This window comes from Vibrio sp. Isolate25 (assembly GCF_022398025.1).
Lineage (GTDB): Bacteria > Pseudomonadota > Gammaproteobacteria > Enterobacterales > Vibrionaceae > Vibrio > Vibrio coralliilyticus_A.
On sequence record NZ_JAKEUT010000001.1, the window covers coordinates 979,151 to 1,094,493 of the forward strand.

The following is a 115,343-nucleotide window of genomic DNA, read 5'->3' on the forward strand; positions in this document are numbered from 1 at the left end:
GTTGGAACCGGTGCAGACACCGCATTACATGTCGTCGCAACTATTGTCTTGATTGCGACTGTCGGCGCTGCTCTGTTTGGATTCTGGAAGTTTCACGAACTACCAATCAACAAAGCCCATAGTAAAGACCATCATCAAATAGGACTAATAACGGCGTTGACATGGATTGGTTTCATCTGGCACTGGGTTTGGGTTGTCGCAGTCATTGTCGCTTTTGTCGATATGGACAAAGCCATTGTCAACCTACGCGACACTTGGCGTCACGCACCCAACACAAAAGATAAACAGGAGGAGGCTTAATGTTAGAAGGTTTAGCTGTCTGGGCGCTTTTTATTTATCTGCTAAGACTGGTGGGTATGCCCTGGAATACCGCGACCAAGTCATTCGCCTATTTAGGTGGCGTTTCTTGGCTGATGTTTGTTTGGGTCGGTTTGATCAACTATACGCCAATGGATCTATCTGGCGGTTCGGTGGTGCAATCCCCTCATATCCAGTTACGCCCCGATTCTCCTAACGTAACAGGTAAAGTCGACAAGATTTACATTGAACCCAACCAAAAGGTAAAGAAAGGCCAACTAATTTACGAGATCGACCCGACTCAATACCAAATCGCCTATAACCAAGCGAAAGTAGAAGAAGAGTCCGCGATGGTGGAGCTTGAAGTGGCATTTGAGGATGTTTCAATTTCACAAGCAACGTACGAGTCAATGGTTCAGGATTTGGAGACTACAGAAAGCCAACTTGCTGCAGCCAAAGCCGATTACAGTTTGCAGAACAAAATGTTAAAGCGTTACAGAGAGCAAAACCGTGTCGTGAATAACACCATCACCGCGAGTGATATTGATAAGCAAGAAACAGCTGTCACTAAAGCACGGCACAACGTCTCAACCATAGAATCAAAGCTAAAAACAAAACAGGTAGACACTGAAAAAGCCAAACTCGCGATCGCGAAATCGGAACTAGCGGTTAAATCTAAACATGCTGATTGGAAAAAGTCACAAGAGAAACTAGCAAAAGCAAAATGGGAGCTGGACAGCACCAAAGTTTATGCACCTGCAGATGGCTTTGTGACCAACTTCATCTTGCGCGAGGGGCAGCGTGTCTCAATGTTACCTAGGCTGCAAATGTACACAGATGAGAAATACGTGCTAATGCGTGTCAATCATCAGGCGATTCGCAATGTTAAACTAGGACACAGTGCTGAATTTTCTTCTTCAGTCTACCCAGGTAAGATCTTTTCTGCTCAAGTTGAGGGGATAGTTGAAGCCACGGGAGAATCACAAAGCAACTTATTGGGCTTGGACGAATCGGTAAGAGTAACGACAGGAAAAAATGTACAAAATAAGCATCACTTCGTGCGCTTGAAAATAGAAGAAGCCGAGGGCTATGACATCCCCGTCGGTTCTGTTGGGCTAGCTTGGGTTAGCGGAGACAAACCAATCAGCTTTATGGCCTTCCTCGATGTTATCCGTGGCATCATCATTCGTATGAAGTCCCAGCTCTACTACTTCTATTCTATTTAACCCATAATACCTACAGCCCGGTGAATCCGGGTTTTTGCTTTTCACTAACATAACCATAAAACGATCGCATTAGCTGTCAATTTCTATAGCTTTGCCATACATGTCACTCAGCACACCTATTTCAGCCAATATATTGAAATAGTAAACATAAAAAAGCCAACATTCTCATCGTGCTAGCACTTTTCGTTTCTTTGTTATCTCCAGTACGAATGAAACAGAAACTCAATCTCAAACACAGTGGTACTCTGAGCTTAGCAAGGTTTTCTAAACAAGAATGATAGGAAAGTGATGTAATGAAAGTCTTAAAGTGTGTGAAATATCATTAGCAATAACGTTTTAATTCGCAAAATGCAAATGCATATTGCAATTTAAAGTCGAAAAAATGCTATATTGCGCCCAAATGCTAGGCAATTACGCTCTATAAAAGTTGGCACATATACTGCATTTATTAAGGTGACCCTTCTTAAGCCGAGGGTCACCTAGCCAACTGACGTTGTTAGTGAACCAAATTTGTTCACACTTATTTAAGCCAATCTTACTTATTGAGGTTGGCTTTTTTTCTGTCTACTGCCAACACATCTATCATGGTTCGTCATTGCTACAATGGTGTGGCATTTCCATGATCCTAGTGTTTCACATCCGTCTATATTTGAGCAAAGACTGAACTTTTAGCACACTAATACATCCAAAATAACCGCGATTTTCTTATTAAAAATAGCGTTTGATACACCATATCATCCTAAAACCACAAAATTTTCAGCCAGCCATTCATCCTCACTCTGCCCCCACCAGACACGACATGCGCCACCACTCAATAATCATATTATTAAGAAGGTATTGCATGATACAAACATCAGCATAAGCTGAGAAAAATGCCTATCATTAACCAAATACCGACAAGTGAAGTTAACTACTTCAGTCGCGTTTTTATAAAATTAATTTAAGATAACAATTTGTTTTAATTTAACTTTTTTAATAAAGAATACCAAAAGACGTTAACATCAAAAAACGATTGACCAAGCCACTTTCACCACAGTACAAGCTGTCAATTATTCACATTCAACTCAGCATAGTGATTTAAAGCCTATTTGTGGAGGTAGAACCTAGGATGACAAAGTTATTGATCAAAAATGCAAAGCTACAACATCAAAATGAATATAAACAAATTTTGATTGAAAATGGTCAGTTTCAAAAGATTGTCGATAACAACGTTTCACTCTCTTACTCCGGCGATACTTTGGATGCCGAAGGGGGGATAGTGGTCGCGCCATTTTGCGAGCCTCACATCCACTTGGACACAACTCAGACAGCGGGAGAGCCGAGCTGGAATATTTCCGGGACACTGTTCGAAGGAATAGAACGTTGGGCTGAACGTAAAGAAATACTTTCTATAGAAGATGTTAAAGCTCGTGCAAAACAGACTCTTAAATGGCAAATTGCCAACGGTGTTCAACACGTTCGTACTCACATTGACGTATCGGACCCGACGCTTGTCGCTTTGAAGGCGATGGTTGAAGTGCGTGAAGAGATGAAGGAATGGGTCGAGATTCAGATCGTCGCGTTCCCACAGGAAGGTATTCTCTCCTACCCTAATGGTAAAGAATTACTCGAAGAAGCGGTAAGGCTTGGCGCTGATGTTATTGGTGCGATTCCACATTTCGAATTTACACGAGAATATGGTGTTGAATCTCTACACTATGTTTTCGAACTGGCAAGAAAATATAACCGCTTGATTGATGTGCACTGTGACGAAATTGACGACGAACAATCTCGCTTTGTCGAGACCCTCGCCGCCCTCGCGCACAAATATGAAATGGGAGATAAAGTAACAGCTAGTCACACAACAGCGATGGGGTCCTACAACGGCGCTTATGCGTCGAGGCTTTTCCGCTTGCTAAGAATGTCAGGCATTAACTTCGTCGCTAACCCACTCGTCAATATCCACTTACAAGGACGCTTCGATGAGTATCCAAAACGGCGCGGAGTCACTCGAGTTAAAGAAATGCTCAACGCTAATATCAACGTGTGTTTCGGCCATGATGATGTGTTTGATCCTTGGTATCCATTAGGCACCGCAAATATGCTTCAAGTGCTTCATATGGGACTGCACGTATGCCAAGTAATGGGCTATGATCAAATCAACAACTCCCTTGATTTGATCAGTACCAACTCAGCTCGTACTTTGAATATCCAAGATAGATACGGTGTCGAAGAAGGTAAGCCAGGAAACTTATTAATTCTACCCGCTGAAAACGGCTTTGATGCCGTTCGCCGTCAAGTTCCAGTCCGTTACTCAGTACGTCACGGAAAAGTCATCGCACAAACTCAACCTGCGGTTACGTCGATCCATTTGGAGAGTGAAGAAAGCATAACTTTCCGTCGTTAGCATCAACTGAATGAATAAAGGGAAGCACTGCTTCCCTTTCTATTTATGACCTAACGGTTTCTGCTTTGAGCTTAAATGGCCGGATCCGTTTTATTCGAACCGATTGCTTTTTCTTGAGTCGGATATGACACAGTTCTAATACTAAGCCAAACGCCATTGCAAAATAGACGTAACCCTTATTCACGTGGATAGCAAAACCTTCTGCCATCAACAATCCGCCAAGCAGCACTAAAAATAATAATGCCAATGTTTTAAACCCAGGGTATCGGCTCACAAGGTGATTTATCTTCTCTGCTGTTAACACCATAATCACCGCCGAAGATAAAATAGCCGCTACCATAATTGGGACTTCACTCGTCAAACCAACCGCCGTGATGACAGAGTCCATAGAGAACACCGCGTCAACAGCAACAATCTGCAATAGTACGACTGCTAACCCCGTTCGAACGTGGGTAGAATGCGTTGCCTCGCTATGTACAAGCCAAGACCACAGCTCTTTTGCACTTTTCAATAATAGGAAGGCGCCGCCAGCAATCATAATGATGTCACGTCCAGTAAAGCTCGTAGACATTATTTCCAAGACTGGATGTGTCAACGACATAACCCACGATATAGAGAAGACCAGCACGATTCTCGCGGCCACTGCGAGGGTTATACCTAGGTTGCGAGCAAGCTTTCTCTGATGTGCAGGAAGTCGTTCACAAAGCACGGAAATAAACACAACATTATCGACGCCAAGTACCACCTCTAGTGCGAATAACGTTGCGAAAATAACCCAGGTTTCGGGTTGCATGAAAAGTTCTAACATAAAAAAGCCTCCTCGGATGAAGAAGCCGGAGAATGAATCAGTCGACTAAAGGGGTCGTCCATTTTAAGTTATTTACCTCTGTTACTTAGAAGCGGCCAGTTAATCATTCAATGAAATCATGCGCAAAGCTCTATTTGTAACAATTAGTAAAAAGAAAACCCCACCAAGCTCTCACTTAGTGGGGTTTATTCTTACTCGCAGCAATCCGGCTACTATAGGTGCTCCCTGCATCTATTCCATGATAGTTCGCTGATTCCTTCAGCTCTGTCCTTATCATCGCCTTCCTAGCGGTGTCCTCGGCAATCCAGCCCGTTAGCTATCCTCGCTAACTCTCATCACTTTATCCTTAAGCGGTGTCCCTGAATCTATCATCCTGATAGAAATTGCCTTAGTCCTTTAAGCGTCCATTAACCTTCCTTGATGTAACCATCCTAGTTACTAGCGTCCAGCTAATGTCCTTCGCTTTCCTTGCCGACTGTTCATCCTGAGCAATCGAATCTTCGTCCTGAAGATGACCTGTCCATGGGTCTTTCCTGTTCCGTGTCCGCATCCTGCTGACCACTTAAGATTATGCCCCTCAGGTATTTTAACAATGGTTAATTTCTCACATTGAAAGCGAAGCTGACGGGCAAAATCCAAAAAAAGCTTAAGATACAGTCACTTAAAATAAAAACTCTACAATTATCGCACCGCTTATAGTCATTAAACTTACGCATTTGTAAGAGATCTCGCACAGAACCCCGAGCCATTAGTACCAAAGCCACCCCTAATTCGACTGATAATATGTGATGCGAATCACTATAAAAAGCCAAAGGACACGCCTACCGAGGTTAACGCTCAGAATTTTACTGGACTATCTATACCGAAATTAGGATATTATTACCTGATCTCTATCACACTACTTTTTCCCCTATACAGGGTTTGCTTCCTAGAGGAATGACTGAATGATTTCTAAATGGGCACAACGCTTTTACCAAATGGCTGTTCTTGTCGGCTCATGGAGTAAAGATCCTTCCACTCAGGTCGGTGCTGTCATCACAAAACAAAATCGTATCGTTTCCGTTGGATTTAATGGCTATCCACATGGCATTTCTGATAGTGCCATGACCGATGACAGAGAGATGAAATACCTCAAAACGCTACACGCAGAAGAAAATGCGATCCTATTCGCTAAACGCGACTTAGACGGCTGTGAAATTTGGGTGACACACTTCCCTTGCCCTAATTGCGCTGCCAAAATTATCCAGACTGGCATCTCCGCGGTGCATTGCCCAGAGCAAACAGATGATTTCCTATCTCGCTGGGGTGACAAGATCAAAATCAGCCAAGAAATGTTTCTCCAAGCCGGTGTGAAAGTAAACTGGTTACCGCTGGAAGACTTAAAGGACAACCTGTAGTCGTTCAAACGTATCGAATAGCTGCTGAGACTTATAAGGTTTAGGTAAGTAAGCATCCATCCCGGCGGCAAAGCAGCTATCTATTTCTTCAGGTAGGACACTGGCCGTTAAAGCAATGATCGGTGTTCTGCTTCTTCCCTGCTCTATCTCCCACGCACGAATATTCCGTGTTGCTGTCAGTCCATCCATAACTGGCATCATGCAATCCATCAAGATTGCGGTGTACTGTTGCCCAGACTGAAACATATTGACTGCCTCTGCACCATTACTGGCAATCTGGTAGTTCATTCCAATCTTACTAAGGAAGAAACTCGCTATTTTTTGGTTCATCAAATTATCTTCTACAATCAACACACAACGGCTTTCATTTGAGCAAAGCGCTTGATTTTGTATTGGTTCAGCATGATTGCTATTCAGTTGAATAGAGTTGAGAGCTTTCGTAACCGCAGTTTCAAATCTGCTGCCGAGGAAGGGAAGCGTCAAATTAGATGATACCAGTGCTTCAGAATCTGGCAGCATAAACAGATGGTGCTGTAAACCAATGATTTCCGAGAAATTAAACCGTGCTCTAAGTGAGGCCAGATCTCTACGCGAACTGTGATGCGCATGATAACAATAAAAAATCAAATCGAATTGCTCATCTAGCTTTATACCTTCATTGGCATTTTCTAAAGTCGTTACCACCAAACCAAAGCGTTGTGATTCGCTCTCGATCAACGAGGTGTATCGACTGTTATTGGTGATAAGCAACGCTTTGCCTTTTACTTTGTCCCTGCTTGACTCAACGACAGAGTTCGCAGGAATAGAAACGCGAAAACAACTTCCTAACCCCAGAGTAGAGCTGGCCGTGATACGTCCTCCCATCAATTCTGTAATCTGACGACAAATTGCTAGTCCTAACCCAGTCCCACCATATCTTCGAGTAATACTGCCATCTTCCTGAGTAAATGGCTGGAAAATCTCCTCCAGTTTTTCTTCATTAATGCCCACGCCGGTATCCGTGACACAGCAATCTAAATATGCTTGCTGTCCTTCATTGAGCATGGTGATCGTGACTGAGACTGTGCCATCTTGAGTAAATTTCACCGCATTGCTGAGTAAATTCATCAAAATTTGTTTAAATCGAAACTCATCAATATACAAACTATCTGGAATATTGTCAGAAAGCGTTGCTATGAGTTCTACCTGCTGTTTAAGTGCTTTAGTGCTGACCATATTCATTGCTTCAAAAGCAGATTCACGAATATCAGAATGACTTGGCGATAGGGTTAGATTTCCAGATTCAATCTTCGATAAATCGAGAATATCGTTGATAAGAATAAGCAGTGCATGTGAAGACACATCGATATCGCTAAGAATATCTTTTTGCGAAGAAGTTAGATGGCTGTCGGACAAGATCTCCGTCATACCTATGATACCGTTTAATGGCGTGCGGATTTCATGAGACATATTAGCTAAGAATAAGCTTTTTGCCTGATTCGCCGCTTCTGCATTTTCTTTCGCAATGACGAGCTCTTGCTCATACTGTTTTTGCGTCTTAATCACGTAATTCACACTGTGAGCAAACTTAGAGAATTCATCTTTACCATCTACGGGGATCAGTTCTACACTGCCACTATTTCGCATACTCCCCATCACAGAAAGTATGTGCGCCAATTTAGAATTAATTCTGTATAAGGTACTAGTCCCCCAAAAGAACATTCCCGCAAAGAGCATGACCCCCCCGATGGCTATCGCCAATAATATATGTTCACTTCTCTTAATACTTATTTGAAGTTCTGCATGAAGTTTGTCTGAAAACACACCTAGCTGTTTTTCTACTAGAACATTACGTTGCTCAATAGCAGAGGCAAAGCCTTCTAACTTATCTCGCTGACTGTCACTAAACAGCATGTGTTGCTTGTAGTAGCTCCCGCGTTGAAAATCTCGACTAGCAAAAACATTCAGTAACGTAGTGACTTGCTCAGAATCCGCTCCTAAATTGACAAATTGGTCTAGGTAGAACTGCTGCCTCTCACTGATCTTAAAGTACTCACTGGCGTATTCCGCATATGAAAGACCCATAGCTTTGATTTCCTGCGCAATCCAAGCTTCTTGTTCCATCCAAAAATACAACCAACTCAAATCACTTAATACAAGATCCAGTTTATGTACTTTTAGCTCTGCACTATGACTCTCTATCGATTGAACGTCACTATAGAGATCGTACAAAACTGTGTAGATAAGGCGACCTAATTCTAAGCTTCCATCGGAACTGACTGTAGAGAGCTCGGGGATAAGCTCATTAAGCTCCTCAATGTAGCTTAATGTATGATTAGAATCTCTAATGCCGTGATGTACATGCTCTTCGGTATGCGCTACCTCCGCGGCTAAATTCAATGATTGCTGGGCCATACCCAGTACCAAAGCCGCATTCTGTCCTTCCATGCGATGGTTAAGCGCTTGATACACATACTTAGAAAATGCAGACAAATGCCTGAGTGTTTGGTTTTTTTCGCTAATGACAGCGTAGCTGTGAAGTCTGTCCTGAATGCGAGTGACCGCATTGGCGCTAAACAGAATTATGACTAATGTAGGTATAAGGCATAAAATCAGCAACCGACTTTTTATAGATATATTAGTGAGTAGCATTGAGACTCGTTCCTTCGAATCATTTTTTAACCACTAGACCTATAATATTAGTTCATATTAACTTTGCTTCTTATTAACAAGGCTAAAATTAAGGTAATTTTTTGGGCTTCAAGGGGTATTCTTGCTTAAGCATCTGACAACCTTAACATTGCAACTTTTCTGTTTTCAGTCACTGGCATGCAACTTTGCTATCGTGACCCTAAATACAGATATTCAAGCACTGCGATCAAACCAAGTAAAAATGCTCTATCGAGGCCGAATATCGAGTATCGAAGGGTACCCAATCAGGTTAATGGACCTGCCAAAACACTCAGAATATCGCCAAGACTTTTACCATTCCCTATTGAACAAAAGCCCAACTCAAATGAACGCAATCTGGGCACGTCAAACCTTCTCAGGAAAAGCGCCTGCACCGAGTGAAATTACTCAAGTATCAATAAAAGATATTACTTGGTGGCTAGATAATCACCCAAATGGCATAGCTTATGTTCCGATCAACTTAATTCCAGAACAAGCTCATGTCCTCTTTAAACTCTGTAATAAAGGCTAGGATTATGGAGATTCAACAAAGATCCTTACTGATAATCGCACTGATAAGCCCCCCTACCATAGCCCAAGTGCAACTCACTAATGAGTTAAGCCTGAGCGGCTTTGGTACCTTTTCTGCCGCCAAGAGTGACAACAATACTCCCGTGTTTTATGGCCGAGATATTACGCATGACTGGTGTTTTGACTGCGATAGCACACTAGGTTTACAGTTAGATTGGCAACTGCTTCCAAACCTACGAACCGTACTACAAGGCCTCAAACGTCCCCAAGATGCTTTCTCTTCGCCAACACTCGAAAGGGCCTTTCTCGAGTACTCCGCGGCAGATCATCGAATCAAGGTAGGTCGACTCCGTTCCCCCATGTTTATCATGTCTGAGTATTACTATGTTTCAAGCACTTACCCTTGGTTACGTCTTCCCGTAGATGTGTATGGTGGGCAGCTTGGCATTACCCATTTTGAAGGCACGTCTGTTGAACTAAATTACGAGTTTCTTAATCAATTTTATCTCAGCCTGACACCATTCTATGCATTAGCTAACGAGGAGGAATATGAACTATATGGGCAGTCTTTCACCTTGGATGTTAAAAGTGCTTATGGCCTTGGTGCCGACTTCTACTTTGAAGACAGCCAACTTCATCTGTCCTATACCGATGTCGAAGCACAACAAACATTTACTAACCAACATGAAATTTTCTTCAACATACACCTCTTTAGTTTAGGGGTTAGCCATACAATCAATGCTTGGCATTTTCAGGCTGAAACCCTGCTGTCTAATGAGCTCTATTCAAACTGGTATGCAGGTGTCGATTACCGCCTCTCAAAGTGGACACCCTATGTCCAATACGGGCAGTCCCGAAAATCCAAAATGAGCAACAGCTATCTATTCGGTGTTAGGTATGATTTCACGCCCCAAATTAATACATCTTTGGAATGGCAAAGGATAGAGGGTCAAAAAAACGTGATCAGTGGACAATTCACTCAACCACAAAACTCGAGTGAAACGTTTGCTTCTAAGGTTGACCTGATTTCCATAGGTTTATCGTTTACTTTTTAAGTAGTAATAGTGATAAGAATTACATTACAAAGCAAAACATCAACATTAATTACACTAATTTTGTGTTGTAAGTATTTTTTGTCGAAAAAAAAGTTAGGTAAATAAAAAATGTCAATAGGTCATATTGACAGAATATTTCCCATTTTAGTGGGCCATATCAGCGAGTTACTCTACAATTATTTTTTCTAGCAGAATAAGATATTAAGCATTACAATCCTGCCGCATAAAAATTACATAATTAAAACACTTTATTATCTCTACTCGCTCCCCCTACACAGTGAAGTAGAGTCAGTCCTCAAAACGTGAAAGGTCCAAACAAACAATGAGTCCAGAGAAACACCTTCTTGACTGGCAAACTAGCCAAACGATTGCGGAAACTATCTCTCCCCTACTAGGTCAACTTTATCGCGAAAAAGGCGTAGAAGTTCTACTGTTCGGTAAAACTCTGGTTAATGCAGCGACCATTGATATCATAAAGACTCACCGTCTTGCTCGCCGCTACACTGGAACACCTCTTTCAGCGGAACAAACATTACCACTCATCAAAGCGCTGTCTGAAATGGAGCTATCGCCATGCCGTATTGATGTAGGCCAATTGGCGCACCAATTCTGGAAAGGTCGCGATGACGATCACGGTGTGAAAGACTTCCTGCATTCTTCTCTCATGGGCGCAATGAATGGTGAAACGGTCACTGAACCTCGTGATGTCGTACTTTACGGTTTTGGCCGAATTGGCCGCTTGCTCACTCGCTTATTAGTCGAGAAAAGTGGCCCAGGCTACCCACTGCGCCTTCGGGCTGTTGTAGTACGTGGTGGTAAAAAAGGTGACCTAGAAAAACGTGCTAGCTTACTTCGTCGTGACTCAGTACACGGCCAGTTCAATGGAAGCATAATCGTAGATGAAGAACGTAAGGCTATCATTGCAAACGGTAATTACATTCAGTTTATCTACGCTAATAAACCTGAAGAAGTGGATTACACTAGCTACGGTATTAACAACGCGCTTGTTGTCGATAATACCGGTGTATGGCGTGATGCTGAAGGGCTGAGCCAGCACTTAGAATGTAGCGGTGCCGAAAAAGTCCTCCTAACCGCTCCGGGCAAAGGCGATATCAAGAACGTTGTATTTGGTGTCAATGACAATGTGATTGATGCAGAAGACACCATTATTTCTGCGGCAAGTTGTACAACTAATGCCATAACGCCAATTCTGAAAGCAATGAACGACAAGTATGGCGTTGTTTCTGGTCATATTGAGACCGTGCATTCGTTTACTAATGACCAAAATCTGATCGATAACTTCCACTCTGGTGAACGCCGTGGTCGTAGCGCTTCCCTCAACATGGTTCTCACTGAAACGGGTGCAGCGAAAGCAGTTGCAAAAGCGCTTCCTGAACTTGCTGGTAAGCTTACAGGTAACGCAATCCGAGTTCCTACTCCAAATGTCTCAATGGCGATTGCTAACCTCAACCTAGAAAAAGGGACAGACAAAGATGAGCTAAACGCTTACTTACGTGAAATGGCGTTGGCGTCTGAACTATCGGCACAAATTGACTATACAGAGTCAACAGAAGTGGTTTCTACGGACCTAGTCGGTTCACGTTTTGCTGGTGTAGTCGATGGGGCCGCAACCATCGCTCAAGATAACCGCTGTGTTCTATACATTTGGTATGACAACGAATTCGGCTACAGCTGCCAAGTCGTCCATTGTATGGAACAAATGATGGGTGTTCGTTACAAAACTTACCCGTCAAAGTAACCAAATATCGCCCCTGAAAACGCTCAGGGGTAAACCTCCACAACACAACTATAAAGATACACCCCCGTACTTGCCGTTTTCATTCGAAAGCGGCTTTTTTGTTGATACAGGTTTTATTCATCTTTGATTCATTTCCTTTCGCTTAATATTCGTATTAAAAGAGAGGTATGAGTTATGAATAGAATGATTTCGAGCGCACTTGCGCTGTTTATTGGATTCTTTACCATTGTTTTTGGCCTGATCCTCGCGATTCCCCTAACAATCGTGGCTCTGATTACCGGCAAAAAAATTGAGAAAGCGATAAAGAAAAACGCTACTGCGTATCAACAACCATCAAAAGGCTCTGTGTTGGAGGGAGAGTATGAAGACGTGTCAAAATCAAAGTAAAAGAGAAAAACTTGAATACATGATGCGTAAAAAAACAGCTTTGGTCTTTTATTTTGCAGCCGCTGTGACGGCAGGTCTAGTTGGCTGCAGTACTCCTTCTAAAGACCCCGCCTATGACAAAGCTGACACACTACCAAACTATCAACAAAGTAGTTTTGAAAGCTACCTAGAAGAGACCAAAGCTTGGTTAGCGGACAACCGTTTGTTCATGACCGATGACCAACAACAGGAGTTGGACCAAGTCCTGCCGCATGAATATATTCCAAATCAGCCAAACGGGCAGGGAGTACTCTTAGTTCATGGTTTGGGTGACTCTCCCTACTCTTTCATTGATGTCGCCACCCACCTCGCAGAACAAGGCTATTTGGTAAGAACGGTCCTACTTCCTGGCCATGCTAGCAAAGTGGGCGATCTGCAGTTATCCACCCTTGCTGATTGGCAAGGCGTTGTAAAATACCATATCGAACAGCTTAAGAAAGACACGGATTCTATTTGGGTTGGGGGCTACTCGACCGGTGCTAATTTAGTCACGTCTGAAGCGTTGAGCGACAAAAGCATCAATGGTGTGCTTCTTTTCTCTCCAGCATTTGAACCGGGCTCTTCCGCTGTCAAATTTGCTGAGTTAGCAAGCTACTTCATTACCTGGGCAGATCAGGATCCTGAAGATAACCCCCTACGTTACAATTCTTTGCCGATGAACGCCGCAGCGATCTACTATCAGACTTCTTCCGATGTCAGAAAAAAACTCGCGTCAGCAAACTATGACAAGCCCGTATTCATGCTTATGAGTGAGGGGGATAGTGTTATCAATACTCAGTATTCTATCGATATGTTCTCGCACCGAATGACAAACCCTAACAATCGTTTAGTTTGGCAAGGGGAACACGATCTGAATGACCCTCGTTCGACACGTTTTAGTATGATATTGCCAGAACAGCGAATTTCAAATGGCTCTCATATGGGGTTACTCTTCTCTCCGGATAATCCCAACTACGGAGTCAATGGCGCTCATCTTATCTGCTCCAATGGTCAAGAGGATACAGATGCAGCAAAATGCGCTGAGGGTGAAGAAGTATGGTTCTCCGCATGGGGCTATACCGAACCCGGTAAGATTCACGCTCGTTTAACGTACAACCCCTATTTTGAGCAAAGCATGAAAATCATGGACTCGGTCATGACGCCACGTACCTGATCCTATCTGCTTCTTCCGCCTCTGTTCTGGCTGCTTCTGTTTCTGGGGCTAAAGCCATTTTTCGACTAAGCTGGAATTATTGATTGCAGTTTATTGAAGTGTTTGTTAATAGTTTTAACAAACACATAAAAACGAAGGATTGACAGATGAGTAATGGCCAACGCGATATAACACTACGCTTTCTAGCTGAGCCCGGAGATGTCAATTTTGGTGGCAAAGTCCATGGTGGCGCTGTCATGAAATGGATTGACTTAGCAGCGTATGCCAATGCTGCTGCATGGAGTGGCCAATACTGTATCACAGCTTACGCTGGTGGCATCCGATTTGTAGCGCCGATACACGTTGGCAACCTCGTTGAGGTAAGTGCAAAAGTGATATACACGGGAAAAACGTCCATGCACATTGCCATTGACGTTCAAGCCAGTGACCCGAAAGAGCTAAAAAACCGCCTAACAACGCATTGTATTGTCATTATGGTTGCGGTAGATGGAGAAGGTAAGCCTTCTCCAGTCCCTGAATGGATTCCAGAAACCAAAGAAGATATTGAGTTAAGAGACTCAGCGATTCGTTTGATGAACATGCGTAAACAAATAGGCGAAGAAATGGAAGCACATGTAAAGTATTTGAAATAGTCACTCTGTCCTGCAAAGAGGCTGAAAAGCCTCTTTTTTCAACTTTATTAGTCAGTTTTGAGCAAACGCAACCTCTCTGTCATTTTTCCTTCATCTTAATTTGATTAAATCCGCAATCGATTAGTTAGAAGGAAGGACACGGTTTGAACCTTAGCCACACCACACTCAGCGAAACCACACTGGCCAACCCCAAAGCCGTAGAGTACCAATGGGTTCGTACGATGTATGTGGAGGGCTATGCCGATGATGAGATTAATCATTACATTCAGACCTGTTTTGGCGGTGATGATACCTTCGCCGATCTATTTCGTAAGGTTGCTCTTTCTCAGGAAAGTATTTACGTTCTGCTCCAGTATTTAGGCTGCGCGCCTTCTAATCGCGAATTTTAACCCAAACGACACTGACTATTTAGAAATCCAGAGTTTGTAAAAATCGCTATACCCTGTTGGCCTAATTTGCACACCACGAACTTGCTGCACTTTCGTTACTTCCTCTTTCCCACAAAAAAGCGCTACACAACGTTTACTCTCATATAGCTCTTGCTCTATTTTCTGTAACTCGACAAGAGGCACGTGTGCACTCACTGCTTGACGAATTCTCTGTTGATGAGTTTCCATGTCCCGTTCATTTAATGCAAAACGTAGTCCCGTCGAGATAGATAGCCATTCAAACAGACCGTATTCAAGAGGCGCCTCGACTATCTCTTCAATCAACATCAGATCAGCATGTGCAGTGGCTGCCTCAGGGTGACTAATGTCTTCGACAATATGAACGTCAAGTTCTAGCCCCGTTGAACGGATCAGTCTATGTAACCATTTTGCATTACGAATTAAACTAGGAATGGTCCAAATAGGCTCTGCAATCACCACTCGACCTTTAAGTTTTGGAGGTTCAACCGGCAACATATTTTCCGATAATTGTTGGAGGTCTACCCCCTCAACAGCGTTATCTTCATCATAATCGTATTTACTTTGGGCAATGTAGTTAGCTAACGCATCCCAAGTAGCTGGGCTTATCTCACTGTCGGCGCGCTCATGATAGGTGAGATAAGAGAAGGCATTGATTGATTCTACTTCAACTTCGCCCACTTCCTGATTAAAGCTAAGCGCATTTTCAATGATCTCTGTGTTGTGAGACAGCGTCACCTTTTCTATCAAAGCCCGTGCAGCGTAATAATCATTGTGAGCTTTGAGAGAAAGGCTTTCTTCATTCCATCTATCAACCTTATACGGACCGGTTCCGACATGACAGGTATAACCATTACCGAAACATAGTTGATCTCGACAAATAATAGACGCGTAGGGCATTGCCAAAGCGTAAATAAATAATTTATTGGGAAAGTTCAGTGTAATCTCGACTTTATCGGAGGCAGTAATATCTATTGTTTCAATACCACTCACCAGATCTCGAACCGGGCCAGAGTAATCACGTAGGCGCTCCAAGCTCCAAACCACATCCTCTATTGCAAGCAACTCACCATCATGTCGGTAAATCAATGGTCTAAGCCACAAACTGATCACATTGTCATTCTGTTCCCAATGATGGGCTAACCCAGGCATTAGGCTGCCGTCTTGGTCTTGCCTTATCAAAACATCGTAAACACTCTTTATGACTTGCAACTCTGAGGCGCGATAAGTTTGGGCTGGGTCAATGGTATTGACCCAAGGATAGGAGGAAATAAATACTGAGTTAACTTGCTCGTTTCTCTCGTTAAACTCTTCAGCAGCGACACTGAGTGCTCGAATCGCAACTAATCCATAACTTTCAAGCAATTTCGTAATGACTTTAGACTGCGCTTGTTCGAGTTCATAAAGAAAAACAATGGAGAGAACTTGTTGGAGAGATTTTTTTACCTTAAGTTTACTGCTCTTGCCACGCCCTACTGCAGGCTGCCAATACACCCAGCCAATATTCGCTAACTTACCCATTACGGTTGAAACATTGCGTCTTGAGGTACAAAGCACAGTCTCAAGTTCACCAAGACCAACTGAGTAAACCTGATTAAGCTGGTACTTTTTAAGTAGCAACTCAAGGTATCTTATATTCACATCGTTCACGAATACTCCAGAATTCATCGCCCCTGTTTAAGAAGACATAAGGAGCTCTAAAAATAGAGCTCCTTCGTTTCATGGCTAGAAGTGATAACTTAAACCTAGTGACAGAGTGGTAATATCTGACTCTACACTCAAGGTTTCGTTACCAATTTTAACTACCTCAAGCTCAGGCCTAATGTAATCAAGCTCAGCACTCAGCTTGATATTTTTAGAGATTGCAAACTCAGCGCCTGCACCATACATTCCTGTGATAGCCTCATCAGAAACTGTAGCATAGCTCGTTTTGAACTCAGCACCAAAGTAAGCGATCCCCCCTTTCACAAATAGATTGAATCGATCACCAATTGGCAGAATACCTTTAGCTTGTGTTGCCAAAAACGTCATATCACCAATAGACACATAAGAGCCATCGATAGCATCATAGCCACCAAGTGAGCCTTCTATCGCGAAATAATCATTGAACTGATAACCAACAAATAGCTTGGCTGCCGTGCTGTCATCATCTTCCAAATCTAACTTGTATGAGCCGTTTCCAAATAGAGTGGTGTTGTAAGAAGAGTAAGTGTCTTTAAACTTAGCTTGACCTACTGCCACACCAAGATAAGGGTTTGCGTTTGCAACCGAACATATTCCCGCAAGTGCGATCACTAAAATTGATTTTTTTAACATTGTATCTACTGCCTATCTTATTGAACTTTCAGATTGACACTTCCCTATGTAGCCAATGTTTTCCCTACCATTGGGTTTCGAAACAGAACTGATAATAGAGCTTTGCTTATCAATAAAACACGCAGAATATTTTCGTAAATTTTCTACTTTTTTATTCACTACTCAAAATAAAGGTCACTTTTTATTTCATTTCTGTATGTAATTAAGCAGAGAATGGGCCCCGTTTTCCCTTTAAGAACCAGTGGCACGCCACTGACATACTATTTCTGTAAGTAACTACATTTCATTGAAATTAAACGATAAGTAAGACTGTTGCCGAATGAATACGTAGTGAAAAGATATAAAAAAACCCGAGTAAACTCGGGTCTTGGTTACAAAAACTGTTAGTAGTGAAATAGTAAGGAATCTAAGCTAACAGCCAGCTATGCGTAACGCCAGTTTTGCTCCCTTCTTAACTGATCGGCGGCCAAACCAAAAGTGTTAAGTCGAGAAACAAAATGGGCGACCTCGCAGTCGCCCTTATCGTTCTTATTAGCCTTTCACACCACCGGCGGTTAATCCTCCGACCAGCCAGCGCTGCGCAAGTAAGAATACGACAGTAATTGGTAGTGCAGATAATACTGCTGCTGCTGCGAAATCTCCCCACAAATAGTTCTGAGGGTACAGATACTGCTGCATACCAACCGCTAATGTGTATGAGTCTACATCAGAAAGTAGCAAAGATGCCACTGGAACTTCACCCACTACCATAATGAATGACAAAATAAACACTACTGCAAGAATCGGCACCGACAAGGGTAATAGTACCAATCGGAACGCTTGCCATGGGGTTGCACCATCCAATGCTGCCGCTTCTTCTAGAGAGTTATCAATGGTTTCGAAGTAACCTTTTATCGTCCATACGTGCAGTGCGATACCACCTAAGTAAGAGAAAATTAAGCCGCCGTGCGTATTGAGTCCTAAGAATGGAATATACTGACCTAGCTTGTCGAATAGAGCATAAATCGCTACTAGGGCTAGTACGGCTGGGAACATCTGAAAAATCATCATCGCTTTAAGGATGGTGTTTTTACCCTTGAACTTCATACGTGCAAACGCATAAGCAGAAGTTGTCGAAAGCGACACGATAAGAATCGAGCTGATGCCAGCCACTTTAACTGAGTTCCATAACCATGTCAGAACCGGGAATGGAGGCGGGGTCACCGAACCATCCGCATTCGTCACAGAGAAACCTAATGCTAACTTCCAGTGCTCCAGCGATGGATTCTCAGGAATAATACTGCCGGTTGCGAAGTTACCTTCACGGAAGGAAATCGCGATGATCATCAACAATGGGAAGATGATCAGTGCTAGAAACGCCCACATTGCAATATGAGTAGCCCAAACACGGTATTTTAATGACTTGCCTTGTACCATTGCCATTATATTTCTCCTTAATCCTGAGCCACTTTTGTTACACGTAGGTTCAATAGCGCTAGTGCGCCAACCAAAAAGAAGATAAGCGTTGCGATTGCACTCGCTAAACCAAAGTCCTGACCGCCTGCACCTTCAAATGCGATGCGGTAAGTGTAGTTAACCAATAGATCGGTATAGCCAGCAGGCTCCGACGTACCAATCATGTTCGGCCCGCCTTGAGTCAGAAGCTGAATCAATACAAAGTTATTGAAGTTAAACGCAAAGCTAGCAATAAGTAGTGGCGTCAATGGTTTAATCATCAGTGGTAGCGTGATGCGACGGAAGTTGTCGATAAAGTTCGCACCATCGATAGCAGACGCCTCATAAAGGTCATCAGGAATCGCTTTCAAGAGACCCATACAAAGAATCATCATGTAAGGGAAGCCTAACCAAGTGTTCACGATGATGATCATCAGTTTTGCCAAGAACGGGTCAGAGAACCACGTTGGGCTGATGCCAAACATCGCCTCCAAAACCATGTTCACTTCACCAAAGCTTTGGTTAAACAAACCTTTGAAAATAAGAATAGAGATAAAGGCAGGAACAGCATAAGGCAGAATCAGCAGTACTCGATAAATTGCTCGCCCTTTCAGCTCTTCCCATTGAACTACGCTTGCCAGAACCAAACCAATCAGAACCGTTAGAGCAACACTGACCGCTGAAAACACAATCGTCCAGATGAAGATGCTAATGAAAGGCTCTTTAATGCCATCGTCTTTCCAGACGCGCTCAAAATTATCAGTACCAATCGTTACAATAAAACCTGGTGAGACAGTTGAGCCTACAAATTGACCATTTTCATCAACGGGTTGGTAAAAGCCAACTTCATTGTTAGGACGTAGGTTCTCTTGCGTTTCATTGTTGTAGAGCGTTTCTCCATCTTCCTGCAACGTGTAGAGCGGGACAACTGCCGCAAACTTGCGCAGACCGCTCATGCGGATGTCTTCGCCTGACGGCATGTGTAGGTCTACAGCGCCAAGAACAGATTTGTTCTTGATGATGGCTTTAATTTTCTCTTTTTCACCCTCTACCTGCTCAACAGGAGATAACGACAGATCACCCGATAAAGTAGCGAGGTTAAATTCTTCCGTTGCCAGCAGTTGGTCGCCTTTCTTCACAGAGATGCGGTGGCCATTCTCGGTCTTGATCAGAGAAAATGGGTAGCTATCACCACTTTGATAAGTACGATCAAGCAAAACAGACTGAGCACGTTCAAAAGAAAGCTGATTTTTCGCACTGTAGTTCGTGAAAGCAAGACCAACCGTATACGCCAATGGGAACAGAATGAATAAGATCATGCCTGCGATACCTGGATAGATATAGCGATGCGCGTAAGTCTTTTTACTACCAAAAATATAAAGAGCGAGTGCGGTTACGATAAGGGTAAGAAGTGCGAACGCAATCTCACCGCGTGAATACATTAGAATCGTCGCGTAGCCATTAAGAATACCGACTGAGCCAAGAAGCGCCCACTTTATGAATACATTTTTACTTGAAGGCAAGCTCGTTGTTGGTGATGTCATAGCATCTGTACCTTGAACTGACTGCATAAAAGAACCTGCTAGCGATAATAAAACAAAGAAATGAAGGAGGGGTTACCCCCTCCTTAAAAAGGTCGACAATTATTTTGTCATTTGTTTTTCTGCGTCAGCCAGTGCTGCATCTACAGACTGACGACCATCAACGATGTTGATGATAGCGTTCTTAGCACTGCCCCAGAACGCGTTCATTTGTGGGATGTTTGGCATGATTTCGCCATTCATCGCGTTGTCCATTGTCGCTGCAATACGCTTGTCTGCGTCTAGCTCACGCTGGAAAGAGTTTAGAGCAACAGCACCAAGCGGCTTGTCATTGTTCACTTTACGCAGACCATCGTTTGTCAGCAGGTAGTTTTCAATGAATTCAACCGCTAGGTCTTTGTTTGGCGACGCAGTGCTGATACCTGCAGTCAAAACACCAACGAATGGTTTAGAAGATTGGCCATTAAATTTAGGCAGAGTGGTTACACCGTAGTTGATACCAGATTTCTCGATGTTGCCCCAAGCCCATGGGCCGTTGATGGTCATCGCTGTTTTGCCTTGGTTGAACGAAGATTCAGAAACAGAGTAATCCATATCAGAAGAGATCACACCCTTGTCTACCAGACCTTTTACGAAACTCATAGCATCTTTTACGCCATCGTTCGCGATACCCGCATCTTTGATGTCGTAACCTTCAGCACCGTATTTGAACGCGTAACCACCGTCAGCCGCCATTAGTGGCCATGTGAAGTACGGTTCTTTCAGGTTCCACATGATGGCAGACTTGCCTTCTTTCTTCAGCTTGGTGTCGAGTGCTTCAACTTCTTCCCAGCTCTTAGGTGGGTTTGGCACTAGGTCTTTGTTGTAGATAAGGGACAGAGATTCAACCGCGACTGGGTAACCGATGATTTTGCCATTGTATTTAACCGCATCCCATGCAAAGTCTACGATACCTTCTTTGATTTCTTTAGACGGTTTGATTTCACTTAGAAGACCTGCTTCAGCGTAACCACCAAAACGGTCGTGAGCCCAGAACACAATATCAGGACCATCACCGGTCGCTGCAGTTTGAGGGAACTTATCTTGAAGTGCATCAGGGTGAGCAACGGTGACTTTGATACCCGTATCTTCTTCAAACTGTTTACCTACTTCAGCAAGTCCGTTGTAACCTTTATCGCCGTTGATCCAGATAGTTAATTGACCTTCTTCGATAGCAGCATTTGCACCAAATGAGCCAAGAGCAACTAGAGTACCTAGTGCCACTGTGCTTAGGGCGTTTTTCATGTTCATATCCTTTTTATATTTGTGTTGTAGGGCTCCACCGTTCAGAGGTTTCACCGTATTTCGACATACATTTTTAGCTAAACTGTCAATTAGCTCATCCTCCTACTCCCTACGCCCTCGGTATTATGGACTATTTTCGTGATCATCATCCGTCGGCTAGGCGACCAGAATCACAAAATTGACCCTTAACGTGACCAAGTTCACCATCAAACCCCATATTTCTTTGAACTCGATCTAATTCCGTGCAATCAGCCCTACTCTCCCTACTCCCTGCCTACTACCCCTTTAAAAAAGTTCATCGGGAGGATGTAGCAACAGTGCAATAAAGCCAAACTACAGTCATCCAAGAGTGGATGGTAAGAACCCTTTCCAGTACGTTTTGAATTGCTTGGCAATCGAACGAAAAGCTGGTTTGCAATGCCGCAAGGTTCGCTGTAATGAAGTAAATGTTCGTAGTAATTCTGGTGTCATTACCAGTTTGGATTCAACGGGGGAGACAGTTACTTTCATACGGGGGAAGCGAACTTTCATTTGGCTTTGACGGGTGATGCGATTGAATCCATCACCCTTATTTTCTTACACTTCGATTCACCTTACCGAATTCCTACACTTACTGCTCGCGCGATAATTCATATAATGATGGGCAGTAAAACAAAAATATTGATCGAGGACGAGCTAGATGGCGAGTGTCACGTTAAAAAATGTATGTAAAGCTTATGGCGACGTTTTAATTTCAAAGAACGTTGATCTGGACATTCAAGAAGGCGAGTTTGTCGTCTTCGTTGGTCCGTCAGGCTGTGGTAAATCAACTCTGCTACGTTGTATTGCTGGTTTAGAAGACATTACTTCTGGTGATCTTTACATTGGTGAAGAACGCATGAACGAAGTGGAACCTTCTCAGCGCGGTGTAGGTATGGTCTTCCAATCTTACGCGCTATACCCACACTTAAATCTCTATGACAACATGTCATTTGGTCTCAAGTTAGCAAAAGCCGATAAAGGTGAAATCGATAAACGCGTTGAACACGCAGCTGATATTCTCCAACTTAGTCACTTGCTGGATCGCCAACCCAAAGCCCTATCTGGTGGTCAACGTCAGCGTGTGGCGATTGGTCGTACTCTGGTTTCTCAACCTAATGTTTTCCTTCTTGATGAACCTCTATCAAACCTAGACGCAGCGTTACGTGTTCAGATGCGTTCTGAGATCACTAAGCTTCAGCGTAAACTAGGTTGTACCATGATTTACGTGACTCACGATCAGGTAGAAGCCATGACCATGGCAGATAAGATCGTGGTATTGGACGCAGGCTATGTTGCTCAGGTAGGTAAACCACTTGAGCTATACCATTACCCTCAAAACCGCTTTGTGGCTGGTTTCATCGGCTCACCTAAGATGAACTTTATGAGTGTCTTCATTGAAGCTGTAGAAGACGACCGCGTCATGGTACAGCTAGCAAATGGCACAACTTTCTGGATTCCGGTTGATGGACGTACTGTAACCCGTGGCGAGCGTATGTCGCTGGGTGTGCGCCCAGAGCACTTGCTTCCTGCCGATCAAGGTGACGCTGCTATTGAAGGTGAAATCAACATCGTAGAGAAGTTGGGTAACGAAACGCAGGTATACATGCACATTGACGCGGCTGACGCGGATATGATCTACCGCCAGCCAGACACGCTAGCGGTCGAAGCCGGCGACAAACTGATGGTAGGTATTCCAGCGCACCGCTGTCACTTATTCCACAGTGACGGTAAAGCTTGTCGCCGCCTATACAAAGAAGCAGGCGTCGATTTCGAAGAGTAATCGACAATCGATTAAAACAGCGCCCGGCTCAATGCCGGGCGTTTTCATTGCCGTTAACTGATGCTATTTTGGCATTGGATAGCTTTTACTGACAAACTCAGTTTCAACGACCTGGTGAATCTGGTTAGTATAAGAAGCCAGTGTATACATGACGTTCGCTAACAAATTAGCATATCGAAACAAAATTGGATCCGGTGATTTTTTACCTGCATGCTCAACGGCCACGAGTGCACGTACAACTTTCTTTGCTTGCGTGCGGCACAGATGCAATTCAGCCGAAATAGGATGCCCTCCGGGCAGTACAAAGCCTTTAAAGCCTCCATCTAGCTTTTCACGCAGCGTATTATAATCGCTATAGAGCTCTTGCAGGTTTTCCTCAAAGATTGCCAGTTTCCCTCGTACCGAACCATTCAAATGATAAACATAAGGCTGGATTCGTTGCAGCACATCCCGACTATAATCATCCAGAGCCATCGTCAGAACAAGACCGATCCGTGTACATAACTCATCCGCTGCTATCTCAAAGTCACACACAGGACTATCTTCATAAATAAAGGGATAACAAATTTCCCCATGCTCCTTGCTTACAGGTTTCACGCTTTTCCCTTTCAGATACAACAAAGGGAGCCAGTATAGCTCCCTTATCAGACAGTTTTCGACCTTAATTGAGCAACTTAAGCGCTTTCTACCTGCTTATGCCCTTCTTCAAGGTGGACAAAATCAACCAGATCATCACCCGATACCTGATAAGCCTGACCAAAGCCTTTTACAAACAGACCTTTCTCAGCTTTCAGGTTGAATAGAACAAAGTCTTGCAGTTGGCTAAGACCATCAATGATTTCACCGAAGCGTTCTTTCATCTGACCCACAATTTGTTGCCATTGTTCAGACTCACGATCAACGACACTTGCTACTGCATCAAATGTCAGACGCTTACGCGCAAACAGCTGCTTTGACGTATCTTCGTCTTCGATCATCATGATGGAAACATTTGGGTTAACCTGAAGGTTACGAGCGTGACGCGCAATTTCCGAGATCAGGATGAAATAACCTTCCTGGTTTTGAACAAATGGCGCATAACTCACATTCGGTTGACCATCAGCATCAACGGTGGCTAGTTGAAGCGTGCGACGCTCTTGGCGAAACTCTTTGATTTCCGGACCAAGACGACCTTGAAGACGCTCTTGTTTTACTTGTGGATCCATTTTGAACTCCTGACTTTTCAATACTTTTTATTTCTAATAATCTTGGCTTCCGGCATAACCTGTCATGCCGGAGCTCCTATTTATTTACGTAGCTCTTGCTGCCACTGCTTGAATGTTTCTACCTGTTCAGCGATCAGCTCACGCTTTTCGTTGCGTCCTAGATAGACTTTAAAAATGTTATTACCTTGTTCACAAAAAAAGCCAAAGTAGTGACTCTCACGTCCCATGAACGGTTTGCTAACTAACGCAATATTTTTCACGTTGTCTAACTTAAGGTGACCATGAAGCTCGCCTTCTTTACCCATCAGGTTGTAGTAGCCTCTAGCAGCTTTGCCTTTCGGAAATGGAGCCTTCACTTCAAAGATTGAACCGAACGAATGAACAATGGTTGTCACTGGGCCAAAACCGACCAAGTTTTCCAAGACAGACTGAGCCTGCTCTCCCGGAGTCAAAGCAATCATCTCTTCTGGTAGAGCTGCTACTGCTTCGAATTCAGACACCTCTAAACGCTCTGCAATTGCAGCAGGTAGAAGTGTCGGTTCTTGCTCTATCAGTTGAGCGACTTGTTGTTTTAGTGCTTCCATAATAATTCCACTTAGAGTGCCACTTTGTGTGACGCGGTTACTTCACAATGTGCTTTTTGCAATACTTGAATGCAGGCTTGTGCCAGACTGACTGCCCAGAAGCTGCCAGCTAAAGTCAACACTAGATAATCCCCTTCAATACGGGCTAAGCCTTTGTTCTGCCATACTTCAAACAGCGGCATAAAGAACTCAAACGTATCTTCACCTGCTAATAAAGGTAGTTGATGACGGCTAACGACACCTTTGTCGAAACCAGACTTAATCGCAGCAAACAAAGGCTCCAGCGCATGTTGCTTGGTCATCATCGCGACGACTGAACCACCAGACTTCATCGCGTTCATGTAAGTGTCTAATGTGCGGTGATTCATCATTCCATAACCACCGATGTTGCCACCAGCGCCACAACCGATAGGTAATACTTCAGCGTATGTTTTTGCTAGGCTGTTGTACTGACTGCGCTCTCGATTGTCTCTTGCCCAGTGATTAACACTTAGCTGACGCATATGATGTTTGTCCATAAACGCGACGCCAAGTTCATACATTGATGCTTTATCTGGTGTCGTTGCTGGGGGTGATATCTTGCCTTTTTCAACCAAATTCAGCATCGGCGCGGTTCCACCGACCACAAGCTGATAGAGATCTAACCCGTGAGCGCCTGTCGACATGAAATCATTCAAGTCCTGCTCAAATACATCTAGCGTCTGATACGGAAGACCGTATAGAAGGTCAAGAATGATTGGCGCCTCTTCGGTGGCGGCGAGCTGCGCGACACGCTCCAGTACAACTTCACGATCGTCCAGACGTTTTGCACTACGGCGGACTTTGGTATCGAAACTCTGAATACCAAAGGAGAAACGGTTAAAACCGCCTTCCAGAGCCCTTTCAAACATTTCGTCGCTGAATCGATTGATTCGCCCTTCTAAGGTGATCTCACAATCTGTAGCAAGCGGGAAGTAATGACGTATGGCTTTACCCAAACGCTCAACCTGCTCCGCCGAGAGATCGGTCGGTGTTCCACCACCAATATAAACCGCATGAAAAACACCGGTCTGTGTCCAAGGCAAAGCGCTCTTCAGTTTGATTTCATTAATCAGTGCTTCGAAGTAGTCATCAACCAGTTTTCGGCTCGCAGCATTTTGGAAGAAATTGCAGAAAGTACATCGGACCCGGCAGAAAGGAATATGAATGTATAGGCAACGCTTTTTGTTACGTTGACCTTGTTGTTCATACAAGGTGTTGAGAAGTGGCACTTTTTGCTCAGGCATGATGGGAGATGCCATACCGCCCGCATGAGCAGAATACTTTTTGGGGAACGCAAATCGCAACGGATCAGGCGTATCCTCTCCCAAAACAGATTCATCAAATTTATCAATATCTAACATCACATAACATCTCTTAACGCTTATTCCACAAGGGCTCGCGCTAAATCTTTCAAAACTGCCAACGATCATAAAATGGCACAAATGATAATGCAATTGATAATTGATCTTATTTCGATTGTAAGTAATAATCTCATTCCATGTTGTAAAAAATGATTCATTCGTGAGGCTGGTAGTGAACCTAAAAAGATATGCGATAGCAGGAGGCGTTTCCCTTGCTCTTCATACCGCAATTCTCTTTGTCGCTGATGAGCCAAAGCTTCATGCGATGCCTGCTGGTGCGCAATCTTCCACGGTCTCTATCAATTTCAAAGCCGTACCCACTCCACAACCACCAGCTGAACCGGAACCTGTCGCTGAACAACCCGTAGAAGCACCTGAACCTCCTAAAGCAGTTGAACCGGCGAAAGTCGAACCGCCAGTAAAAAAGCCGATGGTAAAAGAGAAGCCGGTAGTAAAGAAAGAGACACCTAAACAACAGAAAAAGGTGGTTGAGAAAAAGACTGACCACCCCTTTAAGAAAACAACGCAGAAGAAACCACAAGAACAGTCTGTTGCTAAAAAACCTGCAGAGAAGCCAGAAAAGAAAAAAGAGGTTGTGGAACAAACGAAACCTCAACCTGCTGAAGTAAACCAAGGCGTTAGCCAAGAACCGGTACTGGTAAACAGACCTAGCTTCTTATCGAAACCGACTCGACCTGTCTATCCAAGACTCGCACAGAAAAGAAAAATTGAAGGCGTAGCTATGTATGAAGTCTGGCTGGATGAGAACGGTGATCAGGTCAGACAAATCTTAATTTCTTCTTCCGGAGCAACCATCTTGGATAACTCTGCTCTGAAAGCCATCAAAAAGTGGAAATTTTCCCCGCACATCGTTAACGGACAAAAAATGGCCCACCGCGTCAGATTACCCGTTCGCTTTAAATTGGATTAACAATGGAACAACTACATCAATTACAAGAACAGCTTGGCCTGATGACATGGCCACTGATCATTTGTTCAACATTAACTGTAATGATCATCACCGAACGTTTATTTCAAGTCATGATCAGTCTGGGAGTGGGTAAGCGCGCTATCCGTAACGAGCTCAACCAAATCTCCCCTTCAGACAAACAGCAACTAGAAGCACTGGCTGAGAAACTCTCTCCGCGCCGCCCGCTGCTATATAAGGGTGTGGCTATGCTACTAGCTCACCATTCGTTTTCCAAAGTTTTGCGTGAAGATGCTGCGGGTATGTGGCTTCAAGAAAAGCGTCATCAACTTAATTCTGGCCTTCGCTTGCTGACTCTCATCGGTGTGATCAGCCCTCTTATCGGTCTCTTGGGGACCGTACTTGGCCTTATTGAAATGTTCAAAGGTGTTGCCACATCAACGGGCAGTATTACACCCAACGATCTTGCAGATGGCCTTGGTTTAGCGATGCGCACAACCGCTGCCGGTCTGCTGATCGCACTCCCTGCCATTGCTGGTGCTCAATTGCTTGGCCTATGGGCCGATAAAGTCATGGCAAAACTAGAACACACACTCAACTACGTTAACTTGTGGTTGGAAGGCATCAGTCTCCAACACGTTTCGCCTCAAGTATCAGCGAAAGCCCCAATACCATTAGCCGAGGCGTCATCATGATTAAAGTATCACAAGAGAAGAGTCACTTCGGTCTAACGCCTGATCTTACTCCTCTACTGGATATTATTTTTATTGTCATGGTGTTCCTGATGCTCACCGCCGCCGTCAAGCTCGATTCGCTGGAAGTCGATCTTCCAACAACTGACTCGCAAGCAGTCGCGGAAGTGGATACTAAATCTATTACCGTCAACCTTCTTGCAAATGAGCCTTACTGGGCAATCAATGGCAAAGAATATATTGATTGGGAAAACTTCAAACTTGCTCTTCTGGAGGAGCATAAATCAAACCATCATCCGATAGTGATTGGTGCAGAAAAAACCGCCGACGTGCAGTACCTCGTCAAGCTACTCGCCTTCTTACAAGAAAACGGTATTCAGGCGACACAACTGCTTACGGAAGAATTAAAACAATAGAGTCTATTATGCTTAAGAAAACATTGATCAAAGGAATTGCCGCCCTATCCCTTTCTACGGTTGCTGCAACAGCGATAGCAAATGAACGTATCATCAGTGCGGGTAGCGCGGTGACCGAACTTATCCTCGCCTTAGAGCAGCAAAACCAGCTGGTTGCCGTCGATGTCACCAGCGAACTGCCGCAAAACTTAACCCTCCCGAAGATCGGTTACCATCGTAATTTATCCTCTGAAGGCTTGATGGCACTTAACCCAACACGATTGATTGGTTCCGATGAAATGGGGCCAGAAACGAGCCTGAGTCAACTCAAAACTGCTGGTGTTGAGGTCAATATCGTCAATACCTTACCTACTCCTGAAGGCTTGCTGGAACGTATTGATGAAATCGCAGCGCTAACCGATAGCCAGAAAAATGCTGAAGTGCTCAAAGCGGAAGTAAACCAACAGATTTCGAGCCTTGAGAAAAACAAAGCGAAAACCAAAGAAGCCCCAAAAGTCCTGTTTCTGCTGATTCATGAAGGACGCCCTGCCAACGTTGCTGGCGCTAACACAACACCTAACGCAATCATTGAGTTAGCGGGAGGCATCAATCCCGCAGCAAGTAAGCTGGATTCATACAAGCCATTATCCACCGAAGCTATGCTCGAGATGCAACCTGATGTCATTCTGGTAAGCGGCCGTAGTTATGAAAAAATGGGAGGAGCCGATGCCATTTTAGCCAAAATGCCACTGCTGGCCGCAACGCCTGCGGGTCAGTCAAAAAACATCATCACAGTGGATGGACACGCTCTTGTCGGTGGCTTGGGCCTAAAAAGTCTCTCTGAAGCTGAACGTTTGAGCTTACTGCTGACTACCATGGAATAAATTTCGCTCATGTCGTTACGTCGTATCCCTTTATCTGCTGCTCTAATACTGTTTAGCTCCGTTTTAGCGCTGACCGCGTTAGCATCAGTGACCGTAGGTCCAATGAACATCAGTTTTATGGACAGCTTTTATAGTCTCGTTATCCGCTCAAATGAGCTAGCACCTCACATCAATATGGTTATCCATGAGATCCGCTTTCCTCGCACTATCTTATCTATGCTGGTTGGTGCCATCTTAGCGATGTGTGGCACCGTTATGCAAGGCTTGTTTCGCAACCCACTGGCCGAACCCGGTATTATTGGTGTTTCTGCCGGTGCCTCTTTGGGTGCTGCTTTTGCGATGGTGATGTTTGCAACATTCAGCATCGACTACCCACAGTTGATGAATTTCGCCGCCGTGCCTTTATTCGCCTTTTTCGGTGGGGCATTGACAACCGTGATGGTCTATAAACTCGGTACTAATAAAATGGGGACGTCAGTCACCATCATGCTACTGGCAGGTGTCGCGTTCAGTGCTTTATCTGTCGCAGGCATCGGTTTTATGAATTTCATCGCCAATGACCAAATGCTTCGTGATTTATCATTATGGCAAATGGGCTCCCTAGCTGGTGCCAACTGGACCAGTATTACCCTATGTGCTGTGACCTTACTCCTTCTAATGATTATTTTTATGCGTAAGGCTATGCCTCTCAACGCATTGTTGCTCGGAGAAGCCGAAGCAAACCATCTTGGGATTCCCGTTCAAAAACTTAAGCGCCAGCTCATCCTCCTAACCGCAGTTGGTGTTGGTGTGACTGTTAGTGTGTCAGGCATGATAGGCTTCATTGGTTTGATTATTCCTCATTTGGGGAGAATGCTGTCTGGACCTGATCATCGTAGCCTGCTGCCGATGTCAGCATTGATGGGTGCTCTGCTCCTCACCATTGCTGACATGTTCTCTCGAGTCGCTTTCGCTCCAGCAGAGCTCCCTGTAGGTATCGTCACTGCTATTATTGGCGCGCCATTCTTTATCTATTTGCTGTTCAAACAAAAAGGGAAGATTCTGTAATGGGTAACGTTGTACTATCCGGAAAGAACATCTCAATGGACTTTGGCGAGCGCAAGGTTCTGGACAAGATCGACATCGAAATAAAGTCAGGGGAAGTGACCGCCCTACTTGGGCCTAACGGCGCAGGCAAGAGCACATTACTTAAATTGCTATGTGGTGAAATCCCATCCAACAATAACATTCAGTACTTTGGTAAGCATCGAAAAGAGTGGCAAGCAGGCACACTGGCCAAGCATCTTGGAATGCTGCCTCAACACAGCACTTTGAACTTCCCATTTTTGGCGCATGAAGTTGTTGAGCTTGGTGCGATTCCACTTAACTTGCCCAACAAACAGACTCAAACGTTAGCAAAACAATACATGGAGAGGACGGATGTTGCGCACCTTGCCGAGCGCCTCTACCCTTCTCTATCTGGTGGTGAAAAACAGCGTCTGCATCTTGCACGCGTGCTAGTTCAATTGTCTCACTCAGGTGATAATAAGATTTTGATGCTCGATGAGCCGACATCCGCACTCGATCTTGCGCATCAACACAATACGTTGAAGATTGCCCGCCAACTTGCAGACGAGCAAAACACCGCCGTAGTTGTGGTCTTGCATGACCTCAATTTGGCTGCTCAATATTCTGGTCGCCTTGTTGTACTGCATGATGGAAGGCTGGTGTGTGACGCCACACCTTGGGAAGCTCTGACATCTGAAATGATTGAATCCGTCTACGGCTATAAGTCTTTGGTAGACAAACATCCATCTCTGGATTTCCCCATGGTTTACCCAGCGGCATAGCCGAAAAGGAGCGCAACCAGCGCTCCTTGCTCATTACCCACCCAACGTGTTCTCCGCAACGAGCCGACGATCTTGCATTCTTTTAGTACTATACGAAAACAACACAAGCAGTAATAAAGCAGACACCACAGCCGATAAACAGACATAGAACGCACTGTAATAACTATACATTTCACCAACCAGTCCAACCGCTAAGCTAGCCACTAACATGCTCACATTGAGCAAATTGGAAAAAAGCGTCGATGCCGTTCCCAATCTATCGCGCATCATATCTTGTAAGACGACCATACCTAATGTCGCACAACTACCAATAAAGATACCATTGAATATCTGAGCTAAGATCAACGTGGTTTTATCCACCGCCATCAACATCGTCAGAAAAAACACACATCCACTAAAAAGCCCTACACACATGATACGTACCGCGCTATATCTGGCGGCCAACCTACCAGCATAGAACATGACTGGTATTTCACATAAGGCAGCAACTCCAAATAGTACGCCCAACCAGTTCGCTTCGACCTTGACCTCTTGAGATAAGTACAAAGGCATACTAACGATGTATAGGTTGTTGGCTGTAAAAGCGAACACCACGACAAAAGCGTATAACACCGTCAGAACATTCACTGACGAGCCGAGTAATCTGCTATTTCTTTCATTCCCAGAAGCCTTTGTAACACCACTAGGCAGGTAGCGTATAATGACAACAATCGCAACGCTCACTATGATCGCGGACACAGCAAATGAAGCACTAAATCCAAACTGAGCTTTAAGAACAAAAGCAATAGGAGGCCCGAATACCCATGCGATGGCAATCCCGGCTCTCATGATAGAAAGAAAGCTAGTGCTATCTTCGAGTTTACTATCACCGTATTCTCTTCCCAGGGCAAAGAGTTGACCAAATGCAGCACCACTCACACTACCAAACAAGGTGACAACAAGGATGGCCAACCAGTACTCTCTGATAAAAATAAAACTGACGACCGTAATGAAATAGCAGCTCAGTGAGGTCACCAGAATTCTTTTTCTTTGCCAGCCTTGGTCAGAATATCGAGCGATGATCTGTGACACAATCACTGAACTTGTCACGGCTGTCACCATGTAAGCTGATAACATCATAGGTGAGGCGCCTAATGCTTCAACAATAAACAAACTTGAAAGTGGATAAAAAAAGGCACCGCATAAGCCTGAAACAAAGGCAGTAATAATAAATAATATCGCAGTTTGATCTTTATACATTTATCTACTCTTTATACCTAATGGACGAATTGTGCTCATCTGTGAGATCCGCTCTAGTCTAATCAATCAATGGCGGCTAAATTAATGGTATTCGACCTAACTCTGATACTTTTCCATCAATAATGACATTTTCACTGACAGCTTTTAGCTAGTTTCCTGAGTTTAGGATTACTTTAGTAAGGACTTTTCCCTTGAAGCCATTTATCGAAAATATTCGTCATACATCCAATTTCAATTGGCTGGTAAAACACTTTCGCAGCCCAGTGCCTAAGCTCGAATACGCCTGTGCTTGGCACTATCATGCAGAGTACGAACTGGTGTTATACCTTGATCCACAACGGGTATTCGAGGGCAATTATTTCGCAGGTGACAGCATTGGTAAAATCAACCATCAATCAATGTTTTTGTATGGCCCAGGGCTACCTCACATGCTCGCAGGGCGTTTATCGGGAGTAGAGGAAAGCGCGCACCACACCGTAGTAATATGGCTAAAACATCAGTGGCTTGAAAAGATACAAGAGCTGATCCCAGAAGCTCGCGAATTAAAACGATTGTTAAACAACTCAGCCTACGGGATCGAATTCAGTAAGGAAGTGGCTGAGAAAGTCAGTGTGCTTGTGGATCACTTTGATGATTTACCTCCACAGCGCCAAGTATTAAAGGTAATAGATATAATCATGCTGTTACTTGAAGATGACAACAAGCGTAGGTTGTCGGCGTCTCCTTATTATTTACACCAATTTAAAGATGACAAAGAGTCTTACCTGAGAATAGAAGAAGCTCGTAAATACATCGAAACCCATTACCATCAGCCCATCAAAGTGTCTGACTTGTGTCAGCTTCTTCACATGAGCGAAAGTTCTATTTACCGTATGTACGAAAAACACTATGGCGTCAGCTTTTCAGAACACTTAAAGCAATATCGCATCGGCAAAGCATGCGAGTTATTAGCAAGCTCGACCAAGCCAGTTTCACTGGTTGCCGAACTAACAGGTTTTCAAAACCTTTCAAACTTTAACCGCCAATTTAGGGCAATGAAAAGCACAACGCCTTCTGCGTTTCGTAGGCAATTTAAGCCAGTCTAAGCCCGTCTCCTCCTTAAGATGAACACTACAAAATACAAAAATGATATGTTATAACATAACCATTTAAATCACAGCTGAATTTGCCATGCCAGTTAATCGTCTAGCCCTGATCCTGATTGCTATCACCTGCTTTACCACCGCCGCACTCATCCAAATTGAACACACCGAAACAATGCCCTCCACCACTCAACAAATAACGAAAGTCATGTATCAGTCACTTCCAGGTGCAATCACTCCAGATATCCAGCCAATGAAAGTACATTACATCGCAAAAGTTGGGGATACATTAAGCTCTATCTTCTCTGAATGGGGGTTGCCTTATCAGACATTACAGGAGGTACTGGAAGCGGATTTAACTTCACTTAAGCTAGATACGATAAAACCAGGTGACCACTTAGAATTCGTGATTGATAGGGATAAGCGGAAATTGCTATCTCTGATTTTTCACGAGAGTCTAGTAGAGCAAGCCATTTATGAACAAGACAGTAGTGGCCAGTTCACCTATCGCTTCGATGAACAACCCAGCCAATGGCGCTCAACGCTTTATTCCGGTGAAATCAACGGCAGCTTCTCTATCGCAGCGCATCAACTCGGTTTAACAACTACACAGATTGCAAATATCACGCGTATATTGAGAGATAAAGTCAACTTCGCCCGGGATTTACGTACCGGCGATAGTTTTAACATTCTGGTCAATGAACAGTTTTTGGACACACATAAAACTGGAAATGCGGAAATCGAAGGCATAGCGTTGTCGCTAAGAGGAAGAGAGGTCGCTGCTTTTCTCGCGGAGGATGGGCGCTTCTATGACCGTGAGGGAAATAGCCTAGAGCAAGCATTTGATCGTTTTCCAATAGCACGAGCCTACAGAAGAATTACCTCCCCCTTTAACCCCAAAAGGAAACACCCCGTAACAGGCAGAGTTTCACCTCATAATGGAACAGATTTCGCCACACCTGTCGGAACGCCTATCTATTCAACGGGAGATGGTAAAGTGATTGCGATAAGAAACCACCCATATGCTGGTAAGTACCTAGTAATAGAGCACAACAGTGTTTATAAAACACGATATCTACACCTAAGTCGCTTTTTAGTAAAGAAAGGGCAGCAGGTTAAGCGCGGCCAGAAGATAGCTCTATCTGGCGCAACTGGTCGCCTCACTGGACCGCATCTTCATTTTGAAGTACTCGTGCGAAATCGAGCCGTCGACCCAATGAAAGCGAACTTACCTCTAGCCACATCCATTCCTAAGAACCTATCAAAAGCATTTGCAGGTAAGGTGGCCAGTTTTGATGAAAAAGTTGCCGCTCGGCAAAACAGTACAGAGAGAGAGGTATAAAGCAACCTTTGGTAAACCGCGCCGTTTTATCAAAATGAAAAACGAAAAAACCGCTGTAAAAACAGCGGTTTAATCTTTAAAAATGGCGGAGAGATAGGGATTTGAACCCTATCGCTCCCTAAAAACCTTTCGTAAACCCTTGATTATAAGAGAGTTTTCGACACCTAGTTATGCAAATCGATTACAAGTGCCTAAGTAGATTGGACTAAAGAATGCACAATGTAGAGAATAAGTCAATCGACTATCGATTAGAAGATAGCTTGTACAGATAAATTTTTCCAATCCCTATAGTCCTACCACTTGTTTTTTCAGGGAAATCGTACACCGCACTAACATAGGATCTTCGAGTATTAGATGAAAAATTGTTAACAATATACAATGCTATAGCAACAGTTGACGGCTTGGTACCTAAAGGCGCAAGCAATAACTGAGGGAAGGCATTAGATATATCACAAATCTGCTTATAAATTTGATAGGGATTTGCACTTGGATACAGCAACAGCTCTGGCGATAAAGTATTAGAGAAATGCCTTAGGTTTGACTTAATAGAACGATTTTCCCAACCTGGTTTGTAGGCTGGTATAGCAACCATTCCACTAATTGATTCATACATTTTTCCTTCATCGCTGTTAATTAACTGACCTAACCTCATAGGCTCAAAACCTAGTGGTGCAACTAAAGATACACTATGATTACCAGTATGCACTGAAAACTCGGGCAAGCCTGTAAAATTTTGCTGCTTGCTAGTTAAATCAAAATTGTACTCGCCAATGTCTGAGTGCTTCTTCAAATAGTCTCTAGGTTCCAAATATAAGACATCAATACTTACAGGCTTCTCTTTGAATAATTGAAAAATATAGACTAATTCGGGGAAGTCTAACGAAGTAGAGTCAAGCATAACATCACATACTTCCAGTGACTCAAACTTTTTACGGAACTCAGATAGTGTCAAATACTGTTCATTGACACGCATTTGTTTTTTTTGATTATCCCACTTAATTTGACAACGTGTATCATTTCCTAGAGAGCGTATTGAGTCGAAAACTGCTCTAGTTCTTTCATCTACTACATTTCCGTGGAAAATCACTTGGTACTTGAAAAGCTCTAGACCTTCCATTGTTTCAGAAGTTTTTATTTTTTGGATATCAATCATATAAGCTTAACTGCTCCCAAATTTCACTATCCTGAAGTTTATCGTTCGTCAAATTCCATTTTTTCTCAAATTTTTGTAGTACCTTCTGGAAGTCATCATCATCTCCTATAAATAGAGCCTCTATATCAGTTATAGATAAGCTCAACTTACGTCTTTTACTCGGGCTGATGTTAAAATGAGCAGATAATACAGGATGAAGAACATAATCATACTCTTCGATAACTATTTCTGTTTTATTTTTTGTACTTTCTTCTTCAAAAAGAACGGACCACATTAGGCATTCATTAAGTAACTGGGATACTTCTGGTTTCAGTGAACTTTTATCTGACATTGGAATACTAAAGTGGTTAACTTCAGGTTCGCTTTGAGATCTTCTTGACTGGCTATAGGCAAATAACCTACCTAAACGTCTAGCTATTCTCTTGAGGTATTTCCCATCTCTCCCTAAGTCTGCAATTTTGTCTAACTCTAGTTTACTTGTGTATTTTGTAGAATTAAGCTGAATATCGATAGGAACAATATCAACAAATTCTTCATGCTCGTGTATATCTTCTAACTTTGAAAATGACTGGTGGCATAACTCTAGAAAGTGTCTCAAGTTTCCTTTTGACATCAAAGTAAACTGGTCAAATCCAGAATAAATAGGGCATATTTTATTGTTTGTTGTACTATATAAGTAAAGTAAAACGCCCTTTAGATTATTTGGAATCCAGTTTCTATACTTTGAATTCTCACCAGATTTGTATTTTTCAAACTCAATCAAAACCAATTCAGGATTTATATTGCTAGACTTTCTATTAACAAGCGCAGCGTTAACTACACTAGCTTGAAAATATCGAGAGTCTATAAATGATGATGCCGAAAGTTTAGAGTTATTGTCTTTTAATCCTTGTGTGATTGTATTTGCGAGTTTGTTTTTCAATACAGAATCAATAAACACCTGCTCCGATATTTCCTTTAAAGTCATACCTGGCAAGACATGTTTAACAAATTTTTTAATACTAGAAACATATGATTCATCTCTACGCTGATCTACAAACTTGGGATCTGAAACTGTATCTAATAGCTTTTTAGAATCAGGCAAATCGTTATATTGTGACCACTTTAATAAAAAAACTTCAGCAGCTAAATTTTCGAAATCATCTGCATAGCCTGCATCTATATCAAGAACTCTAAAATCATTTCGAATGAGTATTTTTTCCTGACTTTTAGTCTGTCTTGTTATATTTGCGTACTTTTTGTATGCAATACTTACTATGGAGTTATTCCGGCTGTGTTTGACCCACGTATTTACAACTTTTTGCTGATCGAAGGTTAAATTTTCAAACTCATCGATAAAAAGATTAAATGTGGTATTTGAAAACTGATTAAATTGTCTAGACAGTCGAGATATCACTAAATTCATAGATGACGTTAAATCTAGTACAAATGGAGCGTCTTCACCGTTGTTAGAATTAATCCACTGACTTAAAAAATATTGTTGATCTTCTAGCTCTTCTAGGCATTCTACAAGTGGTTTAGGTTTGATATTTAAAGTCTCAAGTATAGGATTGGGTAGTTGAAATCCGCTGATTTCAGATTTGAATTTTTCATCATCATATTTAGAATTAATAACGTTATTTATTAACTTTGAAAATTCGATAAGGACGGAAATAGAAATATAACTAACAAAAGATGATTCCCACCGATTTCCTAGCAAATGCTCAGTAATATTCTGAACGAAAAAAGTATCAGGCCTCCAGTGAAAGCCGATAAATTCAAAATCTTCTAACTGAATGATATCCTTGTTCTTACTAAAAATAGTAGGGTGACAATGATACTTAATGAACATTGTTTTTCCCGAGCCTCTTCCACCCTCTACTACTGTCGATTTAGTCCATTTTTTTAAGTCGAACTTACTGTCATTCCTTGGATATACAAACATTTTCCAAACATCATCAGGAAGTTCTTCAGCTCTGTTTTTAGCGAATATATCCGCAATGCTTTTATTTCTTTCCATAATTACCTAGTAAATAGTTTATTCCATTGTTCATTTTGATAACTAAGAATTCCTAAATTATTGTTAGGTGTAGAGTTACTAAAAACATATGTCAATGCGTGTTCACCATATCCATAAGGCTCATCCATGACAAGTTTATTTTCTTCTATAATAGAGTTATATAAATCTTTTAGACCTTCAAGCATAGTAGGCTCACAAAAGTTAAAGACTTCATTATTAATTGAAAAAAATGAATGGTCAGAATTCAATGTTTCCACAGGGAATACAAATATATTATTATGTTTTCCATTTATGAAATTTAATGATTTTTCGAAAGCAGCAAGAGGTATGTAAATATAATTAAAAGGGGAATTTGATAAATCATACTTTTTAATGAAGCTATTAAACTGTCCACCTGTAACCTGTACATCATCTAGTATTATAACTGTGTTAAAGGCCTTAGACTTATTTACTCTAGAAATAAATTTTTGGTCTACAAGTGTATCAACAGATAATATAAGCTCTTTGTCGAAATGTAGCCTTTGAATGTCTCTCAATAGGGCCTGACCACTTTTACCTGTTTTCCTATCAATACCTTCTATAGTCGTAAATCTAAAGGGTAATAAGTTTCTTGCATTTGTTGAAATAAGTCTTTGTTCCCATTTAGAAAGGCTATCAACCTCATAGATACCTAAATTTTCGAGGATATTTGGTAGCATAACGTGGAAAATATGAGAAGAAAAAGCCTGAATAGCAGCATTATTTCTAAAAATTATAGACTCCAAGATACATGCAGCCAAGAATTTTTCCTCATCGCTCTTAAAGTTATTAAACCAAGCCATTAACTTTACAGTATTAATATTATCCCAATATTTTAGCTGAACTAATCGCTTACATTTTAATATGGATTGCTCTGTTAATTCTTTATGGTTGTTTGGTATGTTCATATTAATAAATTGGCATTTCCATAATATCTTTAATAGTAATATGCTTTGCTCCAACCCCTTTTTTTATGGAACTAAGCCATACTTTACTAATGTCCATTTTTAAGCTGTTAATAATTCTATCTCTAGTGGTTTCATCTTTAGATCTTATAATGATTATACAATCAGATACTGCCACATTACTATTAGCAACTACGCAAAATTTCCCGACAACTCTACTTCCTACTCTAGCAATAGCAATATCTCCTTTTTCTGTTAGTGTTAGTCCATTATTGTTATTAGTATGTGTCTCTTCAACTTTACCACACGACATATTACTAGTGTGTATATATGGAATACTCAAATCAGAAAGGTAGCGTGTACTTTTATTCCCTCTAAAGACATCAACATTAAGTTCTTTTAATTTGGTAAAGTTTATTGGCCTAGGTCTATCTAAAAATGAATAGTCACATCGTTCGACAAACTGATCTTTATTGATTTTAATCACTTTACATAAATTTAATTTTGATATTTCAACCGAACTTGAAGATAATCCTTTTCTAGCAACAAGTAAATGCGTTTTTGCTTCAGTTGCTATAAATGATTTTTCAGGTATCTCTACAATCTTCTCTACTTTATAATTATCAAATAGATACTCCCTAAGTTCAGAATAAATAATATTATTGGTAAATCCATCTGGGAGTATATATATTAGAATACCGTTATCGCTTAACAATAGTAAACCGTGAATTAAAAATACAATGTCAGAGCCAATCTTTGATAATCCATGGTTTTCAAAAATTTTCAAAATTTCAAATGACTGTCTTATCTCACTCGTTATAGCTGTACGATTATATGGCGGGTTACCAACGACTACATCGAATGTTCCATGTTTATAAATTAGCTCTTCTATGTTTGTTTTAACCGTACTATCAAAGCAATATAAGAAATCTACAGCACCACTATTACTTAAGTGTTCAATATTTTTTCTATCAATGTCAACACCGACTGACTTTACTGATTCGTACTTCGCTTTGATACTTTTCAGTAAAGAGCCTTCACCAACTCCTAAGTCTACTACGCTATTTATGTCCTTCTTTGTCGTAATTAACTCACATACATAGTTGGATATCTCCTTATTTGTGTAGAATTGGGAGAAAGTTCCTCTTTTTGTTGAAGTTTTCATTTGCTGTCTCATCGCAATGGATCAGTGCCTTCTTTTATCTAACGGGTTGATGTTGATAGTATATCTTACATAATTCCTTTGTCATCGCTATTCAATGAATATCAGAGGTTGGTTTAACTCACAAACTGTGGCGTACTGCTTTTTATTCTGTCATTCAAAACAGTTGTGATGACTTTGCTATTATGCGAAAAATGGTATGTTGTATAGCTTGGTACGTCTAACGTAATCCAATGAGAATGTCCAAGTTCACACTTTACTGATGACGTTAACTCTTGTATGCCACGATCTGAAGTATTTCTAAGTACTTTTAGCCTATTACCGTTCTTGTAGAGACAAAGCAGGTCGTAATGAGATGTTCTGAACACTCGGAGAGTTAGCTTTGAGGTCTCACTTTCTGAAATTGTTAAAAGGCTTAAGGCGAATCGATTGTTCCTTACTCGTATCCACTGAACTATAAGAGCATCATGCCAATCTGGCGTTCAGGAGTTGTCGTTTCATGTAGCTTACTGCGAAGAATACTCAGTGCAGGGATGGAATCTGTATCATCAAATGTAAGGTAGTCTGAGGAAATAAAGCTTCTGAGACAGATTCTTGCTTTTTCTTTCATCACGAAGATGTATTACTAACAGCTTCGACGATGTTATCAACATAACAATTCCTCATGTTACCCTCGATTAAGGGTAGTTTACCCCTGATAGGGGGGTAAAACACAACAAGCTATGATCTTCAATTGACGCTGATGATATCTCCTCCTTACTAGCACATTATTGGGTGTGGTATCTGAACTAGGCAACTAGAAGAGATTCTGCTGTCATTATTTCAATTCCACTTAATGACCCAATCCATAGTACTCATACGATTGTGGCTCCATTAGTTTTTTAAGAAACCACCGCAAACCGTCTTCTTTCATAAGTGATGTTTTATGTGCTTCATTTCTAACCAAGCGCGATTTCAGCTCCTCTTTTAGTTGCGGTTTGGAAGCTAACTAACTTTTATATCAAATGATTAACCAGACTCCCGTAGAGTCTTAGGGATGCAAATGCGAGTCTGATATACGCCGTTGGGCGCTTTTTGTAAGTACATTGTCTCACCTCATTGTCATGAAAGTGATTTGCAGTACTGTAGATACGAAAAAACCGCTGTAAAAACAGCGGCTTAATCTTTGAATGTGGCGGAGAGATAGGGATTTGAACCCTAGATACGCTATTAACGTATGCCGGTTTTCAAGACCGGTGCTTTCAACCACTCAGCCATCTCTCCAATGCGCAAGCAGTTTAGATTTTGGCATGAATTTTGTAAAGAACTAATTTGTAGTCACTGAGTTAAATGACGATAAATCAACCACCTGATTTTGTGTTTTTATCGCTGAAAACGCCAAAAACCAACGCATTTTGAAGTGTAAATACTCTAAAGTGCATTTTCTAATAAAATAATGTTTTATTAGAAAGATACTGATTTTTAAAAGAAATAGCACTTTGAGATAACATATGTACGCCCGAAAATCATTGCGCATAATTGTGAAGTGTTTCAAAATTAGTGGGTTGACCTATATCAATGAGAGATTTCTGAGGTTGTTATGAAAGTCGCAGACCTATTTAAACATCGTGGTGATAAACAGCATTCTGAATTCATGCAGTGGATGTCCCCTGCAGTACGTGAATATTGGGATGAGCTTTTGCACAAAGCCAATAACCGCCACTTGTTTACTCGCCTCAGAGATCTGCAACGTCCTGCTGTAAACGATGAAGCTCAACCACATGTAGAGCCTACGGTAACAGAGCCAAAGTCTATTGAACTCAAGCCAGAAGCGCAAAAACTGTTTGACGAGCTTCAGGAAAAGTTAGGCGAAGTCATCCACACTGGTGATTGGTTGGATATTTCTCAGGAGCGCATCAATCAGTTTGGGCAGGTTACAGAAGACATGCAATGGATCCATACCGATCCAGAGCGTGCTGAAAGTGAATCACCATTTAAAACAACCATAGCACATGGCTTTCTAACACTAGCTCTACTACCTAAGTTGACTGACAGCGTGGATCCCGATCATTCGTTGTTCCCTACAGCCAAAATGGTTGTCAACATTGGTCTTAACCAAGTCCGCTTTCCATATCCAGTCAAAGCTAACAGCCGAGTTCGAGCGGTAAGTAAGCTTTCTAAGGTGACTCCGATTAAGAAAGGATTGGAGATCGAGCGTGAAATTAAAGTTGAAATTGAAGGTGTTCGTCGACCTGGTGCCATTGTTGTTTCGGTTATTCAATTGCATTTCTAGTAGTACATTTATTATCAAGGAGAGCTACTTGAGCTCTCCTTTTTTGTTTCTTCTACTGACTGATTGGCGTATAACCGTATTCGCGGATTAAAGTTTGAGCCTCTTTACCTTGCAGGTATTGAATGAATGACTGGGCATCTTTATCAAGTTCCGCTTTCTTATAAAGTACAAGGAATGGGCGAGACAGTTCATATTTACGTTCAGCAATGGTTTTGCTATTTGCATCTACTCCCTCAAATGTGATGGCTTTAATTGAGCTATCAACAGATCCTGTAGAAATAAATCCAATCGCTTGTTTGTTATGGTTGACGATGGTTTTCACCATGCTGTTACTATTAACCACTAAGTTATCTGGATTGATATCTGAAACCTGACGTCCATTTACAATTTTCGTAAGGCCCAGCAGGCTTTCGAAGCTATAACGTGAGCCGGATGACGCTTCACGTGTCACTACAGCAATTTTTTGATCGGCTCCCCCCAACTCTTTCCAGTTGGTAATTTTACCTTTATAGATATCGAATAGCTGCTCACGACTGACATTTTGGACCGGATTAGATTTATTGACGACAACAGCCAAGCCATCAAATGCCAAAGGGGTGACCGTTAACGTTTCATCCTGCTCACTTTCTGTCAGGTATCGTGAGCTCATACCAATATCTGCTACGCCTTTCTTTAAAAGGGTAATACCTGCAGTTGAACCGATACCTTGTACTGCAATGTAGGTTTCAGGGTGGGCCGTATTAAAGTTTTCAGCCAATACATCCATAACACGTGCCACCGATGTAGAACCGGACACATTAACTTCACTCGCCAGCGCAGGAAAAGTAAGTAAAGAAGAGGACAACATTGCCACCAGCGCAACACGAATCATAATAATCTCCAATCTGATGCGGATAAGTAAACTCGCGCTATCATATTTCGATTACATGACATTTTTGTGAAAACCTATGCAGACTCCTCATATTCTTGTACATACTATGGGTAGGTTAGCGTTAATGATGGAGCCGGTATGGGACTGGTCAGTTTGCTGCAAAAACAAGTAGAAAGCCGCGCGCAGGTAATCTGTGAACAGCGTAATAAAAGCTTACCTGCAGAATTAGGTAAAGCGAGCTATGACGTAACGGATAATGGAGTGATATTCATCAAGCAACATTTTCTGCTTGATTCAGCGCATTGCGATTACATGATGCCTGTTGCCAAGGTGCAATGGAACCAAGAGCGCCGCTCTTGGCTGCTATTTATGCCTGACGAACTCAATGAAGAAAATTGGCTGCCCTATCCTTACCTTGCGCAAAGTCATGATCTTACGGCGATTATGCGCGAAGTAGACAAAGATCCTAAATCCGTATTTTGGCAAGACTAACCGAAAAACAACGCAAATCAGCCTAAATTTCAAGCACAAACTGAGCATTAAACATACTGAAGCTTGTGCTTAGAGATTTATACCTAAGCGATAGTTTTACCCTTAGGGAGTCTTAGCGGTTTGATTCTTAACCGGGTTGGCATAGCTTGCCACTAAATAAGGTTGCGCACCCTCGGGTAACTGGCTCAGCTTGTCGGCCATGATGTCTTTGACTGTTTGATCGACCTGTTCGTTACCTGCAGCCAGCTCATTTATAGGGAACACTTTGTAATTGTCATGGATCTGGCGATCAATCTCTTCTGCTAACGCTTCTGGTGTTTCTAAATCATCATAAATGACATCACCAAATGCCACATGTATACGACCTTTATCACCTACAATGCCTTGAATGATGCTTTCAATATCTTCAAATTCACCTTTTTCGTAAGAACCACTGGTGGCTTTTTCAAATAACTCACGGGCTTTAGCGATATCACATGGATCATTTTCATAGGAAATAGAAACCGGGACGATACGCAATGATTTAATGTACTCTGAAAACTCTATTTTCTGCTTACGCCCTTCCACATGGAACATTTTGAGGATCGCCGGATCGGTAAAATCATTACCATCTTTCGCTCGCCCTTCTTTCTGCGCGATCCAGATAGAGTTACCCGTATCGAGCGAATGTTTGATGTAGCTAGACAAAGTGCCTAGCGCTTTCATCATTTCACGTGGGCCTTTCGCCGAACGTTTTACGATGAAACTCTTGTTAAGCTTCATCAGTTCCGTCGCACAAGGCTTTTTCAAGAGGTTATCGCCAATGGCAATACGAACCGTTTTATGATCACTCTGATGAAGGCCGTAGTTCACCAGTGCTGGGTCCATCGCAATGTCACGGTGATTGGACACAAATAAATAAGAGGTTTCTTTATCTAGCTTATCCAGTCCCGAATAAGTCACACCCTTTGTTGTTGTGCTCAAAGTTTGCTCAAGGTATTTTTTTACTTCCATCTGAATGGTTTCGACAGAGTTAAGCTTTGACCACTTCATTTTGAGGTACACTTTGACAATCGGTGACATCAGCGTTTTAAACCAACTGGCATGGTTAGCAAATCGATGCTGTAGAATTGCACTGATAAACTCTTCATCGTTAATCAGGCGGTCGATAGCCGCTGGAATTTCTTCGTCATTATAAGGACGGATTTCAACAAAAGGGTCGTTTTTAGAAGTCATTTCTTATTACATCTGATAAAAAGCTGGCCTATTCTACGCAGAGATTAGGGGATTGACAGCTATACTTCTCTCATAATCAACAAGGTCAGACCAGAATAAAATCACCGATTAAGTGGAAAGTCGGAGTTAAGTTGGTTTTTTCTGCAAGAAACGTTAACCTTATCGCCCCTTGAGTACCCAAGAACATGAGCAATTCAATGCACTACGCTATTTCGCATGACTATCGCAACTTTCAATATCTGACTATGACACCACGTAAAAAGAGCATCAAGCATATGCTGCTTAAAGTCGAGCAAGGTCTGACGCTGTTGAAACTCGGTAAAACAGAATATGCGATTGAAGCGGGCCAGGCAGTTTGGATCCCATTTGATGCCCTGTGCGCACTCACCTTCTTCCCGCAAACGCAAGTTCAACAAATTGAGGTATCTTCACGTGTTACTTCATTCCTCCCCAAACAAGGTGGCTTTGTAACTCTCAATGAGCTAACAAACGCTTTATTGAATAGGTTAAAGGTGATGGAAGATCGACACGATGCGAAAAAAAATCTCCTTACTGTTTTACAAGAAGAGCTTTCAAGCTTCAAACCTCAGCTGAAGGAAAGCGAACTGACTCAACAAATAAACCAATGGGCCCCTAACATCGACAGCAAACTATTGGTAGAGCAACAACTCGTTTTGAATGTGCGAGAAGCCTACAAACGAATGCAATCTGGACAATCACGCCGACAGGTTGTTGCCGAGCTGTTCGAAGGCAATGAAGCAATGTATTCACAAATTGAAAAAACAATTCGAGGTGAAAAGCAGAAAACTTGATTAAGTTACTGGCTGATTGTTCATTTCATAACTATAAATCTATAAATATCCTCTATATTTGTAGATAAAATAGGAAGGCGAATATGAAATTCAGCCATAAAATTGTGGCAGCATCCTCTCTCCTTTTACTGGCCACAGTAACATTGCTTACCCTACAGCAGTACTACACCGTTCAAACAGAAATTAAATCTCAAGTCACTTCCAGTGTCGCCGAGATTGTGGATGGCGTTAGAGATACAACCGCTGCTGAGATAAACAGTAGAAAAGCGATTGCTACCTATGCCACCAGTATGCTTGAGTCAAACCTAGATCTGGATGCGATGGAAACCGTCATTACACGTCCCATCGTTAAAGAAACTTTCCTATTAGCCGGATTAGGGTTTGAGAAAGATGGTTCAAACATCAATAACGATCCGTCTTGGAATCCCGGACCAACATGGGATCCACGTGCCCGCCCATGGTATATCGACGCTAAAAACGCAGGCAAACTCATTATTACGGCTCCCTATGCTGATTCTGCGACAGGTGAAATTCTGGTTTCCATAGCCACCCCAGTCAAAGACAGCGGCAAGTTTATCGGTGCTATCTTCTACGATGTTAGCCTGGCAGGTCTTGCCGACCTTGTTAACAAGGTGCAATTGTTTGATGCAGGTTACGTGTTTATCGTCGCAGGTGACGGCACAACCATTGCTCACCCTCAAACAGACTTCAATGGTAAACCGATGAAAGATTTCTTGGGTAATACAAATATCCAAGATGACCCTCAACAAGTCTCTATTGACGGTAAAGATTACACTCTCGACTTTTCTAAAGTGCCTGGTGAAGATTGGTATATCGGTGTTGTCCTCGATGAAGAAATTGCTTATCAGTCACTAGCAGACCTACGTAACAGTTCCATCATCTACACTGTCGTGGCCCTAATCATCAGTATTGTTATTCTTCTTGTCTTGATGACGGCTCTAATGAGGCCACTTGTCGCCCTCAACAGTGCCATTCAGGACGTCGCTTCAGGTGAAGGCGACCTTACCCAACGCCTCGACACCAATACCGACCAAGAGTTTTCATCATTGGCAGAAGGATTCAACTCCTTCACCAGTGCGCTTCAACAGCAAATCACTCAATCAAAAGCGATTGGCGAAGAGATTCTACGTGGGTCTGAAATGACTTCGATGGGCTTACAAGAATCAGCGGCGGCCATGCAAGATCAGCTGAGAGAGTTAGAACAGCTCGCTACAGCCATGCACGAAATGGCTACAACCTCCGGTGATGTTGCCAATAATGCGCAAGGCGCTGCTTCGGCAGCAAAAGAGGCTGATGAAGCAACTGAAGTCGGTACACGGGTTGTTGGCGATACAACTGGTGCCATCACTGAACTGTCACAACGTATCGATGAAGCAGTTGAAGAAGTGAAAACATTAGAATCTGCTACTGACAACATTGAAACCATTTTGAAAGTTATCAATGACATTGCGGATCAAACCAACCTACTCGCATTGAATGCCGCCATTGAAGCAGCTCGTGCTGGTGAGTCCGGCCGTGGTTTTGCTGTGGTCGCCGATGAGGTGCGCACACTGGCGCAAAGAACTCAGGAGTCTACCACTGAAATTCGAAACATGATTGAGCAATTGCAATCAGGAGCAACCGCAGTCGCCAATGCAATGAATATGAGTAAAGAAACCGCCAGTGGCGCGGTATTAAGAGCAGAAGAAGCGAACGCCGCTCTTAACAGTATTCGTGATGCAATCCAAGCCATCAGTGATATGAACATTCAAATCGCATCTGCAGCAGAAGAACAAAGTTTAGTGGCAGAAGAGATTAACAACAACACAGTGAAAATTAAGGATCTTTCTGTTCAAGTGGCGGATGCCGCAGAAAATGCCAACATAGCCATGCAAGCACAAACTGAAAACATCCGCGAACAAGATGCAATACTCAACAAGTTCAAAGTGTAATATTTTCGGCCCTCCCTCTGGGAGGGCTCTTAACTCTTAACTAACATTAAACTCTCTTCACCAGCCACGGAGATACTCATAGTACCTCGTTGACTAAGGTAATGCTCTTCAGACAGTAAATCCAACCACTTACCACTCACCGCAATCTGTACTCTCTGTGTTCGCTTGGATTTATTGATGATCACGATACCTTCATCACCACGAGCAAATATTAAGAGATCGTCAGATGCTTCCATCACCTGCATAGTTTTACCATGCATGAGATTATAAAAACGAATACGCGATGTCATCCGCTTATCATTCCAAGCATTCAGCCATCGAGGTCGACCATCAGAGCCTTTCAGCCCACAAGTATCAAGGTCCGTGTAGATCAATGGCACACCACCATCTCTACCGAGAATATAGCTGTATGCTAACCACTCTGTTTTTTCTGGCATGACCAAATTAGCAAACACATTATTGTTTGGAATGTCATGGGTTATGGCAAACGTAATCGCCCTGCTTTGTGAGAGCGCTTGCCCGAAGCAATATGGGTTAACCAAACTCTTTAAGCTACCTTTAGCTTCTAATGCATCAAACATAGTTTGAAACAACGGGAAGTCATAAGCACCCAAGCGAGTTTCCGCCAAGAACGGCTCAAGGAATAAATCATATTCAAGCTTTGTAGCGCCACCATCGGTGATGATCTCACCAAAGATATGGACGTCTTCACAGATCTCTTTACTCCACACTTTTTGCAAATGTTCTAGTGACATGTGCTTAGCTGCATCAATTCGGAACCCTTTCACTCCAAGAGATTTCAGCGAACGCAAATATGCCTGCTGCTGCTTGATAACATGCTCATGAACACGCAAGGTCGGCAAGCCCGGATCGGCAGGACCACCAGTAATTCGTCCATTTTGGACTTGCCATTTATCCTGCCAGTCTTCAATCCCAAATGCTTCGACGAAATCGTTTTCAGCAAACAGTGGCTCTGACAGGTCTCCGAACAATTTGATATTTTCATAATAGTCAGTATCTAACTGATAGGACTCTAGGACGCTTTGATCGGGATACTGAAGGTCTAATCTACTCTGTGATTCATTCGCCATGTGGTTAAAAACCACATCTGCATAAACATAAATTGAACGTTGGTTCAGCGCTCCAACCATGTCTTTAAAGCTTCGTGTATCACCGAGCTGGTTATCAATCACACGATAATCCTGTGGTTGGTAGCGTTGCCACCATTTTGTACCCTGTGCGTGTTTTAAAGACTTCATTGGAGGAGAAACCAGCACAGATTTATAACCCACCGCTGCAATTTCATCAGCGCGTTGAGCAACCAATGCGTACGGCCAGTCGAAGGCATGAAGAATGACGTTGGCTGTTTTAAAAACGTTCATCTCTTGTTCCTTTATTTCAAATTCCATAATCACCTGACTGATTGCAGGTGAAGGCTGCCTGCCATTATAGACACAAGCCAATCTTTTTCTTCCCCCCTAGAAAGCGGAATGGGTGTAGTAGATCTAAGGCGTAGAATTTGAACTATTTATAAAATTAATTATTCTCACTCACTATAATGAAGTAGTAAGTAAAGAAAGGCGTCAATCATGAAAAATGTTCGGATAGACATAGTGTCAGATGTGGTTTGCCCGTGGTGCATCATCGGGTACAAAAGGCTGGAGCAAGCTTTAATGACACTATCAGACACTATTGAGGCAGAGATTCACTGGCACCCATTCGAGCTTAACCCTGCAATGAAGCCGGAAGGGCAAAACCTACGAGAACACTTGGCGGATAAATACGGCACGTCTTTAGAAGCGAGTATTGCCGCTCGTCAAACCATCACTGATTTAGGCCAAGAATTGGGGTTTGAGTTTAATTTCACAGATGAAATGAGAGTTTATAATACTCGGAAAGCGCATCAGCTCTTACTTTGGTCACAATCGCAAGGATTACAACTCGACCTAGAAATCGCCATGTTCCACGCCTACTTTACGGATGGTAAAGATGTGAGTGACATAGAGACTTTGTTAGATATTGCTGAATCCCTTGGACTAAATAGAGACACCTGTCAGGCTGTACTTTCAGACACGAGTTGGAAAGAGACCGTATCCTCAACAGAACAGCAATGGCTTGAAGCTGGGATAAACGCAGTACCAGCGATCATCATTGATCGCAAACACTTAATTTCAGGTGCTCAAAGCAGTGAAATGCTGGTTGAAGCACTGCTAGAAATCACTCACCAGCAACACGATGTAGAATAAATGGCTAACTACGTCGAAGAAGCTTTCCAATGACACCCCATAAAAGTACAAGCACAATGCCCGCTAGGACACCAATCAGGCCGTTGAGAATAGAAGGGAAAAGTGCTTTCGCTAAGGTTAAACTTGGCAAATTGAGTAATACTGGCTCAATCCAATGGTGAACGACAGGCACGTTGTGAACAACAATCCCACCTCCCACTAAAAACATCGCGGCAGTACCCACTACCGTTAAGAACTTCATTAACTTTGGCGCAAAGATAATTAAACCTCTACCAATCCATGCCATGAAACCTGTCCCTTTTGAAATACGGTTAAGATAAAAGCCAAGATCATCCAATTTCACAATACCTGCCACAAGGCCATAAACACCAATAGTCATTAAAACCGCAATTAAGCTGACCACCATTATTTGGGTCAACATGGAATGTCCTTGAACCGTTCCAAGGGCAATAACGATAATTTCCGCAGATAAGATAAAATCGGTTCTAATTGCGCCTGCCACTTTATGCTTTTCATACTCTGCAACAGAACCCGTCGGTAATTCATCACCTGTATCACCTTCTTCATTTGAATGAAAAAGCTTCTCAGCCAGCTTTTCCGCGCCTTCAAAACAGAGAAACAAACCACCCAAAAGAAGCAATGGCATAATAAGCCAAGGAGCAATAGAGCTCATCAAGAGTGCTGCTGGAACTAAAATCAATTTATTTCTAAACGAGCCTTTAGCAACGCTCCATACGATAGGAATTTCACGCTCTGCAGCAACACCAGATACTTGTTGTGCGTTCAACGCCAGATCGTCCCCTAGTACACCAGCAGTTTTTTTCGCTGCTACTTTGGACATCAAAGCGACATCATCCAACACCGTAGCGATGTCATCTAACAGGGTTAACAGACTCGCACCCGCCATTTGTTTTCTCTTAGAAATAAGACATGTAACTAAATGTAACACTGACCACATCGAACTTAAACCGAATTCTCGTCAGTAATGCGTCAATAACAACACCCCGGTTATTGGCTGAACTTATATTGATTGCTTCCCCAAAATGGGCGTTTTATGCTGTCGCCCACATCCCATAACAAACATAGGCAAAGTAATGCATAGTTCTTACTCTTACCCTATCGGAACACCAGGCCAAAAATGGCAAGAATCAGAGCGTCAAGCTTGGCGTGAAAAAACCAGTATCAAACGAGAATACCAACAAGGAGTGGTTCCAAAGATTCAAGCCCTACAAGAAAGGTTCGATATCGAACAGTATGGTGCGCTCTCCTACGACCCAAGCCGCTACCCACTTTTTTGCATTAAAAGTAAAAATTGGGACAGTACAAAACCCGTTGTTCTGGTGACAGGTGGGGTTCATGGCTACGAGACTAGCGGCGTTCATGGTGCACTCAAATTTGCTGACACTCAGATGGAAAAATACGCTGAGCACTTCAACATCATCGTCGCACCATGTGTCAGCCCATGGGGTTACGAGACCATCAATCGCTGGAACCCATTAGCGATTGATCCAAACCGCTCTTTCTATGAAAACAGCCCGGCAGAAGAATCCGCCAATCTAAGAGCGCTAGTAGCCTCAATAGGACAAGATGTATTAGTTCATATTGATTTGCATGAAACGACAGACACGGATGAAACCGAGTTCAGACCTGCCCTGGCCGCACGTGATGGCATTGAGTATATCGAAGGTATGATTCCTGATGGCTTCTACACAGTAGGTGATACTGAAAACCCTCAACCTGAGTTTCAGGCAGCGGTGATTGAGTCAGTTAGAAAAGTGACTCATATTGCTCCCGCTGATGAAAAAGGCGAAATCATCGGCTCAGCCATTGTACAGGATGGCGTCATCAACTACCCGATGGTAAAACTTGGCCTGTGTGGTGGCATGACTAACTGCACTTACGGCACGACTACTGAAGTCTATCCTGATAGCCCGAAAGTGACCGATGAAGAGTGTAACGACGCTCAAGTTGCGGCCATCGTAGGAGGATTGGATTTCGTAATCAAAAAGCTATAACAGCTTACTCTTATACTGCTCCGGGGTTTGCCCGGAGTATTTTTTAAACATTGCGATAAACGGGCTGGCTTGATTGTAGCCCAAGGTTAATGCCACTTCTTTTACTGAATGCCCTTTGCGCAACAAGTCCATCGAATACAGATAACGTACTCTCAGCCTCCACTCTGTAAAGCTCATTCCCAGTTCAGACTGACAATGGCGTGCTAATGTGCGCTCAGTGGTATGAACCTTCTCTGCCCATTCAGAGAGGCTGGTATTATCAATTGGGTTCTCTTCTACTGCCGCCAATATTCTCGCCAGATATTTGTTGTCTGAAGAAGGCAAAAAGTGATGCTGAGTATCACGAGTTGCCAATTGATCTAAAAGAACTTGCACAAGACGCTTATCTTGATCCGTTTGGGCAACATTAATGTCTCGTTGACGAAAGTCATCGACAATCGATGACACAATCGGCGTAATTTTGATCAAGCTAGTACAGTCTGGAAAATGCGTAGTAAGTTCCTGAGCGATATTCAAGGAACAGTAGGATAGTGGCTTTCTGTTGTAACTAGTGTGCATCACACCTGCTGGAACCCAGATGGCTAAATGGGGGGGAGCAAGAAAACGAGTTCCTTCGGCCTCCATTTCAAGAATACCACCACTGATCAGTTGCACCTGCCCCCATGGGTGGCTATGCATTCGCGTCTCTGTATTGGATAAGAAAGCTTCAAAATTCATAAATACATCTGATGGAGCTTTATCTATTGATAGAGATGGGTGAAGGTGTTTGGCCGATTTTCTCAAATTTGTCTTCCTGTCGCGTCCGATGTCTTTTAAGAGATATCTACAATCATACAGACCTGTCAAACTCACTTCTACTGTTCACTTTGAGATGAGGCTCACATGATCTACTTACTTCCACTACTTACCGTTTTCATCTGGGGAGGGAATTCGATCATCAACAAGATGGCAGCTTCCGTTATCGAGCCTAGTGCGATGAGCTTCTTTCGTTGGTTTTTTGCCATGCTTGTGCTCACGCCTTTTTGCTTACCGAAAGTGATTAAACAATGGCCTATCATCAAACCGTATTTAAGCAAACTCGCATTTCTAGCCATGCTAGGCATGGTGTTAAACCAATCGCTGGGTTATTACGCAGGCCTTACTACGACTGCATCTAATATGGCTTTGATCACCTCATTAGTACCACTTCTCAGTGTATTTATGAGCGTGCCGTTACTCGATAAAAAAGTCTCTCTTCTAAACATCATTGGTGGTGTCATTTCACTTGCAGGTTTATCTTTTATGCTCGGACAAGGGGACATAGCCTTCTTTTTACATCAAAATGTGACTCAAGGTGATGCATTGATGGTTTTAGCGGCTTGTTGCTACGCAGCTTACTGTGTACTGATAAAACGCTGGAAGATGCCTTTGTCTAACTGGACACTCATCTATATGCAAGGGATCTTTGCAGTCATCATGCTAGCACCTCTTTGGCTTTCTAGTAATCATCTCACTCCTACAAAGGGAGCCTTCTCCCTTATCGCCTACGCCTCCATTGCCGCATCGATTCTCGCGCCTTGGATGTGGGTCAAAGCGATTAATGCTATAGGTGCGGATTCGAGTGCGATGTTCATGAATTTACTGCCTGTCGTCGCCGTATCATTAGCGGCTACTTTACTAGGAGAAAATATTCAGAGTTACCACCTGATGGGCGGTATTATGGTGATCTCTGGTGTCATCCTGTCACAAGTAAAACGAAAGCCGAAGGTAGAACAAAGTCTGCAAAAAGTTAAGCCAGTATGAATGTGCGCCAAAAGCCACAATCGCAACCGAAGCACCCAACTCAAAAATGGATCATTTTTATGTTCGTTTATGTGAACATTTTCTTAAAACGAACCTTAATCAGCCAGTTCCGCTCATAAATCATTGCTTTGCGTTCCTCAAACCGTAGAATTGCTTTATTCCAACAGACAAGGATATTGTTAGTGAAAGCCATCAAGCGTCACCAAGAAATCATCGAGCTGGTGCAAACTCAAGGTTTTGTGAGCACTGATGAGTTAGTCGAGCGTTTTGACGTGAGTCCGCAAACCATTCGTCGTGATCTCAACGAACTCGCTGATGAAAACAAAATTCGCCGAAATCATGGCGGGGCGACGATCGCCTCCAGTTCCGAGAACTCCTCTTATCAAACTCGCCAAATTTCCTATCAGAAGGAAAAAGGCCAAATTGCGCTGGAACTGGTCAAGCACATCCCTGATGGCGCAACCTTATTCATTGATATTGGTACGACCCCGGAAGCAGTCGCCCGTGCCCTGCTAGGAAAACATCATAACCTACGCATCGTAACCAACAATATCAATGTAGCAACAATTCTAATGTCTAAACCTGATTTCAAGGTTATTCTAGCCGGCGGTGAAGTTCGCGGTAAAGACGGAGGTGTCACAGGTGAAGCAACCCTCGATTTCATCTCTCAGTTCCGCCTAGATTTTGGCATTCTAGGTATTTCAGGCATTGACTATGACGGCTCATTACTCGACTTCGACTATCACGAAGTTCGTGTCAAACGTGCAATTATTGAAAACAGCCGCTCAGTATTTCTAGGCGTAGACCACAGTAAATTTGGCCGTAATGCTATGGTGAAGCTAGGCACTATCGCTGATGTTGATCTCATTATTACCGATAGAAAACCACCAAAAGAAATAGAGTCCTACGCCAAAGAAAACGACACTGTTCTTCAAGTTGTAAAATAAAGAAAAGGCGCATATCGCGCCTTTTTCTATTCTTGTCACTAATATGCTTAAAAATTCCCCACTCTCACTTTTAACGTGAGAAAAATATTACATAACTCGAATGTAATTTGTTATAAGTAATAAAAAGCGGCGTTAATAGCACTAAATGAAAGAAATTTTACGTCTGATAGATAACTACCAAACCATTGATTCTATTGACTCAATGGTCAAATTGCTGGATCAGTTAAACACGATTGTAAACAGCGAGTATTTTGTACTTGGTGTATCGTTTGACCCACATATTAAAAATGGTCGATTTATCGTTGTAGATAACTTTCCGGATGAATGTCGTAAAGATTCATGCAATCTTGAATTAATGTATGTTGATCCTATTTGCAATTTTGGCGCATCAAACTGTATGCCTAGCGTTTGGGAATCAGCCAAACAAATAGATGTTCACAGCCAGGCGCTTTATTCCTTATCGCATATTCAAGGAATAGAGCAAGGTATCAGTATCCCCATTCATGGATTAAATGGTGAAGTGGGTATTCTTAGTTTCGCCACATCAGACGTTATTGCTCACCCCGCTAATCCTGATGCATTACTGTTTACTCAGTTGATTATCCCGCTCATTGTACAGAACTTACCGCACTTGCCTTTGACTTCACAAACTAAGCACTCTCAAGCGATGTTAACTAACAGGGAAATTGAATGCCTGACTTGGGCCGCCGATGGAAAAAGTGCTTTAGAAATTGCAGAGCTCGTTGATTGCACTGAACGAACCGTTAAGTTTCACCTGAGTAATGCGTGTAAGAAACTCGGAGCGACCAATCGCTGCCAAGCGGTGACAAGAGCCCTACTCGGTGGGCATATTAAACCACATCAATAAGGGAAAGTAGTCTCCTCTACTTTCGTTCTAAATAATCAGAGCCGATTTGATTGGCTATGTCTATATTTTTCGCTCTAATCCACCATTTAGTATCAAGTTTAATACAAAACCTGTCCGATCGGACAGTTACACTATCCTATTGTTTTTAATATCATTATATCACTGAGTTACGACACGTCAGTTGGCTCAGACTGATGAATACGATCCAAATACAAATGAAACAAAGTATTCACACTAAAAAAAGCCCCGAATCATTGATTCGGGGCTTTTACCTTTTATAGAGCTAGGTTTAGTTCACCACTTCAATATCCGTTTCAGGGATACAACAACATGCTAAAGCAACACCCATGTTTTTTTCGTGATCTTGTAGTCCTGGAACATCAGGTTGGTGAACTTTGCCTGACTCAACCGTCACCTTACATGCACCACACAAACCAGCGCGGCAGCTATGAGCAATAGCTATCCCGGCATCTTCCGCTTGCTCTAACAACGGCTTTTGGTTATTGCCGGTAAAGATGTTGCCATTAACACTTAACTGAAGCTCTTTAAGTGGTTGCAGATTGGTTTGAGAAACACCGAACGCTTCTTGGTGATAGCACTCCTCCGGTAACCCTTTCTTCAGCAAGAGAGTTTTCGCCTGTTCCATAAAGCCATCAGGTCCGCATACAAAGATCTGTCTTTGCTCAACATTTTCGATCTGCTTTAAGTGCGCGCTAGTCAAACGCCCTTTTAAGCCGAACCAATCCACTGGCGGCTGAGACAATGCGATCAAGACTCTCAATCCAGGGTGTTGACGTTTGTAGCTATCCAACTCTTCTTTGCATGGGATATCTTCAATGCTACGACACTGGTGATAAAAGGTGACATCATCAGCCTGATCGTGATCAGAGAGGTACCTCAACATGGACAGCATAGGGGTCACACCACTCCCCGCAGACAAGAGCAAAATGGGTTGATCGTGTTTGTCTCCAAGGTGGAAGCTGCCATCAGGGTTTTCACACGCTAACGTATCACCGACTTTCAGATTGTCGTTCAGCCAGTTGGAAACTCGCCCACCATCAATACGTTTGACAGAAATAGCCAACCGCCCAGGCCTTGAAGGACTGGAAGAGAGCGTATAGCGACGCGCGACTTTTTCACCATCGATATCAACTGAAATCGGTAAGTGCTGACCGGGTTGGTAGACAGGAGCCGTGCCGTGTTCTGGCTCTAGCCAAAATGTCACAAAGTCACGAGCAATCTCTTCACGTTCAACACACGTCATCACCAATTTTTCCGGAGTGTTGTCTGGATAGAACTCTTTCTCTTTGTACTCAAGGACTTCCACCACATCTCCCTGGCGAATCATACCTTCATTCTTAGCGACTAAGTTTTGACCGAAGAAAACGCCACCTCGCTCGTTCGCTCGAAACTGAGACAGTGTGTTGAGTGGCTCTTTGCTTGGTCTGAATTCACCTTTGTCAACGTCGACCGTTGTCAGGATGCAGCGTTCACACGCTTTAACCGCTTCAAACTCCACTTCTCCAATACGGATTCGCTTCCAGCTATCTTCCTCAAACGCCTCAGTCGTAGAAACAATCAGGTTGGCACGGAATTGGTCCATAGAATGTTGTTCAGGGCTGCGGCGGTTTAGTTCGTCCAAAGAACCCTGACCAATCACAAGCATTGGATAACCGTCGGCAAAGCTGACATTACCCCCAACTTTCTCTCGTACTCGCTTTGATTGCTCGCCTGAAAACAGCAGCTCTACTCTCTGTTGCAAGACATCGCTAAACCAGTCGTCCGCTTCGTCCGTTGTGGTATACGCGGTGAAATTATCTTTCCATACCTGAGCAGGGGCTTCCTGCATTTTAAAATCGGCGTACTTTAAGCGAAGCGGCGGTTTGCCTTCAGCAACAAAGATTAAACCATCTGGCGTCAAGCTCGACTGAACTTTAACCATATGCGGATATTTACGTGCCGTCACCATGGAGCCATCGGACAAAGCAAGCATAAAGCGACGGTCAAACATCAGGCCTTGCTTTTCTACCCAAGCAGAAGATTGGCTGATACCGCCTAAGGATTTAACTGGGAAAATGTTGAGTTGAGACAGAGTTGGAGCTGACATTGCTATTCCTGAGCGTTGTTATTTGCTGCAATTATACCCGACTATCTAACAAGATGTTTCACCAAGATGCGCGTACCGATCAGAAAATCGACTCAGCATTTTATCAACTATGCAATGAAGGCTAAAGCGACGCAATGAAGATGTCGAAATATGTTTTGTCTTGAAAACTGTTAACACCCCACTCCCTTATGTAAGAATCCATTAAATTAACTTGTTCTAATATACCACCTCGCTAGTATGGATTTACCGCACTATCCCATATGCGGTACTCCAAACATTGTTGTGTTGTATAACGGAATATGAAAATCCGATATTTCAGGGTTAACGGATTAGCCCTTTTCTTTCATCCAACCCACTTCAAAAGTAAAAAACAGATGCATTAAAAGGCACTTTGCACTATCATCCTGTCGCCTAAGCGTAAGCGTTTGCCTTCACAGTTTTCGTTGATGCTTAGGCTCCAATCAGACAACTTATTATTATGGTGGGAGCAATAATGACAACACTTACGATCACTCGTCCTGACGACTGGCATGTTCACTTACGCGATGGTGATGTTCTAACAGATACCGTCCGCGACATCAGCCGCTACAATGGTCGAGCGCTAATCATGCCAAACACAGTCCCACCAGTTACCGACACTGAAATGGCACTCGCTTATCGTGAGCGCATCATGGCAGAAAAACCAAGCGAACAATTTGAGCCCTTGATGGCGTTGTATCTGACGGATAACACTTCACCCGATGAAATTCGCAAAGCAAAAGCTTCAGGTAAAGTGGTGGCGGCCAAGCTCTACCCTGCTGGTGCAACAACCAACTCTGATTCTGGTGTGACTTCTGCTAAAAACATCTACCATGTGCTTGAAGCAATGCAGGAAGTTGGCATGCTACTTCTGGTCCACGGTGAAGTGACGACTCATGATGTCGATATTTTTGACCGTGAAAAAGAGTTTCTAGATACGGTTTTGGCGCCCATCGTCAATGATTTCCCAGAATTGAAGATCGTACTTGAGCACATCACAACGGCAGATGCGGCCACTTTTGTTAAAAACGCCAACGATAATGTTGCAGCAACCATCACAGCTCACCACCTGCTATACAACCGCAACCACATGTTGGTTGGTGGAATTAAACCTCACTTCTATTGTCTGCCGATTCTTAAGCGCAACACCCACCAAAAAGCGCTGATTGAAGCTGCAACTAGCGGTAGTAAGAAGTTTTTCTTAGGTACAGATTCCGCTCCTCATGCGAAAGGTATGAAGGAAGCAGCATGTGGCTGCGCTGGTTCATATACTGCTCACGCAGCGTTAGAGCTTTATGCAGAAGTGTTTGAGCTTGAGGGTAAGTTAGAGAACCTTGAAGCATTTGCGAGCCACAATGGCCCAGACTTCTATGGTCTACCTCGAAACTCAGATACCGTAACGCTCACTAAAGAAGAATGGGCAGTGGCAGAATCAATGCCATTTGGTCAGGACATTGTCGTACCAATTCGCGCGGGTGAGACTATCGACTGGTCAGTAAAGTAACCGAGCCATACGTGAATCAGGCCACCAATAGGTGGCCTTTTTTGTTGTGGTACTAGGATGCTGACGTTTCCATTTTCTGCCGGAAAACAAACCAATCAATCACACCAAAGAGCACGATAGTCACCGCTGCTAGCGGGAAAAAGACTGCAACCATAGCGAGTGTAATGGCTCCTACCTTCCAGATACCATCACTTTCAAAGCGAGGCGGAATACCGACTCGAGTCTTGCCTGATGGCCTTCTGATCCACCACATCACAATACCAGTGATGGAAATAGAGATGAACGCCACACAAAACAAAACATTGAGTATCTTGTTCACCACGCTGACATCCCCTTGGTGCAAAGACACGCCTGCTGCCATAAATTTAGCGAACAAACTGTAGTCTTCCCATGTCACATCCACCAACACTTCACCTGTGTACTGGTCTATGTGAGTGGTTTTGTCTTTTCTCGGATCGCTAATGTCGCCCGCCATAGAATTCGCTGCTAGCGTATACACACCCGTTTCAGACTGAGGTAAAAAGAGATTGAACTGAGTAAAACCAAGGCGTTGTGCTTGCTCGACTATCGAATCGATGCTGATACTCTGACTGATATCATACGAGCTATGTTCATGATGAGCATGATCTTCGCTACCATGAGCATGCCCCTTAGATTCAGGTAACGGAGCCTGTTCTAAGCTCCATGGCATTTCTTCCTCACTACCGTGGTTGAGGTCAGCGTGAGTCAGCAGTGACTCTGGCTTATCGCCCCAAGTGTAGTAAGTAGGAAACGTATTCCACGCCTGAACCAGCTTGCTGCCCCAAACGCCCGCCCAAGCCAAACCTGAGATGACAAAAAACAGCAACACAACCGACAACACACCACCCAAGTTCGCGTGCAGATCGCGCATCAAGATGCGTGTACCCGATGTAAAACGCACTTTCAGAAATCCCGCTTTACTTGCCTTGTCCCGTGGTAACCATAAATAGATGCCCGTTACCAAAAGTAAGATACTCAAGCTAGCAGAGACTTCGATTAAGTAATCACCCCATTGACCAATCAACAAGGTTCCGTGGATTTCATTCGCAAGCTGATACCAGCTGTCACTGCGATCTATTTCACCTAATACCTGACCACTATAGGGATTCACGGTGGCAAACACCGAGGTGCCATCTTCCAGACGTACACTGAACTTATTGACCAGGTTGGTTTCAGCAGCAGGGATATACTGAGTAACCTGCCCAGATGGATAACTAGCTTGAACACTCTCTAGTTGCTGAGACACAGGAACTTTTGAAGATTCAGGCATAACAACCAACTCATCCTGATATCGAGCTTGTTCGATTTCATCATCAAACAGCATGACAAGCCCTGTCAGGCTGAGCATAAGCATAAATGGGATGACATAAAGGCCTGCATAAAAGTGCCAGCGCCATGTCATAAAGTAGCGTGATTTGATTCGAGCCTTCTCTGAAGATAGGCGTGAAGATTCCTTAGGTGAAGTCTGAGTTTGACTACCCAACATTACAATTTCCTTTTTATTGCGCGCAGCAAAACCATTCGGGTTCAATCCGAATGGATCATTCAATAGTGTTTGCTGAACGTAGACTTTACAGTGAGGCGCTATGCCTTATTTAATAATTTTATTTTTATATCAAGCAATAAACAAAGGCGGCGCACGTGGGAGTGCAAGCTGATAGCGAACGCTTAGAGCCAAAAAAGCATACGCTTCATCACGCACATACGTCTGTCGTGTAAAGTAAGGTGGTGTTGGAAGTGAATCCTGATGGAAAGAGGAAAAGTGACTGAATGGACAAGGCTTACCGTGCTGAGTTTCCGGTTTACCTTCTTCGACCTGAACCAGCTCGAAACCGTTGATGGTACATAACGTTGCCCAAACTCCAGCGTTTGAGCCATGCGCATTTATGACCGGCATCAGAGAAACGAGCAGCCAACTCAGGGCACTCGCCAATAACATCGTCCGGTTAAAATTCGTTGCGCGTAACATGATCACTCTCGATTTGTTCGCTGTAACTATATAACGTGAAATTAACAAACTCAGCCAGTTGTGCTGCAAAACATAAGCTTAGTCATAACTTTTCTACAAAAAGAACAATAACTAACCGAAACGAGTCCAATCAATCATGTGACACTATTCACGAAACACTCACTAACCAACTCGATCTAGGAAATTTTCCTAATCCGCCTAGGAGCATCTCTCAAGCCACAACGCACCACGATGAATACACTTAGCGCCATCGATTTACTCCTGACTGCCTGTCAGCTAAATCAACCGAATTTTTTATTTGCTTTGCCCAACGGGCTAAGCTGGGCTCTAAGGATTCACTATGTTGAAATTTCTAGAACAAGTGCGCAAACCAACGCTGGACCTGCCAGTCGAAGTTCGCCGAAAAATGTGGTTTAAACCCTTTTTACAATCTTACTTAGTTGTATTCATTGGCTACATGACCATGTACCTGATCCGTAAGAACTTCAATATCGCTCAGAACGATATGATCTCCACTTACGGCCTATCAATGACCGAGTTAGGTATGATTGGCCTTGGCTTTTCGATTACTTACGGCATTGGTAAAACTGTGGTGTCTTATTACGCCGATGGCAAAAACACCAAGCAGTTCCTACCCTTCATGTTGATCCTTTCGGGGCTTGCCATGCTGGGTTTCAGTATGAGCATGGGAGGCGGTAGCATCAGCCTATTCCTCATGATCGCATTTTATGCGTTAAGTGGTTTCTTCCAGAGTACTGGCGGCCCTTCTAGCTACTCAACCATCACCAAGTGGACACCACGTAACAAGCGCGGCTCATACCTTGGTCTGTGGAATATGTCGCATAACGTTGGTGGTGCGGGCGCGGCAGGTGTCGCTTTATTTGGCGCGAATTACCTATTCGATGGTCACGTGATTGGTATGTTCATCTTCCCATCTATCATCGCTTTGATTGTAGGTTTTATTGGCATGCGTTTTGGTAGCGACTCTCCAGAAGCCTATGGTTTGGGTAAAGTGGAAGAGCTATTCGATGAAGCTGTCAGCGAAGAAGACAATGCCGCGGAAGAGCAGCAAATGTCTAAGCGAGAAATCTTTGTTGAATATGTACTGAAAAACAAAGTGATCTGGCTACTGTGTTTCGCCAACATTTTCCTTTATATCGTGCGTATTGGTATCGACCAATGGTCAACGGTTTATGCCTACCAAGAGCTTGGTCTATCTAAAGAAGCGGCAATTTCTGGTTTCACCTTATTCGAAGTGGGTGCACTGGTCGGTACATTAATGTGGGGCTACTTGTCAGACTTAGCTAACGGTCGCCGTGCGCTTGTTGCTTGTGTATCACTTGGCTTGATTATTGTGTCACTCGAGTTCTACCAACATGCCACCAGCGAGTTCATGTATCTAGCGTCACTGTTCGTATTAGGCTTCCTTGTATTTGGTCCTCAGTTGCTGATTGGCGTTGCAGCCGTTGGCTTTGTACCGAAGAAAGCCATCAGTGTTGCTGACGGTGTGAAAGGCACATTTGCGTACCTGATTGGTGATAGCTTCGCGAAACTTGGTCTGGGTATGATTGCAGACGGCACGCCTATTTTTGGCCTGACGGGTTGGCAAGGTACTTTTGCTGCACTGGATACTTCTGCGGCTATCTGTATCGGCTTACTTGCTTTTGTCGCCATCGCTGAAGAGAAGAAGATTCGTAAAGCTAAGAAACAGCTCGCTCAAGTAAACGCTTAATACCCCCAGTTAGCGCTATCTAATACTCGCTGTTTAGCCTGAATCAGTGAGATATAGATGGCGCTTTCTTTAGTTCCAAACGCTATTTGCCTATTAGTACACTTAACGGTACCTTACCCCGCATTCTACCTTGCTTTGGATAATTGCCATGATTAATGTTGCTCTCGTTGATGATCACGTCATCGTTCGATCCGGTTTTGCCCAGCTTCTAAGTCTGGAAAGTGACATTAACGTCGTTGGTGAATTCAACTCAGTGTCCGATGCCAAACAAGGCTTGCCAGGCAGCGGTGCTAATGTGTGCATTACCGATATATCAATGCCTGATGAAAGTGGACTGAGTTTACTTGAGTCGCTCCCCTCTGGCATCGCCTGCGTCATGCTGAGTGTCCATGACTCGCTAGCGATGGTAGAAAAAGCCCTTGAAGCAGGGGCTCTTGGGTATTTGACTAAACGATGTAGCCCGGAAGAGCTGGTTCAAGCTGTGCGAACCGCATCCACTGGCGGCTGCTATTTAACCCCAGAAATCGCCTTGAAGTTGGCCTCTCCTAAAGCAGCAACCGCTTCATTAAGCCAGCTAACTAAGCGGGAGAAACAAGTCTGTGAACTGCTCGCGACGGGGATGGATGTAAAGTTAGTGGCCAACCAGCTCGGCCTGAGCCATAAGACGGTTCACGTTCATCGCGCTAATGCGATGGACAAACTCGCGGTCAAAAACAACGTTGAGCTGGCTAAGCTGTTCAGTCAGGAAATCCCGCTCTAATGCGCAACTACCTGATCACTTCTGCCTGTGCTTGGTTCATTACCCTGTGTAGTTGGTTTTGCTTATGGGTCATTTCTTATTACTTCGTTAATGATGCTGAGCTGGCAATTCTCTTTTTCCCCTTCGCCTTGCGACTAGGCGTGACATTACATACTGCCAAGAAGCATTGGCCTGCAATTTATGCAGCAGAATGGCTGCTAACGATATCTCTTGCGTTATTGTTAGACCAGCCTCAATGGCTTACCGTTTTAGCGGCCAGTGCCGCCAGTATTCCAGTCACCGCGATGGCGATGCGATTTAACTATGGTGCGCAATCTCAGCGATTGCTGGTTCAAGCGGCTGTGATTATTGTGTCGTCACTGATCAATGTTGCTGCTGTGAATAGTCACGTTGAGTCAACCAGCTTAGTTTGGCTGGTTAGTGTCACTGGTGGACTCATGCTGGTCCCGACCTGCTATCTGGTCTGGAACTACCTGTTTCAAAGTACTTGGTTACCTCTAACCTCCAATTTGATCAGTCAGCCGATTCAATTCAATATAAAGCCGATTATCCTATTTATCGCCCTTTTCTCTGTCAGTATTGCCCTGCAAATAGGACTACCCGATGAATTGCGACGTTTTGCCCCGTTTTGTTTGGCAATCCCCATTATCCTGCTGGCTTTTCGTTATGGCTGGCAAGGCGCTATGCTGGGTACCTTACTCAACAGTATTGCTTTGATCGCAGCACGTAGTGGGGTTTCTCAACTTGAAATCACCGACCTTCTGCTATCAATTACAGCACAAACACTAACGGGGATCTTGCTAGGCGTCGCTGTACAGCGCCAGCGAGATTTAAACCAAAAATTACGCCATGAATTAAGCCGCAACCAGAATTTATCGCGCCAGCTCGTCAAAGCGGAAGAGTCCGTACGTCAGGAGGTCGCACGCGAATTACATGATGAAATAGGCCAGAATATTACTGCTATCCGCACCCAAGCCAGCATCATTAAACGAGTCGAAAATCCACAGATGAGTGCCAATTGCGCCACCACCATCGAATCTTTATCACTGAATGTTTATGACACCACTAAAGGGCTGTTGACTCGCCTCAGACCCAAGGCACTGGATGATCTTGATCTGGTCGAAGCTCTGCAACAGTTAGTTCGCGAAATGGAGTTTGAGCAGCAAGGCGTTGAAGTCTCGTTCAAGCTAGAAGGTGGGCATGTATCTACATTAAGCGATGCGACCAGTGCGACCTTGTATCGGATATGTCAGGAAGCTCTTAACAATGCACAGAAATACGCTCAGGCAAGCCGTTTAGAGATTGATATCAAACTGGGAGACGAAGTCGAACTCAAGATTCAAGACAACGGCATTGGATTCAAACTACAGGACAGCCAAAAAGGCTTTGGCTTAAAAGGTATGCAAGAGCGTGTGCAAGCACTCGGTGGGCGATTCAATATTCGCAGCCATAGCCAGCATGAATCAGAGCAGCATGGTACTTCTATTCGTGTCGAACTACCGGGGATTTGAGGTGTAGCTTATGTCCGACTCTATCGCTCAACCTAATCACACTACCCACGAGGTGAAATCGACTTACCAGTACTGGCGACTGCATATCATGGTCGGTATGTATCTCGGCTATGCTGGCTTTTATTTCACCCGCAAGACTTTTAACTATGCGACCCCTGCTTTGATCGCAGACCTAGGTTTAGACAAAAGTGACATAGGTTTGATGGGTACGTTCTTTTATCTGACCTACGGCTTGTCTAAGTTCATTTCCGGCATCGTTTCCGATCGGTCTAATCCACGCTATTTCATGGGGCTTGGATTAATTGCGACAGGCATCATTAACATTCTGTTTGGCTTATCCAGCTCACTCTACGCGCTGTTTACGCTTTGGGTACTCAATGCCTGGTTTCAGGGCTGGGGTTGGCCTTCCTGTTCAAAACTTCTCACAACATGGTATTCACGCTCTGAACGCGGTTTCTTCTGGGCTATCTGGAATACGGCTCACAACGTGGGCGGAGCCTTAATCCCTCTTGTCGTCGGTTATATGGTGCTGCATTACAGCTGGCGAGAAGGCTTTGTTATTCCGGGGATTATTGGTGTCATCATCGGGCTGTTCCTCTGTTGGAGACTGAGAGACAAACCGATCACCATGGGGTTACCCACCATTGGCCGATGGAAAAACGACAAGCTTGAGCTGGCACAAGAGAACGATGGTATTGGTCTGAAACCCCACCAAATTCTACGTACCTATGTCCTAAACAACAAATATATTTGGTTGCTGGCGTTTAGCTACGTGCTGGTGTACATCGTTCGAACAGCAGTCAATGACTGGGGTAATCTCTACCTTACCGAACAGCACGGTTTCGACTTGATCAACGCAAATGCCGCTTTATCCTTGTTTGAAATCGGCGGCTTTATCGGTTCTTTGGTTGCAGGTTGGGGGTCAGATAAATTGTTCGGTGGTAATCGTGGCCCAATGAACCTGATTTTTGCGATGGGAGTCTTCTTGTCAGTGGCCGCTTTGTGGCTAATGCCAGTGACGAATTTTGCTTTTCAGGCCGCTGGATTTTTTGCCATTGGATTCTTTGTGTTTGGACCACAAATGCTGATTGGTATGGCCGCTGCAGAGTGTTCGCACAAAGACTCAGCGGGTGCAGCAACGGGCTTTGTCGGTCTATTTGCTTATATGGGAGCAGCATTGGCAGGCTACCCTATGGCTATCATTATGGAGCATTTCCACTGGACTGGTTTTTTCGTCACCATTTCGATCTGCTCAGCGGTTATTGGACTGTTACTTCTGCCCTTCTTGCAGGCACAATTCAGCAACAGTCCAAATCAAACATCAATTTAGCCGAATAGCTTACTCCAGATGCTTGGGTTACGTTTGTCGTGATATTCAATGCGAAGCTCATCGACCTGACGTAAAGACTCTTTTGCCGACGCCATATCGCCAGCGTCCAATTGCTCTTCTACCTTATCCAACGCACCTGATAGCTTATTGAAACCTTCAAAGTAGATATCAAACTTTTCTGGTGGGTAGTCACCACGCTTTGATTGCTCTACCAGTTCAGACAGGTTTGTCACCGCTGTCTTCATTTCGGTAATTTCAGTTGCTTCAGCAGCGTGTTTAAATTCAACTTTCATTTGCTTCATTGTTGCTTTCAGGTCGAAGTCCGACGCAAAAGCCTGTACCGATACCATCAGTACCAGAGCTGGAATTAACTTTCTCATTGTATTGTTCTTATCTTGGAATAGGAGGGGAAAGTGTACTGAATTCAGTCAGCACACTTGAGATGAAAATTGTATCAACTTATAAATTGACGTAATCCTCGATAGGTGCTCGGCCTCTCAGCTCAAGGAAATTGAGAAATTGTCGAGTAGAATGAGTGATCACTTTCTCTTGATCTATACCAATCGTATCAATCAGTTGCGACACTAGATCTAAATTACCAACATCCTCGCAGAAATGAGCATCACTACCCGTGGTAAAATACACTCCAAGTTTTTTACCAATCTGGGCGATTTCGTAGCAACGTTCAACACTTCCCAGTCTGCTGTTGCCTTTCAATGTGGTATTGTTGATTTCGATTGCTACGTTGTGCTCTCTAGCACACGCTAGAACCGATTCAAAATCAAAGTCGAAGTTCGGATTGCCTAGATGCCCCAGAGCATCAACTCGACCGCTGCGAATAGTATGGATGAGGGCTTCAGTGTGCACTTCTTTACTAGAGGGACGAAATACAGGCTCATGGAAGCTGGCGATAGCCCAATCAAGATTGGCCTCTGTAGAAGGATGAATATCGACTTCACCTTGAATGTTGAGGATATTGGATTCAACACCACGAATAACCGCAACGCCTTCAATGAATCGAGGCAGCACCCGTTGATTTGAGAAGAACCAGTAATGGGGAGCTCCCGGCATAGATTCAGCGTGATCAGTGGTACAAAACATGTGTAGGCCATTTTTCTTCGCCAATCGAGCATTCTCAATCAAGGTGCTATAAGCATGACCACTGGCATACGTATGAGTATGAGTATCAACAACAAGCTTCATAAAGACAATTTACCTAAGTCTCGTAAAAATTTGCTCTACTTTACCAGCCTACGGCTTCTGTTGCTCACATATTACTTTTATCAATGGTAACGCTTTTTGCCAGCCACTATTGAACATGCTGACAAAATCAGGATGAGTTTCAATTGTCACTTTCAGTAATACTGAGTTTTCCAGAGGTGTAATCTGATAGCTTTCTTTACTACCAATCCACTTTTTGGCCGAGTCACTGTCTATATCTTGAATATGCTCCGGGTTAAAGATTGCAATATGATGATATTCAATTACTTTGTGCTCTTCGATCCGATCTATCACCGCTCTTGTCCCACCTAATTGAGGGTCAAAAAACGAGACATGACTCCCTTCTAACCACTCACCTTCAAATTGAGATTGGGGTGAAAATGCTCTTGCCCATTGTGAATACAGCTCCACCTCTGTGAGCACTTTCCAGATAACGCTTGGCGTTGCCGCCACTTCTATCTGATAGTTTAATGTTAACATCCCGTTTCTTCCCTCAATTACACCTCTAATAGTTATAGTCGATTCAGTGATATATTACCTTTATAAATCATAAAACTAACGACTGCCCTATCACTAAATTAACGACAATTTTTGCATGATTCGCATATTGACCAATACTTAATAAGTGATTTGTTATTGGGTGATACATGAAGAAACGTCGCTATTCGTTAAGTATCCATATTACGAGCTTATTTTTAGTCCTGACGACTTTAGTCGGTACTGTGCTCATTGCCATAAGCTATCGCCACTCTCAAGAGCTACTCACCGTCAGCGCCAAAGAGCTGAGTAGCGAAAATAGCCGTAAGCTAGAGTCAACTTTCAAGGTACGCGTAGGGCCAATCCTTACTACTCTAGACTTTATGGCTCTCAGCGCAGCCATTGATCAACGACAAGCCCCGATTAAAGCTAAACGATTCCTTTCATCGTTAGATTTAATATTCAAAAGAAATCAAGGTGTTGTTGCGCTTTTCTATGCTAACGAACAAGGTGAATTCACCATGCTTCGTTCGCTTCGTGATGATAAAACACGAGAACGATTTGGGGCGCCACCGACAACCAGCATGATGATTAACTTTACTAAGCCAAGTGGTTTAAATGAGCTTCACTTTTTAGATAGTAAGCATAGGAAGGTCGGCTATAAAAAGACCCATGATAATGAATTTGATCCTAGAGTGAGACCGTGGTTCGTAAATGCAGACCCAGATGGCGATATTCGCCTCACTGAGCCATATTTTTTTTACTTTCTCAAAACCAACGGCGTAACTTTATCGCGCCGCTCTGCGGATGGAGGAAAAGTCGTAGCGGCGGATTTCACGCTTTCTTCTCTATCACAACAACTTAGTGAGATAGGCTTTTCCGACAAAACGAAACTGATCCTGTTTGACAACCAGTTCCGAGTGCTCGCCCAGCACCAGACGAATGTCGATCTAACTCAAGAGAAGGACCAAATACAGACACAGCTTGAAGACAGCTTGTTTGCCCCTATCTTGGACCGCCATAGTAGTCAAACACTCTACGAACCCGTCGTCTATGACGGTAAAAACTGGTCAGTGACACTCACTCCTGTTGTGCTCAACGAACACGTGCGTCTTTTACTGGCAGAAGCTACACCACAGGAAGATTTACTAATGAATCTTCTTTCCATGCGCGACAGGCAAATCACGGTCGCAATGGCGATGCTCGCACTGAGTTTTATTGTGGTCTGGATTGTTGCCAACAGATTGGCGACACCATTACAAAACTTGGTGCTGCTGACAGATAACATTGCACGCTTCGATTTCAAAAAAACTCGCTATCCTAAGAGTGTTATCAATGAGGTCGCAAATCTTACGGAATCCATCGAACTGATGGAGCATACTCTGCATGATCTGCTGAGATTACTCAGAGAGACAGCAAGTAATCAGGATTTCTCTCTCTTAGCAAAAACCATTACTCACCAAAGTTACCTTGTCACACGAGCCGAAACCATCATTCTGTACACGCACTCTGATAAGAAAAATACCTTCGACATGGCCGCAAACCACGCCATTATTCCTTTTAAAATTGAGCTGAATGAGTTTCTGACTGAAACCGCTTGGTTAGAAACAGATTTACGCCGAGGTGAAATCGTGCACCTCAACCGAAGTGATAACGCTCTCAGCCCACATAAGGATATTTTCTACAACTCTGATATTTACTTCTTCCCGCTACTTAATCGGGACAAACAACTAGTGGGTATTCTGCTACTCGGTTACGAAAGAGCCATCACCAAGGAACAGAGTGATAAACACGCTTTCCTCAAAGAGCTGTTAAGCTTTGCAGAAATCGCCAAGGAAAACATTGATCAAATGCAACAGCAAAAAGATATGCTGAATGCGTTTATCGAGCTGATTGCCTCATCAATAGATACCAAGTCTCCATATACAGGTAGCCACTGTCAGCGCGTCCCAGAGCTGACTAAAATGCTCACTCAGGTTGCTCAGGATGATGACCATTATTTCCCCCAGTTTGAAATGGATAAAAAGCAATGGGAAGAGCTACATTTAGCCGCATGGCTGCATGACTGTGGCAAAGTGACAACACCAGAATATGTCATCGATAAAGCGACCAAGCTAGAAACCATTTATGACCGTATCCATGAAATTCGAATGCGCTTTGAGCTCCTTAAAACACAAGCTGAAGTTGACTACTGGCAAGGGCTGTATAATGGCGGCAGTGCGACCGAACTAAAGCATACGTTGAAGGAAACACATAGAACCTTAGACGAAGAGTTTCAGTTTATCGCTAACTGCAATGTCGGCAGTGAGCAGATGGAAGAATCGGCCATTGAGCGTCTTAAGACTATCGCTCAAAGACAATGGAAACGCACCTTAGACGATCAAGCCGGTGTTTCTTGGGTCGAAAAACAACGAGCTGGCGAACCCGCTGTATTACCCGTTATGGAGCCCTTATTAGGTGATAAGCCAGTTCATCAAATCCCATGGACTCAGGGCGAAAGCCCGCAAGATGTTTGGAAAGAGAACTTTGTCCTTCAACCAGGAAAACTTAAATACAACCGCGGTGAGCTATATAACCTTTCTATTCGCTATGGCACTCTAAACGATGAAGAACGATTTATCGTCAACGATCACATCATTCAAACCATTACCATGCTTGGCCGTCTGCCTTACCCAGAACACCTCAAAAACATCCCAGAAATTGCAGGCGGACACCATGAACGTATGGATGGCAAAGGCTACCCCAGAGGTCTCAGTGAAGAACAACTCTCTATCCCCGCTCGAGTTATGGCTATTGCCGATGTTTTTGAGGCCCTCACATCCAGCGATAGACCTTACAAAAAAGCCAAAAGCCTCGCTGAGTCACTCAATATCATGACGCACATGGCAACCTCAGGCCATATTGATCCTAAGCTCTATTTATTATTCTTAGAGCATGAAATCGATCAAAGTTACGCTGAGAAGTTCTTAGCGCCAGAGCAGATCGTTCCCGTTGAGCGTGAAGAACACATCCAAACCGTCAAAGCGCATCTGAAAACCTTGTTCTAACGCAGCAAGAAACCTTGCAATAACGTCTTAAAATTAGAGTTTTAACTCCATACAGGAGTTCTTCTCACCATTCCCAATAAGTTATATATAATCAATGACCTAGCATTATTATTAATCAATATTTAATCGATTGCCTTCACAAAGGTTGATGTATATCAAAGACTCATAGACAATACGCTGCCGAATTGAGATTTATCTCTATAGCTCAAGAAGGTTAAGGTTTTGGCTATCAAACTAATAGACATCACCAATTATCAATTTTGAAGTCCCGTTGATAGGGTTGGCTCTTCGAGTCGCCAGCATTGACGGCACATGATAACTACCTCGTTTCTAAGGGAAAGATGATGGTAATACCAGAAAACAGCAGCATCGTTATTTTTGGTGCTTCGGGCGACTTAACCTATCGTAAGTTGATCCCTGCTTTATACCACCTTTACGCGAGTAAGCAGCTTCCAGAAAACTTCGCTATTCTAGGCGTTAGCCGCACCGAATACAGCGATGAGTCTTACCGCGAAAAACTGAAGCACTCACTTCAGGAAATGGAAAAAACTGAGCCTGCAACGCTAGATGCATTCATTAACCACCTGCACTACCAAGCGATCAACACCTCTGAAACCGCAGACTACAGCAAACTGGTTACCCGTCTTGACCAATTGTCGGAGCAATACAACTTCGAACAGCGCAACACTCTATTCTATTTAGCAACACCACCGAGTTTATATAGTGTGATTCCAGCCAGTCTCGCAGCCCATGGTTTAAATAATGAAGATGAAGGTTGGAAACGTCTAATCATCGAAAAACCATTTGGCTATGATCTTGAATCAGCACAAAAGCTCGATAAAGAAATTCACGAACACTTCCAAGAGCATCAAATCTACCGTATCGACCACTACTTAGGTAAAGAAACGGTTCAAAATTTATTAGTTTTCCGCTTTTCTAACGCTATGTTCGAGCCGCTCTGGAACCGCAACTTCATTGATTACGTAGAAATCACAGGGGCAGAATTCTTAGGCGTTGAAGAACGTGGCGGCTACTACGATGGCTCTGGTGCGGTGCGTGATATGTTCCAGAATCACTTACTGCAAGTCCTCGCCATGGTAGGGATGGAGCCACCAGCACAGATCAATGCTGACTCTATGCGTGATGAAGTCGTCAAAGTACTGCAATGTCTTAAGCCCTTAGATGAAGAAGCACTGCGTAATGACCTAGTGCTTGGTCAATACACTGCTTCTGACGTTCGTGGGGAGCATCTTATTGGTTACCGTGAAGAGAATGGCGTCGCTGATGATTCACGTACTGAAACCTACATCGGCTTGAAAGCGTACATTAACAATTGGCGCTGGAACGGCGTACCATTCTATGTACGTACTGGTAAACGATTGCCAACACGCGTAACAGAAGTGGTTATCCACTTTAAGAACACACCGCATCCAGTGTTTGGTCAAAATGCACCTGAAAACAAGCTCATCATTCGTATCCAACCGGACGAAGGCATCCAGATGAGCTTTGGCCTTAAGGAGCCAGGCGCTGGCTTTAAAGCCAAAGAAGTGAAAATGAACTTCTCTTACAATGATTTGGAAGAGACTCAGATGCTAACCGCGTATGAGCGTTTACTACTTGATGCTTTGAATGGCGATGCTACCCTATTTGCACGTACTGATGCGGTTGAAGCCTGCTGGCAATACGTTCAGCCAATTCTCGACTTTAAACAAGATCCACAGGCACTATTTGGCTATGCCTGTGGTACATGGGGCCCTAAAGAAGCGGATGATCTACTTCAGCGCGCTAACCGAGCTTGGCGTTTCCCATGTAAGAACCTAACAGATACGGACTACTGCGAACTATGATCAACCATAAGATCTTCCCAACAGCAGAACAGGTGGTAGAGAGCTTAGCGAACGACATGAAAGCGTTCAGCGAACTAGGTCGCCCTGTTCATATTTCACTGTCTGGCGGCAGCACACCTAAGATGCTGTTCAAGCTACTAGCGACAGAAACATACGCAACCTCAATCGAGTGGAACAACCTACACTTCTGGTGGGGTGACGAGCGCTGTGTCGCACCTGACGACGCTGAAAGTAACTTCGGTGAAGCAAATACTTTGCTTTTCAGCAAAGTCGAACTGCCAGCAGACAACATTCACCGCATCCGTGGTGAAGAAGAGCCAAAAGCAGAAGCAGAGCGCTTCGCGAAAGAAATGGCAGATGTGATTCCAACTGAGAACGGCACACCTGTTTTCGATTGGATTCTGCTAGGCGTCGGTGCAGATGGACACACAGCATCACTGTTCCCAGGTCAAACTGATTATCAAGACGAGAACCTAGCGGTATTGGCTTCTCATCCTGAATCAGGCCAGATTCGTGTTTCTAAGACGGCAAGAGTTTTAGAAGCCGCTAAACGTATCAGCTATCTTGTACTTGGTGCAGGCAAAGTTGACATCGTAAACGAAATTCATACTACTCCGGCAAGCGAGCTGCCATATCCAGCTGCGAAAATCCAGTCTAAAGCTGGTGAGACCGAGTGGTACTTAGATTCAGACGCAGCAGCAAAAATCGCGTAATGCGAGCGTCCATTTTTAGAGAAATTGGAGAGAAATAATGAAAGGTGATATCGGTGTAATTGGCCTAGCGGTAATGGGTCAAAACCTTATCCTGAACATGAACGATCACGGCTTTAAAGTGGTTGCTCACAACCGTACTGCTGCGAAAGTAGACGAATTCCTAGAAGGCCCAGCAAAAGGCACTAACATCGTTGGTGCTTACTCTCTGGAAGAGCTAGTTGAGAAGCTAGAAGCGCCACGTAAAGTGATGCTAATGGTTCGCGCGGGCGACGTCGTTGACAAGTTCATCGAAGCACTTGTCCCTCTGCTAGACAAAGGCGACATCATCATTGATGGTGGTAACACTAACTACCCAGACACAAACCGTCGTGTTGCTGCTCTTCGTGAGAAAGGCATCCACTTCATCGGTACGGGTGTTTCTGGTGGTGAAGAAGGTGCTCGTTTTGGTCCTTCAATCATGCCTGGCGGCGCAGCGGAAGCTTGGGAAGCGGTTAAGCCTATCTTCCAAGGTATCTCAGCAAAAACCGACGCTGGTGAGCCATGTTGTGACTGGGTTGGTAACGACGGTGCGGGTCACTTCGTTAAGATGGTACACAACGGCATCGAATACGGCGACATGCAGCTTATCACTGAAGCATACCAGTTCATGAAAGACGGTCTTGGTATGTCTGCAGACGAGATGCAAGCAGTATTCGCTGACTGGAACAAGACTGAGCTAGACAGCTACCTTGTTGAAATCACAGCGGACATCCTTGGCTACAAAGATGAAGACGGTGAGCCGCTAGTAGAAAAGATCCTAGACACTGCAGGCCAAAAAGGTACTGGTAAATGGACGGGTATCAACGCACTAGACCTAGGTATTCCACTAACGCTTATCTCTGAGTCTGTATTCTCTCGTTGTCTATCTGCACTGAAAGACCAACGTGTTGAAGCTGAGTCTCTATTCGGTAAAACAATCACACCAGTTGAAGGCGATAAGCAAGAGTGGGTTGATGCACTGCGTCAAGCGCTACTAGCTTCTAAGATCATCTCTTACGCTCAAGGCTTCATGCTAATGCGCGAAGCATCTAACGAGAATGGTTGGGACCTAAACTACGGTAACGTAGCTCTAATGTGGCGTGGTGGTTGTATTATCCGTTCTGCGTTCCTAGGCAACATCCGTGATGCGTACGAAGCGAACCCAGATATCGCATTCCTAGGTTCAGATGACTACTTCAAAAACATTCTGCAAAGCAGCCTAGCAGCATGGCGTAAAGTCGCAGCGAAATCTCTAGAGTCTGGTATCCCAATGCCATGTACGATTTCTGCGCTATCTTTCCTAGACGGTTACACAACTGCTCGTCTACCTGCGAACCTGCTTCAAGCTCAACGTGACTACTTCGGTGCTCACACTTACGAGCGTACTGACCGTCCACGTGGTGAATTCTTCCACACAAACTGGACTGGTACAGGCGGCGACACAGCGTCTACTACTTACGACGTATAAATCTGCTTAAAGGGGCTTAGTACGGTATTTTGTAATACCCGAAACTCCTACTACAATTAAGACGTTATGGAGGATGTTAGCCTAGCTCGCATCCTCTATTTTTTGAAACCTACAACAAGGAGTCGTGTGAGTTCTCACAACGGCATTGGTGAATAGCTTAACCTGGATGGTTTATAACAATCTAAATTGAGGTTCTTGAAATGACTATTAATAAGTACTTTGTCTTTGTTCTTTCTATTGAAGAAGCTAAAGCGAAAAAGGAAAGTGAAGTGGTAAAAACTAAGGAAGCTCAACGTCAGGCATTAGTAAAACAGGCGCAGCAACAGGGCGGACTGTAAAGGCTAGGTTTCAGTAAAAAGAGCGCCCGTTTTGGCGCTCTTTTTTTAATTCTGACTCGTAACGTATTTTAGGATCTCAACGACATGCTCTGGTGATTCCGCCCACGCCATTGCCGCAGCATCGACCTCTTTAAGCGGGTGAATCAAAGACTCATCGTGAAGCGTAATATACGGCTTATCAAGTGCCGCTAACATGCCTGCATCAAATGCGGCATTCCACTGACGATATTTGTCACCAAAGCGCACCACGCCAATATCACACTGTTTGATAAGAGTAGACGTTCGAATGGCGTTGACTTTGGACGATTGGTGGTCACGCCAAAAGCCTGATTCACTCTCTCTGAGTACGTCACCTGCTGCATCGCTGGAGTCGTGATCGGTATTCGCAGAATAGAACTCAATATTCAGATCCAACTTCTGAGCACCTTCCACAATACGCTCGCGCCAATCGGTATGAATTTCACCGCTAAGATAGACTTTCCAAATCATCACATTGTTTCCTTTTGATTGTTATTTTGAATTTGTTGCTACGACATCCGCACGAATGACTGACTGTTCAATCACTATATCAGCTAACTGAACTCGACTTGTCAGATAGTGCTCAGTTTGTTTGTGCACAGCCAAAGCTTCTTGGCTTTGATAAATCTCGTACAGATGGAAGAGCTGCGGGTCGTTAAGATCTCTGATTACGTCAAATTGTACACAACCCAATTCATTCTGACAGGAGGCTTTGGCGTTTTCATTCATGATAGTGATGTAGTCTTCTTCCCTACCTTTTTTTACTCGATTGGAGACGATTATGCAGTACATAATTAGTTACCTTCCTTGATAATGTTCATCATCATTGCAAAACAATTACTTTATTGTATACAATTTAATTCAAAATAAAATACAAGGAAGTGTAATTATGGACAGACCTGCTCCATTTAATGGCATGAGACATATTGCTTTAGTGGTTCAGAAATTCGAAGAGTGCGAGGCTTTTTATACTGATATCATGGGCATGTCAGTGTTGAGACGAGCAAGTGATAATCTGGTTTACCTGACTAACGGCTGCGATAACCTCTCACTTGGTCGCGCCCAGTCACAACGGGTATGCTCGCCCATCAGCGTCGATCACTTTGGTTTTATTGTTAGAAGTAAAGATGAGCTCCATCATTGGTATGAGTTCATGCAAGAGAAAGGAGTCACACTGCTCGACGCGCCTCATGATCACAGCGATGGTGCGAGAAGCTTCCATTGCCGCGACCCGGAAGGTCACGTCATCCAGCCTCTTTATCATCCCGAGATTTCACACCAGACCATCATTTAGTTTTGTTCAACCCCAATGCTTTGAGCTTTCGATAGACGGTGTTCCGGCTGATTCCCAGCACTCGGGACACCTTGCTGACATTACCATTGTGCGCATGGTAGGTATCGATCAATGTGCTATTAAGCGTTGATTTCAAATCCTGCTCTACCACTTCACTTTGCACCGGAGTGTTTTCTAACAATGGCTGGGCAAAGTGAGTAGGCACATGCTCAATACTAATTTCTTCTACATCGCTAGCAATCAAACTGGTGACTTTGAGAAGGTTATCCAACTCTCTTAGATTGCCTGGCCATCGATAACTGAGTAATAACTGCATTAGCGACGCCGAGATTTGCTGAGAGTTTTGTTGGTGTTTTGCGTGAATTGCCCGAATCAAGGCGGCTTTGTCTTCGCGCTGATACAGCGAAGGTAAAGTAATCACTAAGCCATTCAATCGATAATAGAGATCCTGCCTAAAGCGCCCCTGAGCGACCAGTTGGTTTAAATCCTGATGCGTTGCGGCAATCACCTGAATGTCCACTTGATAAGATTGAGCCGAACCCACAGGCATAACCACTTTGTCTTGCAGGACAGATAGCAAACGGCACTGCGCATCAAGCGGCATTTCCCCGATTTCATCCAGAAATAAGATGCCTTTATCCGCCTGTCTCACCCGCCCTGAATAGCCGTGCTTACTCGCCCCGGTGAACGCTCCAGACGCATGACCAAATAGCTCAGATTCAATCAAATCTTTAGGTAGTGCCCCACAATTAACGGTGACAAGCGGCTGTTTACATCGAGCACTGTGTTTGTGTAGCGCTTTGACGAATTCGCCTTTACCTACCCCTGTTTCTCCGAGAATTAACAAACTAATATCACAACCCAGTACTTTATTTGCCTGTTGCCACGCCTGTTCAACTTGGTGATCACCATAGTGAAGCTCACTCGATACGCTGAGCCATTTTTTCTGGACCGGCTTCTGGCCTAAGGTCCGTTTTTCAAAGACGAACTGCGCGCTCCGCTCTGGCTGCTTGAGAAGGCTCTCGACATGCTCTCCGACAAGTGCTGCCTTAGGGATAAGTTGAGTGGCGACCTGATTGTGTGCCACCACCTGACCATTTTCATCAGCAATCACTATGCCTTGCCAACCACTCTTCAAAACTGATTCATTGTGCGCAAGGTTGATTTGCAAAACCCCTTCAGGGATTTGCGTCAGCAGGTAGTTTTCAATCAGCTGCACCATGTTCTGGACCAACAGCTGCGTAGTCACATCATGTTTGCTTTGCTCACTGGTTATATCGAGAATGCCAACCAGCTCACCACGATGGTTAAATAACGGGCTCGCCGAGCAACTAATGAAACGATGCTGTTTGATAAAGTGCTGCTCACCAATAATAGACACTGCTTTCTTTTCGAACAGTGCCGTTCCAATCGCATTCGTCCCTTTCAGCCTTTCCTGCCAGCAACTGCCTGAATCCAGCGCTATCGACATCAACTTTTCTCGGAATCTTTCCTGACCCCAACTCGCAAGAATGACCCCTTCATCATCCGTCAAAATCAACCGGCTATCTGTTCGAGAAAGAACTTGATTAAACAAAGGCAAAGCGCACTGATCCACAGCCTCAATCACGCCTTGAGCCTTATAACGTCGCTCTTTGAGCAATGCGTTGGACACGTTAATGTCTTCAGGTTTCTTTATCTGTTTGAGGCCCGCATTCGTACTTCTCTGCCATGAGGACATGAGCCAGCTGTCTGGTTGATGGGTTTGTAGTTCCATACCTGTTTCACTCTTGAGCATTTGGGGTGTGCCATTTTGGAACAGGTGAACATTTTGTTAACACCCAATTCCATCGCCATGCGTTTAAAACAACACAGTCTAAGCCATGAACACTCTAGCGCCAGAACAAAGTCGCAACAAGTTTTTAACAATTGGTCTGTGATTTGCGTTAGTTAGATGAATGGTAACTGAAGTGTTCACCTGTTGGTGACAACTTCAAACATAACTTGAACGAGAAAATAATAAGGATATTTCTATGATTTACGCACAACCAGGCAGTCAGGATTCTGTGGTTAACTTCAAAACCCATTACGACAACTACATTGGTGGAGAATGGGTGAAACCCGTATCTGGCGAATACTTTGACAACACTTCACCAGTCAATGGGCAAGCTTACTGTAAGGTGGCTCGTTCAGGTGAGGCAGACATCAACCTGGCACTTGATGCGGCTCATAATGTCAGAGCGAGCTGGGCAGCCACGAGCGTCACAGAGCGTTCCAATATTCTCCTCAAGATTGCCGATCGCATTGAGCAGCACCTTGAAGAGCTTGCCGTGGCAGAAACATGGGAAAATGGCAAACCAGTGCGTGAAACTCTTGCGGCAGATCTTCCTCTTGTTGTCGACCATTTCCGCTATTTTGCGGGCTGTATCCGCGCTCAAGAAGGCAGCGCAGCCGAGCTTGATGTGAATACTGCGAGCTACCATTTCCCTGAACCTATTGGTGTTGTCGGCCAGATCATTCCATGGAACTTTCCTATGTTGATGGCAGCTTGGAAACTGGCTCCAGCGCTCGCGGCAGGTTGTTGTGTGATTTTGAAACCGGCTGAGCAGACCCCAACTTCTATCTTGCTTTTGATGGAAAAGATCGGCGATCTGATTCCAGCAGGCGTGGTAAACGTCGTCAACGGATTTGGTAGTGAAGCAGGCCAAGCGCTTGCCACCAGTAACCGTATTGCCAAGATCGCTTTCACAGGCTCGACTCAAGTCGGTAACCACATTCTTAAATGTGCAGCCGATAGCCTAATTCCTTCGACTGTGGAACTGGGAGGTAAGTCACCTAACATCTATTTCCCGGACATCTTTGACCATGAAGACGAATACTTGGAGAAGTGTATCGAAGGTACTCTATTGGCCTTCTTCAACCAAGGCGAAGTCTGTACCTGCCCTTCACGTGTATTGGTGCACGAATCTGTGTACGACAAGTTCATCGCCAAAGTGGCCGAACGTGCGAAGAGCATCCAGCAAGGTAACCCGCTCGATACTGACACTCAGGTAGGTGCACAAGCTTCTCAGGAGCAATTTGACAAGATCCTGAGCTACCTAGAGATAGGCCGCCAAGAAGGTGCGAAAGTTGTGTTCGGTGGTGAAGTCGCTCAGCAAAAAGACGACATCGAATCGGGTTACTACATTCAGCCAACGCTTCTTGAAGGCAACAATAAGATGCGTGTCTTCCAGGAAGAGATCTTTGGCCCAGTCATCGCCATTACTAAGTTTAAGGATGAAGCCGAAGCACTGGCCATTGCGAACGATACCGAATATGGCTTAGGCGCGGGTGTTTGGACGCGAGATGCCAATCTAGCCTACCGCATGGGTCGCAACATCGAAGCGGGTCGTATTTGGGTGAACTGTTACCATGCCTACCCAGCACACGCTGCCTTCGGTGGTTATAAGAAGTCAGGTATTGGCCGCGAAACGCATAAGATGATGCTGGATCACTACCAGAACACCAAAAACTTACTTATTAGCTACGACGTTAACCCACTCGGTTTCTTCTAAACATAAAGAGCGCCCTAGGGCGCTCTTTTACTGTCAGGCTTCTTCGTGTTTGTCGCTTTCTTTACGCTTGTCATTCCAATACAACATGCCACTGGCGATCAACGCTACCACTGAAACGGTGAACAAAGCTGGCATCTTCAAAATCCAGGCAAAGGTTGCCGCCAGAAAAGCAATAAATGTTACCATTCTGCTGCCTGACATCACACGACCTAGTTTTCTGTCCATAACTCCTCCTACCAAGAGAAAGGGAAGGGAAAAGGTGAGGTAGGTAGAGCGCGCTTTTTCTACACAGTCATTGTGGCATTAACGGACAAAAATTAACCTAAATAGTTATCAAAGACTCTCACTATGTGATTTACAACATCCTCATTTAGGGCAACATACATAAACGGGAATCTGCACAAATATAAGCTGAACATTACTCATATTAGGTAAACGTCACAGAAGAAATACACGGTCATCACGATACTCGATAACGCTACGAAACCTTTAATGTAGTGTTGAGGTACATTACGCGATACCCGAGCCGCAATATATCCACCTAAAAGCGTCCCGAGCATAACGGTACCCCCACGCGACCAGTCAATGGAATCATCAATAACAAAAACTAAAATGGCGGTCAGAGACACGCAGGAAGAGATAAGAAGCTTAAGGCCGTTCATCTGATTGATGTCTTTGTATCCCGCTAAAACCAGATAACTCAACACGATCACCCCTAAACCAGCATTAAAAAATCCACCATAAGCTGAGACCAAGATTAGGCATGCCGCCAGCGCCACAATTGACCACATTGGATGCAAACAAACACCTTGAGCGATTTTTCCTGACCACTCACTAACCTTATAACCAAATAGAAAGAGCAATGTGGCAACCAATAATAACCAAGGAATGGCTTCAAGAAACAAAGACTCCGAAATGCTCAATAGAAGATAAGCGCCTAACGCTCCACCAATTAGACTCAGGATCACTGTAAAGGATATGATTTTAGGGTCTTTACCTATGTCCTGCCTAAACCCATAAGCCCCACTCACATACCCGGCACAAACAGCGAATGTGTTCGTTGCATTGGCGACAATAGGGGAAACGCCCACAAACAACAAACTCGGAAAAGTGATGAAACTCCCTCCGCCCGCGACACTGTTTAGAATGCCGCCAAGCACCCCGGCAACAAACAATAGAATCCATTCCATCTTTTTGATTAAGTTGAGAATTATTAATCCAATGTAGCGATATTCAGCATCAAGGTAAACTTAAAGGGGCAAATATTTTGCCCCTTTGATGCCCTTAAAAACAAACTTTCTACTACTGAATATCCATTGCGATATTTCGCCAATCACGTAATTCTTGACGGTAATGCGCGGTTTGCCTGTTGGTGACAGAGTTAATGATTTTAACCAAATACTTATCCGCTATTGCTTTGTTGTAGTCTATTTTTTCTTCTAACTCGGCTGAATAAAAGCTGGCAGGATTAAACATCAATTGCTGGAAGTGTGGTTGAAAATATCCCGTCTGCATACGATTAGTCAGCAGCGTATTCATTTCTATACGCATTTTCGTTTGGTGATCAATCCAATCATAAGAAGTAACCACAAGCTGATCTGCCCATTCTTCAATCATATGTTCTTGTTCAGATGTCAGCGAGCCTAACCAATCATCAAAGTTCTCCGTGATCTTGTCTTGATAGTTTGCTCGGATTTCATCTTCAGATAGCGTCTGATATTTCTTTTTATAACGGGTATGACGAACACGTATATTATCCATTAACTCCTCAGCCTGTTCATCTGATAGCTCTCGAGCTAAAGCAAATACTTCCGGAGCGATTTGGCCAACGAGTCTTTTCGTGTGCTCTTGAAATAGCTTCTCTTGGGTTTTGAGGTCTTCCTCTGTAAAGGATTTAGGATCAAGCGCGATCAACTGGTCGAGATGCTCTATATAATTCGGGATTTCCTCTCTTCTGTGCCAATCACTGAGCAACTCGATTTTCTCACTCACCAATTCTTCCTGCTCGTCATTGAGCTCTACGAAGTCTTCCAGATACTCAACCAATAACCAATCCATGTTGTTATAAACAAACTTGGTACTACAACCCGTTAAGGCAAAACAGATTGCTATCAGTAATCCCCATTGTTTCATTGTCCATTCCTCTGCCCTACACTGCTGAGAACATTATAATTGTAGCTCTCACGTGAACAGAGTGTGAGCTGGTTACATTACCAGCAAATTAAATACCAGAATTTGTATTTGAACAATAGAGCCCTGAAATTCCTTTAAATAACAAAAGTTAAATGCTCATGAAGCGTCAATGGCTCATCACGTAGGTATGGTCAAAAGCGGCAACAACATGCCATATCTATAAAGAAAGACTCGCTAGAAAATTGGATCAGATGAAACAGTATTGTGTGACCCGAAAGCTTTTCAAAGACTCACATTAAGGCTTCACAGCAGAAGTCATTCAAATTTTTCTTCTATCTTCTTACAGATGTATTCTCCAATAGGAATCGCTGAGGTCGCTGCTGGGCTAGGAGCATTACACACATGAAGGCTTCGAGCACTCTCAGAAAACAAGAAGTCATGAACAAGCGTACCATCCTCTAGCACAGCTTGGGCACGTACACCCGCAGGATAGGGCTGTAAATCTTCCAATGCCACTACAGGGCAGTATTTATTGACTAATTTGAGATAGCCCGGCTTCCACCATGAGTTTTTTAACTCTTCCAGCCCAGTTTTTAAATGCTTCGCTGAGACACGCCAAAAGCCTTTAAACAGCAGCATTTGTAATGTATCACGTAAGCTGAAGTTAAACCTCGAATACCCTTCTCTCTTCCAGCCTTGAACCGCATTGGGACCAACTGTCACGCTACCATCGATCATTCGAGTAAGATGTACGCCGAGAAACGGTAACTCAGGATCAGGGACTGGGTAAATCAGATGATTCACGATTTGATTGTGCTTCTCAGGCAATTGATAGTACTCGCCCCGATAAGGAATGATTTGAAAATCAGTTTTAATCCCCAACATTCTCGTCATTCTATCTGCCATTAAACCACTGCAAGTGATCAAATGTCGGGTATTAAGCTGCATTGTTTGCCCATCTGCGACGCAAGTAAGCTGAATCTCTTCTTCAAGCTCTTGCGCAGCTACGACTCTCGTTCTCAACCCAATCAAACCACCAGAGGCCGTGAATTCTTCAACCATGCATTTAGCAACTTTTTTGTAATCGACAATGCTTGTCTGTTTAACGTAGATAGCTCCTAAGCCCGTAATGTTCGGCTCTGCCAATTTCAGTTGAGCTTGGTCAAGCAATTCAACGTCAATTTCGTTTTGCAGGCAACGTTCGAAAAGCGCCTGCATCCGCTCTAATTCAGCGTCTGTCGTTGCGACAATGAACTTCCCGCAGTTTTCTACGTCGATACCATGACGCCGACAGAAATCGATGGTGGCCTGCACGCCACGCTTACAAAAGTCCGCTTTGAGACTTCCGGGCTGATAGTAAACACCAGCATGAATCACACCGCTATTGTGACCCGTCTGATGCTGCGCAAAATCGGCTTCTTTCTCTAACAGAAGTATTCGCTTAGCTGGGTATTTTTGTTTTAGTTGCCATGCAGTAGACGCCCCCACTATGCCCCCACCAACAATAATATAATCGTGCACGACGTCCCTTGCTCTTAACCCATATCTAGAGTGTATTTTAATCTCAATTATGCTCGATTACGCATAGGTGGAGCACAGTCACAGCAATGTCTAATCGTTAAGTCAGATTAATCGTGCGATTTGTGACTTGCTATCCAATATATTGGCAGCAGAAAAGTACTGAACGGAATGAAACATTTGACCAATACCGAAGGAGTTGGTCGTCTTGAATGAAATGTGGGAGTGGCAGAAACAAAAAAGGAGAGCCGAAGCTCTCCTTTTCTTAATCCTAATAACTAACTCTAATTAAAGAGCAGCTTTCGCTTTTTCAACTAAAACTGCGAATGCAGATTTGTCGAATACCGCGATATCAGCAAGGATCTTACGGTCGATCTCGATAGATGCTTTCTTAAGACCGTTGATGAAACGGCTGTAAGATAGACCATTCTGACGAGATGCCGCGTTGATACGTGCAATCCATAGTTGACGGAATTGACGTTTCTTGTTGCGACGGTCACGGTAAGCGTATTGACCAGCTTTAGTAACTGCTTGGAAAGCTACGCGGTAAACACGTGAACGTGCACCGTAGTAACCTTTAGCTTGTTTTAGAACTTTCTTATGACGTGCACGAGCTTGTACACCACGTTTTACGCGAGGCATTATGCTTCTCCTAAACTAAACGATAAATAAACTAAAAAGAATTAAGCGTATGGCATCATACGAACAACTGCAGCCACTTCACACTTAGGAAGGATTGCGTTTGGACGTAGTTGACGCTTGTTCTTAGTAGTACGCTTAGTCAGGATGTGACGTTTAGTAGCGTGCTTGAACTTAATACCACCAGCAGTTTTCTTGAAACGCTTAGCAGCACCTTTGTTGGTTTTCATCTTAGGCATGATGAATAACTCCGCATTGTAGTAGTTTAATAAACATGTAATTAGGGCGAATAAAACCCCGCCGTTTAAAAACGGCAGGGTTTAATTACTTGTAAGCCGTTAATTACTTCTTTTTAGGGGCAAGAACCATGATCATCTGACGACCTTCGATCTTCTTAGGGAAAGATTCCACTACTGCTAAATCAACAGTGTCTTCCTTAAGACGATTTAGAACGTCAACACCGATCTCTTGGTGTGCCATTTCTCGGCCACGGAAGCGAATTGTTACCTTCACTTTGTTGCCTTCTTCAAGGAAACGCGTCAGGTTGCGTAGTTTTACCTGATAGTCTCCAATATCAGTTCCAGGACGGAATTTTACTTCCTTAATCTGAACCTGTTTTTGCTTCTTCTTCTGCTCTTTAGCAGACTTGCTCTTCTCAAAGAGGAATTTACCGTAGTCCATTACACGACATACTGGTGGCTCAGCGTTTGGACTGATTTCTACCAGATCCATACCCGCTTCTTCAGCTGCTGCAACTGCTTCTTGAATTGAAACAACGCCAACTGATTCACCATCAGCGCCAGTTAAACGAACTTCACGAACGCCACGAATTTCACCGTTTAAACGATGAGCATTTTGTTTGGCCGGTACTTGGCCGCGTCTTCCGCCTTTAATAGTTTATTCCTCCAGATTGAGCTTACGGCTTGAAATCTCGTCTTGGATGTATGAGATAAAGTCATCCACTTTAAACTTACCGAGATCCTTGCCTTTACGAGTACGTACTGCAATCTCTCCAGCTTCCATTTCTTGGTCGCCACAAACCAGCATATACGGCACACGCTTCAAAGTATGTTCGCGGATTTTAAAGCCAATCTTCTCATTTCTCAAGTCTGCTTTAGCTCTAATTCCACATTTTTGTAGTTTTTGGGCCACTTCCTGAGCATAATCCGATTGCTTATCAGTAATATTCATAATTACTGCTTGCTCCGGAGATAGCCAAGTCGGGAAGAAACCGAAGTATTCTTCAATCAGAATACCGATGAATCGTTCTAGTGAACCTAGGATCGCACGGTGAATCATAACAGGAACTTGACGTTCGTTGTTTTCATCCACGTAAGTCGCACCTAAACGGCCTGGTAGGTTGAAGTCTAGCTGAACCGTACCGCACTGCCATGCACGGTCTAAACAGTCGTGCAGTGTAAATTCAATCTTAGGCCCGTAGAATGCCCCTTCGCCCTCTTGGATTTCGTATGGAATATCCATCGACTCCAGAGACTGCTTTAGCGCTTCTTCTGACTGATCCCAGATCTCATCTGAACCTACACGCTTTTCAGGACGCGTCGACAGTTTCACGACGATGTTGTCGAAACCAAAAGTTTGGTATGTATCATAGACCATTTTGATACAACCCGTAACTTCGTCCTGAATTTGGCTTTCAGTACAGAAGATGTGTGCATCATCCTGAGTGAAACCACGCACACGCATAATACCGTGTAGTGCACCAGAAGGTTCGTTACGGTGACAAGAACCAAACTCAGCCATACGTAACGGCAAATCGCGGTAAGACTTTAGACCTTGGTTGAAGATCTGTACGTGGCCCGGACAGTTCATTGGTTTCAATGCGTACTCACGGCTCTCCGAAGATGTTGTGAACATCGCTTCTGCGTATTTGTCCCAGTGACCTGAACGCTCCCATAGAACGCGATCCATGATAAGCGGACCTTTAACTTCTTGGTAACCGTATTCGGTCAGTTTCTCACGGACGAATACTTCAAGATCACGGAAAATAGACCAACCATTATGATGCCAGAACACCATACCCGGTGCTTCTTGCTGCATGTGGAATAGGTCTAGCTGTTTACCAATCTTACGGTGGTCACGCTTCGCCGCTTCTTCTAAACGAGTTAGGTGCGCCTTCAACGCTTTTTTGTCGTGGAATGCAGTACCGTAGATACGCTGAAGCATCTTGTTATCGCTGTTACCACGCCAGTAAGCACCCGCTACGTTAAGTAGCGTGAAGTGCTGACAGAAACCCATATGTGGTACGTGAGGACCACGACACATATCGATATATTCTTCATGATGGTACAAGCCTGGACGATCGTCACGAGATACATTTTCGTCAAGGATTTCAATCTTGTACGTTTCACCGCGAGCTTCAAACGCATCGCGTGCTTCCTGCCAGCTTACCTTTTTCTTGATAACTTGGTATTTGGTCTTCGCCAGCTCTTTCATGCGCTTTTCGATCTTTTCAAGATCTTCTTGCGTCAAAGAGTACTCTAGGTCGATATCGTAGTAGAAGCCGTTGTCGATGGTCGGGCCAATCGCCATTTTTGCTTCTGGGTATAACTGTTTAATCGCATGACCCAATAGGTGTGCACATGAGTGACGAACGATTTCAAGACCATCTACTTCATCTTTTACTGTAATGATCTCAAGACTTGCATCGTCTTCAATCAAATCACACGCATCAACTCGGTTGCCGTTAACACGACCAGCAATGGTCGCTTTCGCAAGACCCGGACCGATAGATTGAGCGACGTCTAGAGTAGAAACTGGGTTGTCAAATTGACGCTGACTGCCGTCAGGAAGAGTAATAATAGGCATTTAACTGTCCTTTACAGTGGTGTTGCACACCAAGCAACACTTGATTTGTTTTATTTTCTTTATGTAGCAGATAGTTACATGAAGAAAAAGTGAAGATTTATTCAGCTCGGTACACTTTTAGGAACAAATACAGATGAACCTCTCAATGAACCAAGAGCGGATTCTAATGTATTCTAAAGAAAAAAGACACTCACAGAGGCATCTTTTCATCCATTAGTCTGATTTATCTTGCTATACCCTTTATGAACTTGTTGCTGACGGAAGGCTTTACCGTTCATCCTTAGGTGAGTCCATGACCACCATAGTGGTGATAGAGTTGACTTGACGGCACTCCCCAAGTACATCTGCATGAATCTTTTTGTAGCTTGGAAGATCTTTTGTTTCCACTCTAAGTAGATACTCATTTGCACCTGTGATGTTGTGGCATTCAACGACTTCATCAACAAATCTGACGTGTTCTTCAAATTCAAGTTGCGCTTGCTTGCTGTGACTCGACAGACCGATAGACACATAAGCGGCAAAGCCAACACCTAACTGGCTGCTATCCAGTACTGCGCGATAACCTTTTATCACACCTTGCTTTTCTAATTCCTGAACCCGGCGTAAAGTTGCAGAGGGAGACAAACCAATGCGCTCAGAGAGCTCAACATTAGAGATTCGTCCGTCCATTTTGAGCTCATGCAATATTCTTTCGTCAAACTTGTCCATAACGCCCCTAAATTGTGCATCATAGCCTTAATGTTCGAATAAAAACACAAAATTGCGCCTTAATCCACATAATATAGAACTTGACCGGTCAGACAACACATCCAACGCAACAATCTTGCTTTCTAACAATTACAGGAGCCCATCATGGAAATGGAACAACTTGGCGCACTGGTGCTTTTTGCCTTTGTCTCGACCTGCACCCCTGGACCAAACAACATCATGCTGATGACGTCAGGAGCTAACGTCGGCTACAAACGAACCCTACCTCATATGACAGGAGTCGCTTTTGGCTTTGCTTTTATGGTCATGCTGGTTGGTATTGGCCTAACAGGTATGTTTGAAACCTATCCTGTTACTCATACAGTACTAAAATATATCAGTCTGGCTTACTTGGGCTATCTCGCGATAAAAATTGCCTGTAGTGGTAAAGCAAAAGATGTCGAAGATTTCAAACCAATGACATTTCTCGGTGCCGCGAGCTTCCAATGGGTAAACCCCAAAGGATGGTCAATGGCCCTGAGCTCTGTGACCTTATACAGCAATGGCGGTGGCTGGCTTGAACTCTCGATCATCGCGTGTACGTTTCTATTTGCAAACTTTCCTTCTGGCAGTTTCTGGATTCTTGCTGGACGCGAGCTGCAGCGATGGTTAACAAACAACATCAGAGTGAGGAGCTTCAACCTGCTCATGGCTTTACTGCTGGTTGGCTCAACGGTACCAATGCTTTAACACTGTAAATTTGCTGTCTCACTGATGGAATAACTGTTACTCTAAATGCGAAAGAGAATAATTATCGAGTAGAAATATGAAAAAGCCATCAGCAAGATCACTCATTGTTCAATCGACAGAGTCCGTTACCCCTAACATGCAGCGAATTACACTACAAGGCTCTGGGCTTGCCGATTTTCCAAACGAATGTGAAGGCGGCTATATCAAGCTTTTGTTTAATCAAGAAGGCAGTACGGATTTAAGCCAACTGACTGAGACGGAACGGCCTGTCATGCGCACTTACACGATTCGTCAGTTTGATCCAAAAACATGTGCAATTGAAGTCGACTTTGTGCGCCATATCACACATGATTTACAATGTGGCTTTGCCGCTCGCTGGGCAATGGGTGCTAAGGTTGGCGACACCATTTCCATCGCAGGACCGGGTTCTATTTCGACGATGAATTTACAAGCTGATTGGTTCTTTATGGTGGCAGATATGACGGCGCTGCCCGCTTTAAGCGTTAAAGTGAGAAGCCTACCTGAACAAGCGAAAGGTTATGCCGTTATTCAAGTAGAATCTGAAGAGGATATTCAACCCGTTGACGCTCCCAAAAACGTTGAAGTTATCTGGCTTAATGCATCACAATCTTTAGTAGATCAGGTTCGAAAGCTAACTTGGTTAGAGGGGATGGCGTCTATTTGGTGTGCTTGTGAGTTTGATTCAATGCGTCAACTGAGGCAGTATTTCCGCAATGAAAAGGAAGTCGGACGAGAAAATATCTATATCAGTAGTTATTGGAAACAAGGCGTTTCAGAAGACGGCCACAAGGTGATAAAACGACAAGATGCTGACGAAAACCAGTAATCAAAAAGCGAAGCCTTTGTGCTTCGCTTTTTGGTTTGTTCAAAGCTCGTAACTCAAACCGAAGTTAATTTTGTAGTCATCTTTCTCGGGTACGACACCGTCCGAGTCAGCTTTAGTTTGTGAAACATGTTCCCAGATAGCTTTAATACTGAACTCCAAATCCCCAACAAGATCAATGTCAAAACCAAGGTCGTTCTTATGTCGCATTCCACCGGCGTCATCACTCGCCCAGTCAAGATTGTAAGTATGACTAAAGTCGATATCCTTTGTCAGCTCGTACTCAAAGTTGGATTCCAAGGTTAAGATCGTACTGCTGGCACTGTCTTCCTCACCGGCTTCTACCGTCGAAAATTCGCTGTACTGCATACCGGGACCAATTGACACATCCCACTCAGCATCTGAATCTGCCACGAAAAAGTAACCAACCTGCATTGAAGCATTCACCTGATAATCCAAGTTCTGAAATTCATCGCTGAGAACGGACAGTTTTACTGGCCTGAAAAACAATCTGTTGTTGAGGTAAATATCGTAAGATCCATTAAATTGGCTCTTCTGTGCCGTCTTCTCATTATTTGACTCTGACACTTCATGGCGAGCACTGAGTTTCGTTCTTGACTCAACCGTATTGCGCTCTGCTTCAACCTCACCTAACAAAGAGAACTCTTCCGTATTGCCTTTGCTAATGTCCAATCCAAGAAACAGATCTGCCGTCCAATAATCTGAATCCTTCTCTGCACCACGATAGATAGAAACAACCTGATTAACAGGAAAAGAAAACTCCTGATCGCCCTTTTTCAAATACAGTTTATTATCACGAATTGAGAGGTAACCATCATAGATATCCCCACTAGCGGTTCGAATAGTGAAAAAGCTTGCCGTCTCCAAAACCGAAACATCTTCAAGCTCAATTTCTTGATCGCCAAGGTCATCGCTGTCAAACTCAATTTCCTGATCGTATGAGTTCGATTCTTTCTTTACTGTTCCAGTCAGCTCACCTTTTAGCACCTCACCCGATTTTAGCTTTACCCAGTCATCACTTTTATCGATATAAACCGTCTGGCTATTTATCTCTTGCGCATTTTCTTCTGCCGCAAATACGCTAGGTTGGCAAATAACAGTGGCAATAAAAAAAGCCATAATTTTGAGTTTCATCTGCACCTTTTCGTCTAGTAGGAACCCATCTCATTGCGCAATAAGATAATGAGGCAATCGTGTCTCAATGTCAGAAGCGAGACAGGCGATTGTCAATGTTATTGGGCATGATAATTAAGCTGGGTGATATAAGAAAACTCAAGTGCAGTCTATGAATATTTGATCAACCAAACAGAAACGAATCCTTTGGCCCCCCTTGAAAGTGACGCTCTTTTGCTTTTAAATCAAAGGTTATGACTATTACAGCAGCACTACGACCACTAACCCTTCTCTTCATCAGCTCGTTCCTATTGATGAGCAGTCATGGCCTGAGTGGCATCTTACTTCCTGTCTCCCTTTCCGAAAGTAACATCAGTGTTCAATCGATGGGTTTCGTTCTTTCCATGTACTCCGTTGGTTTTCTTTTGGGGGCAATTCTTGGCAAACGTATTCTACGCAACATTGGTTTGGTAAGAACGTTCGCCATGTGTGGTAGCTTAGGAGCCAGCGCCATTCTAATCATGGGGCTTAATTACGAAGTCTGGATATGGGTGATTATGCGTTCCATTATGGGCTTTTGTATCGCCTGCGCGATGACTACTCTTGACACTTGGTTTAACAGCGTGTCAACTGAGTCCAATCGAGGGAAAATCCTTGCCGTTAATCAGGTTGTCATTCTCAGTGCTATCACTTTAGGTCAGTTTGGCCTTGCCATTGCACCACCCAGTGAAACCACCTTGTTTATTTTGTGTGGCGTTTTATTCAGTATCTCGGTAACGCCTGTGGTTTTCATTTCTCAATTCGAGCCTCAGATCGAACAATCCGATTCCATCCCACTCAAGTCGATTTACGTTCTCTCTCCCTTGGGGTTTGTTACGTGTTTCACTTGTGGCGTTTTGTATTCCACCATTGCCAACATGTTACCCATATACGCTGATGGCGTAGGTATTACTGGCTTTCAGCTTTCTGTTTTCATGGGAGCGGCTACCGCTGGCGGTATCTTATTACAACTGCCAATGGGCTATTTATCTGATCGATTTGAACGACGCAAAGTCATACTTGGAAGCTGCTTTGTACTTGCTATCGTCAGTTTCCTACTTCCCGTATCCATTGACTGGCAGTGGTCAACAACACAATTGCTTTTGGTTGCGATGACGATGGGGCTTGTCGCCTGTTTGTATCCGCTGAGTATTTCCGAGACCTTTGACCGCGCAATGAAAGCCCAGCTAGTCCCCGTATTATCAGGTTTACTTTGCATTTACGCGATTGGTTCGATTGTCGGCCCCTACACTGTGTCAGTATTAATGGCTCAATTTGAGAATAGTGCTTTGTTCACTTTCCTTATCATGGTGGATTTAGGCCTTATCATCTTTACTATTTATCGCATGTCAGTGCGTGAAGCTCTGCCAGTCGAAGACCAAGAAAGCTTCGTGATGCATACACCGACATCGATTCACAGTGAGCTGGACCCTCGAACTGAGTATCAAGAATATTCTCTGTATGTAGAAGAAGCTTTGGAACAAGTCGAAGAACTGGCGGCATCACACCCTTCAAATGCCATTACCTTTATTCGCAGTTTGGCTAACAAGCAGCCTGAATGGGCAGTGTCGATCGCAGAGCGTGCTGCGCAAATCGAGAGCATCGATACCGTTCTGCTTTTCAGAGCGATGACGCTAACCAACCCTGAGCTCTCTGTGGACATAGCGAAACGTCTGGCTGAGTCTGACGATAATCAGATAGAAGCACTCGTAGAGTGGCTGGTTGAAAAAGAGCCGGAGAATGCAATGTCTATATTAGCCGCGATTACCGAATCCATGGACGATACACCAACCAAAGTGATTGAAACACTGGCTGAACACGATCCAGATATGCTTGTTGAAGTCAGCCAGGAGTTAGTGGCAAATATGGTAGAGAACAACAGCAACTTGAGACCCGCCGACCGTGAAGACAGTAATCTCACGGAATCGGTTGAAGAGTGGGTCAACGCCATTTCAGAGACGGCTCCTGAACAAGCCGAAGAGATCGCAGAAATGGTTGAGCAGTCGATTCAGGATGCTGACTTAGAACCTAGTAATCCCACCTAATTTATCGGCCAGAAAATCAATCAACAGACGTACTTTGGGTGACAGGTTTCGGTTTTGAGGATATAAAGCCCAAATCCCTTCTCTGTCACCCCGATAGTCAGACAATACTTCTACTATTTCCCCAGAATCTAGCCCTTCCTTGACGTAATAATCGGGGAGCTGAACTAAACCTAAGCCGCGCTTTGCCGCATCCAATAATGCCGCCCCAGAATTGCAGTGAATACGACCTGAGACACGCAGTGACTTTTCTCGTTTATTTTCTTTGAAGCGCCAATAATCAATAGTTCCAACTAAGCAGTGGTGATTATCCAGCTCAGATAGCGTATGTGGCTCTCCATAGCGGGCTAAATAGTCTGGACTACCGCACACATAAAGCTGGCGGCTAGATAACCGCTTGGCCACTAAGCTAGAATCCTCGAGGCGACCTAATCGAATCGCGACATCGACACCCATTTCAATGAGATCAATCCTTTGATTCGTCAGGTTAAGATCTAAATCAACCAAAGGGTAAGACTCAAGAAAGTCGAGTAAAAGTGGGGCTAAATGTGTTTCACCATAGGTCACCGGAGCTGTGATTTTGAGTAACCCTTTGGGGGTTGACTGCATTTGAGTCACGGCCAATTCTGCCAACTCTAACCCTTCAACTAAGTGTTTACACTGCTGGTAGTAAACTTGCCCTGCTTCAGTGGCAGAGACTTTTCTCGTTGTCCGGTTAAGTAACTTGACTGCTAACCTTTCTTCCAAGGCAGCAACCCGCCTACTGATCTGAGCCACAGAGGTATCCAGCTTCTTAGCTGCTGCGGTAAATGACTGCATTTCTGCAACTGCAACAAACTCACTCACCCCCTCCCAATTAGCCATTATGCACTCCTGTTAACCCTAAAATAACACCTTACCATTATTACAATAATGTAAAAATCATTTTCAATTTAAAGGGATTATCTTTACATAGGAAATACCTAGAATGGTGACCCACAAAGTAGAACAGCGAGAAACACCTTCCTCGTCTACGCTTAGAGCGTCAAAAAACAATTACATAGAAAGGAAAATCCAATGGCATTAGATATCAAACCGGGTCAAGAGTTTATCAAGTCAAAAGCCGCTGTGGCTTGGGCTGCTGGTGAGCCTTTAAAAATGGAAGAAGTTGATGTACAACTGCCTAAGAAAGGCGAGGTACTGGTTCGCATCGTGGCGACAGGGGTTTGTCATACGGACGCTTTTACTCTTTCTGGTGAAGACCCTGAAGGTATCTTCCCTGCTATTCTTGGTCATGAAGGTGGCGGCATCGTTGAGATGGTTGGCGAAGGTGTCACAAGCGTAGAAGTTGGTGACCATGTTATTCCACTATACACAGCGGAATGTGGCGAATGTAAATTCTGTACTTCAGGCAAAACCAACCTATGCCAAGCAGTGCGTGAAACTCAAGGTAAAGGTCTGATGCCAGATGGCACCAGCCGATTCTCCATCAACGGGGAAACTATTTTTCACTATATGGGGTGTTCAACTTTCTCTGAGTATACGGTTTTGCCGGAAATTTCACTGGCGAAAGTCAACAAACAAGCGCCTCTTGAGGAAGTGTGTCTCCTTGGTTGTGGGGTCACGACCGGGATGGGCGCAGTACTGAACACAGCAAAAGTCGAAAAAGGGGATACAGTCGCAATCTTTGGCTTAGGTGGGATTGGACTTTCCGCAATTATTGGTGCTCGTATGGCAGGTGCAAGCCGCATCATCGGCATTGATATCAACGAAAGTAAGTTTGAATTGGCACAGCAGCTAGGCGCAACCGATGTGCTCAACCCGCAAAATATCGATAAGCCCATTCAGGATGTGATCATCGAGATGACCGATGGTGGCGTCGACTACTCATTCGAGTGTATCGGTAACGTTAATGTCATGCGTCAAGCATTGGAGTGTTGTCATAAAGGCTGGGGGGAATCGGTCATCATTGGCGTGGCCGGTGCCGGTCAGGAAATTTCTACACGTCCGTTCCAACTGGTCACTGGTCGAGTATGGCGTGGCAGTGCTTTTGGTGGCGTTAAAGGCCGTTCTGAACTCCCAGAAATTGTTGAACGCTACATGGCAGGAGAGTTTGGGCTTCAGGAGTTCATCACTCACACTATGGGCCTTAACTCCGTCAACGAAGCGTTTGATTTAATGCATGAAGGTAAGAGTATCCGTACTGTGATACATATGGATCAATAATGCCCGTTTAACCCGTTAATAAGCCGCTGCATCTTATCGTGTGACGGCTTTATCTGAGAGACTAACAATGAGTTTATCCAACATAAGCCAAAACAAAGTCGCAGGTGGCTGGCACAAGCAATACATCCATGATTCCATAGTCCTAAACTGCACTATGCGTTTCGCCATTTTTTTGCCGCCTAACGCAAGCAAAACCTCCCCTGTTCCTGTTTTATACTGGCTTTCCGGCCTCACTTGCACCGACGAAAACTTTATGCAGAAAGCTGGGGCCTTCAAAAAAGCCGCTGAACTAGGAATTGCCATCGTCGCTCCCGACACCAGCCCACGTGGTGAAGGCGTCTCTGATGACGAAGGTTACGATTTAGGTAAAGGTGCAGGTTTCTACCTTAACGCGACTCAGGCACCTTGGTCTGAACACTATCATATGTATGATTACGTCACACAAGAGCTGCCTGACCTTATCGAATCAAGCTTCCCCGTTTCAGGCGTGAAAGCGATCTCTGGTCATAGTATGGGAGGGCATGGTGCCCTAACGATTGGTTTGAAAAATGCTTCTCACTTCAGCTCCATCTCAGCTTTTAGTCCAATCAGTAACCCAATGCAATGTCCATGGGGTCAAAAGGCTTTTAGCGCTTATCTGGGGAACAACGTTGAAAGCTGGAAGGATTACGACGCTAGCGAGCTTCTCAGGCGAGCACCGTCTCCGATACCTATTCTGGTCGACCAAGGCGATGCCGATAACTTTCTTATCGAACAACTAAAGCCTGAAGCTCTGATCGCCGCGGCAGAAATCCACGGTTCAGATTTAGAACTGCGCATGCAAACGGGCTATGATCACAGCTATTACTTTATTTCGAGTTTTATTGATGAACACTTAATGTTCCACGCGAAACACATGTTCAAATAAACATACAAAGCCAAATAAAAATCCCCTCAGTCACCCAGACTAAGGGGATTTTCCATTTGTTCTGTGGTATCACAGAATTATCATGGGCTAAACATGCTCTAGCTCACACGCTTGCCCCATGAGTGAAGCTAAACTCCTAATTTCCCACCATCGTAACGTGAAATCACAACGGTACTTGAACGAGGCCGCCAAGCTCGCCCGTCATCAGGAGTTTCCGCCGATGCATTCAATGCATCATGTGGCCAGTTCGATGGATGCTGAACGTTAGTAAACATATGACGAAAATCCGGTGTGAAAGTAATACCTGTCGATTCCGCCCCTTTTGGTGCCACTGCAAAGCGTTTGAGGTGTTCTTGGTTACCTACATTGACGACAGGCTCACCATTAGCAGAATGAGAAAGAGCATCAGGTGCCACAGCTAAGATCTGATTATCGACATCAATCTCCTCTTTGACACCAGAGTCGGTTTGAAGCCATAAAATCCCGCGCTGATCGAAGCTAATTCCATCAACGGAGGAGAACTCATTCTCATCGGTTAGGCCGGATAAGTTAACACTTGATGCATCAGCTTCAGCTGAAGAACCAAAAGCAAAGATTTCCCACTCAAACTCTGTCGCAACTTCACCTTCTTTCCAACGAATAATATGACCATATTCGTTATTCGGACGAGGGTTAGCAGCATCCACATCTCCATCGTGACGATCAGTGTTGTTTGTCAACGCGAGATAAACCAGCCCCGTTTTGTAATCCACTGCAGTCCATTCTGGGCGATCCATTGGCGTAGCTCCCATCGCATCAGCTGCGCCAATCGTATTGCGAATAATAGCTGCTTGGCTGCCAATGGTATCTCCAAGGCGGTTACCATCAAGGTCGATAGCGTTTTCAGTCAACGGTAACCACTCACCTTTGCCCTGCTCATCAAAACGTGCAACATACAATGTGCCATGATCCATATATTTGGCACCAATCGCCATACGATCTGCGCCGGCAGATAAGTTTTCACTCGCGTCACTCTCATCCCATAATGCATCCGATACAAACTTATAAACGTACTCATATCGGCCATCATGCCCACTGTAGAAGACGACAGGTTTACCCGGTTCAAGCACACCATAGGTACAATCTTCATGGCGGAATCGGCCTAGAGAGGAACGCTTAGCTGGCTTAGCGTTTGGAGAGTAGGGATCAATTTCAACAATATAACCAAAGCCGTTATCGTAGTTACGAAAATCCTCTTCAGGGCTCGCTCCTAAGACTGAAATATCCCAGCGCTTAAATTCACCTGTAAAATTCTCATCTTGCTGCGGTGGAGAATCCCAGTCTCCGTAAGCTTTATCGCTTGTCGTGCCATAGCGTTTTTGAACATCGTCTGGCTCAGAGGTAATTTTAAAATGACCAGGCCAGTTTTCTTCACAAGTCAAATAAGTACCCCATGGAGTAAAACCATTACCACAATTATTGTAAGTCCCATGAGTTACGTTCGACTTATTGTTTTCAACAGTGAATTTGGTCGTCAGTAAGTCACCCTCAGTAATCGCGCCAGTGACGTCCATTTCAGTAGATAAATGAATTCGACGATTGTAAGGGCTATCAATCACTACCTGCCAAACACTTTGCTCCAACTTAATATGCACCACGGATACGCCATGAGCGTAATATTCTTTACGGACATAGTTTGGAAGCCGACGGCCCAAATAATCCCTATCGTTAGATTCAAAATCATCTTCATGTAAAGTATTTTGGTTTATAAACTCATGGTTCATACACAAAATACCCTGAGTATCATCCAGTGGGAAATAATGCATACCATCATGCATTTGCCCAACAGAATGCAACTGGTCTATATCGCGATTTGTTCCATCTTGTTTAAATGGTTGAATAAAATCATTATGAGAAGACACCGAGAATAATCGAGTCCCCCAAGGAGCTAATACCTGCGCAAAATACCCTTCAGGCACAGTAAAGGCATCTTTCGATTTTGCACTCACTGACTCAAAGCCCAATGAGTTGACTCGCTCAGATACCTCCACTGTAGTTTCATCAGTATCACAACCAGTCAGGCCAAAAGAACTCATAGCGCCAAAAGCAGCAACACCTCCTGTACCTTTTAACATAGTACGTCTTGATAATGCTTTCGACATCACTTCAGAAAGCGGCGTCTGTTTACTTTTATTGAATATTTTATCTGTAGTTGTACAACGACTCATAATACTGCCTTTATTTCCATCAAAAAAAATAGAGCAAGCTCTCTATAGACAAATATTAATAAACATAAATTGTTAAAGCTTTGTTTAAATAAAAAGACAAAACAATAAATATTACAATTTGGAACAAATACAACAAATCAAAGCCAAAACATTAATAACCACACGAAATAAATAAAGACAAATATCATCATAATATTATTAATAAATAATATGAGAGGTTCTTACTATATATATTGCCACATGAATTAAACATTTATAAAATCACACCGAATTAATCATTATTCTCTTAGAGTTAACCACGGACGTAATCAAGAGTACCTCTTGCCTCTTATAACATTTCTTATCTCATGGAGAACATTGCAGCGCACCTTCACATGACGAAACTGGAAATCACGCCTCAAACAGGTAGAATCTCGCCTTCAGTTTTTCGTCGCAACGGCAAGTTAAAATGCATCAACCTGAACATTTGTTTACTCTTTTCAAAGCACCCATTGATGGTTACAGCTTGCCTGACAAGTTCACCTTTCCCTTTTTCTATCAACCACATCCACTATGTGAGCTTGCGGCTCAGGAACTGCAAGAGCACTTAGTTGCGCAAACGGATTGGCAGCATAATTTCGGTGTCGATGGAAACTCAAAGGGCACAGGCAAAATGTTCGGTGTGCTGCTTGTTCAGTCACCAGATGGCAAGATTGGTTACCTTTCAGCCTTTTCAGGAAAAATAGCCGACCAAAACTTGCTACCCAGCTTTGTCCCATCCGTTTTCGATATGCTGACAGAAGAAAGCTTCTTTCGGGCGGAAACCGCTGAAATCATGGCGGCGAATCAAAAGTTCAATCAACTAAAAAGCAACCCTCGTATTGCCGAGCTGACCGAACAGATAAACTTGCTAACTTCTGAGTATCAACAGCAGGAGCAATTACAGCGCGACGCAATGATTACAGGCCGAGCTGAGCGCAAAGCACAACGCAAACTAGCTGAATCCTCACTAGCCGGAGAAGCGCTGCAAAACAGGCTTGATGAATTGGCGAAGCAAAGCATCGCTGAAAAAAACGTGCTTAAATATCTCAAGCTGGAGTGGGATGAAAAAATCGCCGTCTTACAACACGAGCTAGATGAATTAAATACCAGCTTGAATGCATTGAAAGAGCAGCGTAAAACCCTATCTAATACGTTGCAAAATAAGCTGTTTGATAACTACCGCTTTCTAAATATCAGAGGGGAGGAGAAGTCCCTCAATGCGATATTCAAACCGACCAGTGCGCCCGTACCACCAGCAGGCGCTGGCGAATGTGCCGCGCCAAAACTGCTGCACTTTGCCTTTAAGCATGGATTTAAGCCGTTGGCATTAGCCGAGTTCTGGTGGGGGGCCTCGCCAAAATCAGAAGTTCGCCAACACGGAAAGTTCTACCCTTCTTGCCATAGTAAGTGCTTCCCTATTTTGGGCCACATGCTGGAAGGAATGACCGTTGATGATAATCCGCTGGAAGAAAACTGGGCAGAAGACAAAGAGCTTGAGATCTTATTTGAAGATGAAGCTATGGTTGTCGTCAATAAACCTTCAGGGCTACTGTCTGTCCCCGGCAAAACCATCAAGGATTCAGCATACACACGTTTACAGCAACGCTATCCAGATGTGGAAGGCCCTTTCGTGATTCATCGACTGGATATGGCGACATCAGGGCTACTGGTTTTCGCTCTAACAAAGCGTGCGAACAAGAACCTACAGAAGCAATTCATTTCCCGTTCAGTGCAAAAGCGCTACGTCGCACTACTTGAAGGTAAGGTAAGCCAAACCAGTGGTCAGATAGATTTACCAATGCGAGGCGATCCTGATGATCGCCCCCGACAGCTCGTCTGCTTTGAGCATGGAAAACCTGCCGAAACCTATTGGGAGTTGATTGAAACACGAGATGGCCGCTCCAAACTGTACCTGTACCCCAAAACCGGTCGAACCCATCAGCTTCGAGTTCACTGTGCTCACCACCTTGGGCTCAACTTACCTATGGTCGGCGATGGTCTCTATGGTCAACGCGCCGATCGATTACATCTTCATGCACAACGCCTAGAGATAGAACATCCCTACAGTAAGCAACCCATGGTTTTTGAAGTTGAGAGTGAATTTTGAACTCCCAGAGCACCGTGAATCGGTGCTCTTTTATTAGCTTGAACTTCCAGCGCTCGGGCTTATTGTCACAGATAACCTCAAACTTTCTGGTGATATCATTATCAGCAACTATTCTTTTATTGAATCTATTTGCATGTTTAAGGAAGAAAAAATGCGCAGCTTAGTTAAAACCTTTTTATATCTGACCTTATCTCTACTTTTTATCAACTTTGCTCAAGCTAACACCGTTAAACTCGCTAATGGTGAATGGGCACCCTATCAATCCAAATCGCTTAAAAATGGCGGCTTCATGACTCAAATTGTTAAAGAAGCATTCGAAGCAGAAGGCTACCAGGTGGAATTTACCTACATGCCATGGAAACGTGGCTTTGAAGAAGCCAAAGCCGGTAATTTTGATGGTTCTCTTATTTGGAGTAAGAATTCAGATAGGGAGCAGTTTTTCCATTATACCGACTCTGTTATTACGTTAAGCACTGGATTATTCCAACAAAAAAGTAAACCTGTAAACTGGAGCAGCAAAGAAGATCTTAAGAACTTCAAAATCGGCGGTGTAACTGGTTACGCCTATGGAGTCGAAGATATGGAAAAAGCTGGGCTAATCAATATACAGCGTATTGCTAGTGCAGAAAACAATTACAAAAAGCTCAGTGCAGGCCGCCTAGATATCGTATTGGAGGATATGGACGTTGGTATGGAAACCATCACCAAACTCAATTTAACCGACAAAATTGAACCTAATGCCAAGACATTATCAGCAAGAGATTACTTCGTGATCATTTCGAAAAAATCTCCTCGCGCTCAAGAGTTAGTCGATGCCTTTAACCGTGGTCTGGCAAAACTCAAAGCAGAAGGCAAGTTAGATGCGTATCGTGAAGCGTCAATCCGAGGTGAGTATAAATAGTGCTTATTGACTACAGTAAGAATCGATAGTTTTTAAAAGAGATGGCTAACACCATCTCTTTTAGCTTTCTTTACCTTTCACTCCAAAATTCAACTGACACTACCTCCCATTGCTTTGATGTATCAAGCTTAGACAATCACGATAAACCTCAGCACTCCTAACGCCCTCACCTCAAATATCCAAAAACAATCTCAAGCCCACTTAATGATTATTAATCACCTAGAAAACAATTTATATGCAACTAGATTTAAACTCATGTTCGACGCGTCATGAACCTACATCTAATTTTAACCAACCTATTCAAACGAGGAACCAATGAAATCGACACTACGAACTCTCTCCGCTATAGCGCTTATTACTGTAAGCTACAACACTGTTGCGAAAGATCTTTACTTAGTCACTGACTACGATGATAAGCAGTATAATGAGCTTCAAGTTCTCGACCTTGATACCAAAACAACAACTAAGTTAGCGGATATTAATTACGGTGGTCGTTTGGCAGTGACAGAGAATTCAATCTACGTGACGACAAGCTCTCCAAGTACTCAAGCCTTATCACGTGTCACTTTGGACGGTCAAAAATACCGGATGGTGAACCGAATTCCTATGGCTGGTGATATTCCGGTTGTGGTCGATAAAGAAACGGGACAAGTATATACCTCCAGTATCACTCAAGACACTGTGGTTGAGGTTTATCCGGACTACACAGATTCACCAGGAGCGCCAATTGAGGGAGAAGATTTCCGGTTTATATTCGGAGATACGATGGAAGAGTGTGGTATTGCCTACTGTGCGAACAACACTGCATTGGCTATCGATAACGCTAACGAACGAATGTATATGGCACTGGGCGTTAACCAAGAAACGGAAGTCATCAGCTTTCCATTAGGTGAACACTCAACTGTAGACAGACGCCAAGAATTATCGGTTGAAGACGGTATCGACCACGACGAGGATTGGCACAAAATCATCGCAATGCATTTGGATCCGAAAGACAAGTTCCTTTACTTTGCTAATGAACATGGCATTTATCGCGCAAACATCAAAGGAGAATCGAGAAAGGTCGAAAAAATCCTTTCAATTGACGAAAATAACGGATTTGAAGGCGTTGTAGATATGGAAGTCGATTTCGATGCAGGAAAGCTTTACTGGGTACAAATCGGAAAGCCAGAAATCTACTCTGCTGATCTCTCGGGAGAAAACGTAAAAGTCGAGTACGTTACTCAAGGCGGAACCACATTTGAATTAGCCTTTATGGACTAGTACTTTCACGCCAACCAAAAGGCCTAACATATGTTAGGCCTTTGATTGTTTAAGTTAGTCACCCCACACCATGTTGACAAACTCTGGATGGTCAACATACGGGTTGCGGTTACCTTGGAAATTATACACCGCGTTGTTGCGATCAATTTCCTTCTGGTCAACTGGGTCGTTGGCATGCCAGCGTTTTAACATAGCCAAAACCCAAGGTTCAAATACTGTTGTATTAGTGCCATTGAGCACAGCGTTAGAGTTGTCGCTGTTCCCTTCCCAATTAGCGATCTCGTTTTCATAACGTGTCGCCATGTAGAAATACGCACGGGCCAAATCACCTTTGAACTCATCAATAGGCTCAAACACGGTACCAGAGTAGCCTAGACTAGACGCCGCAGACCCGACCTTTGAACCATTGGAAGATGTGTATGTCGCACTACCTACTTCACCGAATGGCCAGCTGCTGCGTTTCGCATTCACGTAACCATCTGTCGCATACAAGTGGTGACCATCCGAGTTCATGGGCTCCACTTTTCCACCAAACCAACTCTTAGGGAAAGAGTGTTCGCGGTTGTAACAATCGCCTTCTTTACTGTACTGACCGCATTGGTCTGTCACTTTAGTAAAGTTAATCGAATCACTGCCGGACACCTTCTCTGAGTAGATATCGAGAATCGTCCCGTCCTTCTCATAGTAGTTATCGATATCAGCGGCTTTGACCAAATCCCAAACAGCAGAGTAGCCTTGCGAGTTGTGATTATTGATGATGTTATACAGCGCAGTCTTCAGCGTATAGCCTGTTTTGCCTTCGGCTGATTTGTAGTAGTCACCGAGCACTGGTGGTTCTGGTTCAGGGTCGCTACCACCAAGCGTAAAGGAGTGCTGGGAAGAATTGGTAAAGTCGCCGCCAGACGCAAGAGTTTGCCCGTTGGAGGTTAGCGTGTAAGACCCATTTCCAGAGCTACAACAAATGCCATCGCCATAGGAATCAACGACTTCAAACACATACGAGCCTGATTCAACACACATCGCCTTTTCATAGCTGGTGTTATTGCCGTAGTCAGAGCCAGAGAATAGAGTCTGATTGCTGCTGTTTTTCAGCGTCCAACTTGTTTCAGATCCATAACTGTCAGTCGTCAGGTTGAGTGTGACTTCATGATTGCTACAAGTTGTCGGAGGTGGTGTTACAGCACCATCAGATGGCTGGAAGTTATCTATGTAGACGACTTCGGAACCATCAAATCCAGACTCGTCATAGAAGCGCAACCCAACGTTTATGCTCTTGGTACTGCTGGCCGTGTACGAATAAGCAATATCCTGCCATTGACCGGTTTGGCTAGGTACGCTGTAATTTTGGTATCCATCCACATACAGGCGTGCTTTAATATTGCCTTCAGTGTGATAAACAGACACAGAAAAGTTATACGTCTGCCCCGACACCACACTTACAGACTGCTGAAAGTCTGTATTGCTTTGCGTACCGGTTTTGACCGTCACCTTTGCTGCATTGCTACCACTTTTTACAATGCTGGTTTCCTGTGACACCGAAATGCCACTGTCAATTGTGTTCCACCCTGTTGGAGAGGAACTGCTCCATTGTTCGAAATCACCATTGGTCATTTCAGCCAGAGCAAGCGTAGGGGTAAGAAATAGAGACGCCAGTAAGACGCTTTTATTCAACGGAGAACTCATCTTGTTTCCTTTTTATTTTATAAGTCCGAAATATAGATTAGATTTTATCCATTGAATTACTAAAACCTGTGTCGCAATTTTAAGCAATAGCACTAATAACAATTCAAGAAAGTTTAATATAAACCCCACTTTCAACAAATTTAACAACAAAGAGCAACGAGAGGTTAATTCCAATTTAATAAGGATGCTGCTCTCTAAATAAATGCCAAGCACAACGAGTCAATTAGCTCGATAACATAGCGCTCATTATTGTTCATACCTCAGACAAGGTTTCTTTCATAATTACCGAGATATTGCTCTGAATAAGTAACACAAGGTGTCAGTGGTTAGCTGAGTTTTGACCTAATGATCCTCACCAATGGCTTAATTACGTCTTTGTCGCTCCAATACCGTGCATGGCTGAATAAATTCCAAGACGACATCAAACCACCTGAATTTATCGGGTGATCTTTAACTATCAAGTCATAAGTGTTACCTAATTGCCTCAAAGGCCAGCCAAGTACATCATCGGGATCATAATAATTATCCCAACGGAATGAGGTTGTCGGCTTTGCAAAACATACTCTATTCTGCAGTCCTGCATTAAACAGAGGAATATTACAACCCGTGGTAATGAGGTTTTCACAAGTTTCTAACTTCATGAAGGATTTCTTGTGATCATCACCATTATAGTTCTCGAACTTATTAAGATCGTGTTGAGCATCCCATATATAATTCGAAATCACCTGACAACCTAAAGATTGAGCAATGATGATCACCGGTCTACTTGCCTTGTGCCCTATATCTATATACGCATGTTCAAGTGTATTAAAAATTGCCTCCTGAACTGCAAGATATTTTTCGTTTTGCCTGCTGGCACTGTGCTCAAGTGATCCAGCATCTCCGAATCCATATAGAAAGAACTGTCTTAATCGAATGGCATCGAGCTCATTACTCGGTTCTGAGGTCATCGCTTGCCAAAGCTCATCTTCTGGCTGTTGTAAAATAGGTGCATACTGAACGTTTTGAAATGATACCTTAGCCCACTCTGAACCTAGCTCTTCCTTCAAATGTTCCTCAAGCACATCATAGTAATCAGGCTTTATTTTCCCCATGCCGTGAAGTGTGATTAAAGCCACTTCTTTCATTCTGTTTTCCTTCATAAAGAGTCATTAACTGCAGAGGATCAACTCATTAGATAGTACGTTTCTACCGAATATAGTGACCGGCTAACACACTCTATTCGTCATCAATTACTTTCGAAGATCGGTATCCCAAAACCCAAGATCTGGCTGTTCAAGCTCAACTGGCTGATAGCCTACGATTTTGTCTAGGCGCTTATGTGCTTCATCAAACTTTCGAGCTAACTCGTACAATTTGGCGAGTGACTTAGCGTTATTCCAAATCTGATAATACGTTTCGATTTGTTGTTCCGCATAATCGTTGCAGCTATATTTGTAGAAACCTTTGTGCTCTGAAGTAACATCAGCCCACTCATCACTCTCTAGACATAATTGGAAATCAACAGGCAGTACATCATTGGCGGTTCTGCCTACTTTAATGTTGTGAGTATTTAGACAAGCAGCAACAAAGTTAGAACAAACAAACGACTCATCCGCTTTTTTACCAGAGAAAATCGTCAATAAATCATATCTTTTCCCTAAGTGGTAAAGTGCATCCATGGCATATTCTGCTCCAACCACTGAATCTTTTGCAGTTGCAGCTAATGTCTTGTTCCGTATTACCATCCAGTTTTCGCCAAACTCTTCTAAGATGGATTCGAATGTCACGATGTGGACGCCTTGCTTAGGCATCGCATGAGCCACGATATTTGGCCCTAAACACAGTGCAACATGGCTATAAGCCGCTTCGTTTTTTCTACGTTTAGTCTGAAAAATTTTATTAGGCTTTGATAGCTTACCTACCCCATTTAAAAGCAGCACATCCCCAAAAATGATATCCATCGAATTCCTCTAATTTATAGCAATAGGTACAGATATGTTTGTAACCCCATGAAAAGCATGACTATAACAGACATAAATGAGTGTGCACCTTTCAAAAATCAACCTATCAGAAAAAGCATTAAGTTGCATATTGAAGTGTGAAATAGAGCAGATTTAAATAGACTAGGAGAGTTTGTCAAAGAGTACGACAACGGCTAGAACAGCACCATTTGCATTGGTAGTAGGCTGTAGGAAAGAGCATCGAGTTATATTTAAGCTTGGCCGTGTATTATGCTCCACAGACTGTGGCCCTTTAAAAGTATCGGTTGAAGTAAATCCCTACCAGCTTGTCGTAGCTTTTCTCGAAGCGTACACGAATGTCTGCTTTATTACTGATGCTAAAGCGTGTGTCCCCATACAGGGCAAAGTCCCAGCCATTACCATTCAAGCCCAGAGAAGGGACCACTCTCAGGTGTGTTTTCCAGCTATCGGACCAGTGATAAAGCACGCCTGCTGGGAGCTGAAGTTCTGAGTCATCGAAGTCAACGAAATCGACCTGTCCACCGAACATAGTGTAGGCTGAAAGGCGATTAAACCGACGTTCAGCCAAGCCTAAATAGCCTTTAAAATACGGGTGGTAACATTCATCATCATGGCACTCACTCTGCTCAAGTGAAAGAGCCAATTGCCATGCTAAGCGATCATTTTCAAACAAATTCACATCATTGGTATTGAGTGAAGCAACATTGAGAAAATCCAGTTTTTTAAGGCGCACCTTATCATTGGTTATATGAAGCTCAGTATCCAAAACAGTAAGAGCTGAATCTTTTAATCGAGCAACATCGATTGACAGAAAATCATAATAAGCAGCAAAACCCCGTAAGCTGAGATATCCACCATAGTTGTCGCTATAGCCTGTCCCTAGACCAAGATTAATAGGTAACTGAGCTAAATGGGGCGGTTTGGCTTTACTCTCCGGCCAATCGACACTAAAGCTGTCTAACTGTAGCCTTGTCAGGAGCAACTGACGCTTTTGCTCCTTGTAGTTGCGCTCAGACTCATCCTCTGTGACCAATAACAGTTCTGTGTACTCAGTTAAAACATCTAGGACTTTAGCTTTTTCATAATCAGAAAAATCATCGGACTGCATAAAGGAGGTCAGCTCTGAAAGATCTTTAGCGATCGTAATTGTTTGCTGCTTTTCTTTATCACTAAGGGCAAGGTACTTATTTTGAATACGGCTGTACTTAGACTGACGCTGGCTAACCGCTTTGACCAAAGGTTGCCCATGATGCATAACATTTGGAAGAGCATGGAATATATCAACGGGCATATCCCATGGCTGAGATCCTGTATTGAGAGGCTGTTCCAGTACGATATTCAAAATATCTTTAAACGCAGTGGAGCAGTTGTCACTCAGGAAGTAATAGCTGAAATCAACCTCCTGCAGCTCAAACAGGTGCGCCTGTACCAGCGCAACTTCTTGCCTGGTTAGGCTAAGTTCATATTCCCATAACTCCCGCTGCTCATTCTCAGCATAGCTTGCAGTATGAAGATAGTATGTGGCTGTCGTGTAACTAGCACTGTAGCCACCGAATATACCATACAACACATACTTAACCGGATTGTCATCAGGGTGAGCATTCGCCCCGAAGTTAATACCGGTATCCAGCAGTTCAATATCCGTTTTACTGTCACCCTGCCGGTTGAATTTCATCATCAGGTGACCAAAAAATGAGGCCGGATTTCCAAGATAGCCCGTGACATAAACCACACTGACCGACTCAGTTTTACTATGTTGAATCCATTGCTGATAATCGTCACAATCTTGCAAAGACAGTCCAAAATCAGAGCCAAAGTTGTCTTTAAGCCAGATATAGCGCGCAGGGTAGCGGCAATGAACCATTTCTGATGTTCTGGTAAAAGCGTTCACAGTAGCGCTCAGTTCTACTTCCGCATCAAAACGACCATTTTCGGAAAGGAAGAAATCAGGGCTGGAAATGGTACTGCTGCCATTTTTAAAATGCAGCAATTTGGTCCACTGATTCATCTGTGTTTCACTAAGTGAAACAGAGCCAGAGGCTGGCCAAGGATACATTGACCCTGCAAAGAGTAACAAACACAAAACGGGCGATACACCATAACGCACCACCCGTTTGTTAGTGTGGTTTAAGATGCCGAGCACTGTTGTGAAGCATGTTTTGCCACTATACGGTAATAACTATCAGCCTTTTCGTGATGGGGCATTTCAGCATAGTTATCCTTGGCCAATACTTTTGCGAAATCACTCCGTACGCCTTGACGTACCAGTTGTTGCTCTGTTTGTCCGCACCCAAGAATGTTCAACATCGCCATCATATGTTCACCTTCCCCCTGTACCGTTTCTCGTTCCAGTTCTGGGTAGGTTCTGTCGATAAATTGAGCGGCAGCATAAAATGGCCCCGAACAAGAGGCTGGGGTGGAATAGTAAGAGATCGATGCCGTAGTACCTAAGTCCCATGTCACGTTAGTAGTGACAGCCAACCAGCCATTTGCATAACCATTGGCAATCCAGTGCCCCAAGCCACACCCCTTATAGATGCCATCTAGGGAAGCATTGGCGTGTGGCAGGTAAGCAACAGAGCTTAGCAGCAAACCCAATGAAATAAATATCCTTTTCATACTACCTCCTATATTTACCCAGCCGTTTAAATATAGACAAGCAATATTAATATTACTTATTTTTATTGCTCAATTGGTTTTATTACTTTGCAAGGGTTTCCTGCCGCAACGACGTTAGGTGGAATATCTTTCGTCACCACACTGCCTGCACCGATCACACTGTTCTCACCAATGGATACGCCCGGACAGACGATAACACCGCCACCCAGCCATACATTGTCGCCAATGGTAATAGGCGTGCCAAACTCCACCCCCTCTTCTACCCGACCTTTAACATCTAATGGGTGACCAGCGGTATAGATTTGTACATTCGGTGCAAACAATACGTTGTCACCGATACGAACTTCTGCAACGTCTAGCACAACACAGTTGAAGTTGGCGTAGAAGTTTTTACCCAACTTAATGTTGGAGCCATAATCACAGCGAAATGGTGGTTCTAAAAAGGCACCTTCAGAGCCAGGAATTAGGGTGTCTATTGCGTCTCGCCATTCAGCCGTATCAGGAATGCTATTATTGAGCTTTTGCAACACTTTGCGACATTCAATACGCTCACCATAAAGTTGCTTGTCCCATGCATCATAGGGCTCACCAGCGAGCATTTTTTCTTTTTCACTTCTCATTACGCATTTACCTTTAACCACAGCACATCGTAGGCTGATAAAACAATCTCATCGCCGAGGAAAGACTTGCCAGAAAGCAGGTCCTTCGTCTGTCGAGTGCCCAAAATATCGCATATTGATGCAGGGATTGTTTGCTCCATTTCACCAAAATTACACAGAGCGAGAAGTCGCTCACCCTTTGCGTTAGTACGGCAGTAAGCAAAAAGTTGCGAACGATAAGTTTCTAGAATTTCTGTTTTCGCTAAACCAAACACTTCGTTGGTTTTGCGTAGTTTGATCATATAGTTAAGATCAGAATAAACACGATTTTGATAAGTGCCAAGAGTATTAGCCAACTCGATCGAATCTGGCGTTATTTCTGGACGATTAACCCAACGTGCATCNGTTTTCGCTAAACCAAACACTTCGTTGGTTTTGCGTAGTTTGATCATATAGTTAAGATCAGAATAAACACGATTTTGATAAGTGCCAAGAGTATTAGCCAACTCGATCGAATCTGGCGTTATTTCTGGACGATTAACCCAACGTGCATCATCGCGTTTGAACTTATCATTCAAGTAGCTGTRGTCATTTAAAATACCCAGTTCGTCTCCTTGGTAAATCAACGGAATACCACCGATGCTAAGGTTGATGCTGTTAAGCAAGCGGATACGCTTCAAAGCATGTTCAATCGCTTGTGCATCATCTGTGTCTATCGCTTTTTCTAAACCCGCTAGAGATGCTAATGAGCCACACACGCGGCAATCACCNATCAACGGAATACCACCGATGCTAAGGTTGATGCTGTTAAGCAAGCGGATACGCTTCAAAGCATGTTCAATCGCTTGTGCATCATCTGTGTCTATCGCTTTTTCTAAACCCGCTAGAGATGCTAATGAGCCACACACGCGGCAATCACCTGTGGTTGGGTTTTCTTGGAATGACACACCTTGTGAGAATGAGCCTTCAAACTTGCCGGTATAGAACTGATTCAAAAAACGACGGTGATCATAGCCGTTAATGCCTTGCTGCTCTGCCACCGCATCATCAAACGTCCAGCCAATATCATCGTGACAACGAATGTAGTTGACCCATGAACATTGGTCTGAGATCTCGAAGCTTTTCTTTAGAGATGCTGTCAGCAGCTTGGTTTCACGTGTTGCCAAGCTCTCCCACATCAATGCCATCATCAGTGGGTTGTAGGATAACTGACACTCTTGCTTGTCGATGTACTGTGCCACTTCGTCAGGGTGAACAATCGCTTCTGATTTGAACAACACAGCAGGCGCTGCNCTTTCACATTGGGTCCATTTCTCTTTCCAAATGAATGCGAGCGCATCAAGACGTAACCCTTCACAACCAATATTGGCGAGGAACAACATTTCATCGGTAATGGCGTTAAACACCGCTGGATTTGAGTAGTTGAGATCCCATTGGAAGCTATTGAATGTGGTCCAAACGTACTTCTCTACATCCTCTAAGAATGTAAAGCTGCCACGACGAACGGTTGGGAAGATCTCTCGGCAGGTTTGGTTGTACTCATCCACTTCCTTTTTATCGGTGAAGAAGTAATAAAAATCTTCAAACTCGGGGTTACCTCTGCGTGCCTCAACCGCCCATTTGTGCTCATCAGAGGTATGATTGAATACNAACTCGGGGTTACCTCTGCGTGCCTCAACCGCCCATTTGTGCTCATCAGAGGTATGATTGAATACAAAATCCAGCACCAAACTGATGCCTTCATCACTCAACGCCTCAGCGAGCTGCGCCAGATCTTTCTCCGTACCCAGTTTGGGATCCACTTTGCGGTAGTCCGATACCGCATAGCCACCATCGCTATCCCCTTCGGGCGCTTTGTAGAGCGGCATCAGATGCAGATAGTTAACACCCAGTGATTTTAGGTAAGGAATTTTCTGCTTCAGCTTCTGTAAATCTCCAGCAAATAGATCCACATACACGGCCATGCCGAGCATCTTTTCACTGCGATACCAAGCTGGATCTTTAAGTCGCTTCTCATCCAGGTTTTTCCATTTACGCTTACGACTAGAAAAGGCCTTGGCAAGCACCACCACCAGATTTTGTAGGTGCAAGAAAAAATCATAACGTTCGCCGTAAAGCGTGTGCAGTTGTCCGACTAAGGATGGAAAATGTTGCGCCAGACGTTCAAGAAACACCTTCTCGTCTTTCTTGGTCAGCTTTGGCAGCTCTACTGAATCAAGCACTTGTTGTAGTGCTTGTTGGGTTTGCTTTTCATTTAACATGGCATTTTTAATACTTAAATGGACTACTTAACAGGAGTAGGTGGGGAAACCCACCTACTTTTATTCGATCACTTCAATCTCAATATCAAGGTCTGTGGTAACCGTAACGCGAGAGCCAGTGCTCTTTGCTTTCGCGGCAACATGAATGTCGACTTGACCTAATGGACCAAACTGCAATTGAGTTATCGCATACTCATCAGCAAGTTTGGGACGAATAACAAGCTTGTTATTCGGAACATCGATCTTAATGCCAAACACAAACTCGATCAGAATGCTGACTAAACTTAACCCTGTCCAACCAACAAAATCACTTTTCGCAGGTGTTCCTTGTTGAATAATCTCTGGAGCATAGTTTTCCCATAACGTTCCTGTCTGAGAAAAAACCTTAGCTACATGGGCAACATGATTGGTGGCGATATCAAATGCAAGATCGTGGAACCCCTTCTCTTCAAGTCCTTTGAGCACCATATAGTTAGTCGGTGCCCATACACCACCGCGCCAATAATCGCCAGTTTGTGTATAGTGTTCGCAATCTGCAGACATCGTGGGTATTCGATGCGGTCTTTTGAAACTGTTCTCGTCATTAAGATGAGCAACAAACGGTGCTAATCGCTCATCGGGAACCATATCCGTCAATAGCGCCCAATAAGGAGCAATGGATTTAATCGATGAGAAAGAATCATCACGCAAAGTATCAAAATAAAACTGGCGAGATTCATCCCACATTTTCTCGTTAACAACCTGCTTGAGGTTTTCCACTTCTGCTTCAATATCAGACAGATTCTCATCAGTATTTAACTCTTCCTGCATTTTAAGCAGTAAAGTAGCGGACAAATATTGATGCAAAGTCACATCAATCCACGATGAGTGGCTATGATGTGAATAATCGTACTTTTTCTTATCGACCCTCAGTTGGTTGTCCATACCACATGACCAGCCACATCCCCAATACGTCCCATCTTTCCAAGTACGGTTGTCTGCGATCCACCGATGAAGCGCCAAAATAGGAACAAAAACATCACTTAATCGCTGTTTATCACCCATTTGTTGATAATGTTGCCACTCCGCCCATGGCAAGATATTCGGCCCTGTAGAGCTCGGGTCATGACGGTGAAAATGGTTCTGACCTGTTTCAATTGACAGCTCACGTCCGATAAAACCATCAAGCATCTGCTTAGCATACAGATTGTCTAACGTCCCAATAAAAGGGAATAAATGGTGAGCATATTTACCAAACATGGTAATGAACGCACTGTCCCACATGAACAAATGACCATTAAATGCCGTGTCAATAAAGTTAGAGACAAACCCATTCTCTCGCGTAGGTTGACGCAGGTTACTGAACGCAATTTGCCAAGTTTTCCAATATCCTGCGACCACATCAGGGCTAGAACCCCACTCAATGACTGGTAATTTATCTTGTATCTGCTCAAAACTTGGCAGAGGTCTGCCCTCTGCTTCCTTGCCAATAAAAACATTGTCACCGCGTACTTCAGAGTCAACATACAGCTCCACGAAATTGGTCTGTTTCTGCTCATGAACAATGGCAATGCCTTTTTCTGCTTCGTCCATCCAGCCCATTACACTACCTCTTCAAAGTCAGCTACTTGCATAGTTAACGTATCTAACGCTTGCTCAAGCTCTGATTCAGTGAACTTCGATTTACAGAACAACACCATATTTTTGATTGGGAAGAATGAAATCACCGTTTCTGCGAAGTTCTCGTCATTATCACCAAGATTGAAATCGATCCCTGAATGCTCAATAAAATACTCTATCAGCTCATCAGCATACGCTTTCGTTGCCGGATGAGCACGCAGCTCACCAAAGGTGGTATTGGGATGAACAATAAACGGAATTTTTGTTGTCGACTCAACACTGACGGTTTCCGTTAGTCTAATATCCTGGCATGAGGCTCCAATACGAATATCAAACTGACCACTTTGAACACGCCAGTCTGCTAACTTTTCATCAAAGAAGGCAAAACTACGTTTGTCTAGTACGAAATGCGCCGTTTGAGTCTCGCCAGCACGTAGGCTGAGCTTCTCAAACCCTTTTAATTCAATCTCTGGCCGTAATACTTCCGATTGATGATCTGAGATATAAAGCTGTACCACTTCTTTCGCGTCAATGTCACCACTATTCGTGACATCAACCGACACTTGTAGCGTCTGATCATCACGAATATGACGTTGCGAAAGGCGCAGGTTGTGGTATTTGAAGTGGCTGTAGCTTAAACCATGGCCGAACGGAAATAGCACAGGCAACTTCTTGGTTTCAAAGAAACGATAACCAACGTAAATCCCTTCACGATACGTGACTTCATAGCCCTCACCTGGAAAATACTCATAACTTGAAGTGTGCTCGAGTTTAAGTGGGAAAGTTTCTGCTAATTTGCCACTTGGGGATACCACTCCAAACAATACATCAGCAATGGCATCTCCCCCTGCCTGCCCCGGCAGGTAAGCTTCCAAAATGGCTTTAACTTCGTTGGCGAAAGGCATCTCTACCGGAGCCCCATTGTTTAGTACCACGACAACATTAGGGTTTACTTTAGTGATTTCTGCAATGAACTCTAGCTGCGCTTTCGGCAAGCTAAGGTGTGTACGATCAATACCTTCCGTCTCATAACGCTCAGGTAAGCCGCCACAAATAACTACCTTGTCTTTGCTTGCAGCTAGGGCTTTAGCTTGCTCTAACTTAGCAGCATCACACTTTTCATCATAGATCCCAAAACCTTGCATGAACTCGAGAGATTGCGAGTACTGCTGCATTGAATCCCAAGTGCTCGTGACCTTCGTTGGATTAGTGTGCGAACTACCTCCCCCTTGATAACGAGGTGTTTGTGCAAACTCGCCCAATACCGCGATTGAATCACTTACTTTCAATGGGAGAACTTGCTGTTCATTCTTAAGCAGGACCATACTCTCATGGGCAATTTCCCGAGCAATTTCATGATGACGCTGGGCATCAAATCCTTCGACTTCTGGCAGATTGTATGTGGTACGCAGTATTAGCATCAAAATACGACGAACTGACTCATCAAGCGCTAACATTAGCTCTGCATTACCCTCTAAAGCCGCTTCTATCTTTTTATCGTTGACACCGCCACATGAAGGCATCTCAAGATCCATGCTTGCTAGCAAGCCCTTAATGCGGCTGTTGGTTGCGCCCCAATCAGTTACTACCACACCATCCCAGTTCCACTGCTTGCGTAGTACCTCATTAAGCAGGAACTGACTCTCTGCGCCGTACTCTCCATTAACCTGATTGTAGGCACACATGATGGTATAAGGGTTAGCTTCTTTAACCACAGTTTCAAAGCTTGCCAAATAAATTTCGTTCAATGTGCGCTGGTCAATTTTTGCATTAATTGTTAAACGTTTGGTCTCTTGGTTATTACAAGCAAAATGCTTCGCTGATGTACCAACGCCTACAGACTGCGCACCTTGAATGTAAGCTGCACCTAAGTGTGATGACAGATACGGGTCTTCAGACAAATACTCAAAATTGCGTCCACATAATGGTGAGCGTTTGATATTCAGGCCAGGACCAAGGATGACATTGACATTTTCCGCACGGCACTCTATGCCAATCGCACGACCTTGGGCATAAACAAGTTCTCGGCTCCATGACGCCGCTAAACCAGCTTCCGAAGGAAAACAAGTGGCCGGTACACTCTCGTTTTGACCTAG

At 43.7% G+C, this 115,343-nt stretch carries 100 protein-coding genes and 1 tRNA gene (2 of these 101 running past the window's edge); 49 read left to right on the top strand and 52 right to left on the bottom strand.

All coding sequences use genetic code 11. The annotated features are described in order from the left end of the window. The 3 genes from L1D15_RS04295 to L1D15_RS04305 all read left to right on the top strand — a co-directional run. Positions 1-300: the 3' portion of a hypothetical protein gene (locus L1D15_RS04295; RefSeq protein ID WP_006960661.1), read on the top strand. 24 nt of this gene lie to the left of the window's left edge; the window shows 300 of its 324 coding nt (coding positions 25-324); its start codon lies beyond the left edge, outside the window; it ends in the stop codon at positions 298-300. After that, the gene (locus tag L1D15_RS04300) at positions 300-1,523 is read left to right on the top strand and encodes a biotin/lipoyl-binding protein (RefSeq protein WP_239874781.1); all 1,224 of its coding nucleotides are present in this window, start codon (positions 300-302) and stop codon (positions 1,521-1,523) included. Before L1D15_RS04295 ends, L1D15_RS04300 begins: the two co-directional genes overlap by 1 nt. Before the next feature lie 1,108 nt (positions 1,524-2,631). Then, the gene (locus L1D15_RS04305; RefSeq protein WP_239864325.1) at positions 2,632-3,909 is read left to right on the top strand and encodes a cytosine deaminase; all 1,278 of its coding nucleotides are present in this window, start codon (positions 2,632-2,634) and stop codon (positions 3,907-3,909) included. Between the two features lie 43 nt (positions 3,910-3,952). On the opposite strand, the gene L1D15_RS04310 is transcribed toward L1D15_RS04305, so the two are convergent. Beyond that, the gene (locus L1D15_RS04310; protein WP_239864326.1) at positions 3,953-4,717 is read right to left on the bottom strand and encodes a TerC family protein; all 765 of its coding nucleotides are present in this window, start codon (positions 4,715-4,717) and stop codon (positions 3,953-3,955) included. 944 nt (positions 4,718-5,661) lie between these two features. Here L1D15_RS04310 and L1D15_RS04315 point away from each other — a divergent pair. Next, positions 5,662-6,114, top strand: coding sequence for a cytidine/deoxycytidylate deaminase family protein (locus L1D15_RS04315; protein WP_239836149.1), 453 nt, complete (start codon positions 5,662-5,664; stop codon positions 6,112-6,114). Here the strand turns inward: L1D15_RS04315 and L1D15_RS04320 are convergent. After that, positions 6,097-8,745, bottom strand: coding sequence for an ATP-binding protein (locus L1D15_RS04320; protein ID WP_239874782.1), 2,649 nt, complete (start codon positions 8,743-8,745; stop codon positions 6,097-6,099). The genes L1D15_RS04315 and L1D15_RS04320 overlap by 18 nt on opposite strands. A 121-nt stretch (positions 8,746-8,866) precedes the next feature. On the opposite strand from L1D15_RS04320, the gene L1D15_RS04325 reads away from it, so the two are divergent. From L1D15_RS04325 to L1D15_RS04355, 7 genes are all read left to right on the top strand, one after another. Further along, entirely contained in the window at positions 8,867-9,295 is a 429-nt protein-coding gene (locus L1D15_RS04325) for a hypothetical protein (RefSeq protein WP_239836147.1), read from the top strand. A gap of 4 nt (positions 9,296-9,299) precedes the next feature. After that, positions 9,300-10,349 carry a porin gene (locus L1D15_RS04330; protein ID WP_239874783.1) on the top strand — a complete coding sequence of 350 codons (1,050 nt, stop codon included), beginning with the start codon at positions 9,300-9,302 and terminating at the stop codon, positions 10,347-10,349. 322 nt (positions 10,350-10,671) lie between these two features. Next, positions 10,672-12,108, top strand: a complete 1,437-nt coding sequence (locus tag L1D15_RS04335; RefSeq protein ID WP_239864330.1) for a glyceraldehyde-3-phosphate dehydrogenase — start codon at positions 10,672-10,674, stop codon at positions 12,106-12,108. A gap of 174 nt (positions 12,109-12,282) precedes the next feature. Further along, positions 12,283-12,495, top strand: a complete 213-nt coding sequence (locus L1D15_RS04340; RefSeq protein WP_239874784.1) for a hypothetical protein — start codon at positions 12,283-12,285, stop codon at positions 12,493-12,495. A gap of 22 nt (positions 12,496-12,517) precedes the next feature. After that, the gene (locus tag L1D15_RS04345) at positions 12,518-13,687 is read left to right on the top strand and encodes an alpha/beta fold hydrolase (RefSeq protein WP_239875115.1); all 1,170 of its coding nucleotides are present in this window, start codon (positions 12,518-12,520) and stop codon (positions 13,685-13,687) included. Positions 13,688-13,833: 146 nt separating this feature from the next. Further along, positions 13,834-14,319 carry an acyl-CoA thioesterase gene (locus L1D15_RS04350; RefSeq protein ID WP_239836142.1) on the top strand — a complete coding sequence of 162 codons (486 nt, stop codon included), beginning with the start codon at positions 13,834-13,836 and terminating at the stop codon, positions 14,317-14,319. Between the two features lie 143 nt (positions 14,320-14,462). Beyond that, the gene (locus L1D15_RS04355) at positions 14,463-14,708 is read left to right on the top strand and encodes a hypothetical protein (RefSeq protein ID WP_239864333.1); all 246 of its coding nucleotides are present in this window, start codon (positions 14,463-14,465) and stop codon (positions 14,706-14,708) included. Positions 14,709-14,723: 15 nt separating this feature from the next. On the opposite strand, the gene L1D15_RS04360 is transcribed toward L1D15_RS04355, so the two are convergent. The 5 genes from L1D15_RS04360 to malE form a co-directional block, all read right to left on the bottom strand. Continuing rightward, a complete protein-coding gene (locus L1D15_RS04360) occupies positions 14,724-16,376 on the bottom strand; it encodes an ABC transporter substrate-binding protein (RefSeq protein ID WP_239874785.1) in 1,653 nt (550 codons plus the stop codon). 75 nt (positions 16,377-16,451) lie between these two features. Continuing rightward, positions 16,452-17,042: an outer membrane beta-barrel protein gene (locus L1D15_RS04365; protein ID WP_239874786.1), complete on the bottom strand. Its 591-nt coding sequence runs from the start codon at positions 17,040-17,042 to the stop codon at positions 16,452-16,454. Between the two features lie 531 nt (positions 17,043-17,573). Then, positions 17,574-18,464, bottom strand: a complete 891-nt coding sequence (gene malG, locus L1D15_RS04370; RefSeq protein ID WP_239836138.1) for a maltose ABC transporter permease MalG — start codon at positions 18,462-18,464, stop codon at positions 17,574-17,576. Between the two features lie 11 nt (positions 18,465-18,475). Next, positions 18,476-20,047, bottom strand: a complete 1,572-nt coding sequence (gene malF / locus L1D15_RS04375; protein ID WP_239874787.1) for a maltose ABC transporter permease MalF — start codon at positions 20,045-20,047, stop codon at positions 18,476-18,478. 72 nt (positions 20,048-20,119) lie between these two features. Continuing rightward, positions 20,120-21,301, bottom strand: coding sequence for a maltose/maltodextrin ABC transporter substrate-binding protein MalE (gene malE, locus L1D15_RS04380; protein ID WP_239836136.1), 1,182 nt, complete (start codon positions 21,299-21,301; stop codon positions 20,120-20,122). Positions 21,302-21,980: 679 nt separating this feature from the next. Here malE and malK point away from each other — a divergent pair. Beyond that, the gene (gene malK, locus L1D15_RS04385) at positions 21,981-23,102 is read left to right on the top strand and encodes a maltose/maltodextrin ABC transporter ATP-binding protein MalK (RefSeq protein WP_239836135.1); all 1,122 of its coding nucleotides are present in this window, start codon (positions 21,981-21,983) and stop codon (positions 23,100-23,102) included. Between the two features lie 63 nt (positions 23,103-23,165). On the opposite strand, the gene L1D15_RS04390 is transcribed toward malK, so the two are convergent. The 4 genes from L1D15_RS04390 to hutW all read right to left on the bottom strand — a co-directional run bounded on the left by L1D15_RS04390 (position 23,166) and on the right by hutW (position 26,276). After that, positions 23,166-23,699: an ATP:cob(I)alamin adenosyltransferase gene (locus tag L1D15_RS04390; protein WP_239874788.1), complete on the bottom strand. Its 534-nt coding sequence runs from the start codon at positions 23,697-23,699 to the stop codon at positions 23,166-23,168. Between the two features lie 77 nt (positions 23,700-23,776). Continuing rightward, the gene (gene hutZ / locus L1D15_RS04395) at positions 23,777-24,307 is read right to left on the bottom strand and encodes a heme utilization protein HutZ (protein WP_239874789.1); all 531 of its coding nucleotides are present in this window, start codon (positions 24,305-24,307) and stop codon (positions 23,777-23,779) included. A gap of 80 nt (positions 24,308-24,387) precedes the next feature. Then, positions 24,388-24,891, bottom strand: a complete 504-nt coding sequence (hutX, locus tag L1D15_RS04400; RefSeq protein WP_239874790.1) for a heme utilization cystosolic carrier protein HutX — start codon at positions 24,889-24,891, stop codon at positions 24,388-24,390. An 11-nt stretch (positions 24,892-24,902) separates the two neighbouring features. After that, positions 24,903-26,276, bottom strand: coding sequence for a heme anaerobic degradation radical SAM methyltransferase ChuW/HutW (hutW, locus tag L1D15_RS04405; protein ID WP_239874791.1), 1,374 nt, complete (start codon positions 26,274-26,276; stop codon positions 24,903-24,905). Positions 26,277-26,445: 169 nt separating this feature from the next. On the opposite strand from hutW, the gene L1D15_RS04410 reads away from it, so the two are divergent. The 6 genes from L1D15_RS04410 to L1D15_RS04435 are packed head-to-tail and all read left to right on the top strand — an operon-like array spanning position 26,446 to position 31,001. Continuing rightward, positions 26,446-27,204 carry an energy transducer TonB gene (locus tag L1D15_RS04410; RefSeq protein ID WP_239874792.1) on the top strand — a complete coding sequence of 253 codons (759 nt, stop codon included), beginning with the start codon at positions 26,446-26,448 and terminating at the stop codon, positions 27,202-27,204. Positions 27,205-27,206: 2 nt separating this feature from the next. Then, a complete protein-coding gene (locus L1D15_RS04415) occupies positions 27,207-27,896 on the top strand; it encodes a MotA/TolQ/ExbB proton channel family protein (RefSeq protein ID WP_239874793.1) in 690 nt (229 codons plus the stop codon). Beyond that, positions 27,893-28,309: a biopolymer transporter ExbD gene (locus L1D15_RS04420; RefSeq protein WP_239864341.1), complete on the top strand. Its 417-nt coding sequence runs from the start codon at positions 27,893-27,895 to the stop codon at positions 28,307-28,309. The genes L1D15_RS04415 and L1D15_RS04420 overlap by 4 nt, the downstream gene beginning before the upstream one ends. Positions 28,310-28,317: 8 nt before the next feature. After that, positions 28,318-29,172 carry a hemin ABC transporter substrate-binding protein gene (locus tag L1D15_RS04425; RefSeq protein WP_239874794.1) on the top strand — a complete coding sequence of 285 codons (855 nt, stop codon included), beginning with the start codon at positions 28,318-28,320 and terminating at the stop codon, positions 29,170-29,172. A 9-nt stretch (positions 29,173-29,181) separates the two neighbouring features. Next, positions 29,182-30,219, top strand: a complete 1,038-nt coding sequence (locus L1D15_RS04430; RefSeq protein ID WP_239874795.1) for an iron ABC transporter permease — start codon at positions 29,182-29,184, stop codon at positions 30,217-30,219. Next, positions 30,219-31,001: a heme ABC transporter ATP-binding protein gene (locus L1D15_RS04435; RefSeq protein WP_239874796.1), complete on the top strand. Its 783-nt coding sequence runs from the start codon at positions 30,219-30,221 to the stop codon at positions 30,999-31,001. Before L1D15_RS04430 ends, L1D15_RS04435 begins: the two co-directional genes overlap by 1 nt. A gap of 33 nt (positions 31,002-31,034) precedes the next feature. On the opposite strand, the gene L1D15_RS04440 is transcribed toward L1D15_RS04435, so the two are convergent. After that, positions 31,035-32,240: a sugar efflux transporter gene (locus L1D15_RS04440; RefSeq protein ID WP_239874797.1), complete on the bottom strand. Its 1,206-nt coding sequence runs from the start codon at positions 32,238-32,240 to the stop codon at positions 31,035-31,037. A 191-nt stretch (positions 32,241-32,431) separates the two neighbouring features. Between L1D15_RS04440 and L1D15_RS04445 the strand changes: the two genes are divergently transcribed. Next, positions 32,432-33,325, top strand: coding sequence for an AraC family transcriptional regulator (locus L1D15_RS04445; protein ID WP_239874798.1), 894 nt, complete (start codon positions 32,432-32,434; stop codon positions 33,323-33,325). A gap of 85 nt (positions 33,326-33,410) precedes the next feature. Continuing rightward, the gene (locus tag L1D15_RS04450) at positions 33,411-34,664 is read left to right on the top strand and encodes a peptidoglycan DD-metalloendopeptidase family protein (protein WP_239874799.1); all 1,254 of its coding nucleotides are present in this window, start codon (positions 33,411-33,413) and stop codon (positions 34,662-34,664) included. 241 nt (positions 34,665-34,905) lie between these two features. On the opposite strand, the gene L1D15_RS04455 is transcribed toward L1D15_RS04450, so the two are convergent. The 5 genes from L1D15_RS04455 to L1D15_RS04475 all read right to left on the bottom strand — a co-directional run bounded on the left by L1D15_RS04455 (position 34,906) and on the right by L1D15_RS04475 (position 41,164). After that, positions 34,906-35,817: a hypothetical protein gene (locus L1D15_RS04455; RefSeq protein WP_239874800.1), complete on the bottom strand. Its 912-nt coding sequence runs from the start codon at positions 35,815-35,817 to the stop codon at positions 34,906-34,908. Further along, positions 35,810-37,816 carry a hypothetical protein gene (locus L1D15_RS04460; RefSeq protein WP_239874801.1) on the bottom strand — a complete coding sequence of 669 codons (2,007 nt, stop codon included), beginning with the start codon at positions 37,814-37,816 and terminating at the stop codon, positions 35,810-35,812. The genes L1D15_RS04455 and L1D15_RS04460 overlap by 8 nt, the downstream gene beginning before the upstream one ends. A gap of 2 nt (positions 37,817-37,818) precedes the next feature. Next, complete coding sequence (locus L1D15_RS04465; RefSeq protein ID WP_239874802.1) at positions 37,819-38,742, bottom strand: hypothetical protein; 924 nt, start codon at positions 38,740-38,742, stop codon at positions 37,819-37,821. A 1-nt stretch (position 38,743) separates the two neighbouring features. Beyond that, positions 38,744-39,904, bottom strand: coding sequence for an N-6 DNA methylase (locus L1D15_RS04470; RefSeq protein WP_239874803.1), 1,161 nt, complete (start codon positions 39,902-39,904; stop codon positions 38,744-38,746). 1,169 nt (positions 39,905-41,073) lie between these two features. After that, positions 41,074-41,164, bottom strand: a tRNA-Ser gene (locus L1D15_RS04475). Between the two features lie 316 nt (positions 41,165-41,480). Between L1D15_RS04475 and L1D15_RS04480 the strand changes: the two genes are divergently transcribed. Then, positions 41,481-42,173 carry a MaoC family dehydratase gene (locus L1D15_RS04480; protein WP_239874804.1) on the top strand — a complete coding sequence of 231 codons (693 nt, stop codon included), beginning with the start codon at positions 41,481-41,483 and terminating at the stop codon, positions 42,171-42,173. A 52-nt stretch (positions 42,174-42,225) separates the two neighbouring features. On the opposite strand, the gene L1D15_RS04485 is transcribed toward L1D15_RS04480, so the two are convergent. Next, a complete protein-coding gene (locus L1D15_RS04485) occupies positions 42,226-43,044 on the bottom strand; it encodes a phosphate ABC transporter substrate-binding protein (RefSeq protein WP_239864365.1) in 819 nt (272 codons plus the stop codon). Positions 43,045-43,182: 138 nt separating this feature from the next. On the opposite strand from L1D15_RS04485, the gene L1D15_RS04490 reads away from it, so the two are divergent. Continuing rightward, the gene (locus L1D15_RS04490) at positions 43,183-43,536 is read left to right on the top strand and encodes a DUF3024 domain-containing protein (protein WP_239836118.1); all 354 of its coding nucleotides are present in this window, start codon (positions 43,183-43,185) and stop codon (positions 43,534-43,536) included. A 102-nt stretch (positions 43,537-43,638) separates the two neighbouring features. On the opposite strand, the gene L1D15_RS04495 is transcribed toward L1D15_RS04490, so the two are convergent. Then, positions 43,639-44,751, bottom strand: a complete 1,113-nt coding sequence (locus tag L1D15_RS04495) for a 1-acyl-sn-glycerol-3-phosphate acyltransferase (protein WP_239874805.1) — start codon at positions 44,749-44,751, stop codon at positions 43,639-43,641. 197 nt (positions 44,752-44,948) lie between these two features. Here L1D15_RS04495 and L1D15_RS04500 point away from each other — a divergent pair, with 197 nt between their 5' ends. Together L1D15_RS04500 and L1D15_RS04505 are read left to right on the top strand one after the other, a co-directional pair. Beyond that, the gene (locus L1D15_RS04500; protein ID WP_239874806.1) at positions 44,949-45,563 is read left to right on the top strand and encodes an AraC family transcriptional regulator; all 615 of its coding nucleotides are present in this window, start codon (positions 44,949-44,951) and stop codon (positions 45,561-45,563) included. Between the two features lie 83 nt (positions 45,564-45,646). Then, positions 45,647-47,515 (top strand): methyl-accepting chemotaxis protein, encoded by a 1,869-nt coding sequence (locus L1D15_RS04505; protein ID WP_239874807.1) that lies wholly within the window; start codon positions 45,647-45,649, stop codon positions 47,513-47,515. Positions 47,516-47,544: 29 nt separating this feature from the next. Here L1D15_RS04505 and L1D15_RS04510 read toward each other — a convergent pair whose 3' ends face one another. Beyond that, positions 47,545-48,897, bottom strand: coding sequence for an alpha-amylase family glycosyl hydrolase (locus L1D15_RS04510; protein WP_239874808.1), 1,353 nt, complete (start codon positions 48,895-48,897; stop codon positions 47,545-47,547). Between the two features lie 207 nt (positions 48,898-49,104). Here L1D15_RS04510 and L1D15_RS04515 point away from each other — a divergent pair, with 207 nt between their 5' ends. Further along, complete coding sequence (locus L1D15_RS04515) at positions 49,105-49,761, top strand: DsbA family oxidoreductase (protein WP_239874809.1); 657 nt, start codon at positions 49,105-49,107, stop codon at positions 49,759-49,761. Between the two features lie 4 nt (positions 49,762-49,765). Here the strand turns inward: L1D15_RS04515 and L1D15_RS04520 are convergent, their stop codons facing one another. Next, complete coding sequence (locus L1D15_RS04520; RefSeq protein WP_239874810.1) at positions 49,766-50,668, bottom strand: DUF808 domain-containing protein; 903 nt, start codon at positions 50,666-50,668, stop codon at positions 49,766-49,768. Positions 50,669-50,855: 187 nt separating this feature from the next. Here L1D15_RS04520 and L1D15_RS04525 point away from each other — a divergent pair, with 187 nt between their 5' ends. Beyond that, the gene (locus L1D15_RS04525) at positions 50,856-51,776 is read left to right on the top strand and encodes a M14 family metallocarboxypeptidase (RefSeq protein WP_239874811.1); all 921 of its coding nucleotides are present in this window, start codon (positions 50,856-50,858) and stop codon (positions 51,774-51,776) included. Here L1D15_RS04525 and L1D15_RS04530 read toward each other — a convergent pair. Further along, a complete protein-coding gene (locus tag L1D15_RS04530; RefSeq protein ID WP_239836110.1) occupies positions 51,771-52,559 on the bottom strand; it encodes a helix-turn-helix transcriptional regulator in 789 nt (262 codons plus the stop codon). The two genes, L1D15_RS04525 and L1D15_RS04530, sit on opposite strands and share 6 nt — an antisense overlap. A gap of 99 nt (positions 52,560-52,658) precedes the next feature. On the opposite strand from L1D15_RS04530, the gene L1D15_RS04535 reads away from it, so the two are divergent. The 3 genes from L1D15_RS04535 to L1D15_RS04545 all read left to right on the top strand — a co-directional run bounded on the left by L1D15_RS04535 (position 52,659) and on the right by L1D15_RS04545 (position 55,373). Further along, positions 52,659-53,558, top strand: a complete 900-nt coding sequence (locus tag L1D15_RS04535; RefSeq protein WP_239874812.1) for a DMT family transporter — start codon at positions 52,659-52,661, stop codon at positions 53,556-53,558. Between the two features lie 182 nt (positions 53,559-53,740). Further along, on the top strand, positions 53,741-54,505 hold the full coding sequence (locus L1D15_RS04540; RefSeq protein WP_239836108.1) for a DeoR/GlpR family transcriptional regulator: 765 nt from the start codon (positions 53,741-53,743) through the stop codon (positions 54,503-54,505). 145 nt (positions 54,506-54,650) lie between these two features. After that, positions 54,651-55,373, top strand: coding sequence for a LuxR family transcriptional regulator (locus tag L1D15_RS04545; protein ID WP_239864376.1), 723 nt, complete (start codon positions 54,651-54,653; stop codon positions 55,371-55,373). 289 nt (positions 55,374-55,662) lie between these two features. Here L1D15_RS04545 and L1D15_RS04550 read toward each other — a convergent pair whose 3' ends face one another. Then, positions 55,663-57,480, bottom strand: a complete 1,818-nt coding sequence (locus L1D15_RS04550) for a hybrid-cluster NAD(P)-dependent oxidoreductase (RefSeq protein ID WP_239864377.1) — start codon at positions 57,478-57,480, stop codon at positions 55,663-55,665. A 493-nt stretch (positions 57,481-57,973) separates the two neighbouring features. Between L1D15_RS04550 and pyrC the strand changes: the two genes are divergently transcribed. Next, positions 57,974-59,002, top strand: a complete 1,029-nt coding sequence (pyrC, locus tag L1D15_RS04555) for a dihydroorotase (protein ID WP_006961262.1) — start codon at positions 57,974-57,976, stop codon at positions 59,000-59,002. A 52-nt stretch (positions 59,003-59,054) separates the two neighbouring features. On the opposite strand, the gene L1D15_RS04560 is transcribed toward pyrC, so the two are convergent. Further along, the gene (locus tag L1D15_RS04560) at positions 59,055-60,509 is read right to left on the bottom strand and encodes a PepSY domain-containing protein (RefSeq protein ID WP_239864378.1); all 1,455 of its coding nucleotides are present in this window, start codon (positions 60,507-60,509) and stop codon (positions 59,055-59,057) included. Positions 60,510-60,638: 129 nt separating this feature from the next. Beyond that, entirely contained in the window at positions 60,639-60,992 is a 354-nt protein-coding gene (locus L1D15_RS04565; RefSeq protein ID WP_239864379.1) for a hypothetical protein, read from the bottom strand. A 340-nt stretch (positions 60,993-61,332) separates the two neighbouring features. On the opposite strand from L1D15_RS04565, the gene uhpT reads away from it, so the two are divergent. The 4 genes from uhpT (at position 61,333) to L1D15_RS04585 (ending at position 66,325) form a co-directional block, all read left to right on the top strand. After that, complete coding sequence (uhpT, locus tag L1D15_RS04570; protein WP_095570861.1) at positions 61,333-62,724, top strand: hexose-6-phosphate:phosphate antiporter; 1,392 nt, start codon at positions 61,333-61,335, stop codon at positions 62,722-62,724. A gap of 148 nt (positions 62,725-62,872) precedes the next feature. Further along, entirely contained in the window at positions 62,873-63,484 is a 612-nt protein-coding gene (uhpA, locus tag L1D15_RS04575) for a transcriptional regulator UhpA (RefSeq protein ID WP_239864380.1), read from the top strand. Further along, positions 63,484-64,995, top strand: coding sequence for a signal transduction histidine-protein kinase/phosphatase UhpB (gene uhpB / locus L1D15_RS04580; RefSeq protein ID WP_239874813.1), 1,512 nt, complete (start codon positions 63,484-63,486; stop codon positions 64,993-64,995). Before uhpA ends, uhpB begins: the two co-directional genes overlap by 1 nt. Before the next feature lie 10 nt (positions 64,996-65,005). Then, positions 65,006-66,325, top strand: coding sequence for an MFS transporter (locus L1D15_RS04585; protein ID WP_239836100.1), 1,320 nt, complete (start codon positions 65,006-65,008; stop codon positions 66,323-66,325). Here the strand turns inward: L1D15_RS04585 and L1D15_RS04590 are convergent. The 3 genes from L1D15_RS04590 to L1D15_RS04600 form a co-directional block, all read right to left on the bottom strand. Then, positions 66,322-66,705, bottom strand: coding sequence for a cytochrome b562 (locus L1D15_RS04590; RefSeq protein WP_239874814.1), 384 nt, complete (start codon positions 66,703-66,705; stop codon positions 66,322-66,324). The two genes, L1D15_RS04585 and L1D15_RS04590, sit on opposite strands and share 4 nt — an antisense overlap. Before the next feature lie 79 nt (positions 66,706-66,784). After that, positions 66,785-67,528 carry a phosphatase gene (locus tag L1D15_RS04595; RefSeq protein ID WP_239874815.1) on the bottom strand — a complete coding sequence of 248 codons (744 nt, stop codon included), beginning with the start codon at positions 67,526-67,528 and terminating at the stop codon, positions 66,785-66,787. Positions 67,529-67,576: 48 nt separating this feature from the next. Continuing rightward, positions 67,577-68,026, bottom strand: coding sequence for an SRPBCC domain-containing protein (locus tag L1D15_RS04600; protein WP_239874816.1), 450 nt, complete (start codon positions 68,024-68,026; stop codon positions 67,577-67,579). 167 nt (positions 68,027-68,193) lie between these two features. On the opposite strand from L1D15_RS04600, the gene L1D15_RS04605 reads away from it, so the two are divergent. The 5 genes from L1D15_RS04605 to L1D15_RS04625 all read left to right on the top strand — a co-directional run bounded on the left by L1D15_RS04605 (position 68,194) and on the right by L1D15_RS04625 (position 75,454). Beyond that, positions 68,194-71,070 carry an HD domain-containing phosphohydrolase gene (locus L1D15_RS04605; protein ID WP_239874817.1) on the top strand — a complete coding sequence of 959 codons (2,877 nt, stop codon included), beginning with the start codon at positions 68,194-68,196 and terminating at the stop codon, positions 71,068-71,070. 344 nt (positions 71,071-71,414) lie between these two features. Then, the gene (gene zwf / locus L1D15_RS04610; protein ID WP_239836392.1) at positions 71,415-72,917 is read left to right on the top strand and encodes a glucose-6-phosphate dehydrogenase; all 1,503 of its coding nucleotides are present in this window, start codon (positions 71,415-71,417) and stop codon (positions 72,915-72,917) included. Continuing rightward, the gene (gene pgl / locus L1D15_RS04615) at positions 72,914-73,630 is read left to right on the top strand and encodes a 6-phosphogluconolactonase (protein ID WP_239864389.1); all 717 of its coding nucleotides are present in this window, start codon (positions 72,914-72,916) and stop codon (positions 73,628-73,630) included. The genes zwf and pgl overlap by 4 nt, the downstream gene beginning before the upstream one ends. A 37-nt stretch (positions 73,631-73,667) precedes the next feature. Next, positions 73,668-75,116: a decarboxylating NADP(+)-dependent phosphogluconate dehydrogenase gene (gene gnd / locus L1D15_RS04620; protein ID WP_239874818.1), complete on the top strand. Its 1,449-nt coding sequence runs from the start codon at positions 73,668-73,670 to the stop codon at positions 75,114-75,116. A gap of 200 nt (positions 75,117-75,316) precedes the next feature. After that, entirely contained in the window at positions 75,317-75,454 is a 138-nt protein-coding gene (locus L1D15_RS04625) for a hypothetical protein (protein WP_239836094.1), read from the top strand. 45 nt (positions 75,455-75,499) lie between these two features. On the opposite strand, the gene L1D15_RS04630 is transcribed toward L1D15_RS04625, so the two are convergent. Both L1D15_RS04630 and L1D15_RS04635 read right to left on the bottom strand, forming a co-directional pair. Continuing rightward, a complete protein-coding gene (locus L1D15_RS04630) occupies positions 75,500-75,943 on the bottom strand; it encodes a YtoQ family protein (protein ID WP_239875116.1) in 444 nt (147 codons plus the stop codon). A gap of 21 nt (positions 75,944-75,964) precedes the next feature. Next, positions 75,965-76,264, bottom strand: a complete 300-nt coding sequence (locus L1D15_RS04635; protein ID WP_239874819.1) for a putative quinol monooxygenase — start codon at positions 76,262-76,264, stop codon at positions 75,965-75,967. A gap of 97 nt (positions 76,265-76,361) precedes the next feature. On the opposite strand from L1D15_RS04635, the gene L1D15_RS04640 reads away from it, so the two are divergent. Beyond that, positions 76,362-76,766: a VOC family protein gene (locus L1D15_RS04640; RefSeq protein WP_171349036.1), complete on the top strand. Its 405-nt coding sequence runs from the start codon at positions 76,362-76,364 to the stop codon at positions 76,764-76,766. Here L1D15_RS04640 and L1D15_RS04645 read toward each other — a convergent pair. Next, on the bottom strand, positions 76,759-78,522 hold the full coding sequence (locus L1D15_RS04645; RefSeq protein ID WP_239874820.1) for a sigma-54-dependent Fis family transcriptional regulator: 1,764 nt from the start codon (positions 78,520-78,522) through the stop codon (positions 76,759-76,761). The genes L1D15_RS04640 and L1D15_RS04645 overlap by 8 nt on opposite strands. A gap of 256 nt (positions 78,523-78,778) precedes the next feature. Here L1D15_RS04645 and L1D15_RS04650 point away from each other — a divergent pair, with 256 nt between their 5' ends. Beyond that, on the top strand, positions 78,779-80,299 hold the full coding sequence (locus tag L1D15_RS04650) for an aldehyde dehydrogenase family protein (protein WP_040121768.1): 1,521 nt from the start codon (positions 78,779-78,781) through the stop codon (positions 80,297-80,299). A gap of 33 nt (positions 80,300-80,332) precedes the next feature. Here the strand turns inward: L1D15_RS04650 and L1D15_RS04655 are convergent, their stop codons facing one another. The 9 genes from L1D15_RS04655 to L1D15_RS04695 all read right to left on the bottom strand — a co-directional run bounded on the left by L1D15_RS04655 (position 80,333) and on the right by L1D15_RS04695 (position 88,123). Further along, complete coding sequence (locus tag L1D15_RS04655; RefSeq protein WP_006961283.1) at positions 80,333-80,524, bottom strand: hypothetical protein; 192 nt, start codon at positions 80,522-80,524, stop codon at positions 80,333-80,335. A 197-nt stretch (positions 80,525-80,721) separates the two neighbouring features. Beyond that, positions 80,722-81,489, bottom strand: coding sequence for a sulfite exporter TauE/SafE family protein (locus tag L1D15_RS04660; protein ID WP_239874821.1), 768 nt, complete (start codon positions 81,487-81,489; stop codon positions 80,722-80,724). A 112-nt stretch (positions 81,490-81,601) separates the two neighbouring features. Beyond that, positions 81,602-82,432 (bottom strand): DUF6279 family lipoprotein, encoded by an 831-nt coding sequence (locus L1D15_RS04665; protein ID WP_239864402.1) that lies wholly within the window; start codon positions 82,430-82,432, stop codon positions 81,602-81,604. Positions 82,433-82,747: 315 nt separating this feature from the next. Beyond that, positions 82,748-83,953 (bottom strand): L-2-hydroxyglutarate oxidase, encoded by a 1,206-nt coding sequence (lhgO, locus tag L1D15_RS04670; protein WP_239874822.1) that lies wholly within the window; start codon positions 83,951-83,953, stop codon positions 82,748-82,750. Positions 83,954-84,238: 285 nt separating this feature from the next. After that, a complete protein-coding gene (rplT, locus tag L1D15_RS04675) occupies positions 84,239-84,592 on the bottom strand; it encodes a 50S ribosomal protein L20 (RefSeq protein ID WP_021019837.1) in 354 nt (117 codons plus the stop codon). Positions 84,593-84,633: 41 nt separating this feature from the next. Further along, on the bottom strand, positions 84,634-84,828 hold the full coding sequence (rpmI, locus tag L1D15_RS04680) for a 50S ribosomal protein L35 (protein ID WP_019275792.1): 195 nt from the start codon (positions 84,826-84,828) through the stop codon (positions 84,634-84,636). A gap of 103 nt (positions 84,829-84,931) precedes the next feature. Beyond that, positions 84,932-85,483: a translation initiation factor IF-3 gene (gene infC / locus L1D15_RS04685; RefSeq protein WP_071881323.1), complete on the bottom strand. Its 552-nt coding sequence runs from the start codon at positions 85,481-85,483 to the stop codon at positions 84,932-84,934. Between the two features lie 3 nt (positions 85,484-85,486). Then, positions 85,487-87,415 (bottom strand): threonine--tRNA ligase, encoded by a 1,929-nt coding sequence (thrS, locus tag L1D15_RS04690; RefSeq protein WP_239874823.1) that lies wholly within the window; start codon positions 87,413-87,415, stop codon positions 85,487-85,489. Positions 87,416-87,682: 267 nt separating this feature from the next. Further along, positions 87,683-88,123, bottom strand: a complete 441-nt coding sequence (locus tag L1D15_RS04695; RefSeq protein WP_239836085.1) for an Lrp/AsnC family transcriptional regulator — start codon at positions 88,121-88,123, stop codon at positions 87,683-87,685. Positions 88,124-88,267: 144 nt separating this feature from the next. Here L1D15_RS04695 and L1D15_RS04700 point away from each other — a divergent pair, with 144 nt between their 5' ends. Together L1D15_RS04700 and L1D15_RS04705 are read left to right on the top strand one after the other, a co-directional pair. Beyond that, the gene (locus L1D15_RS04700; protein ID WP_239874824.1) at positions 88,268-88,852 is read left to right on the top strand and encodes a LysE family translocator; all 585 of its coding nucleotides are present in this window, start codon (positions 88,268-88,270) and stop codon (positions 88,850-88,852) included. A gap of 76 nt (positions 88,853-88,928) precedes the next feature. Then, a complete protein-coding gene (locus L1D15_RS04705) occupies positions 88,929-89,699 on the top strand; it encodes a siderophore-interacting protein (RefSeq protein ID WP_239874825.1) in 771 nt (256 codons plus the stop codon). Positions 89,700-89,738: 39 nt separating this feature from the next. On the opposite strand, the gene L1D15_RS04710 is transcribed toward L1D15_RS04705, so the two are convergent. After that, positions 89,739-90,851 (bottom strand): DUF481 domain-containing protein, encoded by a 1,113-nt coding sequence (locus tag L1D15_RS04710; RefSeq protein WP_239864412.1) that lies wholly within the window; start codon positions 90,849-90,851, stop codon positions 89,739-89,741. A gap of 233 nt (positions 90,852-91,084) precedes the next feature. Here L1D15_RS04710 and L1D15_RS04715 point away from each other — a divergent pair, with 233 nt between their 5' ends. Next, positions 91,085-92,914, top strand: coding sequence for an MFS transporter (locus tag L1D15_RS04715; RefSeq protein ID WP_239874826.1), 1,830 nt, complete (start codon positions 91,085-91,087; stop codon positions 92,912-92,914). On the opposite strand, the gene L1D15_RS04720 is transcribed toward L1D15_RS04715, so the two are convergent. Further along, entirely contained in the window at positions 92,891-93,775 is an 885-nt protein-coding gene (locus L1D15_RS04720; protein WP_239874827.1) for a LysR family transcriptional regulator, read from the bottom strand. The genes L1D15_RS04715 and L1D15_RS04720 overlap by 24 nt on opposite strands. A gap of 192 nt (positions 93,776-93,967) precedes the next feature. Between L1D15_RS04720 and L1D15_RS04725 the strand changes: the two genes are divergently transcribed. Then, positions 93,968-95,116, top strand: coding sequence for an S-(hydroxymethyl)glutathione dehydrogenase/class III alcohol dehydrogenase (locus L1D15_RS04725; protein ID WP_239874828.1), 1,149 nt, complete (start codon positions 93,968-93,970; stop codon positions 95,114-95,116). Between the two features lie 67 nt (positions 95,117-95,183). Further along, positions 95,184-96,023 (top strand): S-formylglutathione hydrolase, encoded by an 840-nt coding sequence (gene fghA / locus L1D15_RS04730; RefSeq protein WP_239874829.1) that lies wholly within the window; start codon positions 95,184-95,186, stop codon positions 96,021-96,023. A 128-nt stretch (positions 96,024-96,151) separates the two neighbouring features. Here the strand turns inward: fghA and L1D15_RS04735 are convergent, their stop codons facing one another. Beyond that, positions 96,152-98,230 (bottom strand): PhoX family phosphatase, encoded by a 2,079-nt coding sequence (locus L1D15_RS04735; protein WP_239874830.1) that lies wholly within the window; start codon positions 98,228-98,230, stop codon positions 96,152-96,154. A 448-nt stretch (positions 98,231-98,678) separates the two neighbouring features. Here L1D15_RS04735 and L1D15_RS04740 point away from each other — a divergent pair, with 448 nt between their 5' ends. The 3 genes from L1D15_RS04740 to L1D15_RS04750 all read left to right on the top strand — a co-directional run bounded on the left by L1D15_RS04740 (position 98,679) and on the right by L1D15_RS04750 (position 102,522). Next, entirely contained in the window at positions 98,679-100,358 is a 1,680-nt protein-coding gene (locus L1D15_RS04740; protein ID WP_239874831.1) for an RluA family pseudouridine synthase, read from the top strand. A 151-nt stretch (positions 100,359-100,509) separates the two neighbouring features. Next, positions 100,510-101,259 (top strand): transporter substrate-binding domain-containing protein, encoded by a 750-nt coding sequence (locus L1D15_RS04745; protein WP_239874832.1) that lies wholly within the window; start codon positions 100,510-100,512, stop codon positions 101,257-101,259. A 315-nt stretch (positions 101,260-101,574) separates the two neighbouring features. After that, entirely contained in the window at positions 101,575-102,522 is a 948-nt protein-coding gene (locus L1D15_RS04750; RefSeq protein ID WP_239874833.1) for a hypothetical protein, read from the top strand. Positions 102,523-102,576: 54 nt separating this feature from the next. Here the strand turns inward: L1D15_RS04750 and L1D15_RS04755 are convergent, their stop codons facing one another. The 9 genes from L1D15_RS04755 to L1D15_RS04795 form a co-directional block, all read right to left on the bottom strand. Then, positions 102,577-104,205 (bottom strand): endonuclease, encoded by a 1,629-nt coding sequence (locus tag L1D15_RS04755; RefSeq protein WP_239874834.1) that lies wholly within the window; start codon positions 104,203-104,205, stop codon positions 102,577-102,579. A gap of 326 nt (positions 104,206-104,531) precedes the next feature. Continuing rightward, positions 104,532-105,332 carry a hypothetical protein gene (locus L1D15_RS04760; RefSeq protein WP_239864426.1) on the bottom strand — a complete coding sequence of 267 codons (801 nt, stop codon included), beginning with the start codon at positions 105,330-105,332 and terminating at the stop codon, positions 104,532-104,534. A 105-nt stretch (positions 105,333-105,437) separates the two neighbouring features. Beyond that, positions 105,438-106,148, bottom strand: coding sequence for a YiiX/YebB-like N1pC/P60 family cysteine hydrolase (locus L1D15_RS04765; RefSeq protein WP_239874835.1), 711 nt, complete (start codon positions 106,146-106,148; stop codon positions 105,438-105,440). A gap of 292 nt (positions 106,149-106,440) precedes the next feature. Beyond that, positions 106,441-108,177, bottom strand: coding sequence for a DUF4105 domain-containing protein (locus L1D15_RS04770; RefSeq protein ID WP_239874836.1), 1,737 nt, complete (start codon positions 108,175-108,177; stop codon positions 106,441-106,443). Positions 108,178-108,296: 119 nt separating this feature from the next. Next, positions 108,297-108,788 carry a DUF3015 family protein gene (locus L1D15_RS04775; RefSeq protein WP_239874837.1) on the bottom strand — a complete coding sequence of 164 codons (492 nt, stop codon included), beginning with the start codon at positions 108,786-108,788 and terminating at the stop codon, positions 108,297-108,299. A gap of 62 nt (positions 108,789-108,850) precedes the next feature. Further along, positions 108,851-109,408, bottom strand: a complete 558-nt coding sequence (locus L1D15_RS04780; protein ID WP_239836068.1) for a sugar O-acetyltransferase — start codon at positions 109,406-109,408, stop codon at positions 108,851-108,853. After that, positions 109,408-111,648: an alpha-amylase family protein gene (locus L1D15_RS04785; RefSeq protein ID WP_239874838.1), complete on the bottom strand. Its 2,241-nt coding sequence runs from the start codon at positions 111,646-111,648 to the stop codon at positions 109,408-109,410. The genes L1D15_RS04780 and L1D15_RS04785 overlap by 1 nt, the downstream gene beginning before the upstream one ends. A 60-nt stretch (positions 111,649-111,708) precedes the next feature. Next, the gene (locus tag L1D15_RS04790) at positions 111,709-113,229 is read right to left on the bottom strand and encodes a trehalase family glycosidase (protein ID WP_239874839.1); all 1,521 of its coding nucleotides are present in this window, start codon (positions 113,227-113,229) and stop codon (positions 111,709-111,711) included. Beyond that, positions 113,229-115,343: the 3' portion of a glycoside hydrolase family 3 C-terminal domain-containing protein gene (locus L1D15_RS04795; RefSeq protein ID WP_239874840.1), read on the bottom strand. The gene runs 201 nt beyond the window's last position; the window shows 2,115 of its 2,316 coding nt (coding positions 202-2,316); the start codon falls outside the window, past its right edge — the gene reads right to left on this strand; its stop codon occupies positions 113,229-113,231. Before L1D15_RS04795 ends, L1D15_RS04790 begins: the two co-directional genes overlap by 1 nt.

Coding starts and splice junctions, on each gene's coding strand:
- L1D15_RS04300 (WP_239874781.1), top strand. CDS start 300: ATGTTAGAAGGTTTAGCTGTCTGGGCGCTTTTTATTTATCTGCTAAGA.
- L1D15_RS04305 (WP_239864325.1), top strand. CDS start 2,632: ATGACAAAGTTATTGATCAAAAATGCAAAGCTACAACATCAAAATGAA.
- L1D15_RS04310 (WP_239864326.1), bottom strand. CDS start 4,717: ATGTTAGAACTTTTCATGCAACCCGAAACCTGGGTTATTTTCGCAACG.
- L1D15_RS04315 (WP_239836149.1), top strand. CDS start 5,662: ATGATTTCTAAATGGGCACAACGCTTTTACCAAATGGCTGTTCTTGTC.
- L1D15_RS04320 (WP_239874782.1), bottom strand. CDS start 8,745: ATGCTACTCACTAATATATCTATAAAAAGTCGGTTGCTGATTTTATGC.
- L1D15_RS04330 (WP_239874783.1), top strand. CDS start 9,300: ATGGAGATTCAACAAAGATCCTTACTGATAATCGCACTGATAAGCCCC.
- L1D15_RS04335 (WP_239864330.1), top strand. CDS start 10,672: ATGAGTCCAGAGAAACACCTTCTTGACTGGCAAACTAGCCAAACGATT.
- L1D15_RS04340 (WP_239874784.1), top strand. CDS start 12,283: ATGAATAGAATGATTTCGAGCGCACTTGCGCTGTTTATTGGATTCTTT.
- L1D15_RS04345 (WP_239875115.1), top strand. CDS start 12,518: ATGCGTAAAAAAACAGCTTTGGTCTTTTATTTTGCAGCCGCTGTGACG.
- L1D15_RS04350 (WP_239836142.1), top strand. CDS start 13,834: ATGAGTAATGGCCAACGCGATATAACACTACGCTTTCTAGCTGAGCCC.
- L1D15_RS04365 (WP_239874786.1), bottom strand. CDS start 17,042: ATGTTAAAAAAATCAATTTTAGTGATCGCACTTGCGGGAATATGTTCG.
- malG (WP_239836138.1), bottom strand. CDS start 18,464: ATGGCAATGGTACAAGGCAAGTCATTAAAATACCGTGTTTGGGCTACT.
- malF (WP_239874787.1), bottom strand. CDS start 20,047: ATGCAGTCAGTTCAAGGTACAGATGCTATGACATCACCAACAACGAGC.
- malE (WP_239836136.1), bottom strand. CDS start 21,301: ATGAAAAACGCCCTAAGCACAGTGGCACTAGGTACTCTAGTTGCTCTT.
- malK (WP_239836135.1), top strand. CDS start 21,981: ATGGCGAGTGTCACGTTAAAAAATGTATGTAAAGCTTATGGCGACGTT.
- hutZ (WP_239874789.1), bottom strand. CDS start 24,307: ATGGATCCACAAGTAAAACAAGAGCGTCTTCAAGGTCGTCTTGGTCCG.
- hutX (WP_239874790.1), bottom strand. CDS start 24,891: ATGGAAGCACTAAAACAACAAGTCGCTCAACTGATAGAGCAAGAACCG.
- L1D15_RS04415 (WP_239874793.1), top strand. CDS start 27,207: ATGGAACAACTACATCAATTACAAGAACAGCTTGGCCTGATGACATGG.
- L1D15_RS04420 (WP_239864341.1), top strand. CDS start 27,893: ATGATTAAAGTATCACAAGAGAAGAGTCACTTCGGTCTAACGCCTGAT.
- L1D15_RS04425 (WP_239874794.1), top strand. CDS start 28,318: ATGCTTAAGAAAACATTGATCAAAGGAATTGCCGCCCTATCCCTTTCT.
- L1D15_RS04430 (WP_239874795.1), top strand. CDS start 29,182: ATGTCGTTACGTCGTATCCCTTTATCTGCTGCTCTAATACTGTTTAGC.
- L1D15_RS04435 (WP_239874796.1), top strand. CDS start 30,219: ATGGGTAACGTTGTACTATCCGGAAAGAACATCTCAATGGACTTTGGC.
- L1D15_RS04440 (WP_239874797.1), bottom strand. CDS start 32,240: ATGTATAAAGATCAAACTGCGATATTATTTATTATTACTGCCTTTGTT.
- L1D15_RS04450 (WP_239874799.1), top strand. CDS start 33,411: ATGCCAGTTAATCGTCTAGCCCTGATCCTGATTGCTATCACCTGCTTT.
- L1D15_RS04455 (WP_239874800.1), bottom strand. CDS start 35,817: ATGATTGATATCCAAAAAATAAAAACTTCTGAAACAATGGAAGGTCTA.
- L1D15_RS04460 (WP_239874801.1), bottom strand. CDS start 37,816: ATGGAAAGAAATAAAAGCATTGCGGATATATTCGCTAAAAACAGAGCT.
- L1D15_RS04465 (WP_239874802.1), bottom strand. CDS start 38,742: ATGAACATACCAAACAACCATAAAGAATTAACAGAGCAATCCATATTA.
- L1D15_RS04470 (WP_239874803.1), bottom strand. CDS start 39,904: ATGAAAACTTCAACAAAAAGAGGAACTTTCTCCCAATTCTACACAAAT.
- L1D15_RS04480 (WP_239874804.1), top strand. CDS start 41,481: ATGAAAGTCGCAGACCTATTTAAACATCGTGGTGATAAACAGCATTCT.
- L1D15_RS04485 (WP_239864365.1), bottom strand. CDS start 43,044: ATGATTCGTGTTGCGCTGGTGGCAATGTTGTCCTCTTCTTTACTTACT.
- L1D15_RS04490 (WP_239836118.1), top strand. CDS start 43,183: ATGGGACTGGTCAGTTTGCTGCAAAAACAAGTAGAAAGCCGCGCGCAG.
- L1D15_RS04495 (WP_239874805.1), bottom strand. CDS start 44,751: ATGACTTCTAAAAACGACCCTTTTGTTGAAATCCGTCCTTATAATGAC.
- L1D15_RS04500 (WP_239874806.1), top strand. CDS start 44,949: ATGCACTACGCTATTTCGCATGACTATCGCAACTTTCAATATCTGACT.
- L1D15_RS04505 (WP_239874807.1), top strand. CDS start 45,647: ATGAAATTCAGCCATAAAATTGTGGCAGCATCCTCTCTCCTTTTACTG.
- L1D15_RS04510 (WP_239874808.1), bottom strand. CDS start 48,897: ATGAACGTTTTTAAAACAGCCAACGTCATTCTTCATGCCTTCGACTGG.
- L1D15_RS04515 (WP_239874809.1), top strand. CDS start 49,105: ATGAAAAATGTTCGGATAGACATAGTGTCAGATGTGGTTTGCCCGTGG.
- L1D15_RS04520 (WP_239874810.1), bottom strand. CDS start 50,668: ATGGCGGGTGCGAGTCTGTTAACCCTGTTAGATGACATCGCTACGGTG.
- L1D15_RS04525 (WP_239874811.1), top strand. CDS start 50,856: ATGCATAGTTCTTACTCTTACCCTATCGGAACACCAGGCCAAAAATGG.
- L1D15_RS04535 (WP_239874812.1), top strand. CDS start 52,659: ATGATCTACTTACTTCCACTACTTACCGTTTTCATCTGGGGAGGGAAT.
- L1D15_RS04545 (WP_239864376.1), top strand. CDS start 54,651: ATGAAAGAAATTTTACGTCTGATAGATAACTACCAAACCATTGATTCT.
- L1D15_RS04550 (WP_239864377.1), bottom strand. CDS start 57,480: ATGTCAGCTCCAACTCTGTCTCAACTCAACATTTTCCCAGTTAAATCC.
- pyrC (WP_006961262.1), top strand. CDS start 57,974: ATGACAACACTTACGATCACTCGTCCTGACGACTGGCATGTTCACTTA.
- L1D15_RS04560 (WP_239864378.1), bottom strand. CDS start 60,509: ATGTTGGGTAGTCAAACTCAGACTTCACCTAAGGAATCTTCACGCCTA.
- L1D15_RS04565 (WP_239864379.1), bottom strand. CDS start 60,992: ATGTTACGCGCAACGAATTTTAACCGGACGATGTTATTGGCGAGTGCC.
- uhpT (WP_095570861.1), top strand. CDS start 61,333: ATGTTGAAATTTCTAGAACAAGTGCGCAAACCAACGCTGGACCTGCCA.
- uhpA (WP_239864380.1), top strand. CDS start 62,873: ATGATTAATGTTGCTCTCGTTGATGATCACGTCATCGTTCGATCCGGT.
- uhpB (WP_239874813.1), top strand. CDS start 63,484: ATGCGCAACTACCTGATCACTTCTGCCTGTGCTTGGTTCATTACCCTG.
- L1D15_RS04585 (WP_239836100.1), top strand. CDS start 65,006: ATGTCCGACTCTATCGCTCAACCTAATCACACTACCCACGAGGTGAAA.
- L1D15_RS04590 (WP_239874814.1), bottom strand. CDS start 66,705: ATGAGAAAGTTAATTCCAGCTCTGGTACTGATGGTATCGGTACAGGCT.
- L1D15_RS04595 (WP_239874815.1), bottom strand. CDS start 67,528: ATGAAGCTTGTTGTTGATACTCATACTCATACGTATGCCAGTGGTCAT.
- L1D15_RS04600 (WP_239874816.1), bottom strand. CDS start 68,026: ATGTTAACATTAAACTATCAGATAGAAGTGGCGGCAACGCCAAGCGTT.
- L1D15_RS04605 (WP_239874817.1), top strand. CDS start 68,194: ATGAAGAAACGTCGCTATTCGTTAAGTATCCATATTACGAGCTTATTT.
- zwf (WP_239836392.1), top strand. CDS start 71,415: ATGGTAATACCAGAAAACAGCAGCATCGTTATTTTTGGTGCTTCGGGC.
- pgl (WP_239864389.1), top strand. CDS start 72,914: ATGATCAACCATAAGATCTTCCCAACAGCAGAACAGGTGGTAGAGAGC.
- gnd (WP_239874818.1), top strand. CDS start 73,668: ATGAAAGGTGATATCGGTGTAATTGGCCTAGCGGTAATGGGTCAAAAC.
- L1D15_RS04625 (WP_239836094.1), top strand. CDS start 75,317: ATGACTATTAATAAGTACTTTGTCTTTGTTCTTTCTATTGAAGAAGCT.
- L1D15_RS04630 (WP_239875116.1), bottom strand. CDS start 75,943: ATGATTTGGAAAGTCTATCTTAGCGGTGAAATTCATACCGATTGGCGC.
- L1D15_RS04635 (WP_239874819.1), bottom strand. CDS start 76,264: ATGTACTGCATAATCGTCTCCAATCGAGTAAAAAAAGGTAGGGAAGAA.
- L1D15_RS04640 (WP_171349036.1), top strand. CDS start 76,362: ATGGACAGACCTGCTCCATTTAATGGCATGAGACATATTGCTTTAGTG.
- L1D15_RS04645 (WP_239874820.1), bottom strand. CDS start 78,522: ATGGAACTACAAACCCATCAACCAGACAGCTGGCTCATGTCCTCATGG.
- L1D15_RS04650 (WP_040121768.1), top strand. CDS start 78,779: ATGATTTACGCACAACCAGGCAGTCAGGATTCTGTGGTTAACTTCAAA.
- L1D15_RS04655 (WP_006961283.1), bottom strand. CDS start 80,524: ATGGACAGAAAACTAGGTCGTGTGATGTCAGGCAGCAGAATGGTAACA.
- L1D15_RS04660 (WP_239874821.1), bottom strand. CDS start 81,489: ATGGAATGGATTCTATTGTTTGTTGCCGGGGTGCTTGGCGGCATTCTA.
- L1D15_RS04665 (WP_239864402.1), bottom strand. CDS start 82,432: ATGAAACAATGGGGATTACTGATAGCAATCTGTTTTGCCTTAACGGGT.
- rplT (WP_021019837.1), bottom strand. CDS start 84,592: ATGCCTCGCGTAAAACGTGGTGTACAAGCTCGTGCACGTCATAAGAAA.
- rpmI (WP_019275792.1), bottom strand. CDS start 84,828: ATGCCTAAGATGAAAACCAACAAAGGTGCTGCTAAGCGTTTCAAGAAA.
- thrS (WP_239874823.1), bottom strand. CDS start 87,415: ATGCCTATTATTACTCTTCCTGACGGCAGTCAGCGTCAATTTGACAAC.
- L1D15_RS04695 (WP_239836085.1), bottom strand. CDS start 88,123: ATGGACAAGTTTGACGAAAGAATATTGCATGAGCTCAAAATGGACGGA.
- L1D15_RS04700 (WP_239874824.1), top strand. CDS start 88,268: ATGGAAATGGAACAACTTGGCGCACTGGTGCTTTTTGCCTTTGTCTCG.
- L1D15_RS04705 (WP_239874825.1), top strand. CDS start 88,929: ATGAAAAAGCCATCAGCAAGATCACTCATTGTTCAATCGACAGAGTCC.
- L1D15_RS04710 (WP_239864412.1), bottom strand. CDS start 90,851: ATGAAACTCAAAATTATGGCTTTTTTTATTGCCACTGTTATTTGCCAA.
- L1D15_RS04715 (WP_239874826.1), top strand. CDS start 91,085: ATGACTATTACAGCAGCACTACGACCACTAACCCTTCTCTTCATCAGC.
- L1D15_RS04720 (WP_239874827.1), bottom strand. CDS start 93,775: ATGGCTAATTGGGAGGGGGTGAGTGAGTTTGTTGCAGTTGCAGAAATG.
- L1D15_RS04725 (WP_239874828.1), top strand. CDS start 93,968: ATGGCATTAGATATCAAACCGGGTCAAGAGTTTATCAAGTCAAAAGCC.
- fghA (WP_239874829.1), top strand. CDS start 95,184: ATGAGTTTATCCAACATAAGCCAAAACAAAGTCGCAGGTGGCTGGCAC.
- L1D15_RS04735 (WP_239874830.1), bottom strand. CDS start 98,230: ATGAGTCGTTGTACAACTACAGATAAAATATTCAATAAAAGTAAACAG.
- L1D15_RS04740 (WP_239874831.1), top strand. CDS start 98,679: ATGCATCAACCTGAACATTTGTTTACTCTTTTCAAAGCACCCATTGAT.
- L1D15_RS04745 (WP_239874832.1), top strand. CDS start 100,510: ATGCGCAGCTTAGTTAAAACCTTTTTATATCTGACCTTATCTCTACTT.
- L1D15_RS04750 (WP_239874833.1), top strand. CDS start 101,575: ATGAAATCGACACTACGAACTCTCTCCGCTATAGCGCTTATTACTGTA.
- L1D15_RS04755 (WP_239874834.1), bottom strand. CDS start 104,205: ATGAGTTCTCCGTTGAATAAAAGCGTCTTACTGGCGTCTCTATTTCTT.
- L1D15_RS04760 (WP_239864426.1), bottom strand. CDS start 105,332: ATGAAAGAAGTGGCTTTAATCACACTTCACGGCATGGGGAAAATAAAG.
- L1D15_RS04765 (WP_239874835.1), bottom strand. CDS start 106,148: ATGGATATCATTTTTGGGGATGTGCTGCTTTTAAATGGGGTAGGTAAG.
- L1D15_RS04770 (WP_239874836.1), bottom strand. CDS start 108,177: ATGAATCAGTGGACCAAATTGCTGCATTTTAAAAATGGCAGCAGTACC.
- L1D15_RS04775 (WP_239874837.1), bottom strand. CDS start 108,788: ATGAAAAGGATATTTATTTCATTGGGTTTGCTGCTAAGCTCTGTTGCT.
- L1D15_RS04780 (WP_239836068.1), bottom strand. CDS start 109,408: ATGAGAAGTGAAAAAGAAAAAATGCTCGCTGGTGAGCCCTATGATGCA.
- L1D15_RS04790 (WP_239874839.1), bottom strand. CDS start 113,229: ATGGGCTGGATGGACGAAGCAGAAAAAGGCATTGCCATTGTTCATGAG.